Genomic DNA, 113,798 nt, shown 5'->3' with positions numbered 1-113,798 from the left:
CGTCTCCGCGGCCGTCTCCGAATTCGAAGGGCAGCTCGGCGTGTTCCGCGGCTGGGAGGCGGACAAGCCCTGCTATCGCTGCTTCGTCGGCCAGGATCCCGAGCGCCCCGGCATCAGCTGTGCCGAGCAGGGAGTGCTCGGCGCGCTCACCGGCGTGATGGGCAGCCTCGCCGCGCTGGAGGCGATCCGCGCCATCGCTCCCTTTGGCGAGGATCCGGCCGGCAAGCTGCTACTGGTCGATGCGCTCGCCTTTCGGTTCCGGACGCTTAGCTTGCCCAAGGACCCCGGCTGCCCGGCCTGTCGCGAATGCCGGGGCACCCAATCCTGATCCTCCCCCGTCGGCCACAATCCCCGCGCCCATGGATCGCCATTGAAGCGCCATCGGAACTGGGGCAATCGGAACCTCGATGAGGATGTTCTGGAGGGGGCCGCGATGTTGATGAACCTGGTTCTTGCCGCCTTGCTTGCGCCCGGCACGCTCGCCATCGAATCGGAATGGGCACCGATCGGCATCAATGGCGATGGCGACACGCTCTACCTTGTCGATCGCGCCAGTATCAAGGCTGGTCCCGAGACCATGTCGGGCATGTTTCGCGCGGTCAGCCAGACCAGCGCATTCGGCCTGCATCTCGACTTCGACTGTGCCGCCGGGCGATTTCGCTACCTGGATTACAGCAACCCCAATGGCGACCTGTCCGGTGCGTCAGGGTGGAGCCCGGTAAAACCGGGAACGCCCCTGCACCTGGCCTCGAAATATATATGCGCCGCCGGCAAGATCGATCTCGGCTTTGGCGATGCCACGTTCAAGGCCGAGAGACCCGAGCCCTTCGCGCGCAGGTTTCTCGAGCTCCGATCCAGGAAGAACTGATCCGCCTGCCGGCAACCGCGAGGTGTCGTCCCCGATGCGGGGAACTGGACTTCCCACCCCGCTTCGGGCACCTGCCGCCCCATGACCCGCGTCCTCGTCACCGGCTCGGCCGGCTTCATCGGCTTCCATACCGCGAGCAGGCTGCTCCAGCGCGGTGCGACCGTGCTCGGCGTCGACAATTTCAGCGACTATTATGATCCCGCGCTCAAGGAAGCGCGCAACGACATCCTGTCGAACCATCCCGATTTCCGCGTCGCCCGGGTCTCGATCGACGACATGGCGGCGTTCGGCGATGCCTGGGCCGAATTCCGGCCGGACGTGGTGATCCATCTCGCCGCGCAAGCCGGCGTGCGCTATTCGATCGACGCACCCGAGAGCTATGTCGCGGCCAATCTGATCGGCACGTTCAACGTGCTCGAGCTGGCCCGCCGCCACGCCACGAAGCACCTGCTCGCCGCCTCCACCAGCTCGGTCTATGGCGCGAACACCGACATGCCCTTCACCGAGACGCAGCGTACCGCCACGCCGCTCAGCTTCTACGCCGCCACCAAGGGCGCGACCGAGCTGATGGGGCACAGCTACGCGCATCTCTACAAGACGCCGATGACCTTCTTCCGCTTCTTCACGGTCTATGGCCCCTGGGGCCGGCCGGACATGGCGTTGTTCAAGTTCACGCGCGGCATCCTCGCCGGCGAGCCGATCGACATCTACAATAACGGCCAGATGGTCCGCGACTTCACCTATGTCGACGACCTGGCCGAAGCGATCGTCAAGCTCACCGAAGCCATCCCCGGCACCGTGCCGGTCGAGGGCGACAGCCTGTCCCCGGTCGCGCCCTTCCGTACCGTCAATATCGGCGCGGGCCGGCAGACCCAGCTGATGGACTATATCGGCGAGATCGAGCGCGCGCTGGGCAAGGAAGCCATCAAGAACTTCATGCCGATGCAGCAGGGCGACGTGCCGGCGACCGAAGCCAGCTCGGCCCTGCTCAAGGCGCTTACCGGCTATGCGCCCTCGACGCCGCCGAGCCAGGGCATTCCCGCCTTCGTCGATTGGTATCTGGCGCATTATCGAAACTGAAACCCCTGTTCCGGCATGAAGGCGCGCAAGCGTACTTCCACCGTTATGGGGTTTCCCGATGAGCATCGAATGGCCCGCGCACGGGCTCAAGCTTCAGGCGCGGATCGAAGGCGGCACGGCGATCATCGGCGTGATCGGCATGGGCTATGTCGGCCTGCCGCTCGCCATGGCCTTTGGTGAGGCCGGCTGCCCCGTCCTCGCCTTCGACGTCGACCAGGCCAAGATCGACGCGCTCGAGGCCGGCGAGAGCTATATCAAGCATATCGACGCCGCCCGGGTCGCACCGCTCGTCGCGAACGCGAAGCTGCGCGCCACCGCCGATCTTGGCCGGCTGGACGAAGCGGACGTGGTGCTGATCTGCGTCCCCACGCCGCTCACCCGCCATCTCGAGCCCGACCTGAAATATGTCGAGACCACCACCCGCGCGATCGCGAGGACGCTGCGCCGCGGCCAGCTCGTCATCCTCGAATCGACCACCTATCCCGGCACCACTGCCGAAGTGATGCAGCCGATCCTCGAGGAAACCGGCCTCGTCGCCGGCAAGGACTTCTTCCTCGCCTATTCGCCGGAGCGCGAGGACCCCGGCAACCCGACCTATTCGACCACCAAGATCCCGAAGGTGGTCGGCGCCGACGACGGCGTGTCCGCTGCGCTCGCGCTTTCGGTCTATCGCCACATCGTCCCCCAGGCGATCCAGGTCTCGTCCGCCGCCACGGCGGAGGCAGTGAAGATCACGGAGAACGTGTTCCGCGCCGTCAACATCGCGCTGGTCAACGAGCTCAAGCTCATCTTCACTGCGATGGACATCGACGTGTGGGAAGTGATCGACGCGGCGAAATCCAAGCCGTTCGGCTTCATGCCCTTCTATCCCGGCCCGGGCCTGGGCGGGCACTGCATCCCGATCGACCCCTTCTACCTCACCTGGAAGGCGCGCGAGTACAACCAGCACACCAAGTTCATCGAGCTGGCCGGACAGATCAACGCGGACATGCCGCAGCACGTCGTCCGCGTCCTCGCCGACACGATGGACGCCCGCTTCGGCCGGGGCCTGCGCGGCGCGCGGATCCTGGTGCTGGGCGTGGCCTACAAGAAGAATGTCGAGGATATCCGGGAGAGCCCGTCGCTCCGCCTGATGGAGATGATCGAGGCACGCGGCGCCACCGCCGACTTCCACGATCCCCATGTCGCCCAGATCGACAATACCCGCGAGCATCCGACGCTCAACTTCCGGCACGGCGTGGCGTGGAACGCGGCGGGGATCGCGAACTATGACGCGGTGCTGATCGCCACCGATCACGACGCGGTCGATTACGGCGCGCTGGTCGATGCGGCGAAGCTGGTGATCGACACGCGCAACGCCTGCGGCAAGGCGGGCATCGCCTCGGACAAGGTGGTCCGGGCTTGATCCCGGGCCGCCTGGCCGCGGCATAGGGCTTCACCCGCCGTCACCGCGGCGCGGACACGCGATCCTCGGCTCAGCCGGGGCAGCGGCTGGCCACGAACGCGCGGATTGCCGGCGCCATGTCCTCGCGTTCCAGCGCCACCGCGATATTGGCCTGGATGAAGCCTGCCTTGTCGCCGCAATCGTAGCGCACGCCGTCGAAGGTGACGCCGTGGAAACGCTGGCCGCCGACCATCTGCGCCATCGCATCCGTCAGCTGGATCTCGCCGCCGGCGCCCTTCTCCTGCTTCTCGAGCAGGCGCATCACCTCGGGCTGCAGGATATACCGGCCGATCACCGAGAGGTTGGAGGGCGCGGTGCCCGGGGCCGGCTTCTCGACCAGGCCCTTCACCTCCGTCAGCGCGCCATTCCGCGCGCCGGGCGTGATGATGCCGTAGCGATGAGTCTGGTCGTCGGGGACGATCTCGGCGCAGATCAGGTTGCCGCCCACCTGATTATACGCATCGACCATCTGCTTCAGGCAGCCGGGCCGGCCCATCATGAAGTCGTCGGCGAGCAGCACGGCGAAGGGCTCGTCCCCCACGATGTCGCGGGCGCACCATACGGCGTGCCCCAGGCCCATCGGCTCCTGCTGGCGGACATAGGCGACCGCGCCGGGCTTCAGCCGGGTCGCGTCGAGAAGCTCGAGCGACTTGCCGCGCGCCGACATGGTCGTCTCGAGCTCATAGGCGATGTCGAAATGATCCTCGATCGCGCTCTTGCCGCGACCGGTCACGAAGATCATCTGCTCGATGCCGGCCTCCAGCGCCTCGTCGACGGCATATTGGATCAGCGGGCGATCGACGACCGGCAGCATCTCCTTGGGCAGTGCCTTCGTGGCGGGCAGGAAGCGGGTACCCAGACCGCCCACGGGGAACACGGCCTTGCGCAGCGGCTTGATGGTCATTCGAGAAGCGCCTCTTCGGATCAATCGGGCGCCCATAACGACGGGTAAGCCGTTTCGCAATTATGTCCGAATCGATCCGATCAACGGCTGCGGATCAGGATGGACTGCCAATTGCCGTCAAGCGGCGCGCCACGCTCCGCCAGACTCGCCGGAATGATCGGGCGCGCGGAGATCCCCTCGACCTTGGCGGCCTCCGCCTCCAATGTGGCGACCCGGTCGCGCCAGGCCGGATGCGAGCGGCTGCGCAGGACACCGCCCGCCTTGCTCGGACCGAAACTCCGCCAGAACGCGATCGGCGCGCGAACCGGATAGTTCGCGTTGGCGAGCAGATATACCGAGAGCAGGTCGGCCTGCACCTCGGTCTGGCGGAAATACTTCACGTTGCCGCCAAATCCGGCCAGCAGGCCATAGGCGACGCCCCGCGCCTCCAGTCGCTCGCGGTGATGCAGGATGTTGTGCGCGAATTCGTGGGCGATCACCGCGGCGAGCTGGTCGTCCGGATAGTCGTCGAGGAAACCGGAGCCGATTTGCACCATCGTGCCGTCGGCGGACGCGCCGAAGCCACCATCCAGCTCCAGTTCGAAGCGCGACCTGCAGGCCGGCACCGACCGGAGCGTGAGACGGACGGGGGCACCGGCGCGCAGCACATCGACCGCGACGGGCTCGCCGATGGGGAGCGCGGCGATGGCCTGCTGCGCGGCCACCAGCCGGTCCGTCGTGCCCGGCCGCCCGGCGAGCCCTGCGATCTCGATCGATCCGATCCGTACAAGGGCATCATCACTCCGCAGGCCGGCCTTCTCGGCCGGGCCGCCCGCGACGACTCCCTCCACCGCCACCGGCGTCGGGAAGCCGAAATGCTTCCGTGCCGATTCGCGCCTGGCGGCGTCGAACTGGTCGAGCGTATGGAGCTGCATGCCGGTACCGGCCTCCAGCCGGTCGCAAAGCGGCGCGTTCGAAACCGCGAGCTTCCAGCCAATGCTCGCCACCCGCAGGTCCGCCGCGCGCACCGCCTCGAAGAGCGGGCCATCGTCCGCGCGCGCGGACGCTCCCCAAAGGACCAGCGGGGCACAGCTGACGGCCAGCAGGCCAAGACGGCGGGCACGCCGCCCGCGATCGCGGAACAGGAATCTCATGTTCCTTTCCTACGGTGCCGCGATGCCGATGCCAAATCTCCGCGACCTTCCCCCGACATCATCCATGCGAGCTACGGAAAGGAATGGGTTTTTTGCAGCGCACCCACGTCAAACGATCCACGAAGCAACAAAAACGTAACATGAAATTCTCTCTAGTCGTTGCGAAACAAGATCATTTCGCCAATGACGCTTCATTAACCCCTTGGCGATATTGGTGCGGCGCGTTAAGGACGGTTCCGCAACCACTCGGTGCGGGTCGCCCGGGGCACGTATCGATGAGTCTGGGCCAACCGGACCGGTGTTGCTAATGGATCACGTCGAGAACTTTCTCGCCGGGGCCAGGTTTGAGGTGTTGCGGCTGAATGGGTCCTGTGTCATAGGGCTGTTCGACGAGAGCACCAGAGCTCGAAAGAGGGAGAAAAGAGAGTGTTCACTAAGCTTCTTACGGCTGCTGCTATCGCGTCGATGGCAACCGCCCCTGTTCTGGCCGCTCCGACGAGCGCGTCCAAGCTGTCGCTGTCGGGCGTCCGCGCTTCGACCGCGAGCTCGAAGAAGAGCGAGCTGGCTCCGGCTGTCCTGATCGGCGTTCTCGCGACCGTCGCCATCATCGGCGGCGCCGTGATCCTCGCGAACAGCGACGACTCGCCCAAGAGCCCGTAGTCTCGGCTGCTCGATAGAGTTAGGAAGTGGCGGCCCCTGGCCGCCACTTTTTTATGTGCAGCGTACGCGCCGCCATTCCATTGACACCGCCGCGCCGCCGGGACCGGATTTCCGGCCTTCCGCGCGCCCGGCCATCTTCCTCGGATGGCGATGCGTACGCGGTGTGCTATGACCGCAAGGCAATGGTTTTCAAGCTACTTTCCCGAAAGAGCGCCCCGCCGCCCGCCCCGGCGGCAATACCCGTCGGCATGCGCATCTATGCCGTGGGCGACATTCATGGCTGCGACCTGCTCCTCGACCAGCTGCTCCAGCGCATCGACGCGGACAATGCCGCGCGCGGCCCCGCCACCTCACAGCTGATCTTCCTGGGCGATCTGGTCGATCGCGGCCCCGCCTCGGCCCAGGTCGTCGAGCGGCTGATCGCCCTTCGCGAGCAGCGCCCCGACACCCGCTTCCTGCTCGGCAACCACGAGGAGATCTTCCTGCGGGCGATCGAGAATGATGCCCGGATCCTGCCCCTGTTCTGCCGCATCGGCGGACGGGAGACGGGGCTCAGCTACGGCATTCCCGAGGACGTGTACAATGCCGCAGGCTATGCCGAGCTGGCCGCGCTGCTGCGCGAGGCCGTGCCCGAGCACCACATCGCCTTCCTCAAGAGCTTCGAGGACATGATCGTCATCGGCGACTATGCCTTTGTCCATGCGGGCGTGCGCCCCGGCCGCGCACTGGACCATCAGCGCACCAGCGACCTGCGCTGGATCCGCGACGAATTCCTCGACTTTCGCGGCCAGTTCGACAAACTTATCGTGCACGGGCACACCATCACGAGCGACGTAGAATCATTACCCAATCGCATCGGCCTCGATACCGGAGCCTATGCCAGCGGCATTCTTTCGGCCATGGGGTTCGAGCGTGACGAGCGCTGGGTCCTTCAGGCCGGCCCCGAAGCCTGACCAGAGACGTATCGGTCGACATTGACCGCCTGACAACGAAGCCAGCGGAAGGGTAGTCATGCAAAGCGCCTTCATCACCGACCTGCGGAAGAATTACCCGATCTGGGTCCTGTCGGCCTTTGTCGTCATTGCCTTCCTGACCGGTGGCGGCAGCCGCAGCGACATTGCCTCGCTGGTCTTCCTGCGCCCGGTCGCCGCCCTGTTCCTCATCGCCGGCCTGTGGGGCCTCACCCGCGAGCAGCTGAACGGCCACCGCTTCCTGTTCGCCTTCGCCGCCGCCTGCGTCCTGTGGCTCGCGCTGCAACTGGTGCCGCTGCCCCCCGCCCTCTGGCAGGCGCTGCCCGGCCGCGGGCTGGCCGCCGATATCGACAAGGCCGCCGGGATCTCCGCGTGGCGCCCGCTCAGCCTGGTGCCCTGGCGCACCTGGAACGCACTCTTCTCGCTGCTCGTACCGCTGACCGCACTGGTCTGGGCCGTACGCTGCAGGCCGCAATTGCAGCCCCGGCTGCTGCTGGTCATCATCGCGCTGGCGGGCGTGAGCGCGGTGCTGGGCATGCTCCAGTTCTCCGGGGCCCCGGGCAATGCCTTCTATCTCTACCGCATCACCAACGGCGCGAGCGCGCCCGGGCTGTTCGCCAACCGCAACCATCAGGCGGCGCTGCTGACCGCGCTGTTCCCCCTCCTCGCCGCCTTTGCCTGTGTGGGCGTCGCCGATCGCCGCACCGCGGCCATCCGCGGCGGCATCGCGCTCGGCATCGGCGCGATACTGGTGCCGCTGATCCTGCTCATCGGCTCGCGCGCCGGGGTGCTGCTGCTCGGCCTCGGCCTGGCCTGCGCCCTTTTCGTATATCGTTTCCCCAGGGCCGAGGCCGGGGACTCCCGCCGCGCGAAGCTGACGACCGTGCTCATCGCCGGCGGGGCGATCGCCCTTGTGGCGATCTCGATCCTGCTCTCGCGCGCCTCCGCCATCCAGCGCCTCGTCGATTCGAGCGGCCGCGACGACGAACGCTGGCTCGCCTGGCAATCGGTGCGCGAGCTGGTTCCGAGCTATTTCCCGTTCGGGTCGGGCGCCGGCTCCTTCGAGGACGTCTACCGGATAGTCGAGCAGAACGCGCTCCTCACCCGCACCTATTTCAACCATGCGCACAATGACTGGATCGAAGTGCTGGTGACCGACGGCCTGCCGGCCTTGCTCCTGCTGGTCGCCGCCGCCGCGGGCTGGACCATCGCCGTCTTCGGCATGCTGCGCAGGAGGCACCAGGCTTCCCGCTCCGAAGTGCTGGCGCAGGCCGGAGCCGCGGTGGTGGTGATGCTGGCGACCGCGAGCACGGTCGATTATCCGCTGCGCACGCCGTCGCTTGCCGTTCTGCTCGTAATCGCGGCAGTCTGGATGTCCAATGCGACGTCCCGATCGATTTCGGAGCCGGATGTAACGCATCGGCAACGCAAGCACCGTAGCCGGCCCGTTTAGGCAATTGTGCTGGCGCACAAATTAGACGTGGGCTAGAGACCCGAGAACTTTGCAGGGAAGATTATGGGCGGGCGTTTTTTACTGATGGTCCTCGCAGCGGCGTTGCTCGGGGGTTGTGTGGGCCGTACCCAGCTGACGGGTAGTGCGAAGCTGCAAGTCGTTGATGCATCGAGCATGCCGGCTCCCACGCGCAACGACTTGTTCGCCAGCGACCGGCCCTATCTGATCGGTCCGTTCGACAAGCTGAAGATCGACGTTTTCGGCATTCCCGAGCTGAGCACCAAGGAAGTTCAGACCGACGCCAGCGGCCGCATCTCCTTCCCGCTCGCCGGCACGATCGAAGCCGCGGGGCATACGCCGGGCGAGGTCGAGACCCTGCTCGAGCAGCGCCTGCGCGAGCGCTTCATTCGCGATCCCCAGGTCACCGTGAACCTCATGGAAACGGTGAGCCAGGTGATCACGGTCGACGGCCAGGTGCGCGAGCCCGGCCTCTATCCGGTGATCGGTCGCATGACCCTGATGCGCGCCGTCGCGACGGCCAAGGGCACCACCGAATTCGCCAAGCTCGACGACGTCGTGATCTTCCGCACCGTGAACGGGCAGAAGATGGCGGCCCTCTACAACCTCAAGGCGATCCGCCAGGGCGCCTATGACGATCCGGAAGTGTTCGCCAACGACGTGGTCGTCGTGGGCGATTCCCCGGCGCGCCGCCTCTTCAAGGACATCCTCACCTCCTCGTCTCTGCTGATCGGGCCGCTCGTGGTCCTGCTGCAGAACCTGTGAGCTTCCGAATTTAGGACCCGAAATGTTGACCTCCTCGTCTAACAACCAGTTCGGAAACGGCGGTACGCCCGCCGGCGAGCCTCAGCTCGCCGGCCAGGGCGCTCCGGCGCCGATCGAGGCGCCGGTTCTGCTGCAATATTGGCACGTCGTGCTGCGCTGGAAATGGGTGATTGCGGGTGTTCTCGTGGCCAGCCTGGTGGCTGGTGTGATCGTCACCCTGCTTTCGACCCCGCAGTTCCGGGCGACCTCGCGCATCGAGATCAGCCGCGAGCAGAAGAAGGTCACCAACGTTCAGGGCCTGGATTCCGAGGAGGAGGGCCGCGACCAGGAATTCTACCAGACCCAATATTCGCTGCTGCAGGCCCGCTCGCTGGCCGAGCGGGTGGAGCGCGAGCTCAAGCTCGGCACCAACAACGCGTTCTTCGCCAGCCATGGCGTCAATCCCGACAAGAACGCGCTGTTCAGCGAGGATACCAAGGTGCTCACGGCCAGCGAGCGGGCCCGCCGTTCGAAGATGGCGATCTCGCTTCTCCTCGATCACGTCGTGATTTCGCCGATCGCCCGATCGCGCCTGATCGACGTGAGCTATCGCAGCGCCTCGCCCGAGCTGGCGGCCGCGATCGCCAATGCCTGGGTGAACCAGTTCATCGCAGCCAACATGGATCGCCGCTTCGCTTCCACGGCCGACGCGCGCAAATATCTGGAGAACCGCCTCAACGATCTGCGCACCAAGCTGGAGCGTTCGGAGCGCGAAGTCGTGACCTATGCGAACGAGAAGGACATCGTCTCGCTCGGGCAGAACCAGAGCGGCGGCCGCACCACGGTCGAGCGCACGCTCGTCTCCCAGGATCTCGACGCGCTCAACTCCGCCCTGGCGGAAGCGACGAGCCAGCGGATCGCCGCGGAGAGCCGACTGCGCTCGAACAATGCGCGCGGTGCCGCCGACAATGCGCTGACGAATCCGGCGATCAACGGCCTGCGCCAGCGCCGCGCCGAGGTCGCCGCCGAATATTCGAAGGTGCTCGTCCAGTTCGAGCCGGAATATCCCGCCGCGAAGGCGCTGGCCAATCAGCTCCAGGTCCTCGACCAGAGCATCGCGCGCGAGGAGAGCCGCGTGCAGACCAACGTCTCGGCCAATTATGCCGAGGCCAAGGCGCGCGAGCTCGGCCTGCAGCAGCGCGTCGCCGAGCTGAAGGGGCGCCTGCAGAACCAGCAGAGCGACAGCATCCAGTATAATATCTACCAGCGCGAGGCGGACACCAACCGCCAGATCTATGAGGGCCTGCTCCAGCGCTACAAGGAGATCGGGGTCGCCGGCATCGGCACCAACAATGTGTCGGTGGTGGATGCGGCGCGCATTCCCGAATCGCCCGCCTCCCCACGCCTGTTCGTCAACCTGGCGGTTGCGCTCGTCCTCGGCCTGCTGGTTTCCGGCGTCGCGGTGTTCGCGCTCGACCAGATCGACGAGGGCCTGCGCGAGCCTGGTCAGGTGAACAGGCTGCTCCACCTCCCGCTCCTCGGCAGCGTCCCCGCCGTCGAAGGCGGCTCCACGCTCGATCTGCTGAGCGACGTGAAGTCCCATCTCGCCGAAGCCTATCTCAGTATCCGCTCGAATCTGGCCTTCTCGTCCGATCACGGCGTGCCGCGCTCGTTCATGGTCACGAGCACGCGCGCAGCGGAAGGCAAGAGCACGACCAGCTTCGCGCTCGCCTCGCTGCTGGCGCGGGTCGGCAAGCGGGTCGTCATCGTCGATGCCGATATGCGCTCCCCCTCGCTCAACGCGATGCTGGGCCTGCACAATGATCGCGGTCTCAGCAATTTCCTGGCGGGCGAGAATGACTGGCGCCCGATGGTGCAGGAGACGCGTTTCGCGAACCTCAGCATCATCACCGCCGGCCCGATGCCGCCGAGCGCCGCCGAGCTGCTTTCCAGCGACCGCGTGCTGCTGCTGATCAAGCAGCTCACCGAGCATTTCGAGCATGTCGTGATCGACGCACCGCCGATCCTGGGCCTGGCCGATGCGCCGCTGCTGTCCCGCGCGGTCGAGGGCTGCATCGTGGTGGCCGAAGCCGAGGGTGTGGCGATCCGCGGCGTGAAGGGCGCGATCGACCGCCTGCGCTCGGTCCATGCACATATCTACGGCGTCGTCCTGACCAAGCTGAAGCAGCGTCAGGCCGGCTATGGCTATGGCTACGGCTATGGCTATGGCTACGGGCCGGGCAGCGACACGCGCGACGCCGCATGAGCCGCCGGCCGTCGCGTTCCGCCAGGCGCCCTGCCCTGCCGCTCGGCCTATGGCTGCGGCTGGGCGGGTTCACGCTGGGCGGGGCCGTCCTCGCCTATGCGGCGTTCGCGAACGCCTATGGCTCGGTCACCCAGAGCCGCAATCCACTGGCGGCATTGCGATTCAACAAGTCGAACGCGGTCGCGCTGGCGGTGCATGCCGATCGGCTCGTGATGGGCAGCCCGTCGGCGGTCACCGAGGATCGCGGGGAAATCGCCGATCTCGCCGGTCGCTCGCTGGACGGCCAGGCGATCAACCCCCGGGCACTGCGGGTACTCGCCTTCACCGAGGAAGCGGCCGGCAACAAGGCCAAGGCCCGCAAATTGATCCTGCTGTCCGATCGCCTGTCCCGCCGCGACCTGCCGACCCAGCTTTGGCTGATCGAAGACAGCGCCGCACAGGGCGACGTGCCGGCGACCCTGGCGCGCTACGACGTGGCGCTGCGCACCGACGACAGCGCGGGCCCGGTCCTTTATCCGATCCTGGCCGGGGCGATCGACGATCCCGCGATCAGCGCCGGCCTGGCCAAATATGTGAAGCAGCGCGCGGACTGGCTGCCCGAATTCGCCGACTATATCGCGCATCAGCAGACCGACAATCTGCCGGCCTTTGCCGAGATCCTGATCCGCACCGGGCGGCTCAACAGCGCCTCGCTCGAGTCCGCGATACTGGCTCAGCTCGCCGAGAAGGGCAGTTTCGACGTTGTGCGGCGCTACTATGCGACGCTTCCCGGCGCCTCGGGCACGGTGCTGACCAGCACCGACTTCGATGCCGCCCATATCGATCCGCGCTTCGCGCCCATCACCTGGCGCGTCCAGACCGGAGGGGATAGCTCGGTGGGGTTCGAAGCATCGCAAGGCGGGAAGTTCCGCTTCCATGTCTCGACCTCGGCCAATGCGCGCGAGGAGGTGCTGCGCAAGCTCCTGCTGCTCGCACCGGGGCGCTACCAGTTCACGGCCCGCCAGACCAAGACCAGCTCGAGCGAAGGCTCCTCGGCGGTCTGGACGCTGACCTGCGCCGACGGCCCCGCGCGATCGACCAAGCTGTTCGAGACGGGGAACACCGGCACGGAGGTCGAGATCCCGGAGTCGTGCAAGGCCCAATATCTCGGACTGACCGTCAATGGCGGCACCGACAGCACCGGCACCGAGCTCATGGTCGACGAAGTGCGCTTCCGCCGGCTCTGAGGATAGAGCGGGCCCGGACGCCGCCGGGCCCGAAAACGCCGCCGATCAGAGCGCCCCGCAGAAATCCATCGCGCCCAGGGCCTTCAGGCGCTCGGTCACTGCCGGCGTGTTGAACTCGCGATGGTTCACCAGCACCGTGACGATGTCGGCCTGCTCCAGCGCCGTATCGAAATCCGCCAGCGCGATCCCGTCGCACTGGGTGACGTTCGGCTCGACGGCGACCAGATCCAGGCCCTTGGCAATCAGCGCATGCGCCACTTCGATCGCGGGAGATTCCCGCAGATCGTCGATATTGGGCTTGAACGCCAGGCCCAGGCAGGCGACGCGGGCGGGGCGGCCCAGCCGCGCCTTCTCCGCCTCCGCCCGTGCGGAGATCTGCTCGATGACCCAGTCGGTCTTGCCGGTGTTCACCAGGCGCGCGGTGCGGATCAGCTTCGACTGCTCCGGATTGCCCGCCACGATGAACCAGGGATCGACCGCGATGCAATGCCCCCCTACCCCGACGCCGGGCTGGAGGACGTTCACCCGCGGATGGCGATTGGCAAGGCCGATCAGCTGCCAGACATCGATGCCCAGCTTGGCGCAGAGCAGCGACAGCTCGTTGGCAAAGGCGATGTTGACGTCCCGGAAGCTGTTCTCGACCAGCTTGCACATCTCCGCCGTGCGCGCATCGGTCTCGAGCACGTCACCCGCGACGAAGCCTCGATAGAAGTCGCCGGCGATCTTCGCCGCTTCGGGGGTGAGCCCGCCGACGATCCGGGCATTCTCGGTCAGCTCGACCATGATGCGGCCGGGCAGCACCCGCTCGGGGCAATAGGCGATGTGGATCCGCGAGGTATCGACTCCCGCCTCGGCGATCACCGCGGCGATCTGCTCGGTGGTGCCGACCGGCGAGGTGGATTCGAGGATGAGGATGTTGCCCGGCTTGAGCAGCGGCGCGATCGCGCGGCCGGCGGCGAGCACATAGTCGAGATCCGGCTGGGGGTCACCCTCGCCCTGCTTGAAGGGCGTCGGCACGCAGATCATGTACGCATCGGCTTCCTGCGGCGTCTCGAACGCGCGCAGCTTGCCCGAGGCCGCGCCGGCGCGGACATAGGCATCGAGGTCCGGCTCGACGATATGGACCTCGCCGCGATTGACGGTCGCCACCACGTCCGGGCGGATATCGACGCCGTGCACCTGATACCCACGGCTCGCCAACAGCGCCGCGGTGGGCAGGCCGATATAACCGAGGCCCACCACGCAAACCGTAACATCAGCCATTGACTGCTCCCAACGCGGCCAGAATTCGCGCGCAGGCTTGGCCGTCCCCATATGGATTATGCGCGCGCGCCATCGCCACATAGCTCGCTTCATTGTCAAGGAGCTCGCTCACATTGGCGATGATCCGCTCGCGATTGGCGCCGACGAGACGGACCGTGCCCGCCGCGATCGCTTCCGGCCGCTCGGTCACGTCGCGCATCACCAGCACGGGCTTGCCGAGGCTCGGCCCCTCTTCCTGAATGCCGCCGCTGTCGGTCAGCAGGATGTGCGAATGCTTCAGCAGATAGACGAACGGTTCATAGGTGAGCGGCGGCACGAGGTGGAAATTGTCCAGGCCGGAGAGGATCGCGTTGACCGGCTGCTGCACATTGGGGTTGAGGTGCACCGGATAGACGAAATGGACGTCCGGATAGCGCGCCGCCAGCACCTTCAGCCCCTCGCAGATCTGGAGGAAGCCATCGCCGAAATTCTCGCGGCGGTGGCCGGTGATGACCACGAACCGCCGGCTACGCCAGTCGAAGGGCAGCAGGCCGTCCAGCTCGCGCTGGATCCGCCCCAGCCGCTCGGCATCGGAATCGATGCGGGCCAGCACCCAGTGCAGCGCGTCGATGACGGTGTTGCCGGTGACATGGACATTGGCCGGCGCCACGCCCTCGGCGAGCAGGTTGTCGCGGCTCCGCCCGGTGGGCGCGAAGTGCCAGCGCGCCAGCTTGCCGGCGATCTGGCGGTTGAATTCCTCGGGAAAGGGCGAGTGGATGTCGTGCGTGCGCAGCCCCGCCTCGACATGGCCGACCGGGATATTGCGATAGAAGCCCGCCATCGCCGAAGCGAGGGTGGTCGTCGTGTCGCCATGCACCAGCAGCGCGTCCGGCCGGTGCTCGGCGAGCACGTCGCGCATCCCGAGCAGCACCGAGGAGGTTACGTCGAACAGATCCTGGTTCGGCTTCATCACGTCGAGATCGATGTCCGGCACGATATCGAACACCGACAGGACCTGGTCGAGCATCTGGCGATGCTGCGCGGTGACGCAGACGCAGGTCTCGAACCGCTCCGGCGCCTGACGGAGCGCATGATAGAGCGGCGCCATCTTGATCGCTTCGGGCCGCGTGCCGAAGGTCAGCATGACCTTCATCGGCCGCGCCTGGTCTCTATTCTCCGACATCAGTCGAGGTCCCCCACTGGATTTCCACGTCGCTGCCGCCTTCCGACAGATGCACGGCAATGGCTTGCGTCGGCATGCTCCGGCCGAATTCGGGCGCATAGGCAGCCTGTTCGAGCCGCGCCTCGCCGCGCCGGGCGATGATGCGCACCATGGTGCCGTCCGGCGCACGGCACGCAAAGCCCCCCTCCCCGGCCGGCGACACGGCGATCCCGGGATGGAGGATGAACCGCGCAACCGCATCCTGCGCGCCGGGCGCCACCTTGTCGACGACCGTCAGGCGCCCATGGGAAAAGTCCCAGCGCCGGCGATGGATCGGCCGCCCGGGCAGGCGCGCATAGCCATCATGGCTGCATGCCACCGACACCGCATCCGCACGCGTCTCCATCTCCAGATCGAACGGCATGGCGCGGCGCGCGACCCGGAATCCGGCCCAGACTTCCGAGGAATTCTGGCCGCCCACCTCGACGGTCGAATGTGCCGCAGTGCTTCGCTCCCGCTCGCGCTCCGGCCCCAGGCCATAGCGCGAGGTACCGCCATTGACGATGAAGCGGCTTCCGCCGACCGAAAGCTCGAAGGACAGCGTGTCGGCATGCGCATGGCCGGGCAGATAGTCCGGGCCCACCGGCGCGACGTCGAGCAGGGCAACGGCTTCCCGGCCGTCCCCGAGGCGGACATAGCCGCTGTCGAGCCAGGTGATCGCCGAGAGCGGGTCGCCGTCCTCCCCGGCTTCGGCCAGGATGCCGAGCCGCGCGGCATAGCCCTCCAGCTCTACCAGGCTCGGCGCGATGCCGAGCGCGGCATCGTTGAACAGCGCGATCCCGCCATCGGGATGAGTCATGCCGCGCAACCACGGGATCATCCGGCCGGCGGCCTCGCGATAGACCGCCAGATCCTCCGCGGAGACCAGCCCCGGCGCCCGGCCCGCCAGATTTACCAGGTCCAGCACGTCCTCGAGGAAGATCGCATGGTACATCGGGCTGCGTTCGAAATTGCCGCCATCGGGCAGGATCTGCTCCGGCAACTCATCGCGGATGATGGCCTGGGCAGTGGCGCGCCAGCGTTCCGCCTCCGGCCCGTCGAACAGCGTGCCGGCAAATGCCAGCGCCTTGGCGTTGGCGAACAGGTGATTGCCCAGCAGGTGCCATTCGAGGCGCTGCTCCAGCCAGCGAGCCTGATGGGCCATGGTCTCGAGCATGCCGGCCGGCGGCGCATTCCCGGCGGCGAGCCATTTGCTCCAGTTCACCAGGCGCAGCGACAAGGGATAGGGCTCCCAGCCGGTGCCCTGGCCGATCGGGTTCTCCGCGATCCAGCGCGTGATCAGCTCGGGGCGCAATCCCGCCAGATCATCGAAATAATGGAGATTGTAGCGCCACAGCTTGTCCAGCGCCGGATCGTCCCAGCCTCCTGCGGGCGGCAGCGCGTGCACATGGTTGAGGAAGCGGAAGGTAGCGGGCCCGATCAGCGAGGCGGCGCGCGCCGGCCCCGGCTGCCAGGCCCCTGCCGGTTTCCGCAGGGGCGGCGCCGGCTGGGCCGCATCGATGCGCGCCGAGGTCAGCCGCAGCCGGACACGCCAGGCCAGCTGGCGCAGCTTGAGATGGCGGATCGTGCGCCAGTATCGCAATGGCGTGTCGAACATGCGCTGGCCTAGCTCGCCGCCGGCATGTCCAGCGGCTTCCGGAACGGCGCGTCCCCATTACCGACTCGGCTCAAGGGGAAAGCCCGGCCGACCCCGCCGGCCCTGCCGCTCATCGCGCCATCTCCGCGGCCAGGATGGCGTAGCGCGTGGTCTCGACGATCTCGGCAAAGGCGATCGGGCTTCCCTTTCCGTCCCGCACCGCCTCGACGAACGCAGCCACGCAGGCTTCCGCGCCCTTGTCCTGCCGGCGCAGGTTCATCTTGCGGAACCCGCTCCAGCCCCAGCCACGCAGCTTGCGGAAATTGTCCAGCTGCAGGATCCGCTTGGCGGCGAACACCTCCAGCCGCTCCTTGGGAAAGCCGGGATTGCCGTTGGCGAGATAGTGGATCGTGCCGATCGAGCCATCCGCCAGGCGCAGGGTGATCGCGACCTTGTCGTCCCGGATCGTCACGGCGGGGTTCATCCCGAACGAGGTGGCGTGGATCTCGACGATCTCCGAACCCGCAAGGTGGCGGATCAGGTCGATGAAATGGCAGGCCTCGCCGATGATACGGCCGCCGCCGACCAGCGGATCCTGTGTCCAGTGCTCCGCCGGAATCGCGCCCGCGTTCACCGTCATGACGAACGCCTTGGGCTCGCGCACGCCGTCGAGCAGCGCCTTCATCCGCACCACCTGCGGCGCGAAGCGGCGATTATAGCCGACCATGACGAGCTGGCCGGGCCGCTGCCCGGCCTCTTCCTCGATCTCGGCGAGCTCGTCGAGCGTGAGGCACAGGGGCTTCTCGCAGAACACATGCTTGCCCGCGCGCAACGCATCGAGCGTCAGCCGCGCATGGCTGTCGTGCCGCGTACCGATCACTACGGTGTCGCTCTGCGGATCGGCGATCATCGCCGCGGTGTCGCTGCTCGCCAGCGCGAAGCCGAACTTGCGGGCGAAGAAAGCCGCGCTCGAGCCGTTGGCGCTCGCCAGGGCGTGCGGAATGGCCCCCGCCTTGATGAAGGCGGGGATCAGGGTGCGGCTGGCATAATTGCCCGCGCCGAGCACCGTGAGGCTGCCCCGGCCGCCGGGCTGCGCCTGGGAAAGCTGGAGCGTGCGCGCCGTGCCCGCGCCCGGCTCCGCCGGCTCGGGATAGTCGAGCAGGATGCCGAGCGAGGGCTCGCTCGAGGCCAGCAGCGAATAGGCGTCCCCGGCATCGTCGATGGCGAAGCGATGGGTGATCAGCGGCGCTACGTCGATCTTGCCTGCGGCCATCAGGTCGAGGACCGCCTCGAAATTGCGCTGCTCGGTCCAGCGCACGAAGCCGATCGGATAATCCTGGCCCTGCTCCTCATAGGCCGGATCATAGCGGCCCGGACCATAGGAGCAGCTGACCTGGAAGCTCAGCTCCTTCTCGTAGAAATCGGCGCGCGAGAGATTGAGGCCGGTCACGCCGACCAGCACGATCCGCCCGCGCTTGCGGCACATCTGCGCCGCCTGCGAGACCGGGTCGCTGCTCTTCGTCGCCGCGGTGAGCAGCACCGCGTCCACGCCCCGCCCGCGCGAGAAGGCAGAGGCGGCGGAGAGCACGTCCTCCGCCGCGTGCACCGTTTCCGCGCCGAACTGGCGCGCGAGCGCCAGGCGTTCCGGATTGGTGTCGATGCCCAGCACCCGGCAACCCTGTGCCACCAGCATCTGGACGGTGAGCAGCCCGATCAGGCCGAGCCCGGTGACGACGACGCATTCGCCGAGCGTCGGCTGAACGAGGCGGATGCCCTGCAGGCCGATCGCGCCGAGCACGGTGAACACCGCCTGCTCGTCGCTGACCGCATCGGGGATCCGCACGGTGAGATTGGCCGGCACGGAGACCATCTCGGCATGCTGGCCATTGCTGACCACCCGGTCCCCCACCGCGAAGCCGCGCACGTCGGCGCCGTACTTCAGCACCGTGCCGACATTGCAATAGCCGAGGGTGATGGGCTGATCGAGCTTGCTGCGCACCGCCTCCAGCGTGGCGGCCAGCCCGTCGGACCGGACCTTCTGCAGCACCATCTTGACCTTGTCGGGCTGCTGGCGCGCCTTGGACAGCCAGTTGCCCTTGCCGAACTCCACCAGCATGCGCTCGGTGCCCGCCGAGACCAGCGTGACCGAGGTATCGATCAGCAGGCGCCCGCGTCCGACGCCCGGCATCGGCACGTCAACGACTTCGGTTTCACCGGTCTTCAGCGATTGCAGAATCTGTTTCATTGCCCGCTTTCCATTGCATTGGCAGACGGCGGCGCCAGGACGGCGCTCGCCCGCAGGGCCGGGTATCGATCGACCGCGGCCCGCTCCATATCGATCACCGCCTGCGCACCCACGGCGATGCTCGCCAGGGAATCGCCGGGCAGCCCCTTCGCCACCGCGTCCGCGATCGTCGCATACATGCTGTGATAGCTCTCGACCTTGTTCACGCGCAGCGTGCGCAGCACCCGCTCGGAATTCTCCGAGGCGTAGCGCGTGCCGTCGGTGATGCGCACGGTCGTGCGCCCGTGCCGCAGCTCGATATGATCGCGCACGCCAAGGCGCTCGCTGCCCCGCTCGGTGAGCGCCATCGAGAAGATGGCGCCGTTCTCCAGTTCCATCGAGCAGTTCATCGTGCCGTCCCGCGACGCGAAGACATTGATCGCGCGCGGCGGGCAATAGTCGTTGAGGAACAGGAAATGATCGATCCAGTGGCACCCGTTGGACAGGATCCGCGTGTGCGAATTCGGCCAGCGATACCAATGGAGCGGCGGCAGCGGCACTTCGTAGACGATGCAGTGATAGTCGATCGCGTCGCCCGGCGCGGCGGCTAGGTCCTGCCGCGCAAGACGAGTGAGCTTCGAGTAGCGCTTGTGATAGCCGGCGAACAACCGGCCCTGGGGATTGGCCTGCATCGCCGCGAGCACCGCATCGAGCTGCGCCTGATCCATCGCGATCGGCTTCTCGACCACGGCGGCGCCGCCATGCGCGATCGCGTGCACCGCGATCGGCGCATGCGAATGGTGATAGCCCGCGATGAAATAGGCGTCGAACCGATCGTCCGCCGCCGGTTCCGGCGCGGTCGACCATTCGATCTCCGCGCTGCGGATGCGCGGCAGCTGCAGCGGGTCGATTTCGGCAATCCTGTCCAGCCCCAGATGGCGCTGGATGCTGGGGACGACATGGACCTTGGCATAGTTGCCGAGCCCATAGAGCGCCGCCCGCCCCGCACGGGGCGCGGGCCGGGCCGCCGCCGGCTCGTCCGCCCGCGGCGTTTCGGTGGCGCCCGGCCAGTCGATGGCATCGCACAGCGCAGTCGCGGCGCGGCCGGCCGCGGCCCAGATCTCCGGCGCCACCGCCACGCCCGATGCCGGCGACCAGCCGATCAGCGGCAGCAATGCCTCGGGCACCGCGTCGCCGCGCCGGTCGGCATGGCGGATCGACGATCCCTCGGCGTTGCGGTCAACGGGAAACACCGCCGCCACGGGCAGGGACAGGAAATCGCTGCCGGCCGGATGGCTGGGCGCGACGAACACGCAGGCCCGCCGCCGTCCGCCTTCCTTGAACCAGCCCCGCCCCACCGACAGGAACTTGCGGTTGCGCAACTGCTCGGCGCGCCGGGAGCGGATCTTGCGCCACACCTCGAACGGGCCCAGCTCGCGCAGATAGTTGAACACCATCCGCCAGCTGCCCGGGCGCTCGAAATAGAGTCCCCTTACCGGCTGGAGCACCGCCCAGTGCGTGACCTGGACGCCGATCTCGCCATCACCGACATGATAGGGCAGGAAACCGTCGATCCACGCTCCCTCGGACCAGATCCGCATCACCGGTGACCCAGCTTGCGCAGGGTTCGGCGGCGGAAGCGCAGGAAGATCCACACCACCAGCGGATAGGCGACGATCGGGAGCGCAAAGAAATAGGAATAGAAGAAGCTCAGCGTGACGCTGACGAAGATGGGCGGATAGACCATGATCCCGAACAGGCTGCCCCGCTTCGCCGACTGATAGGCGAACGAGATCACCACCGTGATCAGCGCGAAGATCGCCAGCGCGAACCAGGGGCCGAAATCCGCCACCAGCGGCGAATAGAAAGTGGTGGCATTGAACGCTTCGTTCAGCAGCTCGATCGGATATTCGGTCTGTCCGAACAGCATGTTGCGCAGGAAGGTCGGGATCAGCGGCTGCAGCGTGTAATAGGGCACCATCGGCGGCTCGATATTCTGGCTGACCGCAAAGGCGAGGTTGTTGAAAGGCGAAGTGATGTAGATGAACGACCAGACGAAATGGCTCAGGAACGTGCCATTGTCCTGGAAGGCGCCGCCCAGGACCTCGCCGAAATTGCCCTGATAGCCCTCGGTACGATTGTTGCCGACCCATTCGAACGAGAGCAGCGCGACCCAGACGGCCCCGCCCCATTTCGCGATCTGCATCGGATAGACCGGGCGCAGCAGCACGATCACCGCGGCCCCGTGCAGCACCGCCGAGGTCACCGATCCGCGCGAAATCTCCGCGATCGACGAGAAGAAGGTGACGGCGAGGATGATATAGTCCTGCCGTTTGGCGCGCTTCTGGAGGTGCAGCATCACGCAGGAGGCGATGCAGAAGCAGCGCAGCATGTTCACCAGGCCCGACACGGTGGGCATGCCGAAGTCCAGATAGTTCCGGCTGTCGCCGATCAGCTTCCAGTAGATCGGAATGCCCTCCGAATAGACGATCGAGCCAAGGAAGCCGATCGCCCAGACGACGAACACGCGCCGCACGAACAGGGACAGGATGTCGAGATCGAGGTCCGACGGCACCGGAAAGCGCGGCGTGCCCGGCGCTATCGGCAGCAACAGGCGCGCCGCCGACGCCGAGAGGTAGAAGGCCGCCACCCCGCCAAAGGTCAGGACGTAGATCGCGACCGGAAACGCAACCGACAAATTGGTCTCGATCAGCGCCGAAAGCCCGAATGCGAGACACCAGGTAATCGCGAAGATCAGCTGAGGCTTGGAGAAATCCATGGTCGCCGCCTCATTTGTACCGCGCCACGCCCAGCAGGCGCGGCAGCAGCTTTCGCTTCAGATAATTGCCGTGGATCAGGCCCCACAGTCCGGGAACGAGCGCGGCAAGCGCCAGCGCGCCGTAGCGCAGGTCGGTCGCCGCATTGCCCGCCAGCAGGCGGAACGAGGCGAGCCGCTGGCCCAGCGACATGCGATAGCGCGCTTCGTAATAGTCCCCGCGCGCATAGGCTTCGCGGAACGCCGCCGGGTGGCGATCGGCAATGCCCGGATTCTCCCGCTGCACCTGGTCCAGCGTATAGCGCCGCTCTTCGTGCAGCCGCCCGATCGCCCGGTCGGTGAGCGAGCCCGGCGAGATGCGCCATACGCCCAGCACCTGCGGCACCGCGCAGGCAGTGCCGTGCGCCAGCAGGCGGATGAAGAGGTTATACTCCTCCGACGCGGTCACGCTCGGATCGAAGCCCAGCCCGTGCCGATCGAGCGTCTCGCGGCGCAGCAGCGGCGTGACCATGTTGATGTCGAACTGCAGCAGCTGCCGCTCGAACATGTCGCCGCTGGGGTAACGGGGCACGACCTCGCGGATCGGCCGAAGATCCGGCGTCACTTCGGAAACGCCGGCATAGCAGAGCACATGTTCGGTGCCCGACAGCGCCGCGAGCTGCGTCGAGAGCTTGTTCGGCAGCCACAGATCGTCGGTATCGAGGAAGCCGACCCAGGTTCCCCGCGCCTGCTGCATCGCGAGCTTGCGCGCGGCGCCGAGCGGCACATTCTCCTCCGCGCGGAAATAGCGCAGCCGGCTGTCATATTGCTGCGCGATCGCCCCGCTCGCATCGGTCGAGGCATTGTCCCAGAAGATAATCTCCCAGTCCTGGAAATCCTGGGCGTAGATGGAATCGATCGCTTCCTTCAGATAGCGCTCGCCATTGTAGCAATTCATGACGATCGAGACTTCAGGCATCCGGCGTACCCCGCAAAAAGCCCAGAACTTCCTCGATCACCCGATCCTGCTCCGCCTCGGCCAGCTCCACGTGCAGCGGCAGGGAGATCAGCTCGGCATAGGCGGCTTCGGCCACCGGTCGCGCCTCGCCATCGGCGAAGCGTGTCAGCAGGTGGTTCGGCTTGTAGTGGATCCCGCACTCGATCCCGTGCGCGCGCAGATGATCGGCCAGCGCGTCGCGATTGCCGGCGTTCACGCGCACCACGAAGATATGCGGCACGATCGCCTCGAAATCGAAATCGAGCAGCCGCACCGAGTTCGAGCCGGCAAAGGCCTGGCGATAGCGCCGGGCAAGCGCGCGGCGGCGCTCGGCGAAGCGCGGCAGCTTGGCCAGCTGGGCCCGCCCGACCGCGGCCATCAGGTTGCTCATATGATAGCGGAAGCCCTGCTCCGAGACGTCGAAGTCCCAGCTGCGCTGCCCCGAATAGCGCTTCTCGGTATCGCGTTCGACGCCAAGCAGGCGCGCGTCGCGCAGGCGCTGGGCGAGCGCCGGATCGCCGGTGACCACCGCGCCGCCCTCGCCGCAGGTGATGTTCTTGATGCCGTCGAAGCTGAAGCAGAGGATATCGCCGGTCGCGCCCACGGCAATGCCGTCGCGTTCGCAGCCGAAGCTTTGCGCCGCATCCTCGATCACGCGCAGGCCATGGCGCTCAGCAAAGGCGTAGACGGCCGCCATATCGCTCGAATCGCTGGCATAATGGACCGGCATGATCGCCTTGGTGTTCGCGGTGACTCGCCGTTCGGCGTCTTCCAGGTCGATGAAGATCCGGTCGGCCGTCACTTCGCAGGCGATGGGCGTGGCGCCGGTCGCGGTCACGGCCTGGAAGGACGCGACATAGGTGATGGTGGGCACCAGCACCTCGTCGCCCGGCCCCAGCCCCAGGCAGGAGACCGCCAGATGGAGCGCCGCGGTGCCGGTGGAGACGCAGATCACTTCATGCGGCGTGCCGAGCGCCGCCTGCAGCTCCGTCTCGAGCGCCTGCACCTCGGCGCCCATCCCCAGATATCCCAGGTCGAGGACGCGGCCGACGGCATCCTTCTCTTCTTGCCCGACGCTGGCGCGGGAAAGGCGTATCAAAGACATGCCGGTGCCTTACCAATCGAACCGGAAATGGTCGAGCGCGACGCTGTCCGCCTCGGCCGGGTCATGCTCGATATCGGCGATGTTGAGCAGCATGCTCGGCAATGCCGCCGCGCCCTGAAAGGCCATCCACAGCCCCGGCTGCACGGTGAGCCGCCCATAGTCCGAGGGGCCAAGCAGGATCGTTTCGAAATCCCTCTCGTCGTGCAGCACGAAGCGCACCTGCCCAACCGGCACGATCAGGTTGAGCGTCATCCGGTTGTGCCGCTTCCAGCCCTTGACGTCGCCGGGATTGACCATGGAGAAATAGGCTTCCCCGAACCCTGCGAAACCGGGCGAGGACGCCTTCATCGCGTGCAGGATGTCACCGCGCGGATTGTCGATCCGCCGCTCCGGGGTGACGCGGAAGCCGTCCATCAGGTGCGCGCCCAGATGCGCTTCCGGTCGGCCGCGAATTGCTCATAATCGGCAAGCTGCGCCATCGTCACCGCGAACATGTCGGCCTTTTCGCGATAGAAAGCGCCGTACCATTCGCCGATCAGGCGGATGGTTTCCTCATATTCCAGGTTCGATTCCCAGCGCAGGTGGAACAGCGCCTTGTCGCAGTTGAGCTTGAGAAGCCCCGCTTCGTGGAACGGGATGTCGTTGGTGATCCGATAGGCCTCGGAAGGATCGCGCCCGTCCCAGGCCTCGGCCAGCGCACCGAGAAGCTCCACCACCGTATGGTTCTGCTCCGCCCGCGGGCCGAAATTGAAGGCCTCCCCGTCCAGCCCCGGCTTGGCGACGAGCTGCTGGGCGAGCGTGAGATAGCCCGAGAGCGGCTCGAGCACGTGCTGCCAGGGCCGCGTGGCGGAGGGGCTGCGGATATCGACCGTCTCGCCGGCGCTCCAGGCGCGCATGCAGTCCGCGACGATCCGGTCCTTGGCCCAGTCGCCACCGCCGATCACGTTGCCGGCGCGCGCCACGCCGATGCGGACCGGCAGCCGGCCGTCCGAGAAATAGCTGTGATAATAGGATTTTACGACGAGCTCGGCCGCGCCCTTCGAGCCGCTATAGATGTCCTTGCCACCCAGCGCATCGTGCTCGCGATAGCCCCACACCCATTCGACATTGTCATAGCATTTGTCGCTGGTGATCATCACCGCCACACAGGGCCAGCTCGCCTGCCGCAACGCCTCGAGCACGTTCATCGTGCCGACGACGTTGGTCGTGAAGGTATCCACCGGATCGGCATAGGAAGTCGACACGATCGCCTGGGCGGCGAGGTGGAACACGAAATCGGGCCGTGTCTCGAGAATGGCACCGCGCACCGCGTCCAGATCGCGCACATCGACCAGGCGATGGTCGATCCGGCCATCCAGCCCCAGCTCCTCGAACATCGACGGCGCGGTGGGAATGTCGCGCGACAGGCCGATCACCTCGGCGCCGAGCTTGAGCAGCCATGCCGTCAGCCAGCTGCCCTTGAAGCCGGTATGCCCGGTGACGAGCACCCGCTTGCCGTTGAAAACATCATCGAACACTAGACGGCTCCCGTATCAGCCCCAGGTCTTCCAGGGGGCCTCGCCGGACGCCCAAAGCTGGTTTAGATCCTGCTTGTCGCGCAGCGTATCCATGCATTTCCAGAAACCCGGATGACGATAGGTCACCAGCTCGCCGTCGCGTGCCAGATTCTGCAGCGGCGCCTGCTCCAGCACCGTCGCATCGCCATCGGCGAGATAGTCGAAGATCCTGGGCTCGCAGACGAAGAAGCCGCCATTGATCCATGACCCGTCGCCCCGCGGCTTCTCGAGGAAGCGCGAGACCAGCCCGTCGTCGCTCGCCTCGAAAGTGCCGAAGCGGCCATCGGGCTGCACCGCGGTCATCGTGACCGCCTTGCCCTTGTCGCGGTGGCACTGCAGCAACGCCGAAAGGTCGATGTCGCTCACGCCGTCGCCATAGGTGAGCATGAAGGGCTCGTCGCCGACAAAGGACTGGGCCCGCTTGACCCGCCCGCCGGTCATCGTGTTCGCGCCGGTATCGAGCAGCGTGATCTTCCACGGCTCGCTGGCGCTGTTGTGCACGCTCACCTGATTGGTCGACAGGTCGATCGTCACATCGCTCTGGTGCAGGAAGTAGTTCGCGAAATACTCCTTGATGTAGTAACCCTTGTACCCAAGGAGCACGACGAAGTCGTTGAAGCCGTACCGCGAATAGAGCTTCATGATGTGCCAGAGGATCGGCCGGCCACCGATTTCCACCATTGGCTTCGGCTTGAGATCGGTCTCTTCACTCAGGCGCGTGCCGAAGCCGCCTGCCAACAGCAAAACTTTCATTTTCTGCCAAATCTCTTTCTGAGCCCTGTGAAGAGAGAATAGGCCAACCCACGATCCGTGAGCCCCGCAGCCTGCAGATCCCCCCAGCAGCATCGCGCCGAAACAACGTGGCTAATAAGGCCAGCCGCCACGACAGACAAGGCATGAAACCGCCGAAAATGCTGCAACGCAGCTTGGCCCACCCCGTCCGGATCGGCGGCCAGCTCGGCCAGGCGGCGGCCCATCGAGCCGGGTTCGCGAGGGGCTCCGGGGCGGTTTGCCATGTCGCCGAGCGCATAGCCCTGGCGCTCGTGCAGCCAGGTGAACCGGTAGTCCGGTGCGACGGGGCCATAGGCGATGTCGAGCAACAACGTGGGGATGGCGAGCTTGGCGCCCTCGAGCGCGGCGGTGCCCATCGCCAGCAGCAGATCGACTTCGGCGCGCAGGAAATGATCGAGCGCGTCGGGCGAAAGCTCGTCGACGAAGCGGATCTCGATATTGCGAAGCCCCGCCGCCGCTTCCCGCAATTGCGGCAGATACTCGCCGCTGCCGATCACCGTCACCAGCACGGGGCGCGCCAGCGCAGGCTGCGCTTCGTCAAGGGCGCGCAGCGCATGCTCGAGAATATGATATTTGAAATCGACGATGCGACCGACCCAGGCGACGTGCAGCCGCCGCGAGGGCGCCCGCTGCCCACGCGGCTCCACCTCCGGCGCCGGGATCGGCAGGAACCGGGGCTCCGGCACGGCAATGCCGAGCAGGTCCCGCGTCGTCACGAGATTGGGCTCGTCCATGAACACCAGCGAATCCCCGGCGAGCAGCGTGCGGACGAACCGGCGCATCCGCCCGGCAAAGCCGCGCAGCAGCGTGGCCAGCAACAGCTTCGCCAGCGCCGGGCTGCGCTGCATCCGGGTGCGGATGCCCGGCAGCGTGGGGACCAGGTTGAACGGATGGCAGTTCCAGAACAGCAGCCGCGTCGCCGGATCGGGGCGCAGGCCGGGAAAGATCGACCAGGGCGTCATCGACTGGAAGATCGCGATCGCATCGCCCGGAATCGCAAGCGCGCCGTCATCGGCATATTCCGCCAGGCGCGTGAGCCCGGGATCGCGATGCCGCGCCATATAGCCATCGGCATAGTCGACCAGGGTAACGTCGGCGAGCCCGGCGCGGGCCAGCGCCTCCCCCACCCGCAGGAACAGCAGCGAAACGCCACCGACGCCGTGATAGGGAAAGCAGAAATAGAGGCGCGGACGCTCAGCCATGATAGAGATAGGGCGCCAGTTCCCGCTCGATATAGGCGATCTCGTCGCGCCGGCTATATTGCTGCCAGATGCCGATGTTGCGCCCGCTCCGCTCCGGATCCAGCCTGGTGCGCGGCCGGACATGGCGTGCCGGATCGATGCCGAGGAAATCGAGCACCCTGCGCACCTGCGCATCATAGTCGCGCATGATCGTCTCGAACTGCAGCTTGAGGACGCGCGGATCGTCGCCGCCCAGCTGATCATGATAGAGCCGGAAGCGCGCGACGAACTTGGCAAGGTCGTCCGTCGCCAGGAACGACTTGTTCATGCCGTCATTGTCGAACGCGATCAGCGCCTTGTCGCCGCCGCTGACATTGTGGGCGTTGAGCCCCGACACATAGATGTCCCGCGGATCGCGCGTCACCACGATCTGCCGCGCGCCCGCGATCATGTCGAGCGCCGGCTGGGGGTGATAGGGCTCGAAACCATTGTTGAGCACCACGCCCGTCGCGTCCTCGGGCACGATGCCGGCGAACAGCGCGGTCAGGAAGGCGGTGGCACGCGCATCGAAGTCCTTGCCGTCGAGCAGATGAACCTCGCGGGTGATGTAGCGGCGCAGGCCGGCGCGGCGCAGCAGCTTGCGGGCGATGCGCTCCACCCGGCCGTCGCGCAGCGCTTCATAGGGCCATTCCGACCGGATCGCGCCGAGACGGAAGCTGTCGGCAAAGGCAAGCGCCAGGGGGACGAACCTGCCCTGGAAGCGCCGATCATAGCGCTGGCCGGTCGAATCGAGCGCGTCGCGCACCTCCCAGGGCTGAGGATCCACGCCCATCTTGCGGACGACGTCGCGGAACCGGAGCCAGGCATCGTGCGAGCGGATCGGCGACCAGTCCTCCAGCAGCGCATGGCGCAGGTCGAGCATGCCGCCCGGCACGCGCAGCAGATCGAACTCGAACCAATATTCCGGCACCCACAGCCCGTCGATCTCCCGCAGGAGGTCGACCACCGCGCTCTTGCCGGTATTGCCGACGCCGGACACGTCGATGAACTTGAGCGGCCGCTCCGCGATCATGTCACAGCTCCCAGATGCCGGTCAGTTCGCGGCCGGCACGTCGAGCATGCGCACCACCCGGGCCGGCACGCCCACCGCGAAGCCGTAGGGGGGCACGTCGGCGGTGACAACCGCCCCCGCCCCGATCATCGCATGGTCCCCGATCGTCACCGGGCCGATCAGGATCGCGCCCGAGCCGACATAGCAGCCGCTGCCGATGACGATGTCGCGGCCGCTCTCGGGCACATGATGCTGCTCCACGCCGGCGGCGCGCGCTTCGGAGATGTGCATGTGCTTGCCGGTCAGCACCTTCACATCCTCGCCGAACACGGTGTCGTGGCCGATGGTGATGCTGCCGCTGCGCGTGTTGAAATAGACGCTGCGCGGGATGGCGTGCCGCGCCACCTCGATCGGATCGGCCAGGATCAGCGGATGCTGGCCATGGACGCGCAGCGCCGGCTCCACGCGCAGGTCATAGGCCCGGGCGAGCCGCTGCACGAAGGGGCTAGTCCATCGAATTATGGCGCGTCCCAGTCCCAACCCTGCTCTCCATTCCGGGCATTCCGCCCGTCTTCCCTTCCCTGGACCCGGCGGGTACGCTCAGGAAAGCCAGCCCGGCTCGGGCAGGGCATGATCGTCCAGCCCCTCGATCGCCGCCATGCCCATCGCGAAGATCGCCTCGCGCGCGCTGCCGCCGATATGCGGAGTCGCCAGGAAATTGGGGAGATGCAGCAACTCGGTGTCCGTCGGCGGCTCGCTGGCGAAGACGTCGAACGCCGCGGAAGCGAGCGGTCCGTCGCGCAGCGCGTCCTTCAATGCCACCTCGTCGACGATACCGCCGCGGGCGCAGTTCACGAGCACGCTGCCCGGCTTCATCGCCGCGAGCTGGGCGCGCCCGATCATGCCATGCGTGCTCGCATCGTGCGGCACATGGAGCGTGATCACGTCGCTTCGCGCGATCAGCTCGTCCAGCGAGACCGCGCGCACACCCTCGGCAGCGTAGAATTCCGCATAGTCGACGATGTCATGGGCAATCACCGGGCAGCCGAACGGCTTGAGCAGCCGCACCACTTCCTTGCCGACATGGCCGCAGCCGACGATGCCGACCGTGCGCCCCGACAATTGCCCGCCGACATGCTGACGCCAGGTGCCGGAAAGCACCTCGCGGTGCGCAGCCGGCACATGGCGGAGCATCGCGATCGCGAAGGAGACGACCAGTTCCGCGACCGAGCGCTTGTTGACGCCGCCGGTCCAGCCGATCCGCTTGCCCAGCCGCGCCATCGCGTCGAGATCGATCATGTCGAGGCCGACGCCATATTTGCCGATCACTTCAAGATCGGGAAGCCGGGCGAGGATCGACTCGTCGATCTTCTCGAGCGCGGTGATCGCCTTGTTGTGCCCTTCGAGGAAGGCGACCAGGCCGTCGCCGGACAGGCTCTGCCCGGCATCGTTGAAGGTCACATTGGCATAGCGCGCCAGCAGCGCCTCGCGGAGCGCCGGATCGCGCGAGAAGGAACGCGAGCAGACCGCGACTTTGTCCTGGGTGTTCACGCCGCCAGAGCCTCCAGCGCGGTTGCGCACTGGGCGCGGAACGTCTCGTCGGGCGGCACCTGGACGCGCTCGATCCTGGCCTCCTCGCCGGTCGGCAGGATCACCACCAGCCGCGTCGAAGTATTCTTCTTGTCCTTCATCAGCGCGCCGAGCAGATCGTCATTGGCGATCGGGAAGCTGCCGAACTCGGCGAAGTTCTTCCGGAGCACCGGGAGCATGCGCCGGCGATTCTCCTCGGAGGTCAGCCCGCGCTGGACCGCGATGTGGTTCGCCATCGCCATGCCCATCGTCACCGCGATCCCGTGCGGCACGCCGAACCCGGTCGCCGCCTCGATCGCATGGCCGAAGCTGTGGCCATAGTTGAAGATGTTGCGGACGCCGCGATCCCACTCGTCGATCTCGATATAGCGCTGCTTGATGAGCAGGGCGCTGCGGATGAAGCGCGCCAGCACCGCGCGATCGGTGGTCAGCTGATCGAACTCCGCCGCCAGCCGATCGAAGCTCTCGGCGCCGTCGATCGCATGGACCTTGATGATCTCGCCGATGCCCGATCGCACATCGACCGGATCGAGCGTGTCGAGCAGGCCCGCATCGATCACGATCTTCGCCGGCGGGTTGAAGGTGCCCAGGATGTTCTTGGTCGCGCCGAGATTGACCGAGCTCTTCGAGCCGATGCACGAATCCGCCTGCGCCAGCAGCGTGGTCGGCACGAAATGCCAGGTGACGCCGCGCATCAGCGTGCTGGCGATGAAGCAGGTGATGTCCTGGATGATGCCGCCGCCGATCGCCAGCAGCACATGGTCGCGGCGGATCTTGTTCTCGACCAGCCGCTCGATCACCGGAATGATCCGCTCGATCGACTTGTTCTCCTCGGTCGCGTCGATCAGGATCGTGGTCGACAGCGACAGGATCGGGGCCAGCGCCTCGGGATAGAGCCGCGCCACCCTGGCATCGACCAGCGCATGCGTCTCGCCCGCCAGCAACTGCCCGGCATGGCTGCGCAGCGCCGCGTCGAAATGGACTTCGTACGGGCCCTTGTAGGACTGGATCGTCAAACTCTCAGGCACGCGCGAAACCTCCGTCGATGGCAATATTCTGCCCGGTGACATACTTGTTGGAAGGGCCGCCCAGCCACAGGACCAGCCCCGCGACGTCCTCGACAGATCCCATGCGCCGCGCCGGCACCATCGCGGTGAGCGCGGCGATGCCGTCCTCGCCCAGCACGCGGCGCGTCAGCTCGGTATCGGTGAAGCCCGGCGCGACGCAATTGGCGAGGATGCCGTCCGCGGCATGCTCGACCGCCAGTGCCAGGGTCAGTCCGTCGATCGCGAACTTGCTGGTGGAATAGGATGCCCGATATTCCTTGCCGATCTTTCCCCAGATCGACGACAGGCTGACGATCCGCCCCCAGCCCCGCGCCTTCATGCCCGGAATCGCCGCCTGGCAGAGCAGGAACGGCGCCACCACGTTGACCTGCTGGATGCGCAGGAAATCGGCGGGATCGATCTCGGCGAACGGCGCGATCTTGTTGATGCCGGCATTGTTGACGAGCACGTCCGGCGCGAGCCCGCGGACGGCCCCGGCGCAGGCGCGCGTCTGCTCCATGTCGGCGAAGTCGGCGACGAGATATTCGTGACAGGCATCGTCGCCCGCGCCATCGCCCGAGGTACGCGTGCCCACGACACGCGCGCCCTCGGCCCGAAAGGCGAGCGCGATCGCGCGGCCGATGCCGCGCGATGCGCCCGTCACCAATACGGTCTTACCCTCCAACGGGATGGCCGCCCCCTCTTCCGATCAGGCGGCGACGGCCTGCTGCTCGGCAGCGGCCGCCACGACGATGCGCATCAGATACGCGCCGACAAGATGGTCGAGGATCATGTGCGCGTCCTCGGCCGGGCCATATTCCTTCATGCCGGTGGGCACGTGCACGCCCTGATCGGCCGCGCCCTTCATCTTGCCGCCGTCGAAAGCGGTGATGGCGACGGTGCGCATGCCGGCCGACTTCGCATGCTCGAAGGCCTTGAGCAGGTTCGGCGAATTGCCCGAAGCGGAGATCGCGACGACGACGTCGCCCGGCTTGCCGAGCACCTGGAGCTGGCGCGAGAAGATATCCTCATAGCCGAAATCATTGCCGATCGCAGTGATGATCGCATTGTTGTCGGTCAGCGCGAGCGCGCGGAACGGCTTGTCATAGGAATTCGAGCCGATCGCGATGTCGTTGGCGAAATGCGAGGAGGTCGCCGCGCTGCCGCCATTGCCGATGAAGAACACGGTCGCACCGCGCTCGCGCGCGTCGAGCAGCGTCTCGATGAACGCACCGATCTCCGCCCGGTCGATATTGGCGAGCACGGTAGTGAGATACTCGAGATACGCACCAGCGAAAGCCACCGGATCCTTGGTGAAGATGCGATCGACGTTATTCATAACGAATACTCCTCAGGATTGGTGATCCCATAGCGGGCGCGCCACGCGGGGTCAGCATAATAGATTCTGTAAACCAGCTGCATCGTGCGGAAAGCGTCCTCGGAAGAGCCGCTCTCGATCGGCCCGTCTTCCAGGATGCTTCGCGCGAAAGCCGCGATTTCCTCGTCCCAGGACGGATCCCGGTTGTAGCGGGTCTGCTGCTCCTTCGGGTCCCCGTTATCAGATTCGGGATTTGCCGTCACTACCGTGAGGGTTTCGGCACCGTAACTCTTGGAGCCGGAAAGGATTCCGCCAAGGACGACGCTGCCCTTCTCCAGGTTCACGTCGAGATGGAAACGGTGGCGCCACTGCGTCGCCGACGAATTGAGCATGCCGACCACGCCGCCATCGGTGCGCATCAGCGCATAGGCATTGTCCTCGACGTCATAGCCCCAGGTGGCGTTGGAGATGTAGCTCTGCACCTGCGTGAACTCGCCGGCGAACAGCCGCATCAGGTCGACCATGTGCACGCCCTGATCGAGCAGCACCCCACCGCCCGCGACTTCACGCTTCGTGCGCCAGTCGGGCTGGTTGAAGGTGATCAGCTGCGACTTGCCGTACACGCCGCGCATGTTGATGATCCGGCCCAGCGCGCCCGACTGGATCAGCTTCAACGCATCCTGCACGCTCTCGTGATAGCGGTGGTTGAAGCCGTACATCAGCTTGAGCGCCGGGTTGGCGCGCTCGGCGGCGATCACGCGGCTGATATCGTCCAGGTCGCGGCCCGGCGGCTTCTCGCAGAAGACGTGCAGCCCGCGCTCCAGCCCGGCGATGGTCACTTCCGGAGCAATGTCGTTGGTGAGGCAGACGATGAGGACGTCCAGATCCTCCTCGAGCAGGGTGCGATAGTCGTGGAGCAGCTTCACGCCGTCCTTGACGCCGCCTTCCGGCGGCAGCACCCGGTCGCAGACCGCGACGACGCGCATGTCCGGATGCCGGTCGATGCAAGCATGGCGGCGCTTTCCGACCACGCCATAGCCGGCGATGCCAACTTTCAGTTCGGCCAACTCAATTCCCCCAATTTTCAGGCCGGCGCCCGATGACCCAGCAGTGCGAGCTCAGGCGGTTGTCCGCCAGGAAGCGCTGGAACGCCGCCGCGCGCCCATCGTCCGCGAGCAGCTCCGACAGGAAGCGCTGCCCGTCGAGGATGGTCGGATCCTTGGCCGCCGCATTGCGCACGATATCGACGTCGAGCTGCCCCGGCGTGGTCACCGCCACATCGGCCAGCCCCGCCCGCGCGAACAATCGCTCGAACCCCGCGACCGACAGGAAGTTGATATGGTGCGGCGGGAAGATCGCATTCGACTTCTCCCACAGCGTCTGGATGTCGAAGCCGTCGACTCCCAGCGTGCTCACGAAGACGAAACCACCCGGCCGCGCGAGGCTGGTCAGGGTGCGAAGGAAGTCGAGCGGCTGGTAGACATGCTCGAGCACCTCGAAACAGGCGACGAGATCGGCGACCCCGTCATAGCCGACGACATTCTCGGCGATCTCCTCGACCACCTCGAAGCCCTTGGCCCGGCACTCCGCGGCAAGATGCGCCGACGGCTCGACCGCGATGCAGCGCGCCGCCGGATGGCGCTTGCGCCATTCGTCGAGGAAGATGCCGAAACCGGCACCGACATCGACGATGCTCTCCACCGGCTGCCCCTGCACCTCGCAGATCGCGGCCAGCCGCTCGACGCGCGGGCGGAAGATCTTCTCGCGGCGCACTTCGGCGACCGCCGGAAAGAACACGTCCGACCAATAGTTGGAGGATTCGGAATCGCGGTAGAAGGCCTCGAACGCGCCGATCGAGGGACGCGGCGACTGATAGAGCGTGCCACAGTCCCTGCACTGCGAATAGGCGAAGCCGTTCTTCTCCAGCGCCGGCACCGCATCTTCGCTGCCGCAGCCGACGCACGGAATCGCCAGGCGCTCCTGCCCCGCCGGGAAGCAGCGATCGGCATCCTGGGCGCTCAGCTCGTAATAGCGGCGCGCCAGGGCCTCGGGGCGGATATCCTCTTCCCTCATTGCAGATAGCTGGCGAGCAGCGGGTCCTTCGCCAGCAGGTCCTCGGCGGTGTGCAGCTCGCCCTCGGTGTCCACGCCGAGCATGATCGCATCGGTGGGAACCATGCGGATCGAGCCGCCGGCTTCGAGCACCCGGTTCATGTCCACCGATTCCGCCTGCTCCAGCGGGCTCTCCGGCGTGGCATTGAACTTCAGCAGCACGTCGCGGCGGAAGGCGATCGCGCCGATCTGCATATAGCGCGGCGCACCCGCCCCGCCCTTCCAGGCCGAGGGAATCGCCTCGCGCGACATATAGAGCGCATCCATGTTGCGATCGACCGCGACCTTGACGTTGTTGACGTCGCGGAAGGTCTCGTCGTCGCGGATATGCGCCATGATGTTGACGATCTCGACCTTGGGATCGTCGAAATGGCGGATCATCGCTTCCACGTCATGCGGCTGAATCAGCGGCTCGTCGCCCTGGATCATGATGACCACGTCGATCGTCTCGCCGGTCTCGGCCTCGATCTTCTCCAGCGCCTCCGCCGTGCGGTCGGTCGCGCGATTATGGGTGTCGGCGGTCATCACCACCGCACCGCCGATCGACTGCACATAGTCGGCGATCACCTCGTCACAGGTGGCGACATAGGTGGCGGTGAGGCCGGGCGCCATGCGGGTGCGCAGATAGCAATGGCCGATCATCGGCATGCCGTGCAGCTTCGCGAGCGGCTTGCCGGGGAAGCGCGTTGCCCCCATCCGTGCCGGCAGGACGGCAATCACGTTCATTTGTCCAATTCCTCGATCAAGCTGGTTCCGAAGCGCGCGGCGACATCGAGCATGCGGATGTCGACGCTATAGGCGATGAAGCGGTGCCCGGCCGCATGCGCCTTGCGCAGCCCCTCCGCGCCGGGCTCGACGACGTGCAGGCCCGAAGTCTTGCCCAGCCGCGTGGCGGTGGCGGCGATGCGCGCCATGGCCGCCACGAAGTCGGGATGATCGAACTGGCCGGGCAGCCCCATCGAGGCGGAAAGATCATAGGGGCCGATGATGAACGCGTCGATTCCATCGACCGCGAGGATCTCCTCGAGCGCATCGACCGCGTCGATATGCTCGATCTGCGCGATCACGATCGGGCCGCCGCGCGCCTGCCAGTCCAGATAATCGCGGAAGGTGGCGCCATAGCCCTGCGCGCGCGCCAGGCCGACGCCGCGGATGCCGGCGGGCGCATAGCGCGTCGCCGCGACCGCCTTGCGCGCCTCCTCGGCGCTGGTGACCATCGGCACGACGATGCCGTGCGCGCCGGCGTCCATCACGCGCTTGATCTGGTCCGGATCGTTCGACGTGAGCCGCACCAGCGGCGAGACGCCGCACAGGTCGATCACGCGGATCATGTCGCCCGCGACATCGATCGAAGTGACGCTGTGCTCGAGGTCCACCACCAGCCAGTCGAACCCGGCAAGCGCAAGGATCTCGGCGATCGCGACGGAGGGGAGCGTGAGCCAGGAGCCGATCGCGGTTTCCCCGGCCGCAAGCTTGGCCTTCAGACGCTCATTCTTCATCGACGACCTCCTCGAAGCGGCCCGATGCCACAATGTTCCCGTCTTTCAAACGGTAAATCACGTCGCAATCGCGCACCGTCGTCATGCGGTGCGCAATGACGATCAGCGTCTTTTCGCCCCTTACACTCCGGATTACTTCAGTAACGTGACGCTCGGTTTCCGCGTCCAGCGCCGAAGTCGCCTCGTCGAGCACCAGGATCTGCCGATCCATGTAGAACGCCCGCGCCAGGCCGATGCGCTGGCGCTCGCCGCCGGACAGGCGGACGCCGCGTTCGCCCAGCGAAGTGTCGAGGCCCTGCGGCAGCTTGTCCACCAATTCGGCCAGCTGGGCCGAGCGCAGCGCTGCCATCACCCGGTCGCGATCGATCCGCTCGGGCGGCACGCCGAAGGCGACGTTGCGCGCCACCGAGCCGTCGACCAGGAACACGTTCTGGGGGATATAGGCGATCTGATCGACCCAGTTGTTCCAGCCATAGTCCTGGATCGGCGTGCCGTTCACCCGCATCGTGCCGCTGTCGAAGCTGTGCAGGCCGAGCAGGATGTCGACCAGCGTCGTCTTGCCCGCGCCCGACTTGCCGATCAGCCCGATCGACTGGCCCCGCGCCAGGGCGAGGCTGATCCCGTCGATCGCCGGACGATCGGCGCCGGCATAGCGATAGCTGATCTTCTCGATCTCGAGCCGCTCGAACGGCGCGGGCCGCTTCGCGCCCGCCGCCTCCGTCACGCCCCGGTCCGCCACGCCTTCGATGCCGCGCAGGTCGTCATAGAGTTCGTCCAGCGCATAGGCGCAATAGTGCATGCTCGCGAGCGAGGAGCTCACCTGCGAGATGCCGGGCAGGATGCGCAGGCCCGCCGCCGCGAACATCGCCAGCGTGGCCATCAGCGCCTCGCCGCTGGCGCCGCTCAGGATCACGAAGGTGGAGAACAGGATCACGAAGAGGACGATCACCGTTTCCATCAGATATTTGGGCAGGACCAGCAGCGCGTTGAAACGCTGCTGCGCCACCGCGTTGATGTCCGATGCGTCCGCGACTTCCTGATAGAAGGGCCCCTCCGCCCGCAGGACGCGGATCTCCTTGATGCCGCCAATGCCTTCGTTGACGCCCCGGATCACGCGCTCGTGGTTCACCGAGACGACGACGCCCGCCCGGTTCACGATGGGCCGCACATAAAGCACGTAGAGCCCAAGCGACGTGCCCAGCATGATGCCCAGGCCAAGCGTGGCGAACCAGTTCACCCAGAGCAGGAACAGCGTCAGCGTGAACACCATGATCCCGTCCGCCACCAGGCGAAGCGACGGGATCAGCAGGTCGTCCGACATCGTCTTGGTGTGCGCGGTGATCGTCTGGATGAAGGCCGAGCTGTTGCGGTTCAGATAGAAGCTGTACGGCATCCGCAGATAGGCGTTCATCAGCTTTTTCACGGTCTCCGCGCGGAAGCGGAAACTCAGGCCGAGCAGCCGCCACTGCACGAGATAGGCCGCCACGCCCTTCAGCGCCGTGAGCACCGCCAGGGTTCCGCCGATGGCCAGCAGCTGCGATTGCACGGTGTACAGGCCGAGCCGGTCGAAGAAATGCACCAGGGCCGGAACCCGCTGCAACGCGCCGGGATTGAGCAGCGCACCGACAAAGGGGCCGATCAGGCCGATGGTGATCGTGTCGAACAGCGACACGCCGATGAACAGCACCAGCGTGCGCGCCAGCCGCCCGCGATGATCGGCGAGGACATAGAGATATTTGCGGAGGAACGGCACGCCGGCACTCGGCCGCGTGCCCGCGCCGCCCTTCGTCATGGAGCCGGTTGCCATCTCAGCCGACCGTCAGCCCGTTGACGGCGGCGATCACCCGATCGACCTGCGCGTCGGCCATGCCGGGCCAGAGCGGCAGGCTGAGGACCTCGCGGCTCATCGCCTCGGCGATCGGATAGGAATTTCCCGCGAAGGACGCACCGGCATAGGCCTGCTGGTGGTGAGGCGGGATCGGGTAATGGATCAGCGTCTGCACGCCGCGCTCGGCGAGCTGCCGCTGGACCTGGTCGCGCGCGGCGCTGCGGACCACGAACAAGTGCCAGACATGCCCCTCGCGCGGGCCCGGCTCGGGCAGCGCCACCGCCGGATTGCGCATCTCGGCCAGATAGCGATCGACCACCCTGCGCCGCGCCTCGGTATCCGCGTCGAGCCGAGCGAGCCTGGCGGAAAGGACCGCGGCCTGGATCTCGTCCAGCCGGCTGTTCACCCCGAGATACTTGTTCTCGTATTTCCGGTGCGAACCATAGTTGCGCAGCGCCTGCAGCATCGAGGCGAGGTCGTCATCGTCCGTCGCGATCGCGCCGGCATCGCCCAATGCTCCCAGATTCTTGCCCGGATAGAAGCTGAACGCCGCGGCATCGCCCCAGGCGCCGCAGATCCGGCCGCCGATGCGCGCGCCGTGCGACTGGGCGCAATCCTCGAGCAGCAGCAGCCCGTGCTCCTGCGCGATCGCGCTCAGCGCCGGCATGTCGGCGACCCGGCCATAGAGATGGACCGGCAGGATCGCCCGGGTGCGCGGCGTGATCGCCTGGCGGACCCGCTCGGGATCGAGGTTGAAGCTCGCCGGATCGGGCTCGACCGGCACCGCGACCAGGCCGTTGCCGGTGATCGAGAGCGTCGTCGCGATATAGGTGTTGGACGGGACAATCACTTCGTCGCCCGGCTGGAGCCGGCCGAGCTCGATCCAGGCGCGCAGCGCGAGGTCCAGCGCATCGAGCCCGTTGGCGACGCCGATCACGTGCTTGACGCCGCAATAGTCGGCGAAGCGCTGCTCGAACGCCTTCACTTCGCTGCCAAGGATGAACCAGCCGGAATCGATCACCCGCTCGCAGGCCGCGAGCAGTTCGGGCCGCATCGCGGCGGTCACCGCCTTGAGGTCGAGGAAGGGAACCGTGATCTCAGTCGACATAGCGAATAACTCGTGCGGGATTGCCGATCACCACGGCGCGCGCGGGAACGTCGCGCGTCACGACCGAGCCGGCGCCGATCATGGCGCCCTCCCCGATCACCACGCCCGGAAGGATGGTCGCGTTGGCGCCGATCGAGGCGCCGCGCTCCACGGTGATGCCCTGGAACGCCTCGGGATATTGCTTCGAGCGCGGCAGGGGATCATTGGTGAAGGTCGCATTTGGGCCGACGAACACTTCGTCGGCGAGCCGGGTGCCGTCCCAGAGATATACTCCGGACTTGATCGTCACATTGTCGCCGATGACGACGTCGCGCTCGATGAAGCAGTTCGCGCAGATGTTGCAGCCCTTGCCGATCCGCGCGCCCGCCAGGATGGTGACGAACTGCCACACCCGGGTTCCCTCGCCGATCATGTCGGACTGGACATCGGCCAGACGGTGGATCTCAGCCACGGACCAGCGCCTCCCATGCGTCGCGCCGGCGAATATAGTCCGCCTCGTCATAGGGCAGGTCGGCGAGCACCAGCAGCACGCAATCCTCGCTGAAATCATGCATCTCGTGCCAGACCATCCGATCGATCAGGATGCCCTGCGCGGCGGTATCGAGGATGAAATCCTCGCTCCGGCCATCGGGCCAGGCCATCACGAACCGGCAGCTGCCGGCCACGCAGACCGCGAACTGGCGCGTGCGGTGATGGGCGTGGAAGCCGCGCGGCAGATCGGACTGCAGGCCGGTGACGAAATAGATGCGCTCCACTTCGAACGGCAGGTCGCGCGCCACCTCGATCACGCCCAGGGTGCCGCGCGGATCGGGAAAGGTGGAGATCGCCTTCAGGGGCGAGGCTTCGGTCACGAGAGCCGCTCTTCGTGCAGGATGTCGCCCAGATAGCGGCCATAGGGAGTCTTGGCCAGCCGCGCCGCGCATGCGCCCAGCTCCGCGTCGGACAGCCAGCCGTTGCGCCAGCCGATCTCTTCCAGGCAGGCCACCTTGAATCCCTGCCTTTCCTCGATCGTGTGGACGAACTGCCCCGCCTCCATCAGGCTGCGCTGCGTTCCGGTGTCGAGCCAGGCAAACCCGCGCCCGAGCAGCTCGACCGACAGGTCGCCGCGATCGAGATAGGCCTGGTTCACCGCAGTGATCTCAAGCTCGCCGCGCGCCGACGGCTTCACGGCCTTGGCGATCTCGACGACGTCGTTGTCGTAGAAGTAAAGCCCCGTGATCGCATAGTTCGAGCGCGGATGGGCGGGTTTCTCCTCCACCGACCGCACGCGCATCTCCTTGTCGAACTCGACCACGCCGAAGCGCTCGGGATCGGCGACCTTGTAGCCGAAGATCGTCGCGCCGGCGGCTTGCTCCGCCGCCCGCTGGAGCATCGGAGTGAAGCCGCGACCGAAGAAGATGTTGTCGCCGAGCACCAGGCTAACCGGGTCCGCGCCGATGAACTCCTCGCCGAGCAGGAATGCCTGGGCGAGCCCGTCCGGGCTGGGCTGGACGGCATAGGAGAAGCGCGCGCCGAACTGGCTGCCGTCGCCCAGCACGCGCTTGAACGCGGCCTGGTCCTCCGGCGTGGTGATGATCAGTATCTCGCGCATGCCGCCCAGCATCAGCACCGACAGCGGATAATAGATCATCGGCTTGTCATAGACCGGGAGCAGCTGCTTCGAGACGCCCAGCGTGAGGGGGTGCAGCCGGGTGCCGGATCCGCCCGCGAGGACGATGCCCTTCCGGCTCATCGGCCGATTTCCCCGATCCGGTTGAACGGCCCTGGCGACGGGATCCGGATCCATCGCGCCCTGTGAATCGCCACGCTCGCCCCCTACAACGCGAGGCCGCGATCGACAGGCCGCGCAAACGGCGTGCCGGCCTGGGCCCTGCGAAATTCCATGTTCGCCTGCGGCCTGCGTTAGAAGACCGATTCCGTATCCGCAAGCGCAAGCTTGGCGGTCCATGGCGGCTCTGCCACCGCTAGTCTCCCCGCGCGGTCGCCGCGATCGAGGCCGCCATTGCCCGGCTGATCTCGGTACGGCGATAGCGCGCGATGAACCCGGTCCTGTCAGGCACGGGCGGGCGGGCGGGCAGGCCGCGCACCGCGGCGACCAGGCCCGCCACGTCCTGCGGCGGGAACACCGCCGAGTCCGGAAGCTCGGTCCGGACGAAATCCGCGGCCACGCCGCCGAGCCCGGCGATGATCGGGCGCCCGATCGAGCCATATTCGAAGAGCTTCGAAGGCAGCACCTTGAGGAAGGCGTCATAGGCGTTGAGATGGACCAGCAGCGCGTCGGCGCGGTGATAGGCGTCGAGCAGCTCCGCGCGCGGCACCGGCGGATGGATGTGCACGTTGGTGAGGCCGAGCCGGGCACAGGCTTCCCGCAGCTGCGGCATGCGCCCGCCATCGCCATAGATCACGAAGTCCGCCTCGTCGCGAAGCTCGGCGGCCGCCAGCGGAAGGATGTGATGGATCCCCTGCCCCTCGCCGACATTGCCCGCGTACAGGATCCGCGGCCGGCCGGCATGCGAAGCGCCGTCCGCCGGCATCGGCTTCACTGCCTCGCTCGCCTCCAGGAACAGCGGATCGATGCCATTGGTGAACAGCTCGAACTTCTTGTCCGGATAGCGCTCGCGGAAATAGGGAAGAAAGCCCGGCGACACGAGGTTGATCACCGAGGCGCGCCGGATCGTATACCGCTCGCAGGCCCGCAGCACCGGCGACAGCAGCCGGAAGAGGCGCGGGTTGAGCACGTCCTTCATCGTGTCGACGAAGATGTCGCGTACGTCGAGATAGAGGGGCTTGCCCGCCCGCGCGGCCACGGTCGCGGCCAGCAGCGCCGTGAAGAGGCGGCTGGTGGTGGCGAACACCGCGTCGAACTCGGCCTTCCGGGCGTGGCGGCGGGCGCCGAACGCGAAGGGCAGGAACGTGCGGATCTGCGAGGCCATGCCCCCGCTGTGCGCGGGCACCGCGAACCGGCGGATGAGGAGATTGTCGTGGCGACGCTCCTCGGCCGGCGCCTCGACCGCGTGGCTCGCATAGCGATTGGGCTGGCTGGTCAGCACCTCGACCTCGGCATGCTGCGACAGCGCGTCCATCAGCGAAGTGGCGCGAAAAGCCCCCGCGGACAGGTCCGGCGGGAAATAGAAGCAGAAGGCCAGGATCTTCATTGCCGGTACGGACCCGCTTCAGGCCGCCGGCTGCACGGCATGCCCGAGGCGATCCCCCGAATAGGTGCCGCTCCGGATCGGCTCCCACCAGTCCCGGTTGGCCAGGAACCAGTCGACGGTCCTCGCCAGGCCGGTCTCGAAGCTCTCCTGCGCCTTCCAGCCCAGCTGCGTCTCGATCTTGCCCGGGTCGATGGCATAGCGCCGGTCATGGCCGGGACGGTCGCTGACGAAGCGGATCAGGGCGCGCCGCGACGGCACGCCCGGCAGCGGCACCCGCGCATCGAGCAGGTCGCAGATCGCCTCGACGACCGCCAGGTTCGTCCGCTCCTCGCGCCCGCCCACATTGTAGCTCTCGCCCACCCGGCCGCGCGAGACGACGAGATTGAGCGCCCGCGCATGATCGTCGACATACAGCCAGTCGCGGACATTCTCGCCGCGCCCATAGACCGGCAGCGGCTTGCCCTCGAGCGCATTGAGGATCGTCAGGGGAATCAGCTTCTCGGGAAAATGATAGGGCCCGTAATTGTTCGAGCAGTTCGAGAGCACCACCGGCAAGCCATAGGTCTCGTGCCAGGCGCGCACCAGATGGTCGGACGCCGCCTTGGTCGCCGAATAGGGCGACGAGGGCTGATAGGGCGTCTCCTCGGTGAACACGCCGGAATCGAAGGGCAGATCGCCGAACACCTCGTCGGTGGAGACATGGTGAAAGCGGAACGCCGCCCGCTTGTCCTCGGGCAGCTCGCGCCAATAGCCGAGCGCCGCGTTGAGCAGCCGGAAGGTTCCGACGACATTGGTCTCGACAAAGGCGCCCGGGCCATCGATCGAGCGGTCGACATGGCTCTCCGCGGCGAGATGCATCACCGCATCGACCTTCTCTTCGCGCAGGATCTGGCCGACCAGCGCCACATCGCCGATATCGCCCTGCACGAAGCGATAATTGTTGCGCCCTTCCCAGGCCCGCATCGTCGCGCCGCTGGCCGCATAGGTCAGCTTGTCGAGATTGACCACGCGCGTGCCGGCCTCGCCCAGCAAGTTCCGACAAACGGCCGAGCCGATGAAACCCGCCCCGCCAGTCACCAACAAGGTCCGCAAAATACTCTCCGTTAGACGCGCGGCGAAACGCTTATTTCGATCCGAAGCCGCTGAAGACGATACCAATGGTCCGAAGCGCGATCAGCGCATCGAGCCAGGCGGAGAAGTGCTTGATGTAATAGAAATCATAGTGAAGCTTCAGCCGCGCGTCCTCGAGCTCGGCGACATGCCCCTGGTTCACCTGGGCCCAGCCGGTGATGCCCGGGCGCACGATGTGGCGATAGGCGTAGAAGGGCAGCTCGCTCTCATACCATTCGGAGAGCGGGATCGCCTCCGGCCGGGGGCCGATGACACTCATATGGCCGCGCAGCACATTGAGGAACTGCGGCAGCTCGTCGATGCGGGTCCGCCGCAGGAACCGGCCGACCCGGGTGATGCGGTCGTCATCCTCACGGGTCATCGCCTGGCCACGCGCATCCCCGGCATCGCCCGCGGGCCGATGGCGCATCGTCCGGAACTTCAGCACGTCGAAATGGCGCCCGCGATAGCCCATGCGCTTCTGGCGGAAGAATATCGGGCCGGGCGTGTCGAGCCGGATCGCCAGGGCGACGAGCACGAGCGGCACGAGCAGCAGCGGCAGCACCAGCAGCGAGCAGGCGATGTCGATCAGGCGCTTGATCTTGCGGAAGGCCATGTTGGGCAGCAGCGAGCCGAAGCTGTTCTCCGACAGATGCTCGATCTGCACGCGCCCGGTGAGGGACTCGCGCAACTGCTTGGTGTGATAGACCGGGCGGCCGGAGATCGCCGCCTGCGCCAGCATCCGCTCCCATTCGGGATCATGGTCATGCCGCAGGTCGGCGACGATCGCGCCGTCCGAATCCCCCAGCGGCAGCACCGGCTCGCGCAGCACGACCCAGTCGATGCCCGGCGTGTCGTGCACGATCCCGGTATGGCCGAACGGCACCAGGTAGAAATGCCTGCGGCCGGACGACTGGGCGACATGGTTGGCAATGAACGAGAAGGCGATCGAGCCGAGGAAGCCCGTCGTCAGCATCAGGCCGCTATAGCTCAGGCGCAGCGCGAGCAGCACGGCGACAACCACGCCGAACGTCATCGCATAGGCCGGGATGATATAGGCGAAGCCGCGAGTGCCCGGGAACGCCGTCACGCGGCGATGGAGCAGCAGCGCGGTGACGGCGGCGCCGAAGGAGCAGAAGGCGCTGTACCAGATGCTGCTCTCGCCCCCGTCCCAGTCGCCCTTCCAGACCACCGACTGCCAGACGATGGCGAGGGCAATGGGAAGCAGCAGCGAGGTTACCGCGATGCCCAGACCCTGGAAGGTCAGCGAATCGAGGAAGCGGTGCTTCACTCGCACGGCTCTTTCACGCGACATCAGCATAATATTGGTTCCGTGGATCCCCATCACGCCCCAGCATCTATCGCATCCGCCGAAACTCTCGTCTGGCGGCCCGCCCGATTGCAGCTAGATAAGATACCATATGAAGTCCATCCCGCCGATGGACGGAACGGCCCGAAAATTTGCCGAGACGAAACCGCCCCTTGCGCCCTATCTACGCTCGCGCCCGGTTCCGGCCGGGCTGGTCTGCGGGAGTATGCAATGCCGAATGGGTTCAATCGCCGCGAAGCGCTGGGCACGCTCGGCGGGCTGGGTGCGCTCGGCGGGAGCGTGCTCCCGATGGGTGCCGCGGCCGCCGCGCAACCCCAATCGCAAGGCCTCCGGCCCGATGCGCATGGCGACATCACCCCGCAGGAGTTCGGGGCCACGCCCGACACGCCCGACGCCACCGCCCCGATCGAGGCGATGCTGCGCGCGATGCGCGAGAGCGGGCGGCTGCGCGCCAGCTGGCCCTATGGCAAGTACCGGGCCACCCAGCTGCGCTTCGACACCATGGGCGCGATCCACCGCTTCGACGGCGCGCTGCTCGTCGGCATCGCGCAGCAGCGCACCGCCAGCCTGGTCGACCTGCGCGGCGGGCACAGCTGGATCAACGGCCTGCGCCTCGCCGGCGGGTTCAGCCACAACTATGTCTGCGGCCTCCATCACTATGCCAACGACCTGCGACAGGTCTATCCCGGCTATCTCGACCTCACCGACCTCCAGGTCGAGGGATTCGACATCGGCGTGGCGGTCGGCGCGCTGCCCGATCAGCGCGCGATCGCCAACCAGCAGGCCAGGGTGCAGGACGGCGAGGCGATCGACGCGCCGCTGTCCGAGCTGGTCTACACCAATCCGCGCCTGACCAACTGCCCGCGCGGCTTCTACATGCGCCAGCCCAACGGCAAGGTCACGATCCTGGGCGGACGCATCCACAGCGAAAGCAGCATGTGGAAAGGGTACGACACCAGCCGGACCTTCGCGCTGGCGGTGGAAGACGCGGGATCCGAGCTGGCGATGATCGGCGGCACGCTGGAGCATGTCCAGGGCGCCACCGGCACGCTCGCCCGGGTGACCGATGGCCGGGTCGTGCTCGCCTCGGTGATCGTCGAGACCACGGTGCCGAGCTATGTCGACGGCACCGGCGTGCTCGTGATCGAGAACGCGCTCAACAACGGCATCAACTCGAACGAACGCGCCTATCTCGAGGTCGGCCCCGGCGCGACGGGCAGCTTCACCATTACGCACAGCCCGATCCGCTATCCGCCCGGGCGCGCCGTGCCGGCCGGCGCCGCGGCGGTAGTGACATCGGTCGCCGGTCCCGGCGGCGGCTTCAGGCCGCGACCCGACTTCGAATGCCTGTTCGACAATGTCGAGCTTTCCGACATCGCCTTCGCGTTCGGCGGCGCCAGATATCTGCCGATCGTCCGCGGCGTGCAGGCCAGCTTCCGCAACTGCACCATCACCTCGCTGGACCGGTTCGGCCGGCGCGCGCAGCTGCTCCGCCTCGACGATGGCCCCAACCTGCTGACCGGCGCCGTCGATCTGACCGGCGCCTCGATCCCGCCCTTCCCCGGCGCCACCGGCCAGTCGGGCGGCGGCTGGAGCTTTGCCGGAACCGGCGCCGGTGCCCGGTGCGGCGGGCAACCCGGCGAGCAGGTGCCCGGTGCCGGCGCCGGAGGCGGCATCGCGCTGCGCCTGGCCCCGTCCGCCGGCAGCGAGGCGCGGGCATCGAGCGGCCGGGCGCCGGTCAAGCCCGGCAGCGTCAACCTGTTGCGCGGCATGATCCGCACCGGCGCCGGCGCGGCCCGGATCGGGATCCGCGCCCGTTTCCAGACCTTTTCGGGCGCCCCGTCCAACGCGCCGGTGGCGGAGCTGTTCGCGGGGCCGCAATCGGAATTCGGGCCGGAATGGCAGCCGCTGATGCTGGCCTTCCTGCCGCCGAAGGACGCCTCGTTCGTGTCGCTGGAGCTGGTGGCCAGCGCGGGCGCCGAGCTGCTGCTGGCGAATCCGAGCCTGCGCTGACCCGGCAGGGCCGGAAACGAAAACGCCGGCGGAGCGATCCGCCGGCGTTTCGATGTTCGGTAGGGGAAAGGCTCAGCGCCCCTCGGGCCCGCCCGGCGGCGGACCGCCCTGCTGCTGCTGCTGCATCATCTGCTGCTGGAGCATCATCTGGCGCAGCTCGGCCGCCGGGATGATCTGCTTGATCTCGAGATCGAACTGCAGGAGCTTGCCGTAGAGCGGATGCTGGGAACCCGCCTTCTCATAAGCGAGATTGGCCGGGATCCAGACGCGCAGCTTCGAATCCTTGCTCATCATCTTGAGCGCTTCGTCGAAGCCGGGGATCGCGCCGCCCACCGGCAGCCGGATCTCGCCCGCCGGCTGGAAGATGGTGCCGTCGCGCAGCGTGCCGACGGTCCAGACGGAAACCCCGTCGCCTTCCTGCGCCTTCGGACCGGTGCCTTCCTTGAGCACCTGATACTGGAGCCCCGACTCGGTGGTCCGCACGCCGAGCTGCCCCTTGTTCCAGGCAAGGAACTGCGTGTCGTCGCCCTTGACGGCAACGGGCGCACGCGTGCCGGTCCAGGCCAGCGCCACCGCGACGGCGATCGCCAGCACCAGCCCGGCCCAGAGCCAGACCTTGTAGCTGCGCTTGACGGGCTGGAGCGGAACGGCGGTCACGGACATGCTATGAGCTCCAGGCACAGGTAGCCAGCTACCCGAAAGTCAGAAAAGTCACGACAGCATCGCACGCGGCCCGTGCAATGCCCTGTCGCGAAATCAACGGGCGCTGTCGCGCTCCATGCGCTTGCGCTCGAGCTTCCGCGCGCGGCGAACCGCGGCGGCACGCTCGCGGGCGCGCTTCTCGCTGGGCTTCTCGTAGTGACGGCGAAGCTTCATCTCGCGATAGACGCCCTCACGCTGCAGCTTCTTCTTGAGCGCGCGCAGCGCTTGGTCGACGTTGTTGTCGCGAACGATGATCTGCATAAACCCGTCAGTGCTCCGGTCTTCAATTCAATAGAAAAGGGTTCGCCGGAACGCGGGGTTGCGGCGTCGTGGCGGCCACCTAACAGCGCAATTCCGATTTTTCAAGCGCGAACAGGCTCCAGCCCCGTAATGATGCGGCGAGCCGCTCAGGCGGCCGGCTGGCCCTGGCAGAGCCCGAGCCGCTTGCCATAGACGCGCAGCCGGATCGCGGCATAGCCGGGCTGGCCCTTCTCGCCGCTCTTCTGGTCGACCGTCACGTCATAGGCCTGCTTGCCCATGGTGCCGGCATAGAGGAGCGTGGTCCTGGCGCCGTTCGCCTGGGTGCACTGGATCTCGACGTCGAGCCTGCCGCCCTTCTGCACGAAGCGCGGGAAAGTGCAGGTGCCGGCGACCTTTTCGAGATTCTCGATGTCGAGCGGCTTGAGGTCGCTCGCCGTCTGGCACTTCACGGCATGGCGCTCCTGCTTGCGCACCGCCGCCAGCTGGTCCGCCTTGTCCGGCCCGTCGGCGAACTCGGCGGAAATCACCTGCATGCCCGAATCCCAGGTGCCCGGCTGCATCAGCATCTTGGAGTGCGCGGCCTTGGACAGGCCCGCGACTTCCTTCATCGAGGCGTTGCGCACCTCGAACTCGCCCGTGGCGGCGGCTTCGCGCTCCGCGGCGGACTGGCAACCGGCAAGGGCGAGGGCGCCGACGAGCAGGATGGCACGCATTTTCCGAAAGATCCCTCTCCAAAATTCGCGGCGACACTCAGCCGATATCGCGGCCAAAGACAAGCGCGATTCCTGACGGCATAGTGACGCGATGACAGCAGCCGACACCGCCACGCCGCCGCCGCGACACCGCCTGCGCTCGATCCTGGGGGGATCGGCCGGCAATCTGGTCGAATGGTATGACTGGTATGCCTATTCGGCCTTCACGCTCTATTTCGCGCCGCACTTCTTCCCCAAGGGCGACCAGACCGCGCAGCTGCTCAATGCCGCGGCGGTGTTCGCGGTCGGCTTCCTGATGCGGCCCGTCGGCGGCTGGCTGATGGGCATTTACGGCGACCGCTATGGCCGCAAGGCCGGGCTTACCCTTTCGGTGACGCTGATGTGCGCCGGATCGCTGCTGATCGCGGTCACGCCCGGCTATGCGACGATCGGCGTCGCCGCGCCCGCGCTGCTGGTGCTCGCCCGGCTGATGCAGGGCATCTCGGTGGGCGGCGAATATGGCGCGAGCGCCACCTATCTCTCCGAAATGGCCGGCAAGCGGCATCGCGGCTTCTGGTCGAGCTTCCAGTACGTCACCCTGATCTCCGGCCAGTTGGTGGCGCTGCTGGTGCTGCTGGTGCTGCAATCCATGCTGAGCGAGGCCGCTCTCGACGCCTGGGGCTGGCGCATCCCCTTCCTGATCGGCGGGGTGCTGGCGGTGATCGTCTTCTGGCTGCGGCGCCGGCTGGCCGAAACGGAAAGCTTCGAGAAGCGTGGCGGCGGCCAGTCGAGCATCTTCGCGCTGTTCCGGCACCATCCGCGCGAGGCCGGGCTGGTGATGCTGCTCACCGCGGGCGGCACGCTCGCCTTCTACGCCTATTCGATCTACCTGCAGAAATTCCTGGTCAACACCTCCGGCTTCGACCGGGCCACCGCCGCGCAGATCAACGCCGCCGCCCTGTTCGGCTTCATGCTGATCCAGCCGCTGGCCGGCGCGCTGTCCGACCGGATCGGGCGCAAGCCGCTGATGATCGGCTTCGGCGTGCTCGGCGTGCTGCTCACCTGGCCGATCTTCACCACGCTGGAGAGCGTGCGCAGCCCCATGCTCGCCTTTCTGATCATGCTGGGGGCGCTGGCGATCGTGACCGGCTACACCTCGATCAACGCCGTGGTGAAGGCGGAGCTCTTCCCCGCGCATATCCGCACCCTGGGCGTCGCCCTGCCCTATGCCGTCGCCAATGCGCTGTTCGGCGGAACGGCGGAATATGTCGCCCTGTGGTTCAAGGACGCGGGCTGGGAGCGCGGCTTCTACTGGTACGTCACTGCGATGATCGGCGTGTCGCTGGCCACCTATCTGGGCATGCGCGACACCGCGAAACATTCGCGGATCCTCGAGGATTGATGGTTATTGCTAATCATTAGCATGATCTTGCCGCCCTTGTCGTGTCGCCATCCCCGCGCAGGCGGGGTCCAGGGGTGATGGAGCGCTCCCCCAGGCGACCCGGGATCGCGCCTGCGCGGGACGGCGGGGCAGGAACCGGGACGACAGGGTAGGGATCGGGCGCGAGAGGCGCCCCGACCCTTGCGGCGCTCCCCTTCCCGCTCTCCATATGTTTCGGCGCATTGCAGCCCTGCAATACCAGCGTTAGGCTCGCCCCCGATCACCAGTGGATGCTGCAAGACGCATTAGCCTTGGACCTCGAGACCCGCCTGCTGATCGTCGACGACGATCCCGGTATCCGCGAGCTGACCGCGGCTTTCCTGTCGCAGCATGGCTATGTGGTCGACACGGCTTCGGGCGCGACCGAGATGCGCGCGCTCGCGACCCGGCACGATTATGCGCTGATCGTCCTCGACGTGATGATGCCGGGCGAGGACGGGCTCGCCATCCTGCGCTCGATGGACCGCGAGACCGGCCCCGCGGTGATCCTCCATTCCGTGATCGGCGAGGATATCGACCGGATCGTCGGGCTGGAGATGGGCGCGGACGACTATGTGCCCAAGCCGGCCAATCCGCGCGAACTGCTGGCGCGGATCCGCTCGGTGCTGCGCCGCAGCCATGGCGACCGGGCCGCGCCGGCGGCGGTGCCCACCCGCGCCTTTCTGCGCTTCGCCGGCTGGCGGCTGGACCCGGTGGCGCGCCAGCTCTGGGATCCGGACGACGTGATCATCAACCTGTCCGACGGCGAGTTCCGGCTGCTGCTCGCCCTGGTCGAGCGGCCCCGCCGGGTGCTCACCCGCGACATGCTGCTCGACTTCTCGCGCGGCCCCAATGCCGAGCATTTCGACCGCGCGATCGACGTGCAGATGAGCCGCCTGCGCAAGAAGCTCGCGCGCCCGGGCTCCGAGGACCTGATCCGCACCATCCGCAACGAAGGCTATATGTTCGTCGCCGAAGTCACGGCCAAGTGATCCCGTGACCCGGCGTTCGATCACGGTTCCCATCGTCCTGCTCGTCATCGCCGCCGCCCTGATCGCGACGACGACGCAGTTCACGATCATGTTCAACGGCCCGCCGCCCGGGCCGGGGCCGCTGCCGCTGGCCCGCGTCGCCGAGGCGCTGCGCACCGGCATCGTGCCGCCCACCGCCCGCGCCCGGATGACGGTGACCCGGACCAACGAGGACAAGTTCGGCCGCCAGGACGAGCGCCCCTCCCCCGCGCGCGACGCGGCGATCGCCCGGCTGATGGAGGTGCCGGCCGAACGCATCCACGGGCTCTACCAGCTCCCGGCGCGCGATCCCGAGCAGGACATGCGCGGCAGCTTCACCGTGGCGATGGAAAACGGGAATGGCTGGATCGTCGCATCCAGCGTGTACCGCCCGACCTTCACCCGCTGGCACCTCGCCCGGCTGCTGGGAATGCTCGGGACGCTGCTGGTGCTTTCCCTCCTTGCCTGGGCCGTGGCGCGCCGCATCTCGCGGCCGATCCGCGACCTGGCGGGCGCGGCGACCCGGGTGCGACTGGGCGCGCGCCAGCCGATCCCGCAAAGGGGGCCGCGCGAAGTGCACGAACTCGCCCTCGCGCTCGATTCGATGCAGGAGCGGATCCTGCTCGAGGCCGAGAACCGCAGCGCGATGCTGGGCGCGATCGCCCATGACCTGGGCACGCCCCTGTCGAGGATCGCCTTCTGGGTCGAGCAGCTTCCCGACGCGGCGAGGCTGCGCGCCGAGGCGGACATCGAGGAGATGCGCGCGATGCTGAAGGCCGCGCTGGCCTTCACGCGCGACGGGCGGGACGGCGCGTCGCATGCAAGGCTCGACCTGGGCAGCCTGATCGAGAGCCTGGTCGACGACCTTGCCGCGGCGGGCAAGCCGGTCAGCGTCGAGGCGGGGCCGCGCGCGGTGGTGCGCGGCAATTCGGCGGCGCTGCGGCGGCTGTTCGCCAACCTCATCGAGAATGCGGTGCGCTATGGCGAGCGCGCGCGGCTGCACTGGAGCCTGGGCGAAGGCACGGTGGACGTGCTGGTGGAGGACGACGGACCCGGCTTCGACCTGGCGCGTGCCGAGGCGCTGTTCGCACCCTTCGTGCGCGGCGAGACCTCGCGCAGCCGCGAGACCGGCGGCACGGGGCTGGGGCTCGCCATCGTCCGCTCGGTCGCCGAGGCGCATGGCGGCACCGTGACGCTGGAGAATCGCCTGGGCGGAATCGGCGGGCGGGTACGCGTGCGGCTGCCGACCTGAGCCTCCGCCGGCGGGCGGCGGTACCGGCGCGCCAACTCGATCGACAAAGGCGTTTATCCCCTCGGGACAAGGAGTGCCCGATAGCCGTCATCCCCGCGCAGGCGGGGATGACGGGCGTAGTTTCAAGCGCTTGTTTGGGTTCTCACCCTGGATTGGGAACTCATATTCCTCCTTCGTCACCCCGGCCTTGCGCCGGGGTCCCGCTATCTCGGCCGTGCAGGAAGCAGCGCAATCCCGGCGCAAGGCCGGGATGACGGTAGAAAATCAGATACTTGCTTGGGTTCTCAACCTAAAGGATCACGCCCCCGCCGCCGCGGATCGCGAGCACGCGGCCGATCGAATCGAACAGCGCGTCCATCGCCACCGGCTTGAACAGCACATCGTCGGCCCCGATCGCGAGGCAGCGCTCGCGCAGGTCCACCGCGGTATCGGCGGTGACGACGATGATCGGCAATTCCCCCTTCGCGTCGCCCCGCGCGCGAATGCGGCGGATCGTCTCGAAGCCGTCCATGCCGGGCATGCGCAGGTCGACGAGCACGACGTCGAACGATTCCGCGTCGAGCATCGCCAGGCCCTCTTCGGCCCAGCTCGCCTCCGCCATCGTCGCCCCCGCGACGTCGAGCATGTCCTTCACGACCCGACGGTTCATCGGATCGTCCTCGATGAAGAGGATATTCATGCCCGTCCGCCCGTGGCGACCGGTTTCCCCGAGATGCGCGCGACCGTTTTTTTCATGTCCGGTGTGCTATCGCCCTAAGCCGCCCGAGATACAAGCGGGTCCCCCTCCCTCTTGCCGGAATTTTCTTCCGCTGACGGAATGATAGCATCGATCAGGCCGACGCCGGTAATGGGTTTTTCGATTATCTTTCCACTACTTGCCGCAATCAGCTCAGCAGCGGTCTCCGCATCGGGCTTGAGCCAGAGGACGGCATGCGCCACGTCCTGGGCCGCCGCGCGCAGCGTGGCGAGCGCCCGGGCAGGGCCATCCGCCTCGGCCTTGAGCGTCCCCTCATCGGCAAGGAGATGGCTGACACCGCCGGCCTCGAGCATCGGCAGGGCCTCGGCCACCGAGCCGGCGAAGCGCAGCCGGGCGACGCGCGGCTCCAACAGGGTGCGCAGCATCGAGCGGGCGATGGGATTCCGGTCGAGCACGACCAGGTCGAGCCCCGCCGCGCTTTCGTCCGCCACGGCCGCCGCGGGCGCCTCGGCGGGGACGAGCGGCAGGTCGAGGATGAAGCGCGAGCCCTTGCGGTCCTCGCTCTCCACCATGATGTCGCCGCCCAGCGCACGGGCGAGGTTGCGGCAGATGGCAAGGCCCAGGCCGGTGCCCCCGAACCGGCGCGTGGTGCTGGTGTCGACCTGGCGGAAGCTCTCGAAGATCTCCTCGAACTTCTCGCGGGGGATGCCGATGCCGGTATCCTCCACGGCCAGCCTGAGCCGCCGGGCATCGCCTTCGCCCTCGGCCACCGCGCGCAGCGTGACGCTGCCCTTCTCGGTGAACTTGATCGCGTTGGAGAGCAGGTTGAACACCATCTGGCGCAGGCGGGTGGCGTCGCTGACGATCCAGTGCGGCGCATGGCTGAGCTCGAGCCGGAAGCCGAGCCCCTTGCCGCGTGCCTGCTCCTCCCAGAGGCGCGTGACGTCCCTCAGCGTGGCAGGCAGGTCCATGGGCGCCGCCTCGACGCTCAGATTGCCCGTCTCCATCTTGGCGACGTCGAGAATGTCGTCGACCAGCGCGCGCATGGTGATGCCGGCGCCATGGACGATGCCGATCCGCTCGCGGGTCTGCGCCTCGAGCTTCGCATCCGAGAGCATGACCTGGGTCATGCCCAGGATGCCGTTCAGCGGGGTGCGGATCTCATGGCTGGTGGTCGCGAGGAACTCGGTCTTGGCCTTGAGCGCCTTTTCCAGCGCCACATTGGTCTCGCCCAGCACGATGTTGGCGGCGCGCACCTTGTTGCGGCTGCGGCGAACCGTGACGAGGCCCCAGCCGAGCGCGGCCATGACGATCACCGTCGCCGCGCCGATCAGCAGGAACAGCGTCTGGAGATAGCGGGCCCGCCCCTCGGCTTCCCGGGTCTGGAGCAGCAGGATCTGGTTCTGCTGCTTCGCCCAGTCGAACTTCGCCGCCATCAGCGCCGCGCCGGCGGTCGCGGCCACCTTGGTGGATTCATCGTCGAGGCGCTTCATTGCCTGAAGGTGCACCAGCGCCTCTCGCGCATTCTCCGCCTTGCTGAATATCTGATAGGCGTAGAAATGGTCGCTGCGGAATTCGACCGTGGTCTTGCCCAGGTCCATGCCGTCGAACGTGCCGTGGATGAACCGCAGCGCTTCCCCGATATTCCCCCGCTCGGAAGCCAGGGCGGCCGCGGTGGCGAGCAGGTGCCGCCGCAGCACATCGGCATCGGCGCCGCGGATGAGCTCGAACCCGCGCGTGATCGTGCGGTTGGCGTCGTCATAGCGCTTCAGCGCCACCTGGCTGCGCGCGAGGTTGCTGAGCAGGCGCGCCTCGAGCAGCGGCTTGTTCATGCCGCGCGCGACGACGATCGCCGCCTCATATTCCTTGCTCGCCTCCGCATCCCGGCCGAGCTTGGCGAGCACATTGCCGCGGCTGTTGTGGAGCGAGAGCGAAAGCACCGGATCGTCGGTGAACAGCACGGCGGCCTGGTGGAAATACTCCTCGGCGCGCGCATCGTCATTGGCGACGCTGTAGAGCCCGCCGATGTTCTGCAGCGCGATCGCCTGGCTGCGCGGCTCCTTCACCTCGCCGAAGATGCGGAAGGCGTTCTGATAGCTCTCCAGCGCCTGCACCGCCTGGTCGCGCGCCATGAAGAAGGCACCCTGCGACATCATCAGGTCGCCGCGCAGCTTGATCGGCTCCGGTATCGAGCGGATCAGGTTCAGCCCGTCGGTCAGCAGCGGCGCGGCCTTGGCCGGCTCCTCGTTGCGGATATGCGCCTCGGCGGCCAGCCAGCGCGCGGTGGCCAGCGCCAGCATCCGCCGCCGCTCGTCCCGCAGGCCGAGCGCCAGCCCGTCGATCGCGGCGGCGTGGCGGAGCGCCTCCGCCTGGTCGGACATCATGCTTTCCTTGGCGGCCCGGATCTGGGCCTCGATCGCCGGCGGGAAATCGGAACGGGGTTGCGCCTGGGCAAGCGCCGGCGCGGCCGCGAGCAGCGCGGCAAGGGCAAGGACGGAACGCAGCAGCGCGCGCATCACGCGCGCTTCCAGAAGCTCTCGGGCCGGACGAAGGATGCCGGATGGCCGTTCGCATTGTCGAGATGGCCATCGTCCGCAAGGAACTTGCGGAACGCATCGAGCCCGAGCGGGCGCGAGATCAGGAAGCCCTGCACCATGTCGCAGCCCATCACGCTGAGCAGCGCGAGCGCGGACGGCGTCTCCACCCCCTCGGCGGTGACTTCCATCTCGAGCGCATGGGCGAGATCGATCGTCGAGCGCACGATCAGCGGATCGCGGTTGCTGCTGGTGAGCTGCATCACGAACATCTTGTCGATCTTGAGCTCGCGCGCGGGCAGCTTCTTCAGATAGGCGAGCGAGGAGAGCCCGGCGCCGTAATCGTCGATCGCGAGCGTTACGCCGCTGTCGGCGAAGAACTGGAGGTGGCGGATCGCGCTCTCCGGATCGCGGATCACCGCGGTCTCGGTGATCTCGAAGCCGAGCTTCGCATCGGTGTTCGCCAGCATCTCGCACACTTCGTTGACGAAGCCGGGGTCGGCGAGGAGCTGGCCCGAGATGTTGACGAAGAGCAGCATGTCGAAGCCGTCGGCGCGCAGCTTGCGCTGGTCCTCGATCACCTGGCGCAGCGTCCAGAGCGTGAGTGTCGAGATCTCGCCCGCCTGCTCCGCGACCGAGATGAAATCGCCCGGCAGGATCAGGCCGCGCGTGGGATGCTGCCAGCGGACCAGCGCCTCGGCGCTGGCGATCTCCTGCCGGCGGACATGAACCTTGGGCTGATATTGCAGGAACATCTCGCCATTGGCGATCGCGCGCGGCAACTCGCGCATCAGAGTGAGCTTGTCGAAGGCCAGGTCCGCGCGCGACAGGTCGAGCATCACCACCCGGCCGTCCGCCCGCGCCTGCTCGAGCGCGGATTCGGCGGCTTCGGCAAGCAGCACCTCGTCATCCTCGACCGAGGGCGCGGCGGCGACGCCGAAATGCATCTGGAGATGATGCGGCTCGCCATCGAGGTCGAGCGTGCGCTGGAAACCCTTGCGGATCCGATCGATATCGTCGGCGGCGGCCTCGGGCGTTTCGCGCTCGAAGCAGATCTCGATCACCGAGCGGCCGGCGGCGGCAATGCGGACGTCCGGCACCAGGCTGGAGATTCGCCGCGCCACGTCCAGCACCAGCGAATCGGCGCGGGCGCGGCCCAGATGGCGGCGCAGCGACGCGAAATTCCCGATCTCGCACAGGCCCAGAACGCTCCAGAAGCGCCCCTCGACATGGCGATCGTTACTTGCCCGGTGCAGTTCGCGCTTGCCGCCCCGCCCACGGGCACCGGCATCCGCACCCCCGGCGCGCGCGCTGTGCACCTGCACGAATTCCCTCGCGATTCCCGCGCGTTCCGCGGTGATCGCGACGGCGCTCGTGGAAGCACCGACCAAGGTCGCCAAGGGCTCTCTGCGTGCCGACATGCCCGCCATGCCTAGGCCCCGACCCTTGAAGGAACGGTTAAATCACGCGTTCGAAGCACTTTTTGCGAAGCCAACTCCGCAGAAATCCGGATTGATTCATTGTTAAGAAGCCTTTAACCATCTGAATCGCGCACAAGTGCGCACCGATGGGAGACTATGAATGTTCGCGTTTTTCAGCCTGATGTTCCGTGACGGCGGCGGTAACGAAATCCGCCCGTTCTGAGGAACGTTCATCCGGGCCGGCAGTGGAGCGACCTCAGTTGAGGCCGTGCTGACCGGCCCGGACGACAACTGAAAGGGCGGCCGCGAGCCGCCTTTTTTATTGCCTGTCTCCTTGCCCGCATTTTTCTTGCCGGCCGCGCCGGAGAGCGTCGCCGCCCGCCCCCTTGCCCCCGGCGCTGGCGTCGCTATCTGCGCAACAGACTTTCTTCCCAAGGGGATCCACGTTGCGCATAGCGATGATCGGCACGGGCTATGTCGGCCTGGTTTCCGGTGCCTGTTTCTCGGACTTCGGCCATGAAGTGGTCTGTGTCGACAAGGACGCGCGCAAGATCGAGCTGCTCGATCAGGGCGTGATGCCGATCTACGAGCCGGGCCTCGATGCGCTGGTCGCCTCGAACGTGAAGGCCGGGCGCCTCTCCTTCACCACCGACCTGGCCGAAGGCGTCCGGGGCGCCGACGCGGTGTTCATCGCGGTCGGCACGCCGAGCCGCCGCGGCGACGGCCATGCCGACCTCAGCTATGTCTTCGCCGCCGCGCGCGAAATCGCCGAGAACCTGACCGGGCCGGCGGTGATCGTCACCAAGTCGACCGTGCCGGTCGGCACCGGCGACGAAGTGGAGCGGATCATGCGCGAAGTGGCTTCGGGCACCGGCGCGAAGGTCGTCTCCAACCCCGAATTCCTGCGCGAAGGCGCGGCGATCGAGGATTTCAAGCGGCCCGACCGCGTCGTCGTCGGCACCGACGACGAGGAAGCCCGCGAAGTGATGCGCGCGATCTACCGCCCGCTCTCGCTCAACCAGAGCGCGCCGATCCTGTTCACCAGCCGCCGCACCAGCGAGCTGACCAAATATGCGGCCAACGCGTTCCTGGCGGTGAAGATCACCTTCATCAACGAGATCGCCGACCTGTGCGAGGAAGTGGGCGCCGACGTGCAGGAAGTGGCGCGCGGCATCGGGCTCGACAACCGGATCGGCAGCAAGTTCCTCCACGCCGGCCCCGGCTATGGCGGCTCCTGCTTCCCCAAGGACACGCTGGCGCTGCTCAAGACGGCGGGCGACAACGAGACTCCGCTGCGCATCGTCGAGGCCACCGTGCAGGTGAACGACGCGCGCAAGCGCGCCATGGGCCGCAAGGTGATCAAGGCGATGGGCGGCGACGTGCGCGGCAAGACCGTCGGCATATTGGGCCTCACCTTCAAGCCCAACACCGACGACATGCGCGACGCGCCCAGCCTGTCGATCGTCGCGGCGCTGCAGGATGCCGGCGCCACGGTGAAGGCCTATGACCCCGAAGGCTTCGAACAGGCGCGCCCGCTGCTGCCGAACGTCGAGTTCAGCGAGAGCGCCTATGCCGCGGCGGACGGCGCGGACGCGCTGGTGATCGTGACGGAATGGGATGCGTTCCGCGCGCTCGATCTCGGCCGGATCAAGACGATGCTCAAGACGCCGCTGCTCGTCGACCTGCGCAACATCTATCCGCCCGCGGAGGCGGCGCGTGCCGGCCTCAAGCTAGTCGGCGTCGGCAAGCCGAAGCACGACTGATCCCGGCCCTGAGGGGGAGGAAGCGATGAAGGCCAGCCTGCTGCAGATGACGAGCGGGATCGATCCGGCCGCCAACGCCCGTACCGTCACCGATGGTATCGCGCGGGCGGCGGCGGAGGGCAGCGCGATGCTGTTCACGCCCGAAATGTCCGGCCTGCTCGACGGCGATCGCGAACGCGCGCGCGCCCATGTGGTGGCCGAGGCGGAGGACCCGGTCCTCGCCGCGACGCGCGAGGCGGCGGCGAAGCACGGCGTCTGGGTGCATCTCGGCTCGCTGGCCCTGAAGGGTGAAGGCGAGAAGTTCCTGAACCGCGGCTTCGTCATCGACGGCACCGGCGCGATCCGGGCGCATTACGACAAGCTGCATCTGTTCGACGTCGATCTCGCCACCGGCGAGAGCTGGCGGGAGTCCAACACCTATTGCCGGGGCGAACGCGCGATCGTGGCCGACACGCCGATCGGCCGGCTGGGCCTCGCCATCTGCTACGACATGCGCTTCCCGGACCTGTTCCGCGCGCTCAGCGATGCCGGCGCCACCGTCCTCGCCGTCCCCGCCGCCTTCACCCGTCCCACCGGCCAGGCGCATTGGCACGTGCTGCTGCGCGCCCGCGCGATCGAGGCCGGCGCCTATGTGATCGCCGCGGCGCAGACCGGCCTGCACGCCGATGGCCGCGCCACCTATGGCCATTCGCTGGCGATCGATCCCTGGGGCGAAGTGCTGCTCGACATGGGCGAGGCGGCCGGCCTCGGCTCGGTCGAGATCGACCCGGCCCGTGTCGAGGATATCCGTTCCCGCGTGCCGGTGCTGCGCCACCGCCGCCCCATCCCTCCCGTCGAGACCTTTGCATGAGCACCAAGACCGAAAGCAACAAGGTGTCGGCGCCGATCGAGGATCGCGCCCAGCTGATCGAGTATTTCGCCCGGGGCGAAAAGCCGAAGGAACGCTGGCGCATCGGCACCGAGCACGAGAAGTTCGTGTTCGCGACCAGGGACTTCCATGCTCCCAGCTATGACGAGCAGGGCGGCATCCGCGACCTGCTGGGCGAGCTGACCCAGTTCGGCTGGAAGCCGGTGCTGGAAGGCGGCAACGTCATCGCGCTCTCGGGGCCGGACGGCACGGTGAGCCTGGAGCCGGCCGGCCAGCTGGAGCTCTCGGGCGCGCCGCTCGAGAATCTCCACGAGACCTGCGGCGAGACCGGACGGCACCTGGAGCAGGTGAAGCAGGTCGGCGACAAGCTCGGCCTCAACTTCCTCGGCCTGGGCATGTGGCCCGACAAGACGCGCGCCGAGCTGCCGATCATGCCCAAGGGCCGCTATGGCATCATGCTTCGGCACATGCCGCGGGTGGGCAATCTCGGCCTCGACATGATGCTGCGCACCTGCACGATCCAGGTGAACCTGGACTATGCCTCCGAAGCGGACATGGTGCAGAAGTTCCGTGTCGGCCTGGCGCTGCAGCCGCTGGCGACGGCATTGTTCGCCAACTCGCCCTTCACCGAGGGCAAGCCCAACGGCTATCTGAGCTATCGCAGCCATATCTGGTCGGACACCGATCCGGCGCGGACGGGCATGCTGCCCTTCGTGTTCGAACAGGGCTTCGGCTATGAACGCTACGCCGAATATGCGCTCGATGTGCCGATGTACTTCGTCTACCGCGACGGCAAATATATCGACGCGGCCGGGCAGAGCTTCCGCGACTTCCTGAAGGGCGAGCTGCCCGCCTATCCCGGCCACAAGCCAACGATGGACGATTGGGCGGATCATCTCTCCACCGCCTTCCCCGAGGTCCGCCTCAAGACCTTCCTCGAGATGCGCGGCGCCGATGGCGGGCGCTGGGGGCGGATCTGCGCCCTCCCTGCGTTCTGGGTCGGCCTGCTCTACGACCAGGGTGCGCTCGATGCGGCATGGGAGCTGGTGAAGGGCTGGTCGATGGAAGCGCGCGAGACGCTGCGCAGCTCGGTGCCGAAGCTGGCGCTCGACGCGCCGCTGCCCGGTGGCGGCAAGCTGAGGGACATTGCCGGCGAAGTGCTCGACATCGCCGCCGCCGGCCTCAACGCCCGCGCCCGGCTCAACGCCTCGGGCGACAATGAATCCGGCTTCCTCGATCCGCTGCGCGAAGTGGTGCGTACCGGCAAGGTGCCGGCGCAGGTGCTGCTCGACCGCTTCGAGGGCGACTGGCAGGGCGATATCCGCCGCGTCTATGAGGAAGCGCGTTTCTAGGAGCATCGCTCAATCAACGAGCACCGTCATCCCTGCGCCGGCGGGGATGACGGGCGTGGTTTCAAGGGCTTGTTCGGGTTTTCAACCTAGCGATCGCGCTCAGCCCCGCAACGCGCGCTCCACCTCCTGGAGCCGGCCGTCGATCGCGGCCACTTCGTCGTCGTCGCCCTTGCGGATCGCGGCGACGATCAGGTCCACCAGCTGCTGCGCGGCGGAGCCGCCGAAGCGCAGCACCAGCTCCTCGCCGGAAAGCATCGCCACGTCGCGCAGCGTCACCCGGCCGGCCGGGACGGCATCCTGTTCGAGATCGGGGTCCTTGCGCTTCGCATTCGCTGGCATGGTCGTTCGTCTCACTGGTCTCGGGCGAAGCCTGCGCCCCGCGGACAGGAGGGAAAACTCGTAAATTTACGTGTTTCCGGCGAGCCGCGGAGGGTCTCCCATCACGCTTGCCCCCGGGCTGACCGAGGGCCACACAGGAACCGTGACGTCTGGGAAACGTTCTCCGACGGAACACGATAGGATTGTGGTTGGAGGGTTATGACATCTGGGGAAAGCGCCGAGCCCCGCCCCGACGAAGACTTTGAACTGCGCCTGAGGGCCCTTGAGGTAGGGCTATGGGACTATGACATCGATGCCGATCTGCTCGTCTGCGACGCGCGCTGGTATCAGATCACCGGGCTGCAGCCCAACATGGTGCGCAGCCTTGCCGATTTCCGGCCCTTCATTCACCCCGAAGACGAAGAACTGGCCACCACCATAGACCTGGCCATGGTCGTGGAGCTGATCGCGCGCGACCTGCGCTATCATGTCGATTTCCGCTTGATCCGGCCCGACGGGCAGACGCGCTGGATCCGCTCGGTCGCCTGCCTGCTGCTCGATCCCGGATCCGGCCATCACAAGGCGGTGGGATGCATCACCGACAATACCGACTTCGCGCTGGTCGCCGCCGCCCGCGCCTTCACGCGCCCCGCGACACGCAGCGATCCGGACATTCCCGATCCCGCCGCGGCGATCGGGGCCGCCGGCGCGGCGCTGAGCGAGCGCGAGATCGAATGTCTGCGCTGGGTGAGCCTGGGCAAGACCGCCTGGGAAACCGCGACGATCATGGGCCGCAGCCAGCGGACGGTGGAGTTCCATCTGGTCAACGCCACGCGCAAGCTCTCCGCGTCCAACAAGATCCAAGCGGCGGTGATCGCGGTGCGCAAGGGCCTGATCTGACCGATAACGGCCATATCCGCGGATTATGGCCCTCCGGGCGGTTCGGCATGGCACAATGCGCCCCGGCTGCTGTAGGGAGCGACCCATGGCCTATTTCCTCGGGATAGATGCGGGCGGCAGCCATTGCCGCAGCCGGCTGGCGGACGAGCGTGGAATCATCCTCGGCACCGGCGAGAGCGGCCCGGCCAATACGCGGATCGGTATCGAGCGGCTCCACGCGGTGCTGCGCGACGTCGCCGGCCAGGCGATCGCGGCGGCGGGGCTCGGCGAGGCCGAGGTTTCGACGATCCGGGCCGGCATGGGCATAGCGGGGATATCGCGCCCCGGAATGCGCGAGCAGCTTGCCGCCCTTCCCTTCCCCTTCGCGGCGATCGAATTCGTCACCGATGCGGCGATCGCCAATCTCGGCGCGCATGCTGGAGTCGAGGGCGCGACGCTGATCATCGGCACAGGCAGCGTCGCCGAGGTGCGGGTGGGCACCACCAGCTTCACGATCGGCGGCTATGGCTTCCCGATCTCGGACGAGGGCAGCGGCGCCGCGCTGGGCCTCAGCGCGATGCGCCATGCGCTCCGCGCGCTCGACGGGCGCAGCGAAGTGACGCCGCTCAGCCATGCCGTCACCGCCGGCTTCGGGCACGACACCGCCCGCGCGGTCGCCTGGATGGATGCCGCGACGCCGAAGGACTATGCCGCCTTCGCGCCGCTGGTGATGGACTATGCCGAGAACAACGACGCGATCGCCCGTTCGATCGTGGAGGATGCGGCGCAGCATATCGAGCGATTCATCGAGACGATCTTCGCGCGCGGCGCCGTTCGCTGCGCGCTCGCCGGGGGCCTCGCGATGCGGATAAGGCCCTGGCTGCGCGCGCGCACCGTGGCGCGGCTCGTCGACGCGGTCTCCGATCCGCTCGACGGGGCGTTGCTGCTCGCCGGCCTGCCCGCCACTGCCCTCCCGACCCGGAAACCCGATGCCGACTGAAGCCGCAGACCCCCGTTACCGCGAGATCGACCGCTGGCCCACTCAGGCGGCGGTGGACGCGATGCTCGAGTCCCAGCTCGCGGCGATCGCGGCGCTGAAGAGCCAGACCGGCGCGATGGCGGCGGCGATCGACGCGGCCGCCGAGCGGCTGCGGCGCGGCGGCCGCATCGCCTATGCCGGGGCGGGCACCTCGGGCCGGATCGGCGTGCAGGACGGCGTGGAGCTCACGCCCACCTTCAACTGGCCGGTCGAGCGCCTCGCCTTCCTGATCGCGGGCGGGCCGGCGGCGCTGACGCGGACCCAGGAGGGCGCGGAGGACAGCCGCGAGGCCGCGCTGGCAGCCGTCGCCGCCGAGGAGATCGGCGCGAACGACGTGCTGATCGGCGTCGCGGCAAGCGGCCGCACGCCCTATGTGGTGGCCGCGCTCGAGGCGGCGCGCGGCACCGGCGCGCTGACCATCGCTCTCGCCAACAATGCCGGCACCCCGGTCCTGGCCGCGGCGGAGCATGCCATCCTCGCCGATACCGGCAGCGAAGTGGTGGCGGGCTCCACCCGGATGAAGGCGGGCACCGCGCAGAAAGTCACGCTGAATCTCCTCTCCACCGGGATCATGTTGCGCCTGGGGCTCGTTCATGAGGGGCTGATGGTCAACATGCAGGTCTCGAACGCCAAGCTGCGCGCCCGTGCGATCCGCATGGTCGGCACGCTGGCGGGCGTGGACGGCGCCGCGGCCGAGGCGGCGCTCGATGCGGGCGGGCGCGACATCAAGCGCGCGGTGCTGATCGCGCGCGGCCTGGCCCCGGCGGAGGCCGAGGTGCGGCTGGAGGCGGCACGGGGCAGCCTGGGCGCGGTGCTGGACGTGCTGCCGTGAGAGCGCTCGTCAACGGGCGCATGCTGCTGGCCGAGGGCTGGCGCGACGATGCCTGCCTGGTGATCGAGGGCGACCGGATCGCGGCGATCCTCCCCGCACCGCCCGCCGGTGCGGAAACCGTCGACCTGGGCGGAGCGACGCTGCTCCCCGGCTTCGTCGATGTGCAGGTGAATGGCGGCGGCGGCCGGCTGTTCAACGACGATCCGAGCGTGGAGACGATCCGGGTGATCGCCGAGACGCACCGGCGCTTCGGCACCACCGGCCTGCTGCCCACCCTGATCAGCGACGACCTGTCCGTGGTGGAGGCAGGCATCCGCGCGGTGGACGCCGCGATCGCCGCCGGCGTCCCCGGCGTGCTCGGCATCCATATCGAGGGGCCGTTCCTCAACCCGGTGCGCCGGGGCATCCATAGCGAGAGCAAGATCCAGCCGCTGCGCGACGAATTCCTCGCGCTGCTGGAATCGGGCAGGCGCGGCAAGACACTGGTGACGCTGGCACCCGAAGTCGCGACTCCCGAGCAGATCGCCCGGCTGGCCGCGGCGGGCGTGATCGTCTCCGCCGGGCATTCGGATGCCCGCTACGAGACGGTGCGCGACGCGATCGACAATGGGCTGACCGGCTTCACCCATGTCTTCAACGCCATGTCCCCCCTGCTCAACCGCGCGCCGGGCATGGTGGGCGCGGCGCTCGAGGATGCGGACGTCTATGCCGGGATCATCGCCGACGGCCATCACCTGCATCCGGCGACGCTCCGCGTGGCGCTGCGGGCAAAGGGGCCCGAGCGGCTGATGCTGGTGACCGACGCGATGCCGAGCGTCGGGAGCGACGAAACGGTGTTCCTGATCCATGGCCGCGAGATTCACCGCGACGGCGACCGGCTGCTCGGGGCCGACAACACGCTGGCGGGCTCGACGCTCACCATGGCGGGCGCGGTCAAGGGAATGATGGCGCAGGGCCGGGTCGGGCTGGACGTCGCCGCCCGCATGGCTGCGGCGACTCCCGCCGCATTCCTGGGGCTGGGCGGGCAGCTGGGCCGGATCGCCCCCGGATTCCGGGCGGACCTGCTGCTGGTGGACGCGGAGCTGACGGTGCTGGAGAGCTGGATTTCCGGCGAGGCCGTCCGGTATCCCGCCCTAAACATAAACTAGATCGCGCGTTCCCGGGCGGCTTCCTAAATCGCCCGCCATGCTGCATTCCGGGAACATGACGGAGACACAGGCGATCGGCGTGACCCGGGGGATTTCACCCGCGCGCCTGACGCATCTCCAGCGGCTCGAGGCCGAGAGCATCCACATCCTGCGCGAAGTCGTCGCCGAGGCGGAGCGTCCGGTGATGCTCTATTCGATCGGCAAGGACAGCGCGGTGATGCTGCACCTCGCGCGCAAGGCATTCTACCCGGCGCCCCCGCCCTTCCCGCTCCTCCATGTCGACACGACCTGGAAGTTCCGCGCGATGTACGATCTGCGCGACAAGGCGGCCCGCGACGCGGGAATGGAACTGATCGTCCACAAGAACCCCGAGGCCGAGGCGCAGGGAATCAACCCGTTCGATCATGGCGGCCGCCATACCGACATGTGGAAGACCGAGGGGCTGAAGCAGGCGCTCGACCAATATGGCTTCGATGCGGCGTTCGGCGGCGCGCGGCGCGACGAGGAGAAGAGCCGCGCCAAGGAGCGCGTGTTCAGCTTCCGCACCGCGACGCATCGCTGGGATCCCAAGAACCAGCGGCCCGAGCTGTGGCACCTCTACAATGCCCGCAAGCACAAGGGCGAGAGCATCCGCGTCTTCCCGCTCTCCAACTGGACCGAGCTCGACATCTGGCAATATATCCTCGCCGAGGGGATCGAGATCGTCCCGCTCTATTTCGCCGCGCCGCGGCCGACCGTGGAGCGCGACGGGCTGATCCTGATGGTCGACGACGATCGTTTCCGGCTGGACCCGGGCGAGGTGCCGGTCACCCGTTCGGTGCGTTTCCGCACCCTCGGCTGCTACCCGCTGACCGGCGCGGTGGAGAGCGAGGCGGATACGTTGGAGGCAGTGATCCGGGAGATGCTGCTGACCACGACCTCGGAGCGCCAGGGCCGCGCGATCGACCATGACCAGGCGGCGAGCATGGAGAAGAAGAAGCAGGAGGGGTATTTTTGACGCACCACGGAATGCGAAGCGTTCCGAAGCGTCAACCCCGGCGCAGGCCGGGGTCTCGTGCCGCACGCCGTTCGCTCACGATCGCAGGAGATCCCGGCTTTCGCCGGGATGACGGAAGAAACCAATGACGAGCTACCGCCCCGACGCGCTCATCGCGTCCGACATCTCCGCCTATCTCCGGCTGCACCAGAACAAGTCGCTGCTGCGCTTCATCACCTGCGGCAGCGTGGACGACGGCAAGTCCACGCTGATCGGGCGGCTGCTCTATGATTCGAAGATGATCTTCGAGGACCAGCTCGCCAGCCTCGAGGCCGACAGCAAGCGGCTGGGCACGCAGGGGCAGGAGATCGATTTCGCGCTGCTGGTCGACGGCCTCGCCGCCGAGCGCGAGCAGGGCATCACCATCGACGTCGCCTATCGCTTCTTCGCGACCGAGAAGCGCAAGTTCATCGTCGCCGACACGCCCGGCCACGAGCAATATACCCGTAACATGGTGACCGGCGCGTCGACCGCCGATCTCGCCGTGATCCTGATCGACGCGCGCAAGGGCGTGCTCACCCAGACGCGCCGCCATTCCTATCTCTGCCACCTGCTCGGCATCCGCCACATCGTGCTGGCGGTGAACAAGATGGACCTGATCGGCTATGATCAGGCCGCCTATGACGCGATCGTCGAGGACTATCGCGGATTTGCCGACAGTATCGGCATCGCCGGCTTCACCCCGATCCCGATCTCGGGCTTCAAGGGCGACAACATCACCGGCCCGAGCGCGAATACGCCCTGGCATGCGGGGCCGGCGCTGCTCGAGCACCTGGAGAGCGTCCAGATCGATGCCGATGCGGACGCCGCGCGGCCCTTCCGCCTGCCCGTGCAATGGGTGAACCGTCCCAATCTCGATTTCCGGGGGTTCGCCGGCATGATCGCGGCGGGCAGCATAAGCCCTGGCGACAAGGTGCGCATCCTGCCCTCGGGCCAGGCCACCAGCGTCGCGCGGATCGTCGCGTTCGGCGGCGATCGGGCCGGGGCGGTGGCGGGCGAGAGCGTGACCATCACGCTGGCCGACGAAGTCGACTGCTCGCGCGGCGACGTGATCGCCGCCGCCGATGCGCCGCCCCAGGTGGCCGACCAGTTCCAGGCCACCATCGTATGGATGGACCAGGCCGAGATGCTCCCCGGCCGCGCCTATTGGCTCAAGCTCGGCACCCAGATGGTCAGCGCCACCGTCCAGCCGCCGCGCCATGCCGTGTGCGTCAACACCATGGCCGAGCTGAGCGTGAAGACGCTGGGGCTCAACGATATCGGCGTGGCCGAAGTCTATACCGATCGCGGCATCGTCTTCGAGCCCTATGTCGAGAGCAAGGACCTGGGCGGCTTCATCCTGATCGACAAGGCGACCAACGCCACCGTGGCCGCGGGCATGCTCAACTTCGCGCTGCGCCGCGCGCAGAACGTGCATTGGCAGGCAGTGGAGATCAACCGCGAGGCCCATGCCCGGCAGAAGCACCAGGCGCCGCGGCTGCTCTGGTTCACCGGGCTCTCCGGCTCCGGCAAGTCGACCATCGCCAACATGGTGGAGAAGCGCCTCCACGCGCTCGGCAAGCACAGCTTCCTGCTCGACGGCGACAATATCCGCCACGGGCTCAACCGGGATCTGGGCTTCACCGATGCCGACCGGATCGAGAATATCCGCCGCGTCGGCGAAGTCGCCCGGCTGATGACCGATGCGGGGCTGATCGTGCTCACCGCCTTCATCTCGCCCTTCCGCGCCGAGCGCGAGCTGGTCCGCAAGCTGCTGCCCGAGGGCGAGTTCTTCGAGATCTTCGTCGACACGCCGCTGGAAGTTGCCGAGGCGCGCGACGTGAAGGGCCTCTACAAGAAGGCGCGCGCCGGCCAGATTGCCAATTTCACCGGCATCTCCAGCCCTTATGAGGCGCCGCAGAATCCGGAGATCCGGGTGGACACGACCAAGGAGACGCCCGAAGCCGCCGCCGAACGGATCGTGGAGGCGGTCATGGGTACCTGGAGTCCAGTGATTTGACCGACGCGGAACTGGCCCGGGCGATCGCGGACGAAGCGGGCACGCTGCTGCTGCGCATTCAGGACGAATGCGCGGGCGGGGATCGCGGCGACCGCGAGGCCAATATCCTGATCCTCGACCGGCTGCGCGCGGCAAGGCCCGACGACGCGATCCTTTCCGAGGAATCCGCCGACGATCCGGCCAGGCTGTCGGCACGGCGCGTATGGATCGTCGATCCGCTCGACGGCACGCGCGAGTTCGCCGAGCGGCGCGAGGATTGGGCGGTGCATGTCGCCCTGGCCGTGGATGGCCGGGCGGCGGTGGGCGCCGTCGCCCTGCCTCGGCTCGGCTGCACGCTTTCCAGCGACTGCCCGCCCGCGCTGCCCGAAGGCGAATTGCCGCCGCGCATGCTGGTGAGCCGCAGCCGGCCGAGCCAGCTCTGCGCCGGCGTAGGCGAGCGGATCGGCGCGGTGCATATCGGCATGGGCTCGGCCGGCGCCAAGGCAATGGCGGTGGTGCGCGGAGCGGCCGAGATCTACCTCCATTCGGGCGGCCAGCATCAGTGGGACAATTGCGCCCCGGTGGCGGTGGCGCTCGCCGCGGGGCTCCACGCCTCGCGGATCGACGGTTCGCCGATCGTCTACAACCAGGCCAGCACGAGCATCCCCGACCTGCTGATCTGCCGCCGCGAATGGGCGCCGATCGTGCTCGAGGCGGTGCGAGACTGCGGCCAATAGCGGCATCCCGGCGAAAGCCGGGATGCCGGAATATGTGAGATTCGCCCCGTAAGTGACTCCCCGTGATTCCCCGCGACTCGCGGAGTCACCGCGAGTCGCGCGTAGACGGCGAATCCGGGACATGGTAAACGCTCCGTTTGGGAGGGAGCGTAATTTGACCGCCGATATCTGGTTCCTGCTGGCGATCGGCTTCAGCTTCGCGGGCTATGCGAGCTATCTGATCGGGCTGCGTCGCGAGCTGGTGGAGCCGAACCGCGCGTCATGGCTGATCTGGAGCGCGGCGACTTCGCTCGAGGCGCTGACCTATGCCGCGGTGAACCCGGGCGCGCCGCAGGGCTGGGTGTTCGCGCTTTCCTCGATCGCGTGCATCCTGGTGACGATCGGCATCTGGCGGCGCTCGTCCTGGGCCCCGCCCTCGCCCACCGAGACCTTCTGCATCGCGGCCAGCCTGGGCGCGCTGATGCTGTGGCTCGTCTTTCGCGAGGCTTTCTGGGCGCACATGCTGGTGGTGCTCGCCGTCCCGGTGAGCTTCTGGCCGACCTGGGCAAGCGTATGGACCGATCGCAACCGCGAGCGCTCGCCGGCCTGGGGCCTGTGGACCTTCGGCGATCTCGCCACGCTGCTTGTCGCGGTACGCGCGACCGAGCCGGGGGTGGCCGAGCTCGCCTATGTCATCGTCGAGTTCCTCTGCCATGCCAGCATATGGTTCCTGATCGGCCTGGCGACGATCAACCCGCTGCGCGCCTTCGGCACCCGCCGCGGCGGGCTGCGCTGGCTCGATCGCTACCGGCCTTCGAACAACCTGTTCAAGGTGGGCGAGAACCATCTGGGCAAGGCCGTGTTCGCCGCGAGCGCCTTTGCCGAGGGCGACGTGCTGATCGAGTTCACCGGCCGCCGTTTCCGCGCCGACCAGATCCCCAGCCTGATGCGCGGCCGAGGCGACCGCTTCGTGCAGGTGACGCCGGACCATTATATGGGCCCGTCCGGCCGGATCGACGATCTGGTCAATCACAGCTGCAATCCCAATGCCGGCCTGCGTTTCACCGATACCGGCGTGTTCCTGGTCGCGGTGCGCGCGATCCAGCCGGGCGAGGAAATCGCCTGGGACTATTCGACGACGCTACGGGAATCGAACTGGCACATGATCTGCCAGTGCCGTGCGCCCGAATGCCGCCGGGTGATCGGCAATTTCGACAGCCTCGACCCGGACCGGCAGGAATGGTTCCGGGCCCGCAACCTGGTCGCGCCCTATCTGCGGCGCAAGGACGCGGTGGCGGGGACACGGAAGGCCGCGGGGCGATAGCTAAACTCCTTCTCCCCTTGTGGGAGAAGGAAGGGGCCCGCTCGCGAAGCGAGTGGGAAGGATGAGGGGGAGTGAGTCTCAAGCCCCCTCACCCTTCCGCCGACTTCGTCGGCTCCCTCCCTCTCCCACAAGGGGAGAGGGAAAGTGGAATTACGCCGCAATCCCGTTCGGCTGCACCAGCCGCGCCGTGCCCAGCGTCAGAATCGCCTTGGCCCCGGTTCCCTTGCCGTCGCTCACCAGGTCGAGCTTGCCTTCCATCGTCAGCATCGAATTGGCGCACCAGTGGAGCCCCAGGCCGCCCGATTTGTGTGCGCGGGTGGAGAAGCCGCGCTGGAAGAGCGTCGGTGCCGTAGCGGGGTCGAATCCCTCGCCATCGTCGCGGATATGGATCTCGGTGCTGTCGCCCTTGTCCCGGATCGTCACCGAGATCGAGCCGCTGCCGCGCCCGGTCGCGGCGATGGCCTCGGCGGCATTGGCGAAGAGATTGCCGACGACCTGGCTGAGGATCACGCGATTGGCCATCACCCAGTGCGGCTTGGACGGGAAGCTGAAGGCAATCGAATTCTCGCCCGAATAGCGTGCGATGGTGGCGTTCTGGGCAACGATATCGGTGATGTCGCAGGCATCGAGCGGCGGGCGCTCGTGCGCGGCTTCCTGCTGCTGGCCGATGATCTCCAGCACATGGTGCAGCGCCTCGCGGCCGATCGCGATCTGCGCGCGGCGATCGGCGCGTTCCTGCTCGACGCTCTCGATCGCGGCGGCCAGGAAGGCGACGAGCTTCTGCCGGCGCACCGCAGGCAGATCCTCGCTCGCCAGCTCGCCGAACGCGCGATCGAGCAGTGCCCGGTCCAGCGGCGCGCCGCTGCCCAGCCCCTGGCTGAGCACGGTGCTGATCGGGTTCAGCGCATTGCGGACATTATGCATCACCGCGACGGCGCTTTCGCTGCGCCCCAGGGTGAAGCTCTGCACCTCGAGCTGCTCGCGCAGGTCCTTGAGCTGCCGGAGCATCGAATTGAAGCTGGTGACGAGGCTGCCGATCTCGTCGTCGCGCGGCCTGTCGGTCAGCAGGCCGAGCGTGCCCGAGGCGCGGACCACGCCCATGTGGCGCTCGACACGCTTCAGCGGCGCGAGGACGAGGCGCGCGATCATCCGGCGCAGCACCAGCAGCACGATCGCCAGCAGGATCGACGATCCGACCACGGCGAGCACGAGCATCCGGGTGCCAAGCGTCGAGAGATCGCGCGGTACGCTATAGGTGGCCGTGGCGACCGGGCGGCCGTCCGGCCCCGGAATCGGCACGGCGATACGGGTCCGGGTAGCGCCGGGGGTCTTGGTGACCGCGGCGACGGGATGGTCGAGGGCGAGAGCGGCCTTGAGCTGGAGCAGGGTGCTGAGCTGCGCCGCAGTGACGGCGCGGGCCATCAGCACATAGCCGCGCGGCGCGCCGCTGCCATCGCTCCTGCGCACCTGCGCGATGCCGATCGCCGCCAGCGTGTCTCCCAGGCGAATGAAGAAGCCGGCCGAGCTCTGTCCATGCAGCATCCGCGCGAAATCGAACCGGGCGATGGCCTCGGCAAGGCGCGCGCGCATCGCGGGCACATCGGCCTGCTTCTCGAGGTCGAGCCAGCGCGCGATCACGATTTCGCGATCGGGCCGGACATAGGCCATGCCGTTGACGTCGAGATTGACCATGGCCAGCGTGGAGAAGCTCTCGTCCTCGAACGCCTTGGTCGGATGCGCCATATAGTCGTAGGACGAGTTCCAGTCGCCATAATCGCGCACGGAGCTTTCGACCTTGGCCGAAACGTCGTGAACGACCGCCTGGGTGCGCGCCACATGCGCGTCGACTGCGTCGCGTTCGAGCCGGTTGAAGCTCGGCGTGATGACGGTGGCGAGCATCAGCGTCAGCGCGGCGGCGCCGATGACGCCGACGCCGGTGAGGATCAGGACCAGTTTCGCGCCGAGCGAGGCCGGCGCTTTGAGGCGCCTTGCGCGGGGCATCAGCCGTGCGTCCCGTTGCCCAGCTCGACCTCGACGGGCTCCGCGTCGCCGATATATCCCTTCCGCGCGAGCGCCAGCGCGTCCTCGGCGTCCATTGGGCGCGCGAGATAATAGCCCTGGAGATGGCTGCAGCCGGCGACGCGAAGCGACTGGAGCTGCGCCTCGGTCTCGACGCCCTCGGCGACCACTTCCATGCCCAGTGCCCGGCCGAGATGGATGATCGAATGGACGATCGCCGCGCTCTCGCGCTCGCGGCCCATGCCGTCGACGAAGCTGCGGTCGATCTTCAGGCAGTCCAGCGCGAAGCGGCGGATATTGTAGAGGCTGGAATAGCCGGTGCCGAAATCGTCGAGCGCGATGCGGAAGCCCATCTGGCGGAGCTTGAACAGCGTATCGGCGGCGCGCTCGACATCGTCGAAGATCGCAGTCTCGGTGATCTCGATCTGGAAGCGGCCGGGCTCGACGCCGGCATTGGCCACCCGCTCCATCACATGGCCGACGAAATTGTGGCGGCGGAACTGGCGCGGCGAGAAGTTCACCGAGACATATTGGCCCGGCCAGGTCTTGAGCGTCTCCACCGCCTGGTCGATCACCCAGTCGCCCAGCTCATGGATCAGGTTCGATTCCTCGGCGATCGGGATGAACATGCCGGGCGAGACCATGCCATATTCCGGGCTGCACCAGCGGATCAGCGCCTCGAAGCCGGTGATCTCCAGCTCGTCGCGACCGACGATCGGCTGGAAGACCAGCTTCAGCTCGCCCTTGGCGATCGCTTCGGAGAGCCCGCCCTCGATCTGGCGGCGGAAGCGGATCGATTCATCCATCACCTCGTCAAACAGGCGAACGATGCCGCGGCCGTTATGCTTGGCCTCGTTGAGCGCGAGATCGGCGCGGCGCATCACGTCGATCGGGTCGTGGATCGTGCGCGGCTGGACGACCATCAGGCCGACCGAGGCACCGCCCTGGACCGAATGGCCGAATACCTTGAAGCTGATCGACACGGCCTTGAGCATGCGCTCGGCGATCATCGTCGCCTCGTCCTCGCCGGTGACCGGGTAGAGCATCGCGAACTCGTCGCCGCCCAGGCGCGCGACGAAGCCGTTGGCGGGCACCTGCTGGCGCAGGATCTCGCAGACCATGCGGATCAGTTCGTCGCCGGCGAGATGGCCGAGCGTGTCGTTGACGATCTTGAACCGGTCGAGGTCCATCATCGCCATGGCGAAGCATTGCTCGCCCTTCACTGCCTTGCCGAGCATGTGGAGGAAGGCGAGCCGGTTGGGTGCGTCGGTGAGCGAATCATGGTTCGCCATGTGCACGGCACGCGATTCATTGGCGGCAAGCTCGAGCTTCTGCTCCTCGAGCAGGGCGATCGCATTGCGCAGCTTGGCGTCCGCTTCCCAGCGATGAGCGAGCGCGGTGGCGGTCTGGATCACCTCTTCGGCCTGGAAGGGCTTGGCGATGTAGAAGATCTTGTCGGCCGGGCCCGCGGCGCGGCTGATGTCGAGGGGCGAGAAATCCGAATAGCCGGTGACGATGACGAGATTGATGTCGGGATCGAGCGCGCGGATGCGGCGCGCGGTTTCCTTGCCGTCGATCCCCGGGGGCATGCGCACATCGATGAAGGCGACCGAAAAACGCTTGCCGGTCTCCAGCGAATCCTTGATCGCTTCCACCGCGTCGAGACCCTGGTTGAAATGCGCGCACTGGAAATCGATCGTGTCGTCGGCCGGCTCGGGCACGGCATCGTCGTCGCCGAACAGTTCGGCCGCCATCGCGTTCAGGGCGCTGGCATTGCCGCCTTTGCGGGGCCCGAACACCTGACGATATGATTCGTGCATCGCCGGTTCGTCGTCCACGATCAGAATGCGCACGTTCGAAATCCCCTCGCTCATTCCCAAACGAGGTAAGCGGACAGCGTTAAGGAGGGGTAAAATCCGGCCACCGCACAGAGGGAAAACCGCCGGCCAGGGTTAAGAACGGCGCGCGGTTTACCCGCCGGTCCGCGCGCGATAGCTAGTCCTCCACGATAGGAGGATGCATGACCGACCCGCTGGCCGCCCGATCTTTGCTGTTCGCGCCGGGCGATTCCGAGCGCAAGCTCGCCAAGGCAGGCGCGAGCGAAGCCGATCTGGTGCTGCTCGACCTCGAGGATGCGGTGGCCGAGGCCAACAAGCCCGCCGCCCGCGCGCTGGTCGCGGAGCATCTGAAGACCGCCGCCCGCGCGCAGCCGCAATGGGTGCGGATCAACCCGCTCGACACGCCGCATGCGCTGCTCGACCTCGCCGCGATCGTGCCCGGCGCACCCGATGGGATCATGCTGCCCAAGGCGACCCGCGCCGAGGCGGAGCTGCTCCATCACTATCTCACCGCGCTGGAGGCCGCGCACGGCCTGCCCCCGGGCGGGATCCGCACGATCGTGGTGGCGACGGAAACCGCCCCGGCCATCTTCGGCCTGGGCGATTATGCGGGCTGCCCGCGCCTCGCCGCGCTCACCTGGGGCGCCGAGGACAGCGCCACCGCGCTGGGCGCCACCCATAATCGCGACGAGACCGGCGAGTATGATTTCCCCTACCAGGTCTTCCGCGCCCTCGCCCTGGCCGGGGCCGCCGCCGCGGCCGTGACGCCGATCGAGACGATCCATGGCGATTTCCGCGATCTCGACGGGCTGGAAAAGGTTGCAACCAAGGCGCGCCGTGCGGGTTTCCGCGGGATGCTTGCCATCCATCCCGATCAGGTGCCGGTGATCAACCGCGCCTTCTCGCCCTCCCCCGCGGAGATCGAGCGCGCCGAACGGATCGTCGCGGCCTTCGCGGCGTCGCCGGGCGCGGGCACGATCGGCCTGGACGGCGAGATGCTCGACATGCCGCACCTGAAGCGCGCACGGGCGGTGCTGGCGATGCGCCGGTAGCAAATGTTGATTTACCTTGGCGCAAGGCTAGGAAATTGCTGATGCTTTCCATCGAGCCCCGATGACCGACGCGCCGGCCGAGCCGCTTCCGGTGGGCGAGGACGAGTTCCGCATGATCGCGGACAGCGCCCCCGTCGCCGTATGGGTGACTCGGCTGGATCGCAGGCGCAGCTTCGTCAATCGCGCCTATGTCGCGTTCCTCGGCGTCTCCTATGATGAGGCGCTCGATTTCGACTGGCGGCGGATCATCCACCCGGACGACGCCGCGCACGTCCTTGCACAATCGGTCGCCGGCGAGGCGAGCCTCGGCACCTTCGAGCTCGAGGGGCGCTATCGCAACGTCCATGGCGCGTGGCGCTGGCTCCACTCCACCTCGCAGCCGCGCTGGGATGCGCAGGGGCGCCATATCGGCTTTATCGGCGTCGCGCATGACGTGACCGAGGCCAAGACCGCCGAACTCGCGCTGCGCGAGCGCGAGGCGCAGCTTTCCGCGTTCATCAGCCAGACCACCGCCGGCTTTGCCCAGGTGGACATCGAGGGCCGCTTCACGCTGGTCAACGATCGCTTCTGCGAGATCGCCGGCTGGAGCCGCGAAGCGCTGATGGGCGGCATGACGATGCAGCAGATCACGCATCCGGACGACCTCGCCCGCAACCTGCCGCTGTTCGAGAAGGTGGTGCGGGACGGCACGCCCTATACCCATGAGAAACGCTATGTCCGCCAGGACGGCGGCGTGGTCTGGGTGAACAATTCGGTCGCGGTGATCCGCCGGCCGACCGGCGAGCCGTTCGGCGTGCTTTCGGTGACGCTGGACGTCACCCAGCGGCGCGCCGACGAGGACGCGCTGCGCAAGAGCGAGGAGCGGTTGCGCCTCGCTACCGAGGCGGCCGGCATGGCCACCTGGGAGCTGGATCTGGAGACGATGGAGGGCGCCTGGTCGCCCAACCGCTTCGACCTGCTCGGCATGCGGCGCCGGCCCGACGCGCGCGGCAGCTTCGACGAATGGATCGCCCGCGTGCATCCCGACGACCGGATCATGGTGCGCGACGCCGCGTTGCGCTGTTTCGCCGAGGGCGAGCCCTATGCGATCACCTATCGCATCCTGCGCGCCGGGGACGGTGCCGAGCGCTGGCTGCAGAGCCATGGCAGCCGGATCGACTATGACGACGGCCGGCCGAGCCGCTTCGTCGGCGTCTCGTTCGACGTCACCGATCGCAAGCGCGCCGAGCAGAAGCTGCGCGAGAGCGAGACGCGCTTCCGCACGATCTTCGAACAGGCCAACGACTTCCTGATCACCACTACGCTCGACAATCGGGTGACCTCAGTGAACCCGGCGGTGGTGGAGGCGATCGGCTATCGCGAGGACGAGATCCTTGGCCGCTCGATCCGCGACTTCATGGACGCGGACCAGTTCGCGATCAGCATGGACGCGTTCAACCGCAAGCTGCAGCATGGCGGCTCGACCCGGCTGACGCTGAAGCTGCGCGCCCGTGACGGACGCGAGCTGATCTGGGAAGTCAATTCGCGGCTCAACCTCGACGCCCAGGGCCGCCCGGTGGCGCTGCACGCCATCGGGCGCGACATGACCGAGGCGAAGCGCGCCGAGGCGCATCTCCGCCTGCTGGTCGACGAGCTCAACCACCGCGTGAAGAACACGCTGGCGATCGTCCAGGGCATCGCCCAGCAGAGCTTCAAGGACGACGTGCCGCCGCACCAGGCCCGTGCCGCATTCGAAGGCCGGCTGGCCGCACTTTCCGAGGCGCACAATCTGCTGACGCGCGAGCATTGGGGGCCGGTCTCGCTGCGCCGGATCATCGAGGATGCCCTGCGCCCGCATGGCGAGCCGAGCCGCTTCGCGCTCGATGGGCCGGACCTGCCGATCCAGCCCAAGACGGCGATCAGCCTCGCGCTGGCCATCCATGAACTGGCGACCAATGCCGTGAAGCATGGCGCCCTCTCACGGTCGGAGGGGCGGATCACGATTCACTGGCGGCGCGAGGAAGGGGACGGCACTCCGGCCAGGCTCGGGCTGCGCTGGGAGGAAGCGGGCGGCCCGCCGGTCGTGGCGCCGGTACGGCGCGGCTTCGGCACCCGGATGATCGAGCGCGGCCTCGCCGCCGAGCTCGGCGGCACGGTGCACATCGAGTTCCGCCCCGGCGGCCTGGTCTGCGTCGTCGACGCGCCGCTGCCCGAAGGTGCCGCGTGAGCGGGCTGCTGGGGCTGCGCGTGCTCGTCGTCGAGGACGAGCCGGTGGTCGCCATGTATCTCGAGGATCTGCTCGAGGCGCTGGGGTGCGAGACCATCGGCCCCGCGAGCAGGCTGGCCGACGGGATGGCGCTCGCCGAAGCTGGCGGCTTCGACGTCGCGATCCTCGACATCAACCTTGGCGGCGAGCGCAGCACGCCGATTGCAGCGGCATTGCGCGCACGCGGCGTGCCCTTCGCCTTCGCCAGCGGCTATGGCGCACCACCGGAGGGGTTCGGCACGAACGTGCCGATGATCGAGAAACCCTATCGCGAAGCCCAGCTGGCCGACGCGCTCGCCCGGTTGCGGGCCTAGGGTCACGCCTCGATCAGCAAACCCCGTCATCCGCACGAAAGCGGGGACCCATCCCGTCTGTTCTCTGCAAACAGGCGGGTGAAGCTTGCCGCACCTCCGGGAGCCGGGTCCCCGCCTTCGCGGCGGATGACGGTGCCCGTCGATGAAGTCCTGCCCCTGAGCCGGGACGCAGGGAACGTCTCCCGCGTCCCGGCATCCTTGGGCAGCGATCGGCGAACATGCCCGGGGCGACGCCGGCCGGCCCGGGCTCCTTTCCCTACCAGCGCTTCGACAGGCGGAGCTGCAACGTGCCGGCCTTCTCGCCCTGGGCCGCGCGCAACCCGGTCTCGAAGTCGAACGACCAGCCGCTCGAGAGGATATCGAAGCGGGTGCCGAAGCTCAGCTGGAGCTGTTCGCGCCGCCAGCCATTGCCCGCCAGCGCATAGATCGCGGCACCCGGGATGTCGGCATAGTCGAGCCACTGCGCATCGACATTGGCAAACTCGTGGTTCCACTCCACGCGCAGGCGGGGCGTGATCGAACCGAAGTCCGTCTTCTGGCGATATTGCAGGCGGCCGCCGATCGTGCCGGTGATGGAGCGGACCTGACGGGCATCGAAGCGCAGATTGTAGCGCCCGGCGCCGCTCTCCGCATAGGCATCGAGATCCGCGTCCATATACTCGCCGCGGCCATAGATCGACCATTGCAGCGGCCCTTCCGCCCGATCGATCCCGAGCGAGATCGCCGCGATGGTGTAGCTTCCGTCGCGGCTGCCGCGCGCCGTCGCATTCACCGCCTGGGCAATGCGCCGGGTGGTGAAGTCGAGCTGGCCGCGGCCGATCATGCCGTCGATGAAGGTGCCGCTGGCGGGCTGGACGCTCGCATAGGCAGCATAGATCGTGCTCGTGCCGCGCACCTGGGCCGCAGTGCCGATCCGGCTCAGATCATTGCCATAGCCGCCGCCCAGGCCGACCAGCACGCTCTCGGAGAGCTTGATGTCGGCACCGGCGCTGAGCCCCGCGGTGGTGGCGGTGATCTTGCTGCGATCGGTGCGCCTGTCGCGCGTGCCGATGTCGATCGCGCCGCCCGCCCAGATGGCGAGCGAACCGATCCGGCGGTTGCCGTCCTCGTCCACGGCGCCCTTGCCAGGTGCGGCGCGCTCGTCGCCATCCGCGCCACCGACACCGCCACCGCCCGTGCCGGCCATCGTCCGGCCGGAGCCCAGCTGATCGCCGCGCGAGAGCGGCGATTGCGGATTATTGACGACCCGGCCGATCGCCGGATCCTCACCCGAGACGCGCATCCGCTCGGTGATTGCCAGGCCCCAATTCTTGTCGTCGGGGCGCTGCATCGGCGCCGAACCGTCGCGCGAAGCCAGCGTCACGCCCATCGCAAGGCCGGCGCTGCCGCCGCCATTATGGAGCTGCTCGGCGCGCCGCATGAAATTGGACACCTGCGCCCGGGCGAAGCGGCGGGTCGTCTCGGCCTGTGCGTCGCTGATCGCGGCGATATCCGGATCGTTGCGCGGATCCGGACGCGCCTGGACAGTGAGCGTGACCGTCGACGGAGCCGAGGCGCCGAAGACGTTGCTCAACGTATAGGCGACCACGATCTGCCCGCCGAAGCGATTGTTCGGCGTCACGTCGAGGCGGTACGCGCCGTTGCCGGCCGCCACGATCGCGGTGGTGGCCGAATTGGCCGGCGATATGCTCACCACGTTCGCACCGGTGAACGGCCCGCGCGCTGCCCCGTCGGTGAGCATCACCGACACCATCTGGCCGTCGCCCGCCGTCGCGGTCTTGGGTGCCGCGACCGGCACCTGGCCGACCACGGTGATCGTCACCGTGCCCGGTGCCGAGGCGCCACCCGGACCGACCGCCACATAGGTGAAGCTGTCGGTGCCGGCGAAATTGGCGGCCGGCGTGTAGGTCGCGATATAGGGCGAGGTCGGCGCCGCCGCGACCGGGGTCAGGCTGGGCCCGGCACCGCCGCTCAGCGTGACCGTGCCGTGCGCCGGCTGGCTGGCGAGCTGGATCGAGTCATAGACGCCCGTCACCAGCGCGGAGAGGTTGATCTGGACACTGGTCCCCGCCGTCGTGGTGCTGCCCGCGACTGTGGAGGCCCCCGGCCCGGCATTCGGCGGCGGCGGAGTCGCCACCGTCAGGCTCACTGTCGCCGCGGCGGAGGTGCCGCCGGGACCGGTGACGGTATAGGTGAAGCTGTCCGCGCCGAAATAGCCGCTGGTGGGCGTATAGGTGACCACATCGCCATTGACCGTGGTCGTGCCATGCGCCGGCGCCGTGACGACCGTGAGCATGCTGTGCACACCGGTAACCGAGGGTGCCAGGTCGATGGGCGTGCCGCTGCTGTTATAGCCGATAGCCACCCCGCTCTTGTTGGCGGCGGTCGGCGCGGCGGGCGTCGCCACAGTCAGGCTCACCGTCGCCGGCGCCGAGGTGCCGCCCGGACCAGTTGCCGTGAAGGTGAAGCTGTCCGCGCCGTAATAGGTCGCCGGGTTCGGCGTATAGGTCACCACATCGCCCGCGATCGTCACCGTGCCATGCGCCGGTGCCGTGCCGATCGCGATGCTCGAATGGACGCCCGTGACCGAAGCCGACAAGTCGATCGCCGTGCCCGTGCTCGCATAGGGCACCGCCACGCCGCTCTTGTTGGCGACGGTCGGTGCCGGCGGCGTCGCCACCGTCAGGCTCACCGTCGCCGGGGCCGAGGTGCCGCCGGGGCCGGTCGCCGTATAGGTGAAGCTGTCCGCGCCGTAATAGGTCGCCGGGTTCGGCGTATAGGTCACCACGTCACCCGCGATCGTCACCGTGCCGTGCGCCGGCGCCGTGCCGATCGCGATGCTCGAATGGACGCCCGTGACCGAAGCCGACAAGTCGATCGCCGTGCCGGTACTCGCATAGGGCACCGCCACGCCGCTCTTGTTCGCCGCGACCGGCGCGGCGGGCGTCGCCACCGTCAGGCTCACCGTCGCCGGGGCCGAAGTGCCGCCGGGGCCGGTCGCCGTATAGGTGAAGCTGTCCGCGCCGTAATAGGTCGCCGGGTTCGGCGTATAGGTCACCACATCGCCCGCGACGCTCACCGTGCCGTGTGCCGGACCGGTCGCAACCGCGATGCTCGAATGGACGCCCGTGACCGAGGCCGACAGGTCGATCGCCGTGCCGGTGCTCGCATAGGGCACCGCCACGCCGCTCTTGTTCGCCGCGACCGGCGCGGCGGGCGTCGCCACCGTCAGAGTCACCGTCGCCGGGGCCGAAGTGCCGCCGGGGCCGGTCGCCGTGAAGGTGAAGCTGTCCGCGCCGTAATAGGTCGCCGCCGGCGTATAGGTCACCACATCGCCTGCGATGGTCACGGTGCCATGCGCCGGTGCCGTGCCGATCGCGATGCTCGAATGGACGCCCGTGACCGAGGCCGACAAGTCGATCGCCGTGCCGGTGCTCGCATAGGGCACCGCCACGCCGTTCTTGTCCGTCACGGTCGGTGCCGCCGGCGTCGCCACCGTGAGGCTCACCGTCGCCGGGGCCGAGGTGCCGCCGGGGCCGGTCGCCGTATAGGTGAAGCTGTCGGCGCCATAATAGGTCGCCGGGTTCGGCGTATAGGTCACCACGTCACCCGCGATCGTCACCGTGCCATGCGCCGGCGCCGTGCCGATCGCGATGCTCGAATGGACGCCCGTGACCGAAGCCGACAAGTCGATCGCCGTGCCGGTGCTCGCATAGGGCACGCCGACGCCGCTCTTGTTCGCCGCGACCGGTGCCGGCGGCGTCGCCACCGCCAGGGTCACCGTCGCCAGCGCCGAAGTGCCGCCCGGGCCGGTCGCCGTATAGGTGAAGCTGTCCGCGCCATAATAGTTGGTGGTCGGCGTATAGGTCACCACGGCACCCGCGATGGTCACCGTGCCGTGCTGCGGCCCGGTGGCGACCGCGATCGTCGAATAGACGCCGCTGATCGACGGCGCGAGATCGATGGCCGTGCCGGTGCTGTTATAGGGAATCGGGGCATTCTTGTCGGCGACCGTCGGTGCCGTCGGAGTTGCCACCGTCAGGCTCACCGTCGCGACGTTCGAAGTGCCGCCGGCGCCGGTCGCCGTATAGGTGAAGCTGTCCGTGCCGAAATAGCCGGCCGTCGGCGTATAGGTCACCACGTCGCCCGCAATGCTGGTCGTGCCGTGCGAAGCCGCCGTGCCGATCGCGATGCTGCTGTGCGGACCGCCGGTGATCGAGCCGGACAGGTCGATCGGCGTGCCGGTGCTGCCATAGGGTATCACGACGCCCGGCTTGTTCGCCGCGATCGGCTTGTCGATGAAGGTATAGGCCACGGAATTCGTGCTGGTCTGGCCGTTGACGGTGACCGTCAGGTTGACCGCGCCCGAGCCGGTCCCCGGCGTGGTGACGGTGAGCGAGGTCGGGCTTGCCGCGGTTACCGTGCCGTTGCCCGCCGAACCGAAGGTCACGGTGTTGTTGCCCGGCGTGGTGCTGAAGCCGGTGCCGCTGACGGTCACCACCTGGCTGACCGGGCCCGAAGGCGGCGAGACGCCGGTCACCGTCGGGACGACGGCGATGCTTGCGCTATTGGTCGCGCCGGTGGTCGGATAGCCGCTGGGCGTGAATGCCGCGAGCACAAAGCCCGAGGCCGAACCCGGGGTGATGCCGGTGTAGCTGAGCGTGACCGTGCAGGTGCCCGGTGCGACGGAGAAGGGGTTGAACTGGTAGTTGGCGCCCGAATCCGCTCCGCTGGCGCCACAGCTCCCGCCCGGCGCACCGCTCACGCGGCTGAGCAGCGCGGTGCCGCCGAGCAGCGGCGAGATGCTCGGCGTGGCCGAGCTGTTGGGATTGGTGAGCGTGATCGTCAGCGTTCCCGTCGATCCGACGCCAAGCGAGGCCGAGGAGAAGCTGAGCGAGGCAGTGACTGCGCCCGCCGCGCCGACGGTGAAGCTCTGCTGCACCTGCGCCGCCGGGTTCCAGTTGGTATCGCCCGCCTGGTCGGCGTTGATCGTGCAGGTGCCCGTGCCGACCATCGACACGGTGTTGCCGCTGACCGTGCAGACCGCCGGCGTCGCCGAGCTGAAGGCCACGACGAGCGACCCGTTCGTCGTCGCGCTCACGGCATAGGTCGCGCCGCCCACGGTTGCGCCGGTCGGCGCGGTCGAGGCGAAGGTGATCGCCTGGTTGCCCTTGGCGATCATGACCGTGACGATCGAGCCGATCGTGGTGACCGGCGTGCCCTGGCCGTCGGTCACCTTGATCTGGTAGCTGAACGATCCCGCGACCGTCGGGCTGCCGCTGACGGTGCCGTCGGAGCCGAGCGTCGTGCCCGGCACGAAGGCGCCCGCATTCAGGCTGTAGGTATAGGGCGTGAGGCCGCCCGAGGCCGTATTGGCCTGGCTGTAGCTCCCGCCGACGATCAGGCCCGAAGCGGAGCCGGTGGCGAGCACCAGATTGGCCGGAGTCACGGTGAAGCTGTGCGAAACGTCGCTCGCCGCGGTCCAGTTGGTGTCGCCCGCCTGGCTCGCCGTGATCGAGCATGAGCCGGTCTGGAGGAGCGTGAGCGTGGTGCCCGAGACGGTGCAGACGCTCGTGGTGGTCGAGGCGAAGGCGACCGTCAGGCCCGAGGTCGCGGTGGCCGTCAGCGTCAGCGGCGAAGCCGAGAGCGAGGCATTGGGCAGCGCCGCAAAGCTGATCGTCTGCCCACCCGAGACCACGCTGATGCTGTAGGACTGCATCCTGGTATAGGGGCCGCCGCTGCCGACCGACGAGCCGTCGGTGACCGTGACGTCGAAATTGGACGGGCCGGTGGCAGTCGGGGTGCCGGTGAGGGCGCCGGCCGGGCTCAGCGTCAGGCCCGTCGGCAATGCGCCGCCGGTGACGGCGAAGGTGTAGCCCGGCGTGCCGCCGCCGCCGGTGAAGCTCTGCGAATAGCCGGTGCCGACCGTGGCGCCCGGCAGCGCGCCGGCCGCCGGGGACAAGGTGACCGTGGGCGCCGCGATGCTCAGCGTGAGCGAGCCGGTCGCCTGGGTGAAGGGCCCGGTGCCAAGCGAGCTGTCCGTCACATTGGCGGTGAAGGTGAAGTTGCCGCTCGCCGCCGGCGTGCCGGTGACGGTGCAATCGCTGTTGAGCTGCGTGCCCAGCGGCAGTGCCCCCGACGCCAGGGTCGTCGAGCAGCTATACGTCGCCCTGCCGCCGCTCGTGTTGATCTGCACGCCCGACAGCGCGGCGCCGCGCGTGCCGCTGCCGGCAAGGGTCGATGCCAGCGTCGGATTGCTCACCGGCACCGTGACCGTCGCCGGGGCCGACGTGCCGCCCAGATTGGTCGCGGTGAAGGTGAAGCTGTCATTGCCCCGGAACCCGGAGGGCGCGTCATAGGTGACGAGCCCCGCGGCATTGACCGAGACCGAGCCGCCCTGGGCCGTGGTCGCCGAACCCACCGCGAAACTGGTCGGGCTGTTCGTCGCATGGCCGGCAATGCTGAAGGTCAGCCCGGTGCCGTTATAGGCGACTGCGGACGCCGTGAACGAGCTGGCGACCGGCGCGGCAACATAGGTGTATTGATCGGCCGCGCTGGTCGCGCTGGTGCCGCCCGGCGTGGCGACCGTGAGGTCAAAGGTGCCGGCCGGGCTCGCGGGCGAGGTCGCGGTGATCTGGGTGTTGCTGTTGATCGTATAGGTCGCGATCGACGCGCCGAACTTCACCGCCCCCGTCGGGTCGGCCGCCAAGAAGCCGGTGCCGGTGATCGTCACCGTGGTGCCGCCGCTGGTCGGGCCGGCGGTCGGCGAGATCGACGTGACCGTCGGCGCCGCCACATAGGTGAACTGATCCGCGGCACTGATTGCGCTGGTGCCGCCGGGCGTGGTGACGGTGACGTCGTAGGTGCTCGCGGCATTTGCCGGCGACGTCGCGGTGATCTGGGTGTTGCTGTTGATCGTATAGGTCGCGATGGCGGCGCCGAACTTCACCGCTCCCGTCGATGCCGCCGCGGCGAAGCCGGTGCCGGTGATCGTCACCGTGGTGCCGCCCCCGGTCGGGCCGGCTATGGGCGAGACTGCGTTAACCGTCGGCGCGGCGACATAAGTGTAGCGGTCCGCCGCGCTGGTCGTGCTGGTGCCGCCCGGCGTGGTGACGGTGACGTCCACCGTGCCCACGCTGCCGGCGGGCGCGGTCGCGGTGATCTGCGTGTTGCTGTCGATCGTATAGGTCGCGGGGTTCGCGCCGAACATCACCGCGCCGGTGCTGTTCGCGATGGAGAAGCCGGTGCCGGTGATCGTCACCGTGGTGCCGCCGCCGGTCGGGCCCGCGGTCGGCGAGACCGCGGTGACGGTGGGCGGCGGCGGGTTGACGGTCAGCGCGAAGGTCTTGGACGACGTGCCGATGCCGCCCGTATAGCTCGCCGTCACCGTATAGGTCGTCGCCGCCGAAGTGGCGGTGGGCGTGCCGGTGATGGCGCCGGTGCTGGTGTTGAAGTTCAGGCCGGTCGGAAGTGCCGGGGAGACCGCGTAGCTGCGGGCGCCGGAGCCATAGGCGGCCGTGACCGGCGTGACGCTGACGCCGCTACCAACCGTCGCCGTTATCGAAGCGACGGCCTGGGTCGTCGCGATCTCGCAATACATGCGGAAATCGACCGAGCCCGCCCCCGTCGTCGAGACCTGGGTCACGACGAAGAAGCGGGTATGGTCCGCAATCACCGAATAGGAACCGTTGCCGGCGACGGTGGCGCCGTTGACGAGCGTAACGAAGCCGCCGGTGGACGGCGCGCGCCGCACGGTGGCGCGGGCATTGCTCAGGTTGGCATAGGCATAGAGGACCGTGTCGCCGCTGACGAAATTGGCGGCGCCGGCGGTGAAGGGATTGGGCGCGCTCAGCGAGGGATTGGGGTCCGTGTTGAAGTCACCGGTCAGCGTGGTGCCCGTGACCGACGACAGCACGTTCGCGTCGAGATAGTCGCACCCGGCCGAAGCCCAGCCCGTGCCGGGAACGCTCGCCGCCAGCGCCGCCAGCGCAAGAGCGCCCGTGCGCGCGCCGCGCCGAACACCGGCAGAGAGGGAAGCGAGATCGGGAAGCCGCTCCTTCAGCGCCGCCAGCAGGGACCGCGCAGAAGGCCGCGGCACCAGGTGCCCACGCGCGCGGTTGCGCACCATGTTCCCCACATGGGCCGCCATTGGCGTGAAAAGCTGCTTCATATCCCCCCGACCCCGGCGTGCACGCGCCGGCCTTCTATCCCACACGTTCTTGCAATCAATTCATGGACGAAACGACCGGCATCCCCACCGGCCGCGGCACCCCATTTACGCGTGACAACTCGGTAAATTAAGACTGAACCGTAAAAATTTCGCCATGTTATGCATGTAAATTCAGAAACATGCAATCTTAAGCCCGCGTCTCGACTTGGGATGGTCCAGTAGCCGAATCGTTAATCATTACACCAATTTGGTTCCAGAAATGATTTTGGTCCGTTTTGGCAAGCAGGACGCGACGCCCCTCCATTTTTGAGTTACCGTCCGGGCCGCTTCAAATTGGGAGGGGCAAAATGTCGGAACCATTCATCGGTCAAATCATGCAGGTCGGCTTCAACTTCGCGCCGCGCGGCTGGGCGCCGTGCCAGGGCCAGATCATGTCGATCCAGCAGAATACCGCATTGTTCTCGCTGCTGGGCACCGTCTATGGCGGCAATGGCCAGAGCACCTTCGGCCTCCCCGACTCGCGGGGCCGCGTCTTTATCGGCCAGGGCAACGGCCCGGGGCTCACCCCGATCACCCTGGGTGAGATCGGCGGCGTGAACAGCGAGGTGCTCAGCATCCTGCAGATGCCGATCCACAACCACCTCGCCACCTTCACGCCCACCGGCGGCGGCACGGTTTCCGGCACGCTCCAGGCGATGACCGGCGCCATCGGCTCGGAGACCGCAATACCGGCCGCCGGCTCGTTCCTCGGCGTCGCCAATGATTCCTCGGGCAGCATCACGCCGACCTTCTATGTGCCGGCCGGCCAGTCGGGCACGACGCCGGTCAACCTGGGCGGCCTGAACATCACCGGCGGCGGTGGCGGCACCGGCACGGTAACCGTCGCCAACAGCGGCGGCAGCCAGCCCGTCCCGGTCATGCAGCCCTATCTGGGCATCCAGACCAACATCGCGCTCGAGGGCGTCTTCCCGTCGCGGAACTGAGCCGGAACCCGGGAAAGGCCCGGCCGCGCCGCGCGAGCGGCGGCGCGGCCGGGTTCTTCGCCAGCTGGGCCTCGGCCCAGCCCGTAGGTCAGGAAAACACCGCCTGATAATGGCGGGCGGTGGCCGAGGGAACCAGCTGACTGATCAGGATTTCGTGGGGGCCGCCCTTGCCGCAATCCATCTCGAACGAGGCGTCCATCAGATAGACGTCGAGCGGCGCTTCGAAGAATAGCGAGAAGGGCTCGCGCGTGTCGATGCCGATCAGCACCGGCCTGCGCTCGATGCGGACCAGCGTGATCTCCACCGGATTGGGCAGGGTGCTGAGACGGACCTTGCGACCGACCCAGGGCTCGAAATCTTCCGGTGTCAGCACTCTCATATGATGTTCTTCCCCTCCCGCCGAACGGACGATCGCTCCGGCTCCGAAAGGGGCATCCTGCCGGGTCCGCGGCAGCGCGTGAAGCCGGTCCGCGCCATTTCGGGGCAAAAGCCGATATCATGCTAGAGCCGATGGCATGCTAGCACCCTTCCCCACTCCGCGACCGCTGCCCGAGCTGCCGGAGGCGCTGCGCATGCTGGACGTGGCGCTGCCGCCCGCGCGCGCGGGCGACATGCCGCTGCTCGCCGATCTGCATGCCGCCGCGCGCATGGCCGAGCTGCTCCTCGCGCCCTGGTCACCTGCGCAGAAGCGCAGCTTTCTCGACGAGCAGTTCGCGCTCCAGCACACGCATTTCGTGAAGCACCATCGCAAGGGCGATTTCCGGCTGGTGACCCGCCAGGATGCGCCGATCGGCCGCTTCTACTTCGATCGCAGCGGCCCGGAATGGGTACTGATCGACATCCTGCTCGACGCAAGGGTCCAGGCCGGCGGGATCGGCAGCGCGCTGATCGGCTGGCTGCAAGGAGCCGCGCGCGACGCGGGCGCCGCCGGCCTGCGCCTGAGCGTCGCCCGCACGAATCCGCGCGCCCATGCGCTCTACCGGCGGCTGGGCTTTGCCGATGCCGGCGAAGTCGCCGGCACCCATGTCGCCATGTCCTGGCGGCCCTGAAGCCGCCTATTCGACAGTGACCGACTTCGCCAGGTTGCGCGGCTGATCGACATCCGTGCCCTTGGCCACCGCCACATGATAGGCGAGCAGCTGCACCGGCACCGCATAGACGAGCGGCGCGATCAACGGGTGGACCTTGGGCATGGTGATCGTCGCGACCGTGCCCTCGCCCGCCGCTTCGATGCCGTCATAGTCCGAGATCAGGATCACCTTGCCGCCGCGCGCCTGCACTTCCTGCATGTTCGACACGGTCTTCTCGAAGAGCGGACCCGAGGGGGCGATCACGATCACCGGCACGGCATCGTCGATCAGCGCGATCGGGCCGTGCTTCATCTCGCCGGCGGCATAGCCCTCGGCATGGATATAGCTGATTTCCTTGAGCTTCAGCGCACCCTCGAGCGCCAGCGGATAATCGGTGCCGCGCCCCAGATAGAGCACGTCGCGCGCCGCCGCGACGATGCCGGCCATCGCCTGGATCGCCTCGTCATAGGCGAGCGCGCCGTTGAGCGCGGCCGGCGCTTCGGCGAGGTGCTTGACGATCGCCTTCTCCTCGGCCTCGGTGAGCTTGCCCTTCGCCTTCGCCAGATTGGCAGCGAGCGCGGCGAGCACCGCGAGCTGGCAGGTAAAGGCCTTGGTCGAGGCGACGCCGATCTCCGGCCCGGCATGCGTCGGCAGCAGCAGATCCGCCTCGCGCGCCATCGAGCTGGTGGGGACATTGACCACCGCGGCGATCGTCTGGCCCTCGGCGCGGGCATGGCGCAGCGCCGCGAGCGTGTCCGCCGTCTCGCCCGACTGGCTGATCACGATCATCAGCCCGCCCTCTTCCATCACCGGCGCGCGGTAACGGAACTCGCTCGCCACATCGAGGTCGACCGGCACGCGGGCGAACTGCTCGAACCAGTATTTGGCAACCATGCCGGCATAGAAGCTGGTGCCGCAGGCGACGATGGTGACGCGCTTGATCGCCGACAGGTCGAAATCGGGGATCGGCAGCGTGACCCGCTCTTCCATCCGCTGAAGATAGGCGCGCAGCGTCTGGGCGACGACGATCGGCTGCTCGTAGATCTCCTTGAGCATATAATGCCGGTGGTTGCCCTTGGAGACGAGATCGCCGGTGACGCCGGAGATGGTGATCGGCCGCTCGACGGGATTATTGTCCCGATCGAAGATCTGAGCGCCGTCATGGGTGATGACGACCCAGTCGCCCTCGTCGAGATAGGCGATGCGCTGGGTGAGCGGCGCGAGCGCCAGCGCGTCCGAGCCGAGATAGGTCTCGCCGTCGCCATAGCCGACGACCAGCGGCGAGCCGAGACGCGCGCCGATCAGCAGGTCCGGATGCTGGCGGAACAGGATGGCGAGCGCGAAAGCGCCGTGGAGGCGCGGCAGCACTTCGGCGACGGCCTCGGCGGGCGCCATGCCGGCCTCGACCTTCTCGCTGACAAGGTGCGCGACGACTTCGGTGTCGGTCTCGCTCTCGAACTTGCGGCCGCGGGCGATCAGCTCATCGCGCAGCGGCTTGAAATTCTCGATGATGCCGTTGTGGACTAGCGCCAGCTCGCCGGTCGCGTGCGGGTGGGCGTTGTTCGTGGTCGGGCCACCATGCGTCGCCCAGCGGGTATGCGCGATGCCGGTGGTGCCGGGCAGCGGATTGGCCGCGAGCTCCTTGCCGAGATTGACCAGCTTGCCCGAGGCGCGGCGCCGCTCGATCCGGCCGTCCACGTCCGTGGCGATGCCGGCCGAGTCGTATCCGCGATATTCGAGGCGCTTGAGACCGTCGAACAGCCGCTCCGCGACTTCCTCCTTGCCGACGATTCCGACGATTCCGCACATGCTCTGGGTGTTCCTGCTCTGGGCCCGGCAATCAGCCGAGGATTTCGATCTGGGCGACGCTCTCGACCGCGATGCGCGTCTGGAAATGCGAGCCGACCGGCACGCGGCGGGCAATGCCCTTCACGCGCACGCGCTTGCCGGTGAGCACGTCCTCGGGATAGCCGCCGAGCTTCTGCTTCAGCGCGGCGATCGCCGCCGAATGCAGCTCGATGGTGAGGTTGCCCGGGTCGCGATAATTGGCCGCCGAGTTCAGATAGACGCTGAAGCCGCCCGCGCCGGCCGAGGCGACGACGAACTCGAACACCCCCTCGACCTCCCCGGTCTTCGAGGCCGCGACGGCCTCGATCGCCTGGCCGGGGCTCATCGGTGCGGCGGTCTGCGCGACGGCGGGCGCGGCGACGGTCAATGCAAGCATCGAGAACAGGGTTCGCATACGCATCACTTCTTCGCTGCCTCCTTCTTCGCCTTCATCGCCTCGCGGAATTTCCGCGCCCAGCCCGGCTTCACCTGCTGCTCGGCCCGGGTGATCCCCAGCGCATCGCCTTCGACGTCGCGGGTCACCACCGAACCGGCCCCCACGATCGCGCCGTCGCCGATGGTGACGGGCGCGACCAGGGCGCTGTTGCTACCTACAAAGGCGCCGTTTCCGATCACTGTCCGGTACTTTAAAAATCCGTCATAATTGCAGGTGATGGTGCCGGCGCCGATATTCGCCCCGGCCCCCACCGTGGCATCGCCGATATAGCTCAGATGGTTCGCCTTGGCGCCAGGGCCGAGCACTGCCTGCTTGATCTCGACGAAATTGCCGACCTTGGCACCCTGCTCGATCCGCGCGCCGGGGCGCAGGCGGGCATAGGGCCCGATATCGGCGCCGGACAGGATCTCGGCGCCCTCGACATGGGTGAAGGCATGGATGGTGACGCGGTCCGCCACCGCGACGCCGGGGCCGAACACCACGTGCGGCTCGATCGTGACGTCACGGCCGACCCGGGTGTCATGTGCGAACCACACCGTCTCCGGCGCGACCAGCGTGGCCCCCTCGATCATGGCGCGGGCGCGGCGGCGCTGCTGCCATTCCTGTTCGAGGAGGGCGAGCTCGCCGCGGCTGTTCACTCCCGCCACCTCGATCGCGTCGGTCTCGATGCCGACCGAGAACCGGCCGTCCTGGCGGGCCAGCTCCACCAGGTCGGTGAGGTAATATTCGCCCGCCGCATTGTCGTTGCCCAACCGGGCGAGCAGGCGGAACAGATCGGACGAGCGCACCGCCATCAGGCCGGAATTGCACAGCGTCACCGCCCGTTCCTCGGGCGTGGCATCCTTATACTCGACGATCTTGTCGAGCCGGCCGTCGGGGCCGACGATCACCCGGCCATAGGCGCCGGGATCGGCGGGCCGGAAGCCGAGCACCACCACGCTGGGGCCGCCATCGCCGTGGAGCGCCTCGATCATCCGGCGCATCGTCTCGGTCGTGACGAGCGGCACGTCGCCATAGAGGATCAGCACGTCGCCCCGGAAGCCGGCCAGCGCACCCTCCGCCATGCGCACGGCGTGGCCGGTGCCGAGCTGCTCGGCCTGTTCCGCGGTCTCGACGCCGAGCGGATGGACCGCCGCCTCGACCTGCTCGCGGCCCGCGCCGACCACCACCACCTCGCGCTCCACGCCCAGCGCCTTCACGCTGTCGATCAGGTGGAGCAGCATCGGCCGCCCGGCAATGGGATGGAGCACCTTGTGGGTGTCCGACTTCATCCGCGTGCCCTTGCCGGCCGCGAGGATGATTGCTGCGATCGGTGCGGTCATTTGTCCTCCGTGGACCCGTCCCCTGCCACGTTACACTTGCCAATTCCATAGCCCCGCTGGCAGGCAGCACCACGATGGCTGATTTCCCCTTCGACATCGTCGGCTTCGACCTGGACGGCACTCTGATCGACACCAGCATGGACCTGCTGGGCGCCACCAACCATGCGCTTGGCCTGGCCGGGCGGCCGCTGCTCGACAAGGCCGCGGTGATGACGATGGTGGGGCGCGGCGGCAAGCACATGCTGGAGCAGGCGCTGGACGCATCCGGCGGCCATGACGAGGCCCAGATGGCCTGGCTCCTCCCGGCGCTGCTCGACTGGTATCGCGACCATCTCACCGACCATTCGCGCCCCTTCCCGGGCATGATCGAGGCGCTGGACACGCTGGCGGCCCGGGGCGTGACGCTGGCGATCGTGACCAACAAGCGCGAGGATCTGGCGGCGAAGCTGATCGGAGAGCTGGGGCTGCGCGCGCGGTTCGCCACGATCATCGGCGGCGACACGATGGGCAGCGGCAACGCCAAGCCCTCCGCCCTGCCCATCCGCGAGATGATCCGGCGCTGCGGCGGCGGGCGCGCGGCATTCGTGGGCGATTCGATCTTCGACACGCTGGCCGCGAGGAATGCCGGGGTCCCGAGCATCGCCGTCAGCTTCGGCTTCCTCTCCCAGCCGGTGGAGGAACTCGGCGCCGATGCGGTGATCGACAGCTATGCCGAGCTGATGCCGACGCTGGAGCGGCTGGGGGTAGAACTACCGGCCTAGGGCCGCGAGGGCCCGATCAGCGCGCCCCGTCGCACCCGCCCGCGCGGGGATGATGAAAAGGACGTGGCGCAGATCAGTCCCGCTCCTTCAGCTGGTGGAGCAGGATGGCATTGCCTTCGCTGTCGGCGATCACCCGCATGCGGCAGACGGGCGAGTGGATCAGGTCGCTCTTGAAGGTGACGCCCTTCGCTTCCAGCTCCGCGCAGAGCGCATCGAGATCCTCGACCTCGAAGGCGATCGTGCCGCCGGCATCGGATGCCGGCCTGTCGCCGGTGACGTTGGTCAGCGCGAGGCACCCGCCACCCGGCAGGTCGAATTCGATCCACGGAATCCCTTCCGGTGCCCGGCTGGGAGGCAGGCCGAGCGTCTCCTCGTAGAAGCCGCGCGCCCGCGCGAGGTCGACGACCGGATACATGGTGAACGCGACCTTGCGGAACATGGCAATCCTTCCTGCTCGAATGCCAGCAGGATAGCCGCGAGCGCCCTGCAAGGCAAGAATTCGTTCCTGTTTTGTTTCAATGCCTTCAGCCGACCGGCCGATAGCCCTTGCGATATTTGGTCCAGAGATGCCGGGCCAGCAACAGGGGCGGCATGCGCAGCCAATGGCTGCGGACATAGAAGACCAGCCGGGTGAGCCTGCGGGTCTGGCGGCCCCAGCCGTCCCGGGCCGTGAGGCGGCGGAGATAGAGGCGATCGAGAGCGCCCAGGCCCCGCCATTCCGGGGGCACCTCGGTGCCGTACAGGGCATGCGTCAGGCGGGCGGCACGGGCCAGCGCACGGGCCAGGCCGTGGTGGCGGGCGCGCTCCGGCAGGCCGGCGGGCGCTTCGGACACGAACATGCAGTGGATGTCCCACAAATTGCGCATCCCGCCGGCGAGATCGCCGTCCGCCAGGAGGTGCGCGGCGGCGTGGAGCAGGCGATCCGGGCCGGAAAGGACGGACAGGCCGTTGCCGAGCGGCTCGCTGGCGGCCAGCAGCGCCTCGGCGTCGGGGGTAATCCTGGCCGTCAGGGGCAGGATCGTGTGGTGGACGTCGATCATCCGGTCGCGCTCGCGGTGAATGAGCGGGGGCAACTCGTGCATCCAGCGGCGATAATAGGCATCGTCATAGGGATCGGGCTTCACCCATTCCCAGCCGGCGGCGAGCAGGGCGGCCTCGGCCTCGCCGATCCGGCCGCGGGGGACCAATATGTCCAGATCGCCGATGTTGCGCCCCACCGAGGGCGAGAGCCCGGCAGCGGCGAAGGCGGTGCCCTTGAGGAGCACCACCGGCATGCCGAGCGGCGCCAGCGCCCGCCGGGCCATCTCCGCCTCCCATAGCGCCGCCAGGCGGACCTGCCCGGCCGAGGCGATCGCATCGTCGACCAGGCGCTGGACCCCGGCCGGAAGCGCCAGGCCGTTCAGCCGGTGCGCGAGCGTGCCCGCCATCTGCTCGGCGCGGGCCACGGCGAAAAGCTCGGCCCATTCCCGCGCGGAGAAGCCGAGCGCGGCACCGGGATCGCGCAGCACATGGGCCAGGCGCCAGCCCGGGCTCATGCCAGCGCCTCGACCAGGGCGGTGCCGCTTGCGGTGTCCGGATAGTCTATCGCCCGCGCCGGAATGGCCTGCACGAGCCGGGTGAGCGCCTCGAAACCGCGCTCGGCGAGGTGGACATAGTTGGTCGACGCCTGGGTCAGCCGGACGAACGCCTCGCTGGGCGGCACCGGTCGTTCGGCGGCCGCGAAGCCGAAGCGCGGGAAGAGGAGCAGGGCCGGCTCGGCGGGCACGGCCATCGCGGCGATCGCGCGGGCATCGGGGACGAGATGGCGGATATCGCCCTTGGGCGTGCCGGCGAGCAGCGGCCCGAACCGTCCCTCGGGCAACGCGGCACGGGCGACCGCGATCGCCTGGTTCTTGAGGCTGATCAGCCGGGGAAAGCCATGGGCCAGGCCGGTGGCGGGGTCGATCAGCACGAACTCGTCGCCCATCAGCCGCCAGCCGCGCGCCATCAGGAGCGCCGCGAGCGTGGATTTGCCCGCGCCCGAGATGCCGGTCATCAGCACCGCCCTACCGTTCCGCTCGACCGCGGACGCGTGCAGCAGCAGGAAGCGGCGCTGGGCGAGCGCCATCTGGAGGTTCATCCCCATTTCGGCGGCGAGCAGCCCCTGGGCCAGCGGCAGCGGCGCAGCGTCCGGAATGCTGTAGTCGCCGCCGATATGGACCGCCGGGCGGAGGAGTTTCCGCCAGGGCCGCGCGGCGAAGAGATGGACGTTGAAGTCGGGAATGTCGGGCCGAGGATAGTCGCGGTACAGATCCTCCAGCTGCGCGATCGGCGCCCGCCAGTCGCTGCCGATGCGGAAGCCGGCGGGGCCGATGGCGAGGCGGGTGGCGTGCCTCACAGCCGCTCCACCAGGCCTGCCTGGACCAGTTCGTCGAGGCGCACGGCCAGCGCGGCGGGATCGGCATCGAGCAAGTCGTAGCGCTCGGCCAGGCGGGTGAGCAGCTGGTCAACGGTGAGTTCGTCGGCGGCGAGCGCCTCGAGCATCTCGGGAACGGGCGCGTCGACGACATGGGTGATGCCGGAAGCCCGGTGGTAGATCAGCGTGAGCGCGTCCAGGGGGACGATGCGCAGGGTCTCCGGCGGCGCGGCGCGATAGGCCGTCATTTTGTTTCACGCGAAGGCGCGAAGGCGCGACGAAGGAAGGGGGGGGTCGCGCAGAGGCGCAGAGAGCGCAGAGGTGCCTCGCGCCGCGCCAGCGGTGCCCTCCATTGCGACGTTTCCAGAATTCCTGCCGCTGCCGCGGTGCTAGGGCTAGCCGTGAGCAAAACCCCTCTGCGCTCTCCGCGTCGCTGCGCGAACATGAGCCTCAGCCGCGCGGCATCTGCAGCGAGGCGAAGCAGGTGAAGCCGCTGGTGCCCGACTGGAGGCGGCGGATATAGTTGGTGTAGGCGCGGCTCTGTTCGTAGGTGGTGCCGGGCAGCGTGCCGCCGTTCAGCGCGCGCTTGACGTCCTCGGCCTTGAACGGCGTGCCGGCCGCCGGAAAGGCGCCTGGAGTGCCGGCGGGAACGAGCTTGCCATCGGCGGCGACATATTGGCCCGCGCGGCCGGGATCCGGAACCGGGATCTCGCAATGCATCACCGAGGCGCTGGTCTGCGCCAGCGCCGGCCGGATCGAGACGATCGCCGATGCGCTCGCGGCGCCCAGCATCAGCGCGCGGCGACTAGCCTTGGGACCCGGATCTTCGTCTGCCATGGCGCATTGTCCTGCGCCCCGCCCTCTTTCGCAATCGTAAATTGTGGGACAGGCGCGCCGCCGCTTTCGCGGAAGCGCCCTCAGTTGCGGGATGACGAACGCGCGCGCCGCCCCTAGTAAGGCGCTGAATGCCCTATTCTCCTGGTATAAAGGCGCTCGTGGCGCTCGGCATCGCCGCCGCGGGCGCGCTCGCGGGGCTGCTGCTCAACGGCGACGTGCAGGTAAGCCTCGTCATGCTGGTATGCGGCGTCGCCGCCGTGCTGGTGGCGGCGGCCGGCGGCGACCCGATGGGCCCGCTCGACACCGCGCCCGCGGCTGCCGAGGGCCCGGGCATCGCGGAGGTGCTCGACGCGATCGCCGAGCCGGTGCTGCTGATCGCCGACCGGCGCGTGATCGCGGCCAATCCGCCCGCGCGCACCCTGCTTGGCCAGCACATCCTGGGCGAGGACGTGCGCATCGCCATCCGCCATCCGGCCGCCGCCGAACGGCTGATGAACCCGAACGACCATGACTCCTCGGCCCCAATCCACCTGGTCGGCCTGGGCACGCGCGACCAGCGCTGGGAGATGCGGGTGACCGCGCTGGGCGACGGCCGCCGCATCGTCCACCTGATCGACCGCACCGGCAGCTATGCGAGCGAGCGCATCCGCGTCGACTTCGTCGCCAATGCCAGCCACGAGCTGCGCACGCCCCTCGCCTCGCTGCTCGGCTATGTCGAGACGCTGGAGGACGGCGCGAGCGAGGAGCCCGGCATCCGCAAGCGCTTCCTGAAGATCATGCACGACGAGGCGCGCCGCATGCAGCGACTGATCGACGACCTGATCTCGCTCAGCCGGATCGAGGCGGAGAAATATCGCGCGCCGGACAATCCGGTGGCGATGGACGAGCTGATCGACGAAGTGTGCCTGGAGCTCTCCGGCGCGCCGCGCGCGGCGGACGTGGTCACCGAGATCGCCGAGACCGAGCCGGTGCGCGGCGACGCCTCGCAGCTCAGCCAGCTGCTCCACAACGTGATCGGCAACGCGATGAAATATGGCCGCGAGGGCACGCCGATCCTGGTCAGCCTCACGCCCGAGGGCGATTCGATGGTGCGGCTGACCGTGACCGACCAGGGCGAGGGCATCGCGCCCGAGCATCTGCCGCGCCTGACCGAGCGCTTCTACCGTGTCGATTCGGGACGCAGCCGCACGCTGGGCGGCACCGGGCTGGGGCTCGCCATCGTCAAGCATATTGTCGAGCGGCACCGCGGGCGGTTCGACATTGCCAGCACCGTGGGCAAGGGCTCGACGGTGACCGTGCTGCTCCCCGTCCACCGATTGTCATGAACCTGTCACGCTAGGGGCCGAAGGGCCCCGATGGGGGCGGCCGTCCGGGCGCGTGCCCCGTGATTCTTAAATCCCAGGGACAGGAGACGGCGATGCTTGGCAGACTTGTGCTTTTCGCGCTTTCCGCAGTGGCTCTCTCGGCTTGCGACAGCGGGACCACCCGCCCGATCCGCGCCGTGGGCAGCTCGACCGTCTTTCCCTTCACCACCGCGGTGGCCGAAGCCTTTGTCAACCAGGACAAGCGCCGCGCGGCCCCGGTGATCGAATCGATCGGCTCGGGCGCGGGCTTCCGCGCCTTTTGCGAAGGCGTGGGATCGCAATATCCCGACATCGCCAACGCATCGCGCCGGATGAAGCGCACCGAATACGACACCTGCCAGAAGAACAATGTCGGCGAGATTCTGGAAGTGCAGATCGGGCTGGACGGCGTGGTGCTGGCCGAGAGCAATGCCGGCCCCCGGCTGAAGCTCAGCCGCAAGGACCTGTATCTCGCGCTGGCGGCCAACCCGATGGGCAAGCCCAATACCGCCAAGACCTGGAAGGACGTCAATCCGGCGCTGCCGGCGATCCCGATCTATGTGATGGGCCCGCCCTCGACCAGCGGCACGCGCGACGCCTTCACCGAGCTGATGCTCGAGCCGGGTTGCCTGGAGGCCTATCCCGAGGCCAAGGCGCTCAAGGAAGGGCACGACCCGGCCAAGTTCCAGGACGCATGCCTGCGCATCCGCGACGACGGCCCCTATGTCGACAAGGGTGAGAACGACAATCTGATCGTCCAGGGCCTGAGCCAGAATCCCAATGCGCTGGGCATCTTCGGCTATTCCTATCTCGAGGAGAATATCGACCGGCTGCACGGCACGCCGATCGAGGGCGTGGAGCCGACCAACAACGAGATCGTCACCGGCAAATATCCGGGCGGCCGCCCGCTCTACATCTATGTGAAGCAGCGCCACATCAAGGCGGTGCGCGGGATGCAGGACTTCCTGAACCTCTATGCCACGATGTGGAAGCCGAAGGGCGAGCTGACCAAGCGCGGGCTGATCGCGGCACCGAGCGAGGTGCAGGAGCATTCGGCCGAGATCATCGAGAAGGGGATTGCGCTCGACCCCTCCCAGCTGCACTGAAACGAGGACATCATCGCTTTCCTTCCTGAATCCCGTACCGAGCTGACGTCCTGGTGAATGTCTTCGCGCTCCTGTTCGTGGTGGTCGGCCTTGGCCTGATCGGCTGGCTGACCGCGCGCGCGCGCGCCGTGCGGTTCGATCGCGGCGGACAGAAGCGGTTGCATTCGCTGCCCTCGCAGCATGGCTGGTACGTGGCGATGTGGACGGTGCTGCCCGCGCTGCTGTTCGTCGCGGCATGGACGGCGCTAAGCCCCGCGCTGATCAAGGACCAGGTGCTCAAGGCGCCGGCAGCCAGCCAGCTCTCGGATTTCGCGTTCGAGCGCGACACGATCCTGGGCGAGGCGCGCGACGTGGCGCTGGGCCGGGCCGACTCGACCTTCGATCCCACCGCCGATGCGCTGGTGGCGCCGATGCGCGAGGCGATCGCCTTTTATGGCTGGACCGGCACGGCGATCGCCATCCTGCTGGCCTTTGCCGGGGGCGCCTTCGCCTTCAGCCGGATCAGCCCGGCCTTTCGCGCCCGCACCAAGGTGGAGCGCGGGCTGATGCTGATCCTGCTCGTCGCCTCGCTGATCGCGATCCTGACGACGATCGGCATCTTCCTGTCGCTGTTCTGGGAATCGATCCGCTTCTTCGCGATGGTGCCGCCGCAGGACTTCCTGCTCGGCACGCATTGGAGCCCGCAGCTGATCGATCCGAACAACCCGGGCAAGTCGCTGGGCGCGGTGCCGCTGTTCTGGGGCACCTTCTTCATCGGCGCGGTGATCGCGATGCTGGTGGCCATCCCCTTCGGGCTGATGAGCGCGATCTACCTGACCCAATATGCCGCGCCGCGCGTGCGCCGCTGGATGAAGCCGATGCTCGAGATCCTCGCCGGCGTGCCGACGGTGGTCTATGGCTATTTCGCCGCGCTGACCGTGGCGCCGGCGGTGCGCGACCTGGCGGTGCATCTGGGCATGCCCTTCGCCTCGGCCGAGAGCGCGCTGGCCGCCGGCCTGGTGATGGGCGTGATGATCATCCCCTTCGTCTCCTCGCTGGCGGACGATTCGATCGCCGCCGTGCCCACCGCGATGCGCGACGGCAGCCTGGCGATGGGCGCGACCAATTCCGAGACGATCTCGCGCGTGCTGCTCCCCGCGGCGCTGCCCGGCGTGGTGGCGGGCGTGCTGCTGGCCGTTTCCCGCGCGATCGGCGAGACGATGATCGTGGTGATGGCCGCTTCGGGCGCGGCCAACATCACGCTCAACCCGTTCGAGAGCGCCACCACCGTCACCAAGCAGATCGTCGACCTGCTGACCGGCGAGAGCGAGTTCGACAGCCCCAAGACGCTGGCCGCCTTCGCGCTGGGCCTGACGCTGTTCGTGATCACCCTGCTGCTCAACATCGTCGCGCTGCGCGTCGTGAAGAAGTATCGCGAAGCCTATGAATAAGCGCGTCGCCCCTGCCCTGCCGCCCGAGCGGACGCCGACCGACTGGAAGGGCGCGGCGATGCAGAAGCGCATCCGCCGCCGCTATGCCGCCGAGCGGCGCTTCCGCCTGTTCGGGATGCTGGCGGTGATCCTGTCCGCCGCGTTCCTGGCCTTCCTGATCCTCACCATGGCGGCGAACGGCGCGCGCGGCTTCACCCGCAGCGAAGTGGCGCTCGACCTCGACTTCCCGAAGATGGGGATGATGGTCGACCGCGCGCATCTTTCCACGCCGGGCGCCGACCTGGCGCTGTCGGGTGCCGGACTGCAGGACAAGGTGGAGATCGCGGCGGAGAGCGGCGGCGACCATTCGCTCGCCGCCAACAGCGCCTGGATCACGGTGCGCGATGCGATCAAGGCCGATCCCTCGATCCTGAGCGGCAGGAAGACCATCTGGGTGCCCGCCTCGACCGCGCTCGAAATGGGCGCGCGCGGCGAAGGCACGGCGGCGGCGAAGGCCGATGCGAGCCGGCTGCGGAGCGCCGGCAAGCTGCGCACCGGCTTCAACTGGGGCTTCTTCACCGCAAGCAATTCGAACGATCCCGTGGCGGTGGGCATCTGGGGCGCGCTCAAGGGCTCGCTGCTCACCATGCTGGTGACTTTCCTGATCGCCTTCCCGGTGGGCGTGCTGGCGGCGATCTATCTCGAGGAATATGCGCCGAAGAACCGCTGGACCGACCTGATCGAAGTCTCGATCAACAACCTGGCGGCGGTGCCCTCGATCATCTTCGGCCTGCTCGGGCTCGCGGTGTTCCTGGGCACCTGGCAGATCGGCGGGCACAGCTTCGGCCCGCTGCTGCCGCGCTCGGCGGCGGTGGTCGGCGGGCTGACGCTCGCGCTGATGATCATGCCCGTCATCGTCATCGCCAGCCGCAATGCGATCAAGGGCGTGCCCCCGTCGATCCGCGACGCCGCGCTCGGCATCGGCGCGAGCCGGATCCAGGTGGTGTTCCACCATGTCCTCCCGCTCGCCATGCCCGGCATCCTGACCGGCACGATCATCGGCATGGCCCGCGCGCTGGGCGAGACCGCGCCGCTGCTGCTGATCGGCATGCGCGCCTTCATCGTGACTGCCCCCCAGGGCTTCACCGATCCCGCCACCGTGCTGCCTGTCCAGATCTTCCTGTGGTCGGACGAAGTGAGCCGCGGCTTCGTGGAGAAGACCAGCGCGGCGATCATGGTGCTGCTGGTGTTCCTGCTCGCCATGAACGGGCTCGCCATCTATCTTCGCAACAAGTTCGAGACCCGCTGGTAATGACCGACGCCACTCCCCTTCCCACTGCAACGGCGACCGGGCACAAGATGTCGGCGCGAGGCGTGAACGTCTTCTACGGCGACAAGCAGGCGATCCGCGACGTCTCGATCGATGTCGACATGGACCATGTGACGGCGTTCATCGGCCCGTCGGGCTGCGGCAAGTCGACTTTCCTGCGCACGCTCAACCGGATGAACGACACCATCGCCTCGGCCAGGGTGACCGGCGACATCACGCTGGACGGCGAGGACATCTATTCCTCGGCAATGGACGTGGTGCAGCTGCGCGCCCGGGTGGGCATGGTGTTCCAGAAGCCCAATCCCTTCCCCAAGTCGATCTACGAGAATGTCGCCTATGGCCCGCGCATCCACGGCCTGGCCGCCTCCAAGGTCGCGCTGGACGGGATCGTCGAAGGATCGCTGCGCCGCGCCGGCCTGTGGGACGAAGTGAAGGACCGGCTCTCGGACAGCGGCACGGCGCTCTCGGGCGGCCAGCAGCAGCGGCTGTGCATCGCCCGCGCCATCGCGGTCGACCCCGAAGTGATCCTGATGGACGAGCCCTGCTCGGCGCTCGATCCGATCGCCACTGCCAAGATCGAGGAGCTGATCCACGAGCTGCGCGGGCGCTATGCGATCGTGATCGTCACGCACAACATGCAGCAGGCGGCGCGCGTCAGCCAGAAGACCGCCTTCTTCCATCTCGGCCAGCTGGTCGAGTATGGCGACACCGACAACATCTTCACCGCGCCGAAGCAGGAGCGGACGAAGGATTACATTACCGGCCGTTACGGCTAGGAGTAGGCCCATGGCGAGCAGCCACGAACATACGGTCAAGGCGTTCGATCAGGACATCGGACAGCTGCGCGCGCTCATCTCGCAGATGGGCGGCCTGGCCGAGCAGGCGATCGAGGACGCGATGCTGGCGCTCCAGCGGGGCGACACCGCGCTCGCCAATGAAGTGCGCCAGAAGGACAAGCAGATCGATGCGATCGAGGCCGAGCTGGAAAAGCTCGTCGTCCGCGTCATCGCGCTGCGGGCGCCGATGGCGGACGATCTGCGCGAGATCATCGCCGCGCTGAAGATCGCCGCCGTGATCGAGCGGATCGGCGACTATGCCAAGAACATCGCCAAGCGCGTGCCGATGATCCATGGCGAGACTGGCGAGGAGCGGATCGACGTCGTCTCGATCCTGCCCGCAATGGGGCAGCTGGCGGCGGACATGGTGCACGACGTGCTCGACGCCTATTCGGCGCGCGATGCCCAGGCGGCGGTTCGAATCTGCGCGCGCGACAATGCGCTCGACGATTTCTACGATTCGATCTTCCGCACGCTGGTGACCTATATGGTCGAGAATTCGAGGACGATCAGCCAGGTGGCGCACCTGCTGTTCGTGGCGAAGAATCTGGAGAGGATCGGCGATCACGCCACCAACGTGGCCGAAATGGTCTATTTCGCAGCGACAGGCGATTACATGGCCGAGCGCGAGACCGGCGAGGCCCAAGCGAACTGAGCGGGGAAACGGGGAATATATGGCCCGAGTGAAGATGCTTCTCGTCGAGGACGACGCCGCGATCGCGGAACTGGTCGCCTATCACTTCAAGCGCGAAGACTATGAGGTGAAGCACACGCCCGACGGGGAAGAGGCGCTGCTGCTCGCCAAGGAGGCGACGCCGGACATCGTGCTGCTCGACTGGATGGTCGAGGGGCTGAGCGGGATCGAAGTGTGCCGGCGCCTGCGCCGCATGCCGGAGACGGCGAACGTGCCGATCATCATGCTCACCGCGCGCGGCGAGGAGGAGGATCGCGTGCGCGGGCTGGAGACCGGGGCGGACGATTACGTCACCAAGCCCTTCTCTCCGCGCGAACTCGTCGCCCGGGTGGGCGCGGTGCTGCGGCGCGTGCGCCCGGCCCTGGCCGGCGAGGCGCTGACCTATTCGGACATCGAGATGGACACGGTGGGCCACAAGGTCCGCCGCTCGGGCGAAGTGGTGCAGCTGGGGCCGACCGAGTTTCGCCTGCTGAAGCATTTCCTCGAGCATCCGGGCTGGGTCTTCTCGCGCGAGCGGCTGCTCGATGCGGTATGGGGGCATGACAGCGACATCGAGAGCCGCACGGTGGACGTCCATATCCGCCGGCTGCGCAAGGCGATCAACAAGGGCAACCGGCCGGACATCATCCGCACCGTGCGCTCCGCCGGATATGCGCTCGACGCGGGGAATTGAGCCAGAGCCCGATCAGCAAACGCCGTCATCCCCGCGCAGGCGGGGACCCATCTCCCGGACCATCCCCAATCACCGCGGGTGTATTCCCGGCCAACGCACGAGATGGGTCCTCGCTTTCGCAGGAATGACGGGGTGCGGGAAGGCCGCCAGCCAACCCGTCGTCACCCTGGCCTTGTGCAGGGGTCCATCGCGTCGCAATTTCTGCCCGTGCGTCTCCTGCCCGATGCTCGCCTCCCAATGGATCCCGGGGGCAAGGCCGGGGTGACAGTTGGTGGTTGGAATCCACCTGCCACCCCACCCTTCAGCTCCCCGGGCCGGCGCGCAGGCGGGATGGCAATGCCTTCCGGAAGGGCGCTTCGTCACTCCCTCACGGCCCCCCCTCCGCACATGACCACAATTTAACGAAACCAACCGCGTTTCCTCGCGTTGCAGGCACGGGCGTAACGATCTCGCCCGGTTTCAGGAGACGCATCCCATGAAACTTCTTGCCCTGGCCGCCGCGCTGACCTTCGTTGCTGGCGCCGCGCACGCGCAGACTTCGGCCCAGAAGGCCGATTCCCCCACCAACAACGATGCCAGCAAGCTGGGCGGCTATGCCCCGGCCGGGCCGCTGTTCAGCACCGGCTCCACGCCGCCGCCGGGAGCCCAGGTGGTCTTCGTGCCCAGCACGCAGACGCCGACCCAGGCCTTCCCGCCGCCGGCACCCAAGGCGGTGTATCCGATGTGCAAGCGCGGCCAGTTCGACGGGTGCCGTCAGCGCCAATAGCGCCGACCGCCCCTTTTTACGGGACCGAATGTGCCGGGCGCGCAACGTTGCGCCCGGCACATGCGTTTTTGCCAGGAAGGCGGGGGCGACAGAGAGGAAGTTTCGATGAAGTTCATGCTCCTGGCATCGGCCCTGGCGATGAGCGGCACCGCCATCGCGCAGGACATGCCCCAGACCGCTCCGCAAACCACGCCTGCGCCGCCTGCACCGCCGAGCGACGCGCCACCGCCACCACCGCCCGCCGATCCCGCCATGCCGGCCGATCCCGCAACACCGCCGCCGCCGTCCACCAGTCCGCCGCCCGCCGCCCCGGATGCGCCCGCGGCTCCGGACGCGGCGATGGCCCCCACCCCGCCCGCGCCGCCGCCCCTTCCGGCAGCGGCTCCGGCGCCACCGCCGCCCGAGGCGGCCGCACCGATGCCTTCGGATCCGAAGAGCTATCCGCGCTGCTCCAAGACCATCAAGGATCATTGCCGCCAGTCGCGGTGAGAGGGGGGCGGCCGCAGCGACCGCCCCTTCCCGTCACCCCGGCGCAAGCCGGGATGATGGCTGCTGTTGCGGGATGACAGTTATTGTTGCCGCCTGACGGTTGTGGCTAAGGTCCCTCCAGCATCGGGAGAGACCAATGACCATCGACTTCAAAGACCGCGTCGCCATCGTCACCGGCGCGGGGGGCGGCCTGGGCCGCGCCTATGCGCTCGAACTGGCGAAGCGCGGGGCGAAGCTGGTGATCAACGACCTGGGCGGCACCCGCGACGGCACCGGCCATTCGGATGCGGCGCTCAAGGTGGTCGAGGAAATCGAGGCGCTGGGCGGCGAGGCGATGTCGAACGGCGGCAGCGTGACCGATTACGATCATATGGTCGCGATGGTCGAGACGGCCAAGGCCAGATGGGGCCGGATCGACATCCTGATCAACAATGCCGGCGTGCTGCGCGACAAGAGCTTCGTCAACATGGAGCCCGCCGATTTCCGCTTCGTTGTCGACGTCCATCTGATCGGCTCGGCCAATTGCACCAAGGCGGTGTGGCAGACGATGCGCGACCAGAATTACGGCCGCATCCTGATGACCGCCTCCTCCACCGGCCTGTTCGGCAATTTCGGCCAGGCGAATTACGGCGCGGCCAAGCTCGGCCTGGCCGGGCTGACCAAGACGCTCTATCTCGAGGGCGCCAAATACGGGATCAAGGTCAACACGATCGCGCCGGTGGCGGGCACGCGGATGACCGAGGACCTGTTCCCCGAGGAAGCCTTCAAGGCCTTCGCTCCCGAGAATGTCGCCCCCGCCGCGCTCTTCCTCGTCTCCGAGGACGCGCCGACCAACCAGATCGTCGGCGCGGGCGGCGGCGTGGTCCAGGCCGCCTATGTGACGTTGACCCAGGGTGCGAAGCTCGAGGCGCTGACGCCCGAGGCAGTGCAGGCGCAATGGGCGCAGATCACCGACCGGACCGGCGAGATCGTGCCGGGCTCGGGGGCGGAGCAGACCATGCTGATCCTGGGGAAGCTGCAGAAATGAACATGCGGGCCGCGCTCGCCGGGGCGCTCCTGGCGATCGCGCCGAATGCCGCACCCGCACGGGACATGCGCGCGGGCGAGGCAATGCCGGCTTCGATCCTGTTCCTCGACCTGCACGGTGCCGCGCCCTTCCAATTCTGGATCGACGACAGGCTGGTCTTCGATGGAAAATTTCCCGCGGACAGCCCATCCACCGGCCTTACCGCCAGGCTCCACCGGGACATTGCCATGGGATCGCACCGTTTCCGGCTGCGCGCGGGCACGCTCGACGTGACGCGGAAGCTCGACATCGACGGCACACATTACATTGTGGTGGTCAGCAAAGTGCCTGGCCGCGAGATCGAAGTGACCGACCAGGTGATGCTCGACTGATAACCGCCTCACCGTATTGCATCACTAATACACATATGGTAGAACCTCCCCACAGGAGGAAACTGCCATGTACAGCGAAAGCGATCTGGCCAGTGCCGTGGAAGCGGGGGCGCTTTCCCCCGCCGCCGCCAATGCGCTGCGCAACTATGTCGCCGAGCGCCGATCGGCGCCCTCGGTGGACGAAGAGCATTTCAAGCTGCTCACCGGCTTCAACGACATCTTCGTGGCGATCGCCGCCGCGCTGATCCTGGTCGCCGCGGCGCGCATCGGCGCCTATTTCGGGGTGATGCTGATCGGCGCGGGACCGGAGGAGCGCGTCGTCGGCGGCAATATGATCGGCGGGGGCTTCGCCGTCGCCGCGACGAGCTGGATGCTCGCCGAATATTTCACCGCGCGCCGCCGCATGGCGCTCCCCTCGATCCTGCTGCTGCTCGGCTTCACCGGCGGCGTCGCGGCGGGCCTCTCGGGCATCTTCGCCGCCAATATCCCCTGGATCGAGGAGCAGATGCACCTCGCCAGCGACCTGCAGAAGCAGCAGCTGGCCGGCAGCGTCGCCGCGGTGGTGGGCCTGCTCACCGCTGCCGCCACCTGGATCCACTGGAAGCGCTTCATGGTGCCGATCACCGTGGCAGCCGGCGCGCTGGCGCTGGTCGGGGTCGGCGTCTCGCTGGTGCTCGCCTTCGCGCCCCAGGCCAAGGACTGGGTGAACGAGATGCTGCTCGTCGCGGGCGTGGCGATGTTCTTCTTCGCGATGCGCTGGGACATGAGCGACCTGGAGCGCCGCACCCGCCGCTCGGACGTGGCCTTCTGGCTGCACCTTGCCGCCGCGCCGCTGATCGCGCACCCGGTGTTCCACATGCTCGGCGTGTTCGATGGCGAGGTGACCGGGCCGACCGCGGCGATCGTGATCGCGCTCTATCTGGTCTTCGCCTTCGTGGCGCTGGCGGTCGATCGCCGTGCGCTGCTCGTCTCCAGCCTGATCTATGTCCTCTGGGCAATGTATGCGCTGTTCCAGGCGACCGGCGCGGTCGAGCTGGCGGCGGCGCTCACCGCGCTGGTGATCGGATCGGCGCTGCTGCTGCTCTCGGCCTTCTGGCAGCCGGTGCGCCGCCGGGTCGTCGGTCTGCTCGGCGGGCTCGAGGAGCGGCTGCCGCCCACCCAGATCGTGACGGCCTGATCCTGACATAGGCCTTCGCGCGGAGAGCAAGGTCCCCAGCCCGGCTTTCCAAACCCTGCCCCTCCCGCGCTCCGGCGCGGGAGGGTTTTTCCGTCTAGGGCTGCTCGATCGCCGCCCCGGGCCGGGCGCTGATCGCAGTGCCGATCGAAGAGACGACGATCAGGAAGACCGCGAGCCACTGGGTGCCGGTGAGCACTTCGCCCAGCAGCAGCAGCCCCATCAGCGCGCCCACCGCCGGCTCGGCGCTGAGCAGGGTACCGAAGCTGTTGGCCGGCAGCCGCGGCAGCGCGATCATCTCGAGCGCATAGGGGATGGCGCTGGAGACGATGCCGACGAGCAGGCCGAGCACCAGCGCCTCGGGCCGCAGCAGCGCCGCACCGGCATGCGCCACGCCGATGGGGAGAGCGAGGAGCGCCGCGATCAACATGCCCCCGGCCGCGGCGGCGGGGCCGTGTGCCTGGCCGGCATGGCGGCCGGTGAGGATATAGCCCGCCCAGCAGGCGCCGGCGATCAGCGCGAGCACGACGCCGCGCCAGTCGAGATGCGCCGCGCCCTTCCAGATCGGCAGGAGCAGCAGCAGGCCGAATACCGCGATCCCGATCCACAGAAAATCGATCCGGCGGCGCGAAGTAAGCACCGCGACCGCCAACGGGCCGGTGAACTCGATCGCGATGGCGATGCCGAGCGGAATATAGGCCAGGGCCTTGTAGAAGCTGAGGTTCATCACCCCGAGCACCAGGCCGTAGCCCAGCAGCGAGCGCCAGCCGGCATCGAGCCGCAATCGCCACGGCCGGAAGATCGCCGAGAGGATCACGGCAGCGACGACTAGGCGCAACGCGGTGGCCCCTTCCGCGCCGACCAGCGGGAAGAGTTGCTTGGCGAAGGTCGCGCCGATGGTCACCGAGAACATCGACAGGAACAGTGTGCCGACGCCGAGCGCATCGAGGCGCGAGGAAATAGGCCGCAGGGCGGCGACACTGCTCATCGGACGATACTCGAACTGGATGTGGAAGGAACGCCCCGAGAGATAGGGATTTCCGTCGATAAGAGCGGTTTATTTTTGCGGTTATGCGATAAACTTTATCGCTCTATGCTGCCGCGATGACGAAGATTGAATCGCTCGATTCGTTCGACCTCAAGCTGCTCGAACTGCTTCAGGTCGATGTCCAGCAGCCGGTGGCGATACTGGCGGAGAAGGTCGGCCTCTCCGCCCCCGCCTGCTATCGCCGCATCCGCCGGCTGCGCGAGAGCGGCGTGATCGAGCGCGAGATCGCCGTGGTGCGGCCCAGGACGCTGGGCTGGCCGCTGTCGATGATCGTGCTGGTGACGCTGGAGCGTGAGAACGCCAACACGGTGGCCGAGATGTTCGAGATCTTCCGCGCCGAGCCCGAAGTGATGGAGGCCTGGAACGTCACCGGCGACCATGACTTCGCAGTGCGGGTCATCGCGCGCGACATGGAAAGCTATGACGACCTGGTCCGCCGGCTGTTCTCGGCCGACGAGCGCGTGCGGACCTTCGAGACTCTGGTGGTGATCCGCGAGACCGGAGGAATGAGTCCGGTCCCGGCGGCCTGGGAGCGCTGATCCGGGCGATCGCCGAAAGCGCGCGGCGTCAGGCGCCGCTGACCCCGGCCTTCGCCATCACTTCGGCCCCGGTCATCCGTTCGCGCTCGCCGGCGAAGTCGTAATAGTCCGGCTTCTCGTCGATGAAGATCTCCTCGGCCAGGTCATGGCCTTGCAGGTCGCCGAACAGGCCAGCCTGGAAGGAATAGCCCGATTGGGGCCTGTAGAAATAGAACAGATGCGTGCCGCAGGTCCGGCAGAAGCCGCGCTCCGCCCAATCGGAGGACGAATAGCGCACGATGTGCTCGGCGCCCTCGATCTCGGGATCGGGCACCAGCCTGAGCGACAAGGCGGGGCCGCCGCCCCAGCGCCGGCACATCCCGCAATGGCAGGCACCGATATGCGGTTCGGACGGCGCGACCCGCACCTGCACCGCGCCGCACAGGCATTGGCCTTCGAGCTTCACGCTATCCGTCACGACAATCCCCTTTCGATTGGCCTGAGGACATAGCGCGGCGCGAAAGGCCCGGCCATCCCGCAAGTGGGCGTCTGCGACATCCTTATCCGTCACCCCGGCCCAGTACCGGGTGAGAGCCCAAACAAGCCCTCGAAGCTACCTCCGCCATCCCCGCGCGGGCGGGGATCCAGGGTAGCATGGGATAGTCGAAGCAATCATGTCCGCGGTCACCGGAGGCGGCAAGGCGAGCTTCGCGACCCATGCTCCTGGCCCTGCCCTGGATCCCCGCCTGCGCGGGGATGACGGAGGAAAAGTGGGGATAACGGTGGAGAACGCGGGAGACGGTGGAGAATATTGGGCCCCCGGCCTCCAGCTCTTCACTCCTCGACCAGCTTCATCAGCCGCCGCTCGACCGGGGCGAGCACCGGGCCCAGTTCGTGCCCGCGCTTGAGGATCATGCCGCTCTCGTTGACCAGCGCCCACATGCCCTGGCGGCTGCGCAGCGCCGGGCGCTTCTCGATCCGGTATTCCGGGCGCTCGGCGGCGCGGCGGAAGGCGGCGAAGATCGCGGCATCGGCATCGAAGTTCATCGCATAGTCGCGCCAATGCCCGGCGGCGACCATGCGGCCGTAGAGATCGAGGATGCGCGTGAGTTCCGGGCGCTCGAAGCCGACCTGGCCGGGACGTCCGATGGGGAGCGGGGTTACGGTACCCATCTAGGCGCTGTCGCGCTGCTCCCCTTGCTCGCGGCGCTCGGCCAGCACGGCATCGAGCCGCTTGCGCATCGCTTCCAGCTCGCAGCGCATGATCTCGAGCTTCTGGGTCTGCGGATCGAACAGCTCGCTGCAGGGCGTGCCATAGGGCACGAAGTCCTTCTGCCACTTCTGCGCCTCGACCAGCGTGGGCTTGGCCGGAATGCCGACCATCACCGCGCCCTCGGGCACGTCCCGCGTGACCACGGCATTCGCGCCGATCCGGGCACGCTCGCCCACGATGATCGGCCCCAGCACCTGGGCGCCGGAGCCCAGGATCGCGCCGTCCCGGATGGTCGGGTGGCGCTTGCCGCCCACGCCATTGTCCGGGCTGGTGCCGCCCAGGGTGACGCACTGGTAGATGGTGACGTCGTCGCCGATCTCCGCCGTCTCGCCGATCACGACGAAGCCATGGTCGATGAAGAAGTTGCGGCCGATCTTCGCGCCGGGATGGATGTCGATCGCAGTGACGAAGCGCGACCAGTGGTTGACGACGCGGGCGAGGAAGAACAGGCGGTTGCGGAACAGCGCGTGCGCGATCCGGTGATAGGCGAGTGCCCACACGCCCGGATAGAGCAGGATCTCGGCATGGCTGCGCGGCGCGGGATCGCGGGCGCGGATGGAATCTAAATACGCCTTAAGACGCTGGAACATGGCCGGTTCCCCTTTGCCGCGTCCATTTAGTGCATGATCCCTCCGATTTCCAGAACGGCCCATCCCAGGCTTTGCCGCGCTAAACACTATGTATCTTGTTGGAACGCGTCGCGGCCGCCATCCATTCCGTCCCGGCCCAAACTTCAAGGTGCGAATGATCTTTGGAATCGACCTTTCCGCCCTGCTGCCATTCATTGCCGTGGGCTTCGCCGCCCAGATGGTGGACGGCGCGCTGGGGATGGCGTTCGGGGTGATCAACTCCACGCTGCTGGTGAGCGTGATGGGCGTTCCGCCCGCCCAGGCATCGGCGATGGTGCACACTGTCGAGACCTTCACCACCGCCGCTTCGGGCGCCAGCCATATCTGGCACAAGAACGTGAACTGGAAGCTGTTCGGCCGGCTGCTGATCCCCGGCGTGATCGGCGGCGTGCTGGGCGCCTATGTGCTGAGCAACATCGACGCGTCGATCGCCCGCCCCTTCGTCATGACCTATCTCGCCTCGATCGGCGTCTACCTGCTCTACCGCGCCTGGCGCGGCAAGGTGGAGCCGCGCGAGCCCAAGATCATCGAGCCGCTGGGCCTGGCCGGCGGCTTTCTCGACGCGGCCGGCGGCGGCGGCTGGGGGCCGGTGGTGACGAGCAACCTGCTCGTCCAGGGCGCCAGCCCGCGCACCACGATCGGCACGGTGAACACGGTGGAGTTCTTCCTCACCGCCACCGTCTCGGCTGCGTTCATCGCGACGCTGGGCTGGGCCGCGTTCTCGCTGCATACCGTGGGCATCCTGATCGGCGGACTGATCGCCGCCCCGTTCGGCGGGCTCTTGGCGAAACGGGTTCCGACCCGCGCGCTGATGACGCTGGTGGGCACGCTGCTGACCATCACCAGCGCCTATTCGGTGTACGTCGCGCTGACGCGTTGAGGGCCGTGCTTGCGGGCCCCATTCATGCACCTTATCCTGTGGGCATGAATTCACGCACGCAGATCTCGCCGAGTGGGGATGTCGCCATCCCGAAGGACGTGCGTGAACGACTGGCCTGGCAGGCAGGCACACCGCTGGAACTGATCGAAACGGCCGACGGAATAACGCTGCGGCGGCGTCCGGTTGGCCGCGCCTTTCCCCCCAAGACCCTACCAGATCTGCATGCACTTCCGCCCGTGGCTCCCGCGCAACCGATCGAAGCGATCAGCCGGCTCTCGGACGACGATCTGCGCCGACTGATCCGGTGAGGGCGCTTGATACCAACTTGCTCGTCCGATTGATCGCGCGCGACGATCCGGAGCAGGTGGGTATCGCCGAAAAGATACTGCCTTACGGGCGAGGTACTGATCCTGCCGACCGTACTACTCGAAACCGAATGGGTACTCCGAGCCCGCTACGGCATGCCACGCGATGGCATCGCGACAGGGTTCGCCGCCCTGTGCGGGCAAAATGGCGTCACCGTCGCTTCGGAGAGCGCGGTAGCGGCCGCCGTTTCGGCATATCGATCCAAGGGTGACTTCGCTGACCTGCTTCATTTCGCTCTTGCCACCGAATTGGGTGCCGATAGCTTCGTGACGTTCGATCGCGGCTTGATCCGGCCGATGGAAGATGGAGCGGCGCTCGAGACTCTTTGAGCAGCCCGCCTGAGCATCATTCCACGATCCAGTCGATCAATCCATAAAGCTTGATCGATTTATCCGATCATCGCGAATGGGCTTTCCAATTTCACATTGCGACGCAACAACCCTATCTGCCGCATTGCAACAACAACCCCGTTCTGGAGGAATACCAAGCAATGGCTCTCATCGGCAGCACCATCAAGCCGTTCACCGCCCAGGCCTATAAGGAAGGCAAGTTCGTGACCGTCACGGACGCGGACGCGAAGGGCAAGTGGGCGGTGTTCTTCTTCTACCCGGCCGATTTCACCTTCGTGTGCCCGACCGAGCTCGAGGACCTGGCGGACATCTATCCGCAGCTCCAGAAGATGGGCGTCGAGGTGTATTCGGTGTCGACCGACACCCATTTCAGCCACAAGGCCTGGCACGACACCTCGCCCGCGATCGGCAAGATCAACTATTACATGCTGGGCGACCAGAACCACGTCCTGTCGACCAATTTCGACGTGCTCCGTGAGGGCCAGGGCCTGGCCGATCGCGGCACCTTCGTCGTCGATCCGGAAGGCGTGATCCAGCTGGTCGAGATCACCAGCGAGGGCGTCGGCCGCAACGCGACCGAGCTGCTCCGCAAGATCAAGGCCGCGCAGTACATCGCCGCCCATCCGGGCGAAGTCTGCCCCGCCAAGTGGGAAGAGGGCGCCGAGACGCTGGCGCCGTCGCTCGACCTGGTCGGCAAGATCTGATCCCCCAGGCGCTCGCCAGCCCCCTTGCGGGCGCCACCATGCGGCCCGGGACGAACACCATCCCTCGTCCCGGGCCGTTTTGTATCCGAATTCAGTGGAGTTTCCGCCATGCTCGACGCCAACCTGACCCAGCAGCTCAAGGGCTATCTCGCGAACATCCGTGAACCCATCGAGCTGGTCGCCTCGCTGGGCGAGGATGCCAAGTCGCGCGAGCTGGCGGAACTGCTGAACGAGATCGCCGCGCTTTCGGACAAAGTGACGGTGGCCCGGACCGGCGACGATGCGCGCAAGCCCAGCTTCCTGATCCGCCGCACCGGCACCGATATCGCGGTGGCCTTTGCCGGCATCCCGATGGGGCATGAATTCACGTCGCTGGTGCTCGCCCTGCTCCAGGTGGGCGGCCATCCGAGCAAGGCGGCGCAGGAGCTGATCGAGCAGGTGCGGAACCTGGACGGCGACTTCGCCTTCGAGACCTATTTCTCGCTCTCCTGCCAGAATTGCCCGGACGTGGTGCAGGCGCTCAACCTGATGGCGGTACTCAACCCGGGCATCACCCATGTCTCGATCGACGGCGGGCTGTTCCCGGCCGAGGTCGAGGCGCGCAAGGTGATGGCGGTGCCCAGCGTGTTCCTGAACGGCGAGCCTTTCGCCAGCGGCCGGATGGAGCTGGAGCAGATCGTCGCGAAGATCGACACGGGCGCCGCCAGGCGCACCGCGGCGAAGATCGCGGCGAAGGAGCCGTTCGAGGTGCTGGTGGTCGGCGGCGGCCCCGCCGGCGCGGCGGCGGCAATCTATGCGGCGCGCAAGGGCATCCGCACCGGCATCGCCGCCGAGCGCTTCGGCGGCCAGGTGCTCGACACCATGTCGATCGAGAATTTCATCTCGGTGCCGCACACCGAAGGGCCCAAGCTCGCCGCGCATCTGGAGCAGCACGTCAAGGACTATGACGTCGACATCATGAACCACCAGCGCGCCGCGAAGCTGGTGCCGGCGCGCCAGGAAGGCGGGCTGCACGAAGTGGTGCTGGAAAGCGGCGCGAGCCTGCATGCCCGTACCGTGATCCTCTCCACCGGTGCGCGCTGGCGGACGATGGGCGTGCCCGGCGAGGAGGAATATCGCAACAAGGGCGTGACCTATTGCCCGCACTGCGACGGCCCGCTGTTCAAGGGCAAGCGCGTGGCGGTGATCGGCGGCGGCAATTCGGGCGTGGAGGCGGCGATCGACCTGGCCGGACTGGTCGCGCATGTGACGCTGATCGAATATGACAGCCAGCTGCGCGCCGACGCGGTGCTGCAGCGCAAGCTCGGCAGCCTGCCGAACGTGAAGGTGATCACCTCGGCGCTGACCACCGCGGTGGAAGGCGACGGGAGCAAGCTCACCAGCCTGACCTACAAGGATCGCAGCCACGGCACCGAGCACCGGATCGAGCTCGAGGGCATCTTCGTGCAGATCGGCCTGGTGCCGAATACCGAGTGGCTGAAGGACAGCATCGCGCTGTCGAACCGCGGCGAGATCGAGATCGATGCGCGCGGTGAGACTTCGCAGCCGGGCATCTTCGCGGCGGGCGACTGCACCACCGTGCCCTACAAGCAGATCGTGATCGCGATGGGCGCAGGCTCGACGGCAGCGCTCTCCGCGTTCGATTACATGATCCGCCTGCCGGACGAGCTGAGCGAGGCGGCGTAGCCGCGCAATTCCTCCCCC

Annotated in this window: 103 protein-coding genes and 2 pseudogenes (1 of these 105 only partly in view); 49 read left to right on the top strand and 56 right to left on the bottom strand. The window is 67.6% G+C overall.

The window, feature by feature from the left end; genetic code table 11:
* The 4 genes from ACIQCS_RS02665 to ACIQCS_RS02650 all read left to right on the top strand — a co-directional run.
* Nucleotides 1-328 carry the end of a molybdopterin-synthase adenylyltransferase MoeB gene (locus ACIQCS_RS02665; protein ID WP_345850894.1) on the top strand. It extends 440 nt beyond the left edge of the window, so 328 of the gene's 768 nt are visible here — the last part of the coding sequence; its start codon lies beyond the left edge, outside the window; its stop codon occupies nt 326-328.
* A 111-nt stretch (nt 329-439) separates the two neighbouring features.
* Nucleotides 440-868 (top strand): hypothetical protein, encoded by a 429-nt coding sequence (locus ACIQCS_RS02660; protein ID WP_345850892.1) that lies wholly within the window; start codon nt 440-442, stop codon nt 866-868.
* Between the two features lie 81 nt (nt 869-949).
* Complete coding sequence (locus ACIQCS_RS02655) at nt 950-1,948, top strand: NAD-dependent epimerase/dehydratase family protein (protein ID WP_345850891.1); 999 nt, start codon at nt 950-952, stop codon at nt 1,946-1,948.
* Between the two features lie 58 nt (nt 1,949-2,006).
* Nucleotides 2,007-3,353 carry a nucleotide sugar dehydrogenase gene (locus ACIQCS_RS02650; RefSeq protein ID WP_345850890.1) on the top strand — a complete coding sequence of 449 codons (1,347 nt, stop codon included), beginning with the start codon at nt 2,007-2,009 and terminating at the stop codon, nt 3,351-3,353.
* 70 nt (nt 3,354-3,423) lie between these two features.
* Here ACIQCS_RS02650 and galU read toward each other — a convergent pair whose 3' ends face one another.
* Both galU and ACIQCS_RS02640 read right to left on the bottom strand, forming a co-directional pair.
* A complete protein-coding gene (galU, locus tag ACIQCS_RS02645; protein WP_345850889.1) occupies nt 3,424-4,296 on the bottom strand; it encodes a UTP--glucose-1-phosphate uridylyltransferase GalU in 873 nt (290 codons plus the stop codon).
* Nucleotides 4,297-4,376: 80 nt separating this feature from the next.
* A complete protein-coding gene (locus ACIQCS_RS02640) occupies nt 4,377-5,429 on the bottom strand; it encodes a M48 family metallopeptidase (protein ID WP_345850888.1) in 1,053 nt (350 codons plus the stop codon).
* A gap of 426 nt (nt 5,430-5,855) precedes the next feature.
* Between ACIQCS_RS02640 and ACIQCS_RS02635 the strand changes: the two genes are divergently transcribed.
* The 6 genes from ACIQCS_RS02635 (at nt 5,856) to ACIQCS_RS02610 (ending at nt 12,767) form a co-directional block, all read left to right on the top strand.
* A complete protein-coding gene (locus ACIQCS_RS02635) occupies nt 5,856-6,089 on the top strand; it encodes a hypothetical protein (protein WP_401529980.1) in 234 nt (77 codons plus the stop codon).
* 248 nt (nt 6,090-6,337) lie between these two features.
* Nucleotides 6,338-7,042 (top strand): metallophosphoesterase, encoded by a 705-nt coding sequence (locus ACIQCS_RS02630; RefSeq protein ID WP_345850886.1) that lies wholly within the window; start codon nt 6,338-6,340, stop codon nt 7,040-7,042.
* Nucleotides 7,043-7,100: 58 nt separating this feature from the next.
* Nucleotides 7,101-8,513 carry an O-antigen ligase family protein gene (locus ACIQCS_RS02625; RefSeq protein ID WP_345850885.1) on the top strand — a complete coding sequence of 471 codons (1,413 nt, stop codon included), beginning with the start codon at nt 7,101-7,103 and terminating at the stop codon, nt 8,511-8,513.
* Nucleotides 8,514-8,687: 174 nt separating this feature from the next.
* Nucleotides 8,688-9,296: a polysaccharide biosynthesis/export family protein gene (locus ACIQCS_RS02620; protein WP_294049651.1), complete on the top strand. Its 609-nt coding sequence runs from the start codon at nt 8,688-8,690 to the stop codon at nt 9,294-9,296.
* Nucleotides 9,297-9,318: 22 nt separating this feature from the next.
* Entirely contained in the window at nt 9,319-11,541 is a 2,223-nt protein-coding gene (locus tag ACIQCS_RS02615) for a polysaccharide biosynthesis tyrosine autokinase (RefSeq protein ID WP_345850882.1), read from the top strand.
* On the top strand, nt 11,538-12,767 hold the full coding sequence (locus tag ACIQCS_RS02610; RefSeq protein WP_345850881.1) for a hypothetical protein: 1,230 nt from the start codon (nt 11,538-11,540) through the stop codon (nt 12,765-12,767). The genes ACIQCS_RS02615 and ACIQCS_RS02610 overlap by 4 nt, the downstream gene beginning before the upstream one ends.
* A gap of 45 nt (nt 12,768-12,812) precedes the next feature.
* Here ACIQCS_RS02610 and wecC read toward each other — a convergent pair whose 3' ends face one another.
* From wecC to ACIQCS_RS02455, 31 genes and pseudogenes are all read right to left on the bottom strand, one after another.
* The gene (wecC, locus tag ACIQCS_RS02605) at nt 12,813-14,030 is read right to left on the bottom strand and encodes a UDP-N-acetyl-D-mannosamine dehydrogenase (RefSeq protein ID WP_345850880.1); all 1,218 of its coding nucleotides are present in this window, start codon (nt 14,028-14,030) and stop codon (nt 12,813-12,815) included.
* On the bottom strand, nt 14,023-15,192 hold the full coding sequence (gene wecB, locus ACIQCS_RS02600) for a non-hydrolyzing UDP-N-acetylglucosamine 2-epimerase (protein WP_345850879.1): 1,170 nt from the start codon (nt 15,190-15,192) through the stop codon (nt 14,023-14,025). The genes wecC and wecB overlap by 8 nt, the downstream gene beginning before the upstream one ends.
* The gene (locus ACIQCS_RS02595; RefSeq protein WP_345850876.1) at nt 15,179-16,828 is read right to left on the bottom strand and encodes an alginate lyase family protein; all 1,650 of its coding nucleotides are present in this window, start codon (nt 16,826-16,828) and stop codon (nt 15,179-15,181) included. The genes wecB and ACIQCS_RS02595 overlap by 14 nt, the downstream gene beginning before the upstream one ends.
* A gap of 109 nt (nt 16,829-16,937) precedes the next feature.
* Nucleotides 16,938-19,052, bottom strand: a complete 2,115-nt coding sequence (locus ACIQCS_RS02590; protein WP_345850874.1) for a bi-domain-containing oxidoreductase — start codon at nt 19,050-19,052, stop codon at nt 16,938-16,940.
* Nucleotides 19,049-20,632: a Gfo/Idh/MocA family oxidoreductase gene (locus tag ACIQCS_RS02585; protein ID WP_345850873.1), complete on the bottom strand. Its 1,584-nt coding sequence runs from the start codon at nt 20,630-20,632 to the stop codon at nt 19,049-19,051. Before ACIQCS_RS02585 ends, ACIQCS_RS02590 begins: the two co-directional genes overlap by 4 nt.
* Nucleotides 20,632-21,810: a hypothetical protein gene (locus tag ACIQCS_RS02580; protein ID WP_345850871.1), complete on the bottom strand. Its 1,179-nt coding sequence runs from the start codon at nt 21,808-21,810 to the stop codon at nt 20,632-20,634. The genes ACIQCS_RS02585 and ACIQCS_RS02580 overlap by 1 nt, the downstream gene beginning before the upstream one ends.
* Before the next feature lie 10 nt (nt 21,811-21,820).
* A complete protein-coding gene (locus tag ACIQCS_RS02575) occupies nt 21,821-22,765 on the bottom strand; it encodes a glycosyltransferase (RefSeq protein WP_345850870.1) in 945 nt (314 codons plus the stop codon).
* Nucleotides 22,758-23,888 (bottom strand): DegT/DnrJ/EryC1/StrS family aminotransferase, encoded by a 1,131-nt coding sequence (locus tag ACIQCS_RS02570; RefSeq protein ID WP_345850869.1) that lies wholly within the window; start codon nt 23,886-23,888, stop codon nt 22,758-22,760. Before ACIQCS_RS02570 ends, ACIQCS_RS02575 begins: the two co-directional genes overlap by 8 nt.
* A 9-nt stretch (nt 23,889-23,897) precedes the next feature.
* The gene (locus ACIQCS_RS02565) at nt 23,898-24,302 is read right to left on the bottom strand and encodes a dTDP-4-dehydrorhamnose 3,5-epimerase (RefSeq protein WP_345850867.1); all 405 of its coding nucleotides are present in this window, start codon (nt 24,300-24,302) and stop codon (nt 23,898-23,900) included.
* Nucleotides 24,302-25,405, bottom strand: a complete 1,104-nt coding sequence (gene rfbG / locus ACIQCS_RS02560) for a CDP-glucose 4,6-dehydratase (RefSeq protein ID WP_345850865.1) — start codon at nt 25,403-25,405, stop codon at nt 24,302-24,304. The genes ACIQCS_RS02565 and rfbG overlap by 1 nt, the downstream gene beginning before the upstream one ends.
* 15 nt (nt 25,406-25,420) lie before the next feature.
* Nucleotides 25,421-26,197, bottom strand: a complete 777-nt coding sequence (gene rfbF / locus ACIQCS_RS02555; protein ID WP_345850864.1) for a glucose-1-phosphate cytidylyltransferase — start codon at nt 26,195-26,197, stop codon at nt 25,421-25,423.
* Nucleotides 26,194-27,438, bottom strand: a complete 1,245-nt coding sequence (locus ACIQCS_RS02550) for a hypothetical protein (RefSeq protein WP_345850862.1) — start codon at nt 27,436-27,438, stop codon at nt 26,194-26,196. Before ACIQCS_RS02550 ends, rfbF begins: the two co-directional genes overlap by 4 nt.
* The gene (locus ACIQCS_RS02545; protein WP_345850861.1) at nt 27,431-28,489 is read right to left on the bottom strand and encodes a sulfotransferase domain-containing protein; all 1,059 of its coding nucleotides are present in this window, start codon (nt 28,487-28,489) and stop codon (nt 27,431-27,433) included. Before ACIQCS_RS02545 ends, ACIQCS_RS02550 begins: the two co-directional genes overlap by 8 nt.
* A gap of 21 nt (nt 28,490-28,510) precedes the next feature.
* Nucleotides 28,511-28,966, bottom strand: coding sequence for a DapH/DapD/GlmU-related protein (locus tag ACIQCS_RS02540; protein WP_294049666.1), 456 nt, complete (start codon nt 28,964-28,966; stop codon nt 28,511-28,513).
* A gap of 102 nt (nt 28,967-29,068) precedes the next feature.
* On the bottom strand, nt 29,069-30,019 hold the full coding sequence (locus ACIQCS_RS02535) for a phosphoglycerate dehydrogenase (protein WP_345850860.1): 951 nt from the start codon (nt 30,017-30,019) through the stop codon (nt 29,069-29,071).
* Nucleotides 30,016-31,086, bottom strand: a complete 1,071-nt coding sequence (locus ACIQCS_RS02530; RefSeq protein ID WP_345850859.1) for an AroB-related putative sugar phosphate phospholyase (cyclizing) — start codon at nt 31,084-31,086, stop codon at nt 30,016-30,018. Before ACIQCS_RS02530 ends, ACIQCS_RS02535 begins: the two co-directional genes overlap by 4 nt.
* Nucleotides 31,079-31,768, bottom strand: a complete 690-nt coding sequence (locus ACIQCS_RS02525) for an SDR family NAD(P)-dependent oxidoreductase (protein WP_345850858.1) — start codon at nt 31,766-31,768, stop codon at nt 31,079-31,081. Before ACIQCS_RS02525 ends, ACIQCS_RS02530 begins: the two co-directional genes overlap by 8 nt.
* 45 nt (nt 31,769-31,813) lie before the next feature.
* Nucleotides 31,814-32,443, bottom strand: coding sequence for an SIS domain-containing protein (locus ACIQCS_RS02520; RefSeq protein WP_294049670.1), 630 nt, complete (start codon nt 32,441-32,443; stop codon nt 31,814-31,816).
* A complete protein-coding gene (locus ACIQCS_RS02515; RefSeq protein ID WP_345850855.1) occupies nt 32,440-33,489 on the bottom strand; it encodes a Gfo/Idh/MocA family oxidoreductase in 1,050 nt (349 codons plus the stop codon). The genes ACIQCS_RS02520 and ACIQCS_RS02515 overlap by 4 nt, the downstream gene beginning before the upstream one ends.
* 1 nt (nt 33,490) lies before the next feature.
* The gene (locus ACIQCS_RS02510) at nt 33,491-34,495 is read right to left on the bottom strand and encodes a class I SAM-dependent methyltransferase (RefSeq protein ID WP_345850854.1); all 1,005 of its coding nucleotides are present in this window, start codon (nt 34,493-34,495) and stop codon (nt 33,491-33,493) included.
* The gene (locus tag ACIQCS_RS02505; protein ID WP_345850853.1) at nt 34,492-35,259 is read right to left on the bottom strand and encodes a 3-deoxy-manno-octulosonate cytidylyltransferase; all 768 of its coding nucleotides are present in this window, start codon (nt 35,257-35,259) and stop codon (nt 34,492-34,494) included. Before ACIQCS_RS02505 ends, ACIQCS_RS02510 begins: the two co-directional genes overlap by 4 nt.
* On the bottom strand, nt 35,256-36,032 hold the full coding sequence (locus ACIQCS_RS02500; RefSeq protein WP_345850852.1) for an aldolase/citrate lyase family protein: 777 nt from the start codon (nt 36,030-36,032) through the stop codon (nt 35,256-35,258). The genes ACIQCS_RS02505 and ACIQCS_RS02500 overlap by 4 nt, the downstream gene beginning before the upstream one ends.
* Complete coding sequence (locus tag ACIQCS_RS02495) at nt 36,022-37,824, bottom strand: ABC transporter ATP-binding protein (RefSeq protein WP_401529968.1); 1,803 nt, start codon at nt 37,822-37,824, stop codon at nt 36,022-36,024. The genes ACIQCS_RS02500 and ACIQCS_RS02495 overlap by 11 nt, the downstream gene beginning before the upstream one ends.
* A 16-nt stretch (nt 37,825-37,840) precedes the next feature.
* The gene (locus ACIQCS_RS02490) at nt 37,841-38,968 is read right to left on the bottom strand and encodes a DegT/DnrJ/EryC1/StrS family aminotransferase (RefSeq protein WP_345850849.1); all 1,128 of its coding nucleotides are present in this window, start codon (nt 38,966-38,968) and stop codon (nt 37,841-37,843) included.
* Between the two features lies 1 nt (nt 38,969).
* Nucleotides 38,970-39,119 (bottom strand): annotated as a pseudogene (locus tag ACIQCS_RS02485) (DapH/DapD/GlmU-related protein); the annotation flags it as partial.
* A 66-nt stretch (nt 39,120-39,185) separates the two neighbouring features.
* Nucleotides 39,186-39,380: pseudogene (locus ACIQCS_RS02480) on the bottom strand (N-acetyltransferase); the annotation flags it as partial.
* A 31-nt stretch (nt 39,381-39,411) separates the two neighbouring features.
* Complete coding sequence (locus ACIQCS_RS02475) at nt 39,412-39,819, bottom strand: FdtA/QdtA family cupin domain-containing protein (RefSeq protein WP_345850846.1); 408 nt, start codon at nt 39,817-39,819, stop codon at nt 39,412-39,414.
* On the bottom strand, nt 39,816-40,700 hold the full coding sequence (gene rfbA / locus ACIQCS_RS02470) for a glucose-1-phosphate thymidylyltransferase RfbA (protein WP_294049679.1): 885 nt from the start codon (nt 40,698-40,700) through the stop codon (nt 39,816-39,818). Before rfbA ends, ACIQCS_RS02475 begins: the two co-directional genes overlap by 4 nt.
* A 232-nt stretch (nt 40,701-40,932) precedes the next feature.
* Nucleotides 40,933-42,123, bottom strand: coding sequence for a glycosyltransferase family 4 protein (locus tag ACIQCS_RS02465; protein WP_345850843.1), 1,191 nt, complete (start codon nt 42,121-42,123; stop codon nt 40,933-40,935).
* 18 nt (nt 42,124-42,141) lie between these two features.
* Nucleotides 42,142-43,218 (bottom strand): dTDP-glucose 4,6-dehydratase, encoded by a 1,077-nt coding sequence (gene rfbB, locus ACIQCS_RS02460; protein ID WP_345852074.1) that lies wholly within the window; start codon nt 43,216-43,218, stop codon nt 42,142-42,144.
* A gap of 28 nt (nt 43,219-43,246) precedes the next feature.
* Complete coding sequence (locus ACIQCS_RS02455) at nt 43,247-44,524, bottom strand: sugar transferase (protein ID WP_401529965.1); 1,278 nt, start codon at nt 44,522-44,524, stop codon at nt 43,247-43,249.
* Between the two features lie 249 nt (nt 44,525-44,773).
* Between ACIQCS_RS02455 and ACIQCS_RS02450 the strand changes: the two genes are divergently transcribed.
* Nucleotides 44,774-46,576, top strand: coding sequence for a hypothetical protein (locus ACIQCS_RS02450; protein ID WP_345850839.1), 1,803 nt, complete (start codon nt 44,774-44,776; stop codon nt 46,574-46,576).
* A gap of 72 nt (nt 46,577-46,648) precedes the next feature.
* On the opposite strand, the gene ACIQCS_RS02445 is transcribed toward ACIQCS_RS02450, so the two are convergent.
* The 3 genes from ACIQCS_RS02445 to ACIQCS_RS02435 all read right to left on the bottom strand — a co-directional run bounded on the left by ACIQCS_RS02445 (nt 46,649) and on the right by ACIQCS_RS02435 (nt 48,252).
* A complete protein-coding gene (locus ACIQCS_RS02445; protein WP_345850837.1) occupies nt 46,649-47,239 on the bottom strand; it encodes an FKBP-type peptidyl-prolyl cis-trans isomerase in 591 nt (196 codons plus the stop codon).
* Between the two features lie 93 nt (nt 47,240-47,332).
* A complete protein-coding gene (rpsU, locus tag ACIQCS_RS02440) occupies nt 47,333-47,539 on the bottom strand; it encodes a 30S ribosomal protein S21 (RefSeq protein WP_010545388.1) in 207 nt (68 codons plus the stop codon).
* Nucleotides 47,540-47,685: 146 nt separating this feature from the next.
* Nucleotides 47,686-48,252, bottom strand: a complete 567-nt coding sequence (locus tag ACIQCS_RS02435; protein ID WP_345850820.1) for a DUF3617 family protein — start codon at nt 48,250-48,252, stop codon at nt 47,686-47,688.
* Nucleotides 48,253-48,343: 91 nt separating this feature from the next.
* Here ACIQCS_RS02435 and ACIQCS_RS02430 point away from each other — a divergent pair, with 91 nt between their 5' ends.
* The 3 genes from ACIQCS_RS02430 (at nt 48,344) to ACIQCS_RS02420 (ending at nt 51,913) form a co-directional block, all read left to right on the top strand.
* Nucleotides 48,344-49,633, top strand: a complete 1,290-nt coding sequence (locus ACIQCS_RS02430; protein WP_345850818.1) for an MFS transporter — start codon at nt 48,344-48,346, stop codon at nt 49,631-49,633.
* Between the two features lie 269 nt (nt 49,634-49,902).
* The gene (locus ACIQCS_RS02425; protein ID WP_280278166.1) at nt 49,903-50,643 is read left to right on the top strand and encodes a response regulator; all 741 of its coding nucleotides are present in this window, start codon (nt 49,903-49,905) and stop codon (nt 50,641-50,643) included.
* Nucleotides 50,644-50,647: 4 nt separating this feature from the next.
* On the top strand, nt 50,648-51,913 hold the full coding sequence (locus tag ACIQCS_RS02420; RefSeq protein ID WP_345850816.1) for an ATP-binding protein: 1,266 nt from the start codon (nt 50,648-50,650) through the stop codon (nt 51,911-51,913).
* 289 nt (nt 51,914-52,202) lie between these two features.
* Here the strand turns inward: ACIQCS_RS02420 and ACIQCS_RS02415 are convergent, their stop codons facing one another.
* The 3 genes from ACIQCS_RS02415 to ACIQCS_RS02405 form a co-directional block, all read right to left on the bottom strand.
* On the bottom strand, nt 52,203-52,592 hold the full coding sequence (locus tag ACIQCS_RS02415; RefSeq protein ID WP_345850815.1) for a response regulator: 390 nt from the start codon (nt 52,590-52,592) through the stop codon (nt 52,203-52,205).
* A 74-nt stretch (nt 52,593-52,666) separates the two neighbouring features.
* Nucleotides 52,667-55,126: an ATP-binding protein gene (locus ACIQCS_RS02410; protein WP_345850814.1), complete on the bottom strand. Its 2,460-nt coding sequence runs from the start codon at nt 55,124-55,126 to the stop codon at nt 52,667-52,669.
* Nucleotides 55,126-56,544 carry a putative bifunctional diguanylate cyclase/phosphodiesterase gene (locus ACIQCS_RS02405; RefSeq protein ID WP_401529958.1) on the bottom strand — a complete coding sequence of 473 codons (1,419 nt, stop codon included), beginning with the start codon at nt 56,542-56,544 and terminating at the stop codon, nt 55,126-55,128. The genes ACIQCS_RS02410 and ACIQCS_RS02405 overlap by 1 nt, the downstream gene beginning before the upstream one ends.
* A 467-nt stretch (nt 56,545-57,011) precedes the next feature.
* On the opposite strand from ACIQCS_RS02405, the gene ACIQCS_RS02400 reads away from it, so the two are divergent.
* From ACIQCS_RS02400 to ACIQCS_RS02390, 3 genes are read left to right on the top strand one after another with little or no spacing between them, the layout of a single operon-like run.
* Nucleotides 57,012-58,328 (top strand): UDP-glucose/GDP-mannose dehydrogenase family protein, encoded by a 1,317-nt coding sequence (locus ACIQCS_RS02400; protein ID WP_345850812.1) that lies wholly within the window; start codon nt 57,012-57,014, stop codon nt 58,326-58,328.
* Nucleotides 58,329-58,353: 25 nt separating this feature from the next.
* Nucleotides 58,354-59,178: a carbon-nitrogen hydrolase family protein gene (locus tag ACIQCS_RS02395; RefSeq protein WP_345850811.1), complete on the top strand. Its 825-nt coding sequence runs from the start codon at nt 58,354-58,356 to the stop codon at nt 59,176-59,178.
* A complete protein-coding gene (locus tag ACIQCS_RS02390; RefSeq protein ID WP_345850810.1) occupies nt 59,175-60,548 on the top strand; it encodes a glutamate--cysteine ligase in 1,374 nt (457 codons plus the stop codon). The genes ACIQCS_RS02395 and ACIQCS_RS02390 overlap by 4 nt, the downstream gene beginning before the upstream one ends.
* Before the next feature lie 99 nt (nt 60,549-60,647).
* Here ACIQCS_RS02390 and ACIQCS_RS02385 read toward each other — a convergent pair whose 3' ends face one another.
* Nucleotides 60,648-60,887, bottom strand: a complete 240-nt coding sequence (locus ACIQCS_RS02385) for a hypothetical protein (protein ID WP_345850808.1) — start codon at nt 60,885-60,887, stop codon at nt 60,648-60,650.
* A gap of 198 nt (nt 60,888-61,085) precedes the next feature.
* On the opposite strand from ACIQCS_RS02385, the gene ACIQCS_RS02380 reads away from it, so the two are divergent.
* The 8 genes from ACIQCS_RS02380 to ACIQCS_RS02345 all read left to right on the top strand — a co-directional run bounded on the left by ACIQCS_RS02380 (nt 61,086) and on the right by ACIQCS_RS02345 (nt 69,818).
* Nucleotides 61,086-61,766, top strand: a complete 681-nt coding sequence (locus tag ACIQCS_RS02380) for a LuxR C-terminal-related transcriptional regulator (RefSeq protein ID WP_345850806.1) — start codon at nt 61,086-61,088, stop codon at nt 61,764-61,766.
* An 85-nt stretch (nt 61,767-61,851) separates the two neighbouring features.
* Nucleotides 61,852-62,745, top strand: coding sequence for a BadF/BadG/BcrA/BcrD ATPase family protein (locus tag ACIQCS_RS02375; protein ID WP_345850804.1), 894 nt, complete (start codon nt 61,852-61,854; stop codon nt 62,743-62,745).
* On the top strand, nt 62,735-63,616 hold the full coding sequence (locus tag ACIQCS_RS02370; RefSeq protein ID WP_345850801.1) for an N-acetylmuramic acid 6-phosphate etherase: 882 nt from the start codon (nt 62,735-62,737) through the stop codon (nt 63,614-63,616). The genes ACIQCS_RS02375 and ACIQCS_RS02370 overlap by 11 nt, the downstream gene beginning before the upstream one ends.
* Nucleotides 63,613-64,764: an N-acetylglucosamine-6-phosphate deacetylase gene (gene nagA, locus ACIQCS_RS02365; RefSeq protein ID WP_345850800.1), complete on the top strand. Its 1,152-nt coding sequence runs from the start codon at nt 63,613-63,615 to the stop codon at nt 64,762-64,764. The genes ACIQCS_RS02370 and nagA overlap by 4 nt, the downstream gene beginning before the upstream one ends.
* A 55-nt stretch (nt 64,765-64,819) precedes the next feature.
* Complete coding sequence (gene cysD, locus ACIQCS_RS02360; RefSeq protein ID WP_345852073.1) at nt 64,820-65,761, top strand: sulfate adenylyltransferase subunit CysD; 942 nt, start codon at nt 64,820-64,822, stop codon at nt 65,759-65,761.
* Nucleotides 65,762-65,885: 124 nt separating this feature from the next.
* Nucleotides 65,886-67,799 carry a sulfate adenylyltransferase subunit CysN gene (gene cysN, locus ACIQCS_RS02355; protein WP_345850798.1) on the top strand — a complete coding sequence of 638 codons (1,914 nt, stop codon included), beginning with the start codon at nt 65,886-65,888 and terminating at the stop codon, nt 67,797-67,799.
* Nucleotides 67,796-68,515 (top strand): 3'(2'),5'-bisphosphate nucleotidase CysQ, encoded by a 720-nt coding sequence (locus tag ACIQCS_RS02350; protein WP_345850797.1) that lies wholly within the window; start codon nt 67,796-67,798, stop codon nt 68,513-68,515. Before cysN ends, ACIQCS_RS02350 begins: the two co-directional genes overlap by 4 nt.
* A gap of 154 nt (nt 68,516-68,669) precedes the next feature.
* Entirely contained in the window at nt 68,670-69,818 is a 1,149-nt protein-coding gene (locus tag ACIQCS_RS02345; RefSeq protein WP_345850796.1) for an SET domain-containing protein, read from the top strand.
* Nucleotides 69,819-69,968: 150 nt separating this feature from the next.
* Here ACIQCS_RS02345 and ACIQCS_RS02340 read toward each other — a convergent pair whose 3' ends face one another.
* Both ACIQCS_RS02340 and ACIQCS_RS02335 read right to left on the bottom strand, forming a co-directional pair.
* Nucleotides 69,969-71,819, bottom strand: coding sequence for a CHASE4 domain-containing protein (locus ACIQCS_RS02340; protein ID WP_345850794.1), 1,851 nt, complete (start codon nt 71,817-71,819; stop codon nt 69,969-69,971).
* Entirely contained in the window at nt 71,819-73,690 is a 1,872-nt protein-coding gene (locus ACIQCS_RS02335) for an EAL domain-containing protein (RefSeq protein ID WP_401529952.1), read from the bottom strand. The genes ACIQCS_RS02340 and ACIQCS_RS02335 overlap by 1 nt, the downstream gene beginning before the upstream one ends.
* A gap of 167 nt (nt 73,691-73,857) precedes the next feature.
* Between ACIQCS_RS02335 and ACIQCS_RS02330 the strand changes: the two genes are divergently transcribed.
* The 3 genes from ACIQCS_RS02330 to ACIQCS_RS02320 all read left to right on the top strand — a co-directional run bounded on the left by ACIQCS_RS02330 (nt 73,858) and on the right by ACIQCS_RS02320 (nt 77,286).
* Nucleotides 73,858-74,727 (top strand): CoA ester lyase, encoded by an 870-nt coding sequence (locus ACIQCS_RS02330; protein WP_345850791.1) that lies wholly within the window; start codon nt 73,858-73,860, stop codon nt 74,725-74,727.
* A gap of 61 nt (nt 74,728-74,788) precedes the next feature.
* Entirely contained in the window at nt 74,789-76,933 is a 2,145-nt protein-coding gene (locus ACIQCS_RS02325) for a PAS domain S-box protein (protein WP_345850790.1), read from the top strand.
* A complete protein-coding gene (locus ACIQCS_RS02320) occupies nt 76,930-77,286 on the top strand; it encodes a response regulator (protein ID WP_345850788.1) in 357 nt (118 codons plus the stop codon). Before ACIQCS_RS02325 ends, ACIQCS_RS02320 begins: the two co-directional genes overlap by 4 nt.
* A 256-nt stretch (nt 77,287-77,542) precedes the next feature.
* Here the strand turns inward: ACIQCS_RS02320 and ACIQCS_RS02315 are convergent, their stop codons facing one another.
* On the bottom strand, nt 77,543-85,456 hold the full coding sequence (locus ACIQCS_RS02315) for an Ig-like domain-containing protein (RefSeq protein WP_345850787.1): 7,914 nt from the start codon (nt 85,454-85,456) through the stop codon (nt 77,543-77,545).
* 347 nt (nt 85,457-85,803) lie between these two features.
* Between ACIQCS_RS02315 and ACIQCS_RS02310 the strand changes: the two genes are divergently transcribed.
* On the top strand, nt 85,804-86,439 hold the full coding sequence (locus ACIQCS_RS02310) for a tail fiber protein (RefSeq protein ID WP_345850786.1): 636 nt from the start codon (nt 85,804-85,806) through the stop codon (nt 86,437-86,439).
* 88 nt (nt 86,440-86,527) lie between these two features.
* On the opposite strand, the gene ACIQCS_RS02305 is transcribed toward ACIQCS_RS02310, so the two are convergent.
* Nucleotides 86,528-86,818 (bottom strand): DUF6916 family protein, encoded by a 291-nt coding sequence (locus tag ACIQCS_RS02305; protein WP_345850784.1) that lies wholly within the window; start codon nt 86,816-86,818, stop codon nt 86,528-86,530.
* A 136-nt stretch (nt 86,819-86,954) separates the two neighbouring features.
* Between ACIQCS_RS02305 and ACIQCS_RS02300 the strand changes: the two genes are divergently transcribed.
* On the top strand, nt 86,955-87,488 hold the full coding sequence (locus ACIQCS_RS02300) for a GNAT family N-acetyltransferase (protein ID WP_345850783.1): 534 nt from the start codon (nt 86,955-86,957) through the stop codon (nt 87,486-87,488).
* A gap of 6 nt (nt 87,489-87,494) precedes the next feature.
* Here the strand turns inward: ACIQCS_RS02300 and glmS are convergent, their stop codons facing one another.
* The 3 genes from glmS to glmU are packed head-to-tail and all read right to left on the bottom strand — an operon-like array spanning nt 87,495 to nt 91,115.
* On the bottom strand, nt 87,495-89,318 hold the full coding sequence (glmS, locus tag ACIQCS_RS02295) for a glutamine--fructose-6-phosphate transaminase (isomerizing) (RefSeq protein ID WP_280278127.1): 1,824 nt from the start codon (nt 89,316-89,318) through the stop codon (nt 87,495-87,497).
* A gap of 31 nt (nt 89,319-89,349) precedes the next feature.
* Complete coding sequence (locus ACIQCS_RS02290; RefSeq protein ID WP_345850781.1) at nt 89,350-89,757, bottom strand: hypothetical protein; 408 nt, start codon at nt 89,755-89,757, stop codon at nt 89,350-89,352.
* Nucleotides 89,757-91,115: a bifunctional UDP-N-acetylglucosamine diphosphorylase/glucosamine-1-phosphate N-acetyltransferase GlmU gene (gene glmU, locus ACIQCS_RS02285; protein WP_345850780.1), complete on the bottom strand. Its 1,359-nt coding sequence runs from the start codon at nt 91,113-91,115 to the stop codon at nt 89,757-89,759. The genes ACIQCS_RS02290 and glmU overlap by 1 nt, the downstream gene beginning before the upstream one ends.
* Before the next feature lie 74 nt (nt 91,116-91,189).
* Between glmU and ACIQCS_RS02280 the strand changes: the two genes are divergently transcribed.
* A complete protein-coding gene (locus ACIQCS_RS02280; protein ID WP_345850779.1) occupies nt 91,190-91,876 on the top strand; it encodes an HAD hydrolase-like protein in 687 nt (228 codons plus the stop codon).
* A 73-nt stretch (nt 91,877-91,949) separates the two neighbouring features.
* Here ACIQCS_RS02280 and ACIQCS_RS02275 read toward each other — a convergent pair whose 3' ends face one another.
* The 5 genes from ACIQCS_RS02275 to ACIQCS_RS02255 all read right to left on the bottom strand — a co-directional run bounded on the left by ACIQCS_RS02275 (nt 91,950) and on the right by ACIQCS_RS02255 (nt 95,108).
* Nucleotides 91,950-92,315 (bottom strand): VOC family protein, encoded by a 366-nt coding sequence (locus tag ACIQCS_RS02275; RefSeq protein ID WP_345850777.1) that lies wholly within the window; start codon nt 92,313-92,315, stop codon nt 91,950-91,952.
* An 85-nt stretch (nt 92,316-92,400) separates the two neighbouring features.
* Nucleotides 92,401-93,411 (bottom strand): nucleotidyltransferase family protein, encoded by a 1,011-nt coding sequence (locus tag ACIQCS_RS02270; RefSeq protein WP_345850776.1) that lies wholly within the window; start codon nt 93,409-93,411, stop codon nt 92,401-92,403.
* On the bottom strand, nt 93,408-94,253 hold the full coding sequence (locus tag ACIQCS_RS02265; protein ID WP_345850775.1) for an HprK-related kinase A: 846 nt from the start codon (nt 94,251-94,253) through the stop codon (nt 93,408-93,410). Before ACIQCS_RS02265 ends, ACIQCS_RS02270 begins: the two co-directional genes overlap by 4 nt.
* Entirely contained in the window at nt 94,250-94,519 is a 270-nt protein-coding gene (locus ACIQCS_RS02260; RefSeq protein WP_345850774.1) for an HPr-rel-A system PqqD family peptide chaperone, read from the bottom strand. The genes ACIQCS_RS02265 and ACIQCS_RS02260 overlap by 4 nt, the downstream gene beginning before the upstream one ends.
* 202 nt (nt 94,520-94,721) lie before the next feature.
* Nucleotides 94,722-95,108 (bottom strand): hypothetical protein, encoded by a 387-nt coding sequence (locus tag ACIQCS_RS02255; RefSeq protein WP_345850772.1) that lies wholly within the window; start codon nt 95,106-95,108, stop codon nt 94,722-94,724.
* A 128-nt stretch (nt 95,109-95,236) separates the two neighbouring features.
* On the opposite strand from ACIQCS_RS02255, the gene ACIQCS_RS02250 reads away from it, so the two are divergent.
* The 12 genes from ACIQCS_RS02250 to ACIQCS_RS02195 all read left to right on the top strand — a co-directional run bounded on the left by ACIQCS_RS02250 (nt 95,237) and on the right by ACIQCS_RS02195 (nt 106,329).
* Nucleotides 95,237-96,433 carry an ATP-binding protein gene (locus ACIQCS_RS02250; RefSeq protein ID WP_345850771.1) on the top strand — a complete coding sequence of 399 codons (1,197 nt, stop codon included), beginning with the start codon at nt 95,237-95,239 and terminating at the stop codon, nt 96,431-96,433.
* Between the two features lie 92 nt (nt 96,434-96,525).
* Complete coding sequence (locus tag ACIQCS_RS02245) at nt 96,526-97,557, top strand: substrate-binding domain-containing protein (RefSeq protein ID WP_345850769.1); 1,032 nt, start codon at nt 96,526-96,528, stop codon at nt 97,555-97,557.
* A 53-nt stretch (nt 97,558-97,610) separates the two neighbouring features.
* Nucleotides 97,611-98,987, top strand: coding sequence for a phosphate ABC transporter permease subunit PstC (gene pstC, locus ACIQCS_RS02240; protein WP_345850768.1), 1,377 nt, complete (start codon nt 97,611-97,613; stop codon nt 98,985-98,987).
* Nucleotides 98,980-100,278 (top strand): phosphate ABC transporter permease PstA, encoded by a 1,299-nt coding sequence (gene pstA, locus ACIQCS_RS02235; protein ID WP_345850767.1) that lies wholly within the window; start codon nt 98,980-98,982, stop codon nt 100,276-100,278. The genes pstC and pstA overlap by 8 nt, the downstream gene beginning before the upstream one ends.
* Nucleotides 100,278-101,072, top strand: coding sequence for a phosphate ABC transporter ATP-binding protein PstB (gene pstB, locus ACIQCS_RS02230; RefSeq protein WP_345850766.1), 795 nt, complete (start codon nt 100,278-100,280; stop codon nt 101,070-101,072). The genes pstA and pstB overlap by 1 nt, the downstream gene beginning before the upstream one ends.
* A gap of 10 nt (nt 101,073-101,082) precedes the next feature.
* Nucleotides 101,083-101,787, top strand: a complete 705-nt coding sequence (gene phoU, locus ACIQCS_RS02225) for a phosphate signaling complex protein PhoU (RefSeq protein WP_345850765.1) — start codon at nt 101,083-101,085, stop codon at nt 101,785-101,787.
* Between the two features lie 19 nt (nt 101,788-101,806).
* A complete protein-coding gene (phoB, locus tag ACIQCS_RS02220) occupies nt 101,807-102,499 on the top strand; it encodes a phosphate regulon transcriptional regulator PhoB (RefSeq protein ID WP_280278106.1) in 693 nt (230 codons plus the stop codon).
* Between the two features lie 475 nt (nt 102,500-102,974).
* Complete coding sequence (locus ACIQCS_RS02215) at nt 102,975-103,265, top strand: hypothetical protein (protein WP_345850764.1); 291 nt, start codon at nt 102,975-102,977, stop codon at nt 103,263-103,265.
* 105 nt (nt 103,266-103,370) lie between these two features.
* Nucleotides 103,371-103,754: a Fe-S oxidoreductase gene (locus tag ACIQCS_RS02210; protein ID WP_345850762.1), complete on the top strand. Its 384-nt coding sequence runs from the start codon at nt 103,371-103,373 to the stop codon at nt 103,752-103,754.
* 136 nt (nt 103,755-103,890) lie between these two features.
* Nucleotides 103,891-104,781, top strand: coding sequence for an SDR family NAD(P)-dependent oxidoreductase (locus ACIQCS_RS02205; RefSeq protein ID WP_345850761.1), 891 nt, complete (start codon nt 103,891-103,893; stop codon nt 104,779-104,781).
* On the top strand, nt 104,778-105,152 hold the full coding sequence (locus tag ACIQCS_RS02200) for a hypothetical protein (protein WP_345850760.1): 375 nt from the start codon (nt 104,778-104,780) through the stop codon (nt 105,150-105,152). Before ACIQCS_RS02205 ends, ACIQCS_RS02200 begins: the two co-directional genes overlap by 4 nt.
* A gap of 67 nt (nt 105,153-105,219) precedes the next feature.
* Complete coding sequence (locus ACIQCS_RS02195; protein WP_345850759.1) at nt 105,220-106,329, top strand: hypothetical protein; 1,110 nt, start codon at nt 105,220-105,222, stop codon at nt 106,327-106,329.
* Nucleotides 106,330-106,423: 94 nt separating this feature from the next.
* On the opposite strand, the gene ACIQCS_RS02190 is transcribed toward ACIQCS_RS02195, so the two are convergent.
* Nucleotides 106,424-107,314 carry an EamA family transporter gene (locus ACIQCS_RS02190; protein ID WP_345850757.1) on the bottom strand — a complete coding sequence of 297 codons (891 nt, stop codon included), beginning with the start codon at nt 107,312-107,314 and terminating at the stop codon, nt 106,424-106,426.
* Nucleotides 107,315-107,430: 116 nt separating this feature from the next.
* Between ACIQCS_RS02190 and ACIQCS_RS02185 the strand changes: the two genes are divergently transcribed.
* Nucleotides 107,431-107,913 carry an Lrp/AsnC family transcriptional regulator gene (locus ACIQCS_RS02185; protein WP_345850756.1) on the top strand — a complete coding sequence of 161 codons (483 nt, stop codon included), beginning with the start codon at nt 107,431-107,433 and terminating at the stop codon, nt 107,911-107,913.
* Nucleotides 107,914-107,941: 28 nt separating this feature from the next.
* Here ACIQCS_RS02185 and ACIQCS_RS02180 read toward each other — a convergent pair whose 3' ends face one another.
* From ACIQCS_RS02180 to epsC, 3 genes are all read right to left on the bottom strand, one after another.
* A complete protein-coding gene (locus ACIQCS_RS02180) occupies nt 107,942-108,370 on the bottom strand; it encodes a GFA family protein (protein ID WP_345850754.1) in 429 nt (142 codons plus the stop codon).
* 356 nt (nt 108,371-108,726) lie between these two features.
* The gene (locus tag ACIQCS_RS02175; RefSeq protein ID WP_345850753.1) at nt 108,727-109,065 is read right to left on the bottom strand and encodes a DUF2794 domain-containing protein; all 339 of its coding nucleotides are present in this window, start codon (nt 109,063-109,065) and stop codon (nt 108,727-108,729) included.
* Nucleotides 109,066-109,755, bottom strand: a complete 690-nt coding sequence (gene epsC, locus ACIQCS_RS02170; RefSeq protein WP_345850752.1) for a serine O-acetyltransferase EpsC — start codon at nt 109,753-109,755, stop codon at nt 109,066-109,068.
* Between the two features lie 154 nt (nt 109,756-109,909).
* On the opposite strand from epsC, the gene ACIQCS_RS02165 reads away from it, so the two are divergent.
* The 5 genes from ACIQCS_RS02165 to ahpF all read left to right on the top strand — a co-directional run bounded on the left by ACIQCS_RS02165 (nt 109,910) and on the right by ahpF (nt 113,780).
* Nucleotides 109,910-110,674 (top strand): sulfite exporter TauE/SafE family protein, encoded by a 765-nt coding sequence (locus ACIQCS_RS02165; RefSeq protein WP_345850751.1) that lies wholly within the window; start codon nt 109,910-109,912, stop codon nt 110,672-110,674.
* 44 nt (nt 110,675-110,718) lie between these two features.
* Nucleotides 110,719-110,982 carry an AbrB/MazE/SpoVT family DNA-binding domain-containing protein gene (locus ACIQCS_RS02160; protein WP_345850750.1) on the top strand — a complete coding sequence of 88 codons (264 nt, stop codon included), beginning with the start codon at nt 110,719-110,721 and terminating at the stop codon, nt 110,980-110,982.
* A 45-nt stretch (nt 110,983-111,027) separates the two neighbouring features.
* Entirely contained in the window at nt 111,028-111,369 is a 342-nt protein-coding gene (locus ACIQCS_RS02155; RefSeq protein ID WP_345852072.1) for a PIN domain-containing protein, read from the top strand.
* A 161-nt stretch (nt 111,370-111,530) separates the two neighbouring features.
* On the top strand, nt 111,531-112,094 hold the full coding sequence (gene ahpC / locus ACIQCS_RS02150) for an alkyl hydroperoxide reductase subunit C (protein WP_345850748.1): 564 nt from the start codon (nt 111,531-111,533) through the stop codon (nt 112,092-112,094).
* A 108-nt stretch (nt 112,095-112,202) separates the two neighbouring features.
* On the top strand, nt 112,203-113,780 hold the full coding sequence (ahpF, locus tag ACIQCS_RS02145; RefSeq protein WP_345850747.1) for an alkyl hydroperoxide reductase subunit F: 1,578 nt from the start codon (nt 112,203-112,205) through the stop codon (nt 113,778-113,780).
* The last annotated feature ends 18 nt before the right edge of the window (nt 113,781-113,798 follow it).

The organism is Sphingomonas sp. NPDC092440 (assembly GCF_044754985.1).
In the GTDB taxonomy this organism is placed as follows: Bacteria; Pseudomonadota; Alphaproteobacteria; order Sphingomonadales; family Sphingomonadaceae; genus Sphingomonas.
This window is presented reverse-complemented; position numbering and strand designations above follow the sequence as displayed.

Coding starts and splice junctions, on each gene's coding strand:
- ACIQCS_RS02660 (WP_345850892.1), top strand. CDS start 440: ATGAACCTGGTTCTTGCCGCCTTGCTTGCGCCCGGCACGCTCGCCATC.
- ACIQCS_RS02655 (WP_345850891.1), top strand. CDS start 950: ATGACCCGCGTCCTCGTCACCGGCTCGGCCGGCTTCATCGGCTTCCAT.
- ACIQCS_RS02650 (WP_345850890.1), top strand. CDS start 2,007: ATGAGCATCGAATGGCCCGCGCACGGGCTCAAGCTTCAGGCGCGGATC.
- galU (WP_345850889.1), bottom strand. CDS start 4,296: ATGACCATCAAGCCGCTGCGCAAGGCCGTGTTCCCCGTGGGCGGTCTG.
- ACIQCS_RS02640 (WP_345850888.1), bottom strand. CDS start 5,429: ATGAGATTCCTGTTCCGCGATCGCGGGCGGCGTGCCCGCCGTCTTGGC.
- ACIQCS_RS02630 (WP_345850886.1), top strand. CDS start 6,338: ATGCGCATCTATGCCGTGGGCGACATTCATGGCTGCGACCTGCTCCTC.
- ACIQCS_RS02625 (WP_345850885.1), top strand. CDS start 7,101: ATGCAAAGCGCCTTCATCACCGACCTGCGGAAGAATTACCCGATCTGG.
- ACIQCS_RS02620 (WP_294049651.1), top strand. CDS start 8,688: ATGCCGGCTCCCACGCGCAACGACTTGTTCGCCAGCGACCGGCCCTAT.
- ACIQCS_RS02615 (WP_345850882.1), top strand. CDS start 9,319: ATGTTGACCTCCTCGTCTAACAACCAGTTCGGAAACGGCGGTACGCCC.
- ACIQCS_RS02610 (WP_345850881.1), top strand. CDS start 11,538: ATGAGCCGCCGGCCGTCGCGTTCCGCCAGGCGCCCTGCCCTGCCGCTC.
- wecC (WP_345850880.1), bottom strand. CDS start 14,030: ATGGCTGATGTTACGGTTTGCGTGGTGGGCCTCGGTTATATCGGCCTG.
- wecB (WP_345850879.1), bottom strand. CDS start 15,192: ATGTCGGAGAATAGAGACCAGGCGCGGCCGATGAAGGTCATGCTGACC.
- ACIQCS_RS02595 (WP_345850876.1), bottom strand. CDS start 16,828: ATGTTCGACACGCCATTGCGATACTGGCGCACGATCCGCCATCTCAAG.
- ACIQCS_RS02590 (WP_345850874.1), bottom strand. CDS start 19,052: ATGAAACAGATTCTGCAATCGCTGAAGACCGGTGAAACCGAAGTCGTT.
- ACIQCS_RS02585 (WP_345850873.1), bottom strand. CDS start 20,632: ATGCGGATCTGGTCCGAGGGAGCGTGGATCGACGGTTTCCTGCCCTAT.
- ACIQCS_RS02580 (WP_345850871.1), bottom strand. CDS start 21,810: ATGGATTTCTCCAAGCCTCAGCTGATCTTCGCGATTACCTGGTGTCTC.
- ACIQCS_RS02575 (WP_345850870.1), bottom strand. CDS start 22,765: ATGCCTGAAGTCTCGATCGTCATGAATTGCTACAATGGCGAGCGCTAT.
- ACIQCS_RS02570 (WP_345850869.1), bottom strand. CDS start 23,888: ATGTCTTTGATACGCCTTTCCCGCGCCAGCGTCGGGCAAGAAGAGAAG.
- ACIQCS_RS02565 (WP_345850867.1), bottom strand. CDS start 24,302: ATGGACGGCTTCCGCGTCACCCCGGAGCGGCGGATCGACAATCCGCGC.
- rfbF (WP_345850864.1), bottom strand. CDS start 26,197: ATGAAAGTTTTGCTGTTGGCAGGCGGCTTCGGCACGCGCCTGAGTGAA.
- ACIQCS_RS02550 (WP_345850862.1), bottom strand. CDS start 27,438: ATGGCTGAGCGTCCGCGCCTCTATTTCTGCTTTCCCTATCACGGCGTC.
- ACIQCS_RS02545 (WP_345850861.1), bottom strand. CDS start 28,489: ATGATCGCGGAGCGGCCGCTCAAGTTCATCGACGTGTCCGGCGTCGGC.
- ACIQCS_RS02520 (WP_294049670.1), bottom strand. CDS start 32,443: ATGAATAACGTCGATCGCATCTTCACCAAGGATCCGGTGGCTTTCGCT.
- ACIQCS_RS02510 (WP_345850854.1), bottom strand. CDS start 34,495: ATGAGGGAAGAGGATATCCGCCCCGAGGCCCTGGCGCGCCGCTATTAC.
- ACIQCS_RS02505 (WP_345850853.1), bottom strand. CDS start 35,259: ATGAACGTGATTGCCGTCCTGCCGGCACGGATGGGGGCAACGCGCTTC.
- ACIQCS_RS02500 (WP_345850852.1), bottom strand. CDS start 36,032: ATGAAGAATGAGCGTCTGAAGGCCAAGCTTGCGGCCGGGGAAACCGCG.
- ACIQCS_RS02495 (WP_401529968.1), bottom strand. CDS start 37,824: ATGACGAAGGGCGGCGCGGGCACGCGGCCGAGTGCCGGCGTGCCGTTC.
- ACIQCS_RS02490 (WP_345850849.1), bottom strand. CDS start 38,968: ATGTCGACTGAGATCACGGTTCCCTTCCTCGACCTCAAGGCGGTGACC.
- rfbA (WP_294049679.1), bottom strand. CDS start 40,700: ATGAGCCGGAAGGGCATCGTCCTCGCGGGCGGATCCGGCACCCGGCTG.
- ACIQCS_RS02465 (WP_345850843.1), bottom strand. CDS start 42,123: ATGAAGATCCTGGCCTTCTGCTTCTATTTCCCGCCGGACCTGTCCGCG.
- ACIQCS_RS02450 (WP_345850839.1), top strand. CDS start 44,774: ATGCCGAATGGGTTCAATCGCCGCGAAGCGCTGGGCACGCTCGGCGGG.
- ACIQCS_RS02445 (WP_345850837.1), bottom strand. CDS start 47,239: ATGTCCGTGACCGCCGTTCCGCTCCAGCCCGTCAAGCGCAGCTACAAG.
- rpsU (WP_010545388.1), bottom strand. CDS start 47,539: ATGCAGATCATCGTTCGCGACAACAACGTCGACCAAGCGCTGCGCGCG.
- ACIQCS_RS02435 (WP_345850820.1), bottom strand. CDS start 48,252: ATGCGTGCCATCCTGCTCGTCGGCGCCCTCGCCCTTGCCGGTTGCCAG.
- ACIQCS_RS02430 (WP_345850818.1), top strand. CDS start 48,344: ATGACAGCAGCCGACACCGCCACGCCGCCGCCGCGACACCGCCTGCGC.
- ACIQCS_RS02425 (WP_280278166.1), top strand. CDS start 49,903: ATGCTGCAAGACGCATTAGCCTTGGACCTCGAGACCCGCCTGCTGATC.
- ACIQCS_RS02415 (WP_345850815.1), bottom strand. CDS start 52,592: ATGAATATCCTCTTCATCGAGGACGATCCGATGAACCGTCGGGTCGTG.
- ACIQCS_RS02410 (WP_345850814.1), bottom strand. CDS start 55,126: ATGCGCGCGCTGCTGCGTTCCGTCCTTGCCCTTGCCGCGCTGCTCGCG.
- ACIQCS_RS02395 (WP_345850811.1), top strand. CDS start 58,354: ATGAAGGCCAGCCTGCTGCAGATGACGAGCGGGATCGATCCGGCCGCC.
- ACIQCS_RS02390 (WP_345850810.1), top strand. CDS start 59,175: ATGAGCACCAAGACCGAAAGCAACAAGGTGTCGGCGCCGATCGAGGAT.
- ACIQCS_RS02385 (WP_345850808.1), bottom strand. CDS start 60,887: ATGCCAGCGAATGCGAAGCGCAAGGACCCCGATCTCGAACAGGATGCC.
- ACIQCS_RS02380 (WP_345850806.1), top strand. CDS start 61,086: ATGACATCTGGGGAAAGCGCCGAGCCCCGCCCCGACGAAGACTTTGAA.
- ACIQCS_RS02375 (WP_345850804.1), top strand. CDS start 61,852: ATGGCCTATTTCCTCGGGATAGATGCGGGCGGCAGCCATTGCCGCAGC.
- ACIQCS_RS02370 (WP_345850801.1), top strand. CDS start 62,735: ATGCCGACTGAAGCCGCAGACCCCCGTTACCGCGAGATCGACCGCTGG.
- cysD (WP_345852073.1), top strand. CDS start 64,820: ATGACGGAGACACAGGCGATCGGCGTGACCCGGGGGATTTCACCCGCG.
- cysN (WP_345850798.1), top strand. CDS start 65,886: ATGACGAGCTACCGCCCCGACGCGCTCATCGCGTCCGACATCTCCGCC.
- ACIQCS_RS02340 (WP_345850794.1), bottom strand. CDS start 71,819: ATGCCCCGCGCAAGGCGCCTCAAAGCGCCGGCCTCGCTCGGCGCGAAA.
- ACIQCS_RS02330 (WP_345850791.1), top strand. CDS start 73,858: ATGACCGACCCGCTGGCCGCCCGATCTTTGCTGTTCGCGCCGGGCGAT.
- ACIQCS_RS02325 (WP_345850790.1), top strand. CDS start 74,789: ATGACCGACGCGCCGGCCGAGCCGCTTCCGGTGGGCGAGGACGAGTTC.
- ACIQCS_RS02315 (WP_345850787.1), bottom strand. CDS start 85,456: ATGAAGCAGCTTTTCACGCCAATGGCGGCCCATGTGGGGAACATGGTG.
- ACIQCS_RS02310 (WP_345850786.1), top strand. CDS start 85,804: ATGTCGGAACCATTCATCGGTCAAATCATGCAGGTCGGCTTCAACTTC.
- ACIQCS_RS02305 (WP_345850784.1), bottom strand. CDS start 86,818: ATGAGAGTGCTGACACCGGAAGATTTCGAGCCCTGGGTCGGTCGCAAG.
- ACIQCS_RS02300 (WP_345850783.1), top strand. CDS start 86,955: ATGCTAGCACCCTTCCCCACTCCGCGACCGCTGCCCGAGCTGCCGGAG.
- glmS (WP_280278127.1), bottom strand. CDS start 89,318: ATGTGCGGAATCGTCGGAATCGTCGGCAAGGAGGAAGTCGCGGAGCGG.
- ACIQCS_RS02290 (WP_345850781.1), bottom strand. CDS start 89,757: ATGCGTATGCGAACCCTGTTCTCGATGCTTGCATTGACCGTCGCCGCG.
- glmU (WP_345850780.1), bottom strand. CDS start 91,115: ATGACCGCACCGATCGCAGCAATCATCCTCGCGGCCGGCAAGGGCACG.
- ACIQCS_RS02280 (WP_345850779.1), top strand. CDS start 91,190: ATGGCTGATTTCCCCTTCGACATCGTCGGCTTCGACCTGGACGGCACT.
- ACIQCS_RS02275 (WP_345850777.1), bottom strand. CDS start 92,315: ATGTTCCGCAAGGTCGCGTTCACCATGTATCCGGTCGTCGACCTCGCG.
- ACIQCS_RS02270 (WP_345850776.1), bottom strand. CDS start 93,411: ATGAGCCCGGGCTGGCGCCTGGCCCATGTGCTGCGCGATCCCGGTGCC.
- ACIQCS_RS02260 (WP_345850774.1), bottom strand. CDS start 94,519: ATGACGGCCTATCGCGCCGCGCCGCCGGAGACCCTGCGCATCGTCCCC.
- ACIQCS_RS02255 (WP_345850772.1), bottom strand. CDS start 95,108: ATGGCAGACGAAGATCCGGGTCCCAAGGCTAGTCGCCGCGCGCTGATG.
- ACIQCS_RS02250 (WP_345850771.1), top strand. CDS start 95,237: ATGCCCTATTCTCCTGGTATAAAGGCGCTCGTGGCGCTCGGCATCGCC.
- ACIQCS_RS02245 (WP_345850769.1), top strand. CDS start 96,526: ATGCTTGGCAGACTTGTGCTTTTCGCGCTTTCCGCAGTGGCTCTCTCG.
- pstA (WP_345850767.1), top strand. CDS start 98,980: ATGAATAAGCGCGTCGCCCCTGCCCTGCCGCCCGAGCGGACGCCGACC.
- pstB (WP_345850766.1), top strand. CDS start 100,278: ATGACCGACGCCACTCCCCTTCCCACTGCAACGGCGACCGGGCACAAG.
- phoU (WP_345850765.1), top strand. CDS start 101,083: ATGGCGAGCAGCCACGAACATACGGTCAAGGCGTTCGATCAGGACATC.
- phoB (WP_280278106.1), top strand. CDS start 101,807: ATGGCCCGAGTGAAGATGCTTCTCGTCGAGGACGACGCCGCGATCGCG.
- ACIQCS_RS02215 (WP_345850764.1), top strand. CDS start 102,975: ATGAAACTTCTTGCCCTGGCCGCCGCGCTGACCTTCGTTGCTGGCGCC.
- ACIQCS_RS02210 (WP_345850762.1), top strand. CDS start 103,371: ATGAAGTTCATGCTCCTGGCATCGGCCCTGGCGATGAGCGGCACCGCC.
- ACIQCS_RS02205 (WP_345850761.1), top strand. CDS start 103,891: ATGACCATCGACTTCAAAGACCGCGTCGCCATCGTCACCGGCGCGGGG.
- ACIQCS_RS02200 (WP_345850760.1), top strand. CDS start 104,778: ATGAACATGCGGGCCGCGCTCGCCGGGGCGCTCCTGGCGATCGCGCCG.
- ACIQCS_RS02195 (WP_345850759.1), top strand. CDS start 105,220: ATGTACAGCGAAAGCGATCTGGCCAGTGCCGTGGAAGCGGGGGCGCTT.
- ACIQCS_RS02190 (WP_345850757.1), bottom strand. CDS start 107,314: ATGAGCAGTGTCGCCGCCCTGCGGCCTATTTCCTCGCGCCTCGATGCG.
- ACIQCS_RS02185 (WP_345850756.1), top strand. CDS start 107,431: ATGACGAAGATTGAATCGCTCGATTCGTTCGACCTCAAGCTGCTCGAA.
- ACIQCS_RS02175 (WP_345850753.1), bottom strand. CDS start 109,065: ATGGGTACCGTAACCCCGCTCCCCATCGGACGTCCCGGCCAGGTCGGC.
- epsC (WP_345850752.1), bottom strand. CDS start 109,755: ATGTTCCAGCGTCTTAAGGCGTATTTAGATTCCATCCGCGCCCGCGAT.
- ACIQCS_RS02165 (WP_345850751.1), top strand. CDS start 109,910: ATGATCTTTGGAATCGACCTTTCCGCCCTGCTGCCATTCATTGCCGTG.
- ACIQCS_RS02160 (WP_345850750.1), top strand. CDS start 110,719: ATGAATTCACGCACGCAGATCTCGCCGAGTGGGGATGTCGCCATCCCG.
- ahpC (WP_345850748.1), top strand. CDS start 111,531: ATGGCTCTCATCGGCAGCACCATCAAGCCGTTCACCGCCCAGGCCTAT.
- ahpF (WP_345850747.1), top strand. CDS start 112,203: ATGCTCGACGCCAACCTGACCCAGCAGCTCAAGGGCTATCTCGCGAAC.